This window comes from Aeromicrobium sp. P5_D10, from assembly GCF_054049535.1.
Genome location: NZ_JBFUME010000008.1, coordinates 228,341 through 341,245 on the forward strand (window position 1 = coordinate 228,341; position 112,905 = coordinate 341,245).

At 64.7% G+C, this 112,905-nt stretch carries 108 protein-coding genes, 3 tRNA genes, 2 pseudogenes and 1 riboswitch (2 of these 114 only partly in view); of the genes and pseudogenes, 74 read left to right on the forward strand and 39 right to left on the reverse strand.

All coding sequences use genetic code 11. The features are described 5' to 3' along the window. The 9 genes from topA to ACXJKC_RS16525 all read left to right on the forward strand — a co-directional run. Positions 1 to 282 carry the 3' portion of a type I DNA topoisomerase gene (gene topA, locus ACXJKC_RS16485; RefSeq protein ID WP_456697831.1) on the forward strand. It extends 2,439 nt beyond the left edge of the window, so the window shows 282 of its 2,721 coding nt (coding positions 2,440–2,721); the start codon falls outside the window, past its left edge; the stop codon is at positions 280 to 282. Positions 283 to 370: 88 nt separating this feature from the next. Further along, positions 371 to 2,509, forward strand: a complete 2,139-nt coding sequence (locus ACXJKC_RS16490) for an adenylate/guanylate cyclase domain-containing protein (RefSeq protein ID WP_456697832.1) — start codon at positions 371 to 373, stop codon at positions 2,507 to 2,509. Next, a complete protein-coding gene (locus ACXJKC_RS16495) occupies positions 2,509 to 3,954 on the forward strand; it encodes a mechanosensitive ion channel domain-containing protein (protein ID WP_456697833.1) in 1,446 nt (481 codons plus the stop codon). The genes ACXJKC_RS16490 and ACXJKC_RS16495 overlap by 1 nt, the downstream gene beginning before the upstream one ends. Continuing rightward, entirely contained in the window at positions 3,951 to 5,120 is a 1,170-nt protein-coding gene (locus ACXJKC_RS16500) for a low temperature requirement protein A (RefSeq protein WP_456697834.1), read from the forward strand. The genes ACXJKC_RS16495 and ACXJKC_RS16500 overlap by 4 nt, the downstream gene beginning before the upstream one ends. Before the next feature lie 9 nt (positions 5,121 to 5,129). Beyond that, positions 5,130 to 5,537, forward strand: a complete 408-nt coding sequence (locus tag ACXJKC_RS16505; protein WP_456697835.1) for an MmcQ/YjbR family DNA-binding protein — start codon at positions 5,130 to 5,132, stop codon at positions 5,535 to 5,537. Between the two features lie 28 nt (positions 5,538 to 5,565). Then, complete coding sequence (locus tag ACXJKC_RS16510; protein ID WP_456697836.1) at positions 5,566 to 6,483, forward strand: class I SAM-dependent methyltransferase; 918 nt, start codon at positions 5,566 to 5,568, stop codon at positions 6,481 to 6,483. Between the two features lie 26 nt (positions 6,484 to 6,509). Next, on the forward strand, positions 6,510 to 7,151 hold the full coding sequence (tmk, locus tag ACXJKC_RS16515; protein WP_456697837.1) for a dTMP kinase: 642 nt from the start codon (positions 6,510 to 6,512) through the stop codon (positions 7,149 to 7,151). Continuing rightward, a complete protein-coding gene (locus ACXJKC_RS16520; protein ID WP_456697838.1) occupies positions 7,148 to 8,299 on the forward strand; it encodes a DNA polymerase III subunit delta' in 1,152 nt (383 codons plus the stop codon). The genes tmk and ACXJKC_RS16520 overlap by 4 nt, the downstream gene beginning before the upstream one ends. Then, complete coding sequence (locus tag ACXJKC_RS16525; protein WP_456697839.1) at positions 8,296 to 9,831, forward strand: alpha/beta hydrolase; 1,536 nt, start codon at positions 8,296 to 8,298, stop codon at positions 9,829 to 9,831. The genes ACXJKC_RS16520 and ACXJKC_RS16525 overlap by 4 nt, the downstream gene beginning before the upstream one ends. Positions 9,832 to 9,905: 74 nt before the next feature. Here ACXJKC_RS16525 and ACXJKC_RS16530 read toward each other — a convergent pair whose 3' ends face one another. Together ACXJKC_RS16530 and ACXJKC_RS16535 are read right to left on the reverse strand one after the other, a co-directional pair. Then, the gene (locus ACXJKC_RS16530; protein WP_456697840.1) at positions 9,906 to 10,424 is read right to left on the reverse strand and encodes a DUF937 domain-containing protein; all 519 of its coding nucleotides are present in this window, start codon (positions 10,422 to 10,424) and stop codon (positions 9,906 to 9,908) included. A gap of 46 nt (positions 10,425 to 10,470) precedes the next feature. Continuing rightward, entirely contained in the window at positions 10,471 to 10,758 is a 288-nt protein-coding gene (locus ACXJKC_RS16535) for a chorismate mutase (RefSeq protein WP_456697841.1), read from the reverse strand. Positions 10,759 to 10,853: 95 nt separating this feature from the next. Between ACXJKC_RS16535 and ACXJKC_RS16540 the strand changes: the two genes are divergently transcribed. The 5 genes from ACXJKC_RS16540 (at position 10,854) to ACXJKC_RS16560 (ending at position 16,181) form a co-directional block, all read left to right on the forward strand. Further along, positions 10,854 to 10,926, forward strand: a tRNA-Thr gene (locus ACXJKC_RS16540). Positions 10,927 to 10,995: 69 nt separating this feature from the next. Beyond that, the gene (locus ACXJKC_RS16545; protein WP_456697842.1) at positions 10,996 to 11,169 is read left to right on the forward strand and encodes a hypothetical protein; all 174 of its coding nucleotides are present in this window, start codon (positions 10,996 to 10,998) and stop codon (positions 11,167 to 11,169) included. Between the two features lie 59 nt (positions 11,170 to 11,228). Continuing rightward, a complete protein-coding gene (locus ACXJKC_RS16550; protein WP_456697843.1) occupies positions 11,229 to 12,335 on the forward strand; it encodes an acyltransferase family protein in 1,107 nt (368 codons plus the stop codon). A gap of 179 nt (positions 12,336 to 12,514) precedes the next feature. Beyond that, complete coding sequence (locus ACXJKC_RS16555) at positions 12,515 to 14,158, forward strand: ABC transporter substrate-binding protein (RefSeq protein WP_456697844.1); 1,644 nt, start codon at positions 12,515 to 12,517, stop codon at positions 14,156 to 14,158. A 40-nt stretch (positions 14,159 to 14,198) separates the two neighbouring features. Then, a complete protein-coding gene (locus tag ACXJKC_RS16560) occupies positions 14,199 to 16,181 on the forward strand; it encodes a S9 family peptidase (protein ID WP_456697845.1) in 1,983 nt (660 codons plus the stop codon). An 82-nt stretch (positions 16,182 to 16,263) separates the two neighbouring features. Here the strand turns inward: ACXJKC_RS16560 and ACXJKC_RS16565 are convergent, their stop codons facing one another. The 3 genes from ACXJKC_RS16565 to ACXJKC_RS16575 form a co-directional block, all read right to left on the reverse strand. Continuing rightward, entirely contained in the window at positions 16,264 to 17,454 is a 1,191-nt protein-coding gene (locus ACXJKC_RS16565; RefSeq protein WP_456697846.1) for a hypothetical protein, read from the reverse strand. A gap of 75 nt (positions 17,455 to 17,529) precedes the next feature. Next, complete coding sequence (locus ACXJKC_RS16570; protein ID WP_456697847.1) at positions 17,530 to 17,898, reverse strand: cupin domain-containing protein; 369 nt, start codon at positions 17,896 to 17,898, stop codon at positions 17,530 to 17,532. Positions 17,899 to 18,019: 121 nt separating this feature from the next. After that, positions 18,020 to 18,385, reverse strand: a complete 366-nt coding sequence (locus tag ACXJKC_RS16575; protein ID WP_456697848.1) for an ArsR/SmtB family transcription factor — start codon at positions 18,383 to 18,385, stop codon at positions 18,020 to 18,022. Positions 18,386 to 18,454: 69 nt separating this feature from the next. Between ACXJKC_RS16575 and arsB the strand changes: the two genes are divergently transcribed. The 7 genes from arsB (at position 18,455) to ACXJKC_RS16610 (ending at position 24,400) form a co-directional block, all read left to right on the forward strand. Further along, on the forward strand, positions 18,455 to 19,555 hold the full coding sequence (arsB, locus tag ACXJKC_RS16580; RefSeq protein WP_456697849.1) for an ACR3 family arsenite efflux transporter: 1,101 nt from the start codon (positions 18,455 to 18,457) through the stop codon (positions 19,553 to 19,555). Beyond that, positions 19,552 to 19,965 (forward strand): arsenate reductase ArsC, encoded by a 414-nt coding sequence (locus tag ACXJKC_RS16585; RefSeq protein ID WP_456697850.1) that lies wholly within the window; start codon positions 19,552 to 19,554, stop codon positions 19,963 to 19,965. The genes arsB and ACXJKC_RS16585 overlap by 4 nt, the downstream gene beginning before the upstream one ends. Then, positions 19,962 to 21,290 carry an NAD(P)-binding domain-containing protein gene (locus tag ACXJKC_RS16590; protein WP_456697851.1) on the forward strand — a complete coding sequence of 443 codons (1,329 nt, stop codon included), beginning with the start codon at positions 19,962 to 19,964 and terminating at the stop codon, positions 21,288 to 21,290. The genes ACXJKC_RS16585 and ACXJKC_RS16590 overlap by 4 nt, the downstream gene beginning before the upstream one ends. Beyond that, positions 21,287 to 21,799 (forward strand): N-acetyltransferase family protein, encoded by a 513-nt coding sequence (locus ACXJKC_RS16595; protein ID WP_456697852.1) that lies wholly within the window; start codon positions 21,287 to 21,289, stop codon positions 21,797 to 21,799. Before ACXJKC_RS16590 ends, ACXJKC_RS16595 begins: the two co-directional genes overlap by 4 nt. Before the next feature lie 83 nt (positions 21,800 to 21,882). Beyond that, entirely contained in the window at positions 21,883 to 22,542 is a 660-nt protein-coding gene (locus ACXJKC_RS16600) for a DsbA family protein (protein WP_456697853.1), read from the forward strand. A 25-nt stretch (positions 22,543 to 22,567) separates the two neighbouring features. Then, the gene (locus ACXJKC_RS16605; protein WP_456697854.1) at positions 22,568 to 23,161 is read left to right on the forward strand and encodes a nucleotidyltransferase family protein; all 594 of its coding nucleotides are present in this window, start codon (positions 22,568 to 22,570) and stop codon (positions 23,159 to 23,161) included. Between the two features lie 105 nt (positions 23,162 to 23,266). After that, complete coding sequence (locus ACXJKC_RS16610; protein WP_456697855.1) at positions 23,267 to 24,400, forward strand: XdhC family protein; 1,134 nt, start codon at positions 23,267 to 23,269, stop codon at positions 24,398 to 24,400. Positions 24,401 to 24,426: 26 nt separating this feature from the next. Here the strand turns inward: ACXJKC_RS16610 and ACXJKC_RS16615 are convergent, their stop codons facing one another. Genes ACXJKC_RS16615 through ACXJKC_RS16625 form a run of 3 tightly spaced genes read right to left on the reverse strand, consistent with a single transcriptional unit; the run spans position 24,427 to position 27,027 of the window. Further along, positions 24,427 to 25,056 carry a maleylpyruvate isomerase family mycothiol-dependent enzyme gene (locus ACXJKC_RS16615; RefSeq protein ID WP_456697856.1) on the reverse strand — a complete coding sequence of 210 codons (630 nt, stop codon included), beginning with the start codon at positions 25,054 to 25,056 and terminating at the stop codon, positions 24,427 to 24,429. Beyond that, positions 25,056 to 25,886: a fumarylacetoacetate hydrolase family protein gene (locus ACXJKC_RS16620; RefSeq protein ID WP_456697857.1), complete on the reverse strand. Its 831-nt coding sequence runs from the start codon at positions 25,884 to 25,886 to the stop codon at positions 25,056 to 25,058. Before ACXJKC_RS16620 ends, ACXJKC_RS16615 begins: the two co-directional genes overlap by 1 nt. Before the next feature lies 1 nt (position 25,887). Further along, a complete protein-coding gene (locus ACXJKC_RS16625) occupies positions 25,888 to 27,027 on the reverse strand; it encodes a cupin domain-containing protein (protein ID WP_456697858.1) in 1,140 nt (379 codons plus the stop codon). Between the two features lie 138 nt (positions 27,028 to 27,165). Here ACXJKC_RS16625 and ACXJKC_RS16630 point away from each other — a divergent pair. Together ACXJKC_RS16630 and ACXJKC_RS16635 are read left to right on the forward strand one after the other, a co-directional pair. After that, positions 27,166 to 27,225 (forward strand): annotated as a pseudogene (locus tag ACXJKC_RS16630) (hypothetical protein); the annotation flags it as partial. A gap of 133 nt (positions 27,226 to 27,358) precedes the next feature. Next, positions 27,359 to 27,757 (forward strand): IclR family transcriptional regulator domain-containing protein, encoded by a 399-nt coding sequence (locus ACXJKC_RS16635; protein WP_456697859.1) that lies wholly within the window; start codon positions 27,359 to 27,361, stop codon positions 27,755 to 27,757. A 15-nt stretch (positions 27,758 to 27,772) separates the two neighbouring features. Here the strand turns inward: ACXJKC_RS16635 and ACXJKC_RS16640 are convergent, their stop codons facing one another. Continuing rightward, positions 27,773 to 28,930 carry a pyridoxal phosphate-dependent aminotransferase gene (locus ACXJKC_RS16640; RefSeq protein ID WP_456697860.1) on the reverse strand — a complete coding sequence of 386 codons (1,158 nt, stop codon included), beginning with the start codon at positions 28,928 to 28,930 and terminating at the stop codon, positions 27,773 to 27,775. Between the two features lie 175 nt (positions 28,931 to 29,105). On the opposite strand from ACXJKC_RS16640, the gene ACXJKC_RS16645 reads away from it, so the two are divergent. From ACXJKC_RS16645 to fbaA, 8 genes are all read left to right on the forward strand, one after another. Then, on the forward strand, positions 29,106 to 30,569 hold the full coding sequence (locus tag ACXJKC_RS16645; RefSeq protein ID WP_456697861.1) for a DUF1800 domain-containing protein: 1,464 nt from the start codon (positions 29,106 to 29,108) through the stop codon (positions 30,567 to 30,569). Then, positions 30,566 to 31,822 carry a DUF1501 domain-containing protein gene (locus ACXJKC_RS16650; protein WP_456697862.1) on the forward strand — a complete coding sequence of 419 codons (1,257 nt, stop codon included), beginning with the start codon at positions 30,566 to 30,568 and terminating at the stop codon, positions 31,820 to 31,822. Before ACXJKC_RS16645 ends, ACXJKC_RS16650 begins: the two co-directional genes overlap by 4 nt. Positions 31,823 to 31,854: 32 nt before the next feature. Continuing rightward, a complete protein-coding gene (locus ACXJKC_RS16655; RefSeq protein ID WP_456697863.1) occupies positions 31,855 to 33,039 on the forward strand; it encodes an MFS transporter in 1,185 nt (394 codons plus the stop codon). 164 nt (positions 33,040 to 33,203) lie between these two features. Continuing rightward, positions 33,204 to 33,893: a sortase domain-containing protein gene (locus ACXJKC_RS16660; protein WP_456697864.1), complete on the forward strand. Its 690-nt coding sequence runs from the start codon at positions 33,204 to 33,206 to the stop codon at positions 33,891 to 33,893. 4 nt (positions 33,894 to 33,897) lie between these two features. Next, positions 33,898 to 34,545: an orotate phosphoribosyltransferase gene (gene pyrE / locus ACXJKC_RS16665; RefSeq protein ID WP_456697865.1), complete on the forward strand. Its 648-nt coding sequence runs from the start codon at positions 33,898 to 33,900 to the stop codon at positions 34,543 to 34,545. Continuing rightward, the gene (locus ACXJKC_RS16670; RefSeq protein WP_456697866.1) at positions 34,542 to 35,144 is read left to right on the forward strand and encodes a TrmH family RNA methyltransferase; all 603 of its coding nucleotides are present in this window, start codon (positions 34,542 to 34,544) and stop codon (positions 35,142 to 35,144) included. The genes pyrE and ACXJKC_RS16670 overlap by 4 nt, the downstream gene beginning before the upstream one ends. A 55-nt stretch (positions 35,145 to 35,199) precedes the next feature. Continuing rightward, entirely contained in the window at positions 35,200 to 36,564 is a 1,365-nt protein-coding gene (locus ACXJKC_RS16675; protein ID WP_456697867.1) for an FAD-dependent oxidoreductase, read from the forward strand. Between the two features lie 69 nt (positions 36,565 to 36,633). Then, positions 36,634 to 37,653 (forward strand): class II fructose-bisphosphate aldolase, encoded by a 1,020-nt coding sequence (fbaA, locus tag ACXJKC_RS16680; RefSeq protein WP_456697868.1) that lies wholly within the window; start codon positions 36,634 to 36,636, stop codon positions 37,651 to 37,653. Between the two features lie 4 nt (positions 37,654 to 37,657). On the opposite strand, the gene ACXJKC_RS16685 is transcribed toward fbaA, so the two are convergent. Further along, positions 37,658 to 38,077 carry a MarR family winged helix-turn-helix transcriptional regulator gene (locus tag ACXJKC_RS16685; protein WP_456697869.1) on the reverse strand — a complete coding sequence of 140 codons (420 nt, stop codon included), beginning with the start codon at positions 38,075 to 38,077 and terminating at the stop codon, positions 37,658 to 37,660. Between the two features lie 84 nt (positions 38,078 to 38,161). On the opposite strand from ACXJKC_RS16685, the gene ACXJKC_RS16690 reads away from it, so the two are divergent. Both ACXJKC_RS16690 and ACXJKC_RS16695 read left to right on the forward strand, forming a co-directional pair. Beyond that, the gene (locus ACXJKC_RS16690) at positions 38,162 to 39,628 is read left to right on the forward strand and encodes an MFS transporter (RefSeq protein ID WP_456697870.1); all 1,467 of its coding nucleotides are present in this window, start codon (positions 38,162 to 38,164) and stop codon (positions 39,626 to 39,628) included. Positions 39,629 to 39,650: 22 nt separating this feature from the next. After that, complete coding sequence (locus tag ACXJKC_RS16695) at positions 39,651 to 40,064, forward strand: DUF3151 domain-containing protein (RefSeq protein WP_456697871.1); 414 nt, start codon at positions 39,651 to 39,653, stop codon at positions 40,062 to 40,064. Here the strand turns inward: ACXJKC_RS16695 and ACXJKC_RS16700 are convergent. Next, positions 40,061 to 40,945 carry a diacylglycerol/lipid kinase family protein gene (locus ACXJKC_RS16700; protein ID WP_456697872.1) on the reverse strand — a complete coding sequence of 295 codons (885 nt, stop codon included), beginning with the start codon at positions 40,943 to 40,945 and terminating at the stop codon, positions 40,061 to 40,063. The genes ACXJKC_RS16695 and ACXJKC_RS16700 overlap by 4 nt on opposite strands. A gap of 9 nt (positions 40,946 to 40,954) precedes the next feature. After that, positions 40,955 to 41,941 carry an EamA family transporter gene (locus ACXJKC_RS16705; protein WP_456697873.1) on the reverse strand — a complete coding sequence of 329 codons (987 nt, stop codon included), beginning with the start codon at positions 41,939 to 41,941 and terminating at the stop codon, positions 40,955 to 40,957. A gap of 39 nt (positions 41,942 to 41,980) precedes the next feature. Here ACXJKC_RS16705 and ACXJKC_RS16710 point away from each other — a divergent pair, with 39 nt between their 5' ends. The 4 genes from ACXJKC_RS16710 (at position 41,981) to purB (ending at position 46,601) form a co-directional block, all read left to right on the forward strand. Beyond that, entirely contained in the window at positions 41,981 to 42,514 is a 534-nt protein-coding gene (locus tag ACXJKC_RS16710) for a CGNR zinc finger domain-containing protein (protein WP_456697874.1), read from the forward strand. A gap of 92 nt (positions 42,515 to 42,606) precedes the next feature. After that, positions 42,607 to 43,890, forward strand: coding sequence for an adenylosuccinate synthase (locus ACXJKC_RS16715; RefSeq protein WP_456697875.1), 1,284 nt, complete (start codon positions 42,607 to 42,609; stop codon positions 43,888 to 43,890). Between the two features lie 36 nt (positions 43,891 to 43,926). Beyond that, a complete protein-coding gene (gene purD / locus ACXJKC_RS16720) occupies positions 43,927 to 45,183 on the forward strand; it encodes a phosphoribosylamine--glycine ligase (protein ID WP_456697876.1) in 1,257 nt (418 codons plus the stop codon). Then, positions 45,180 to 46,601 (forward strand): adenylosuccinate lyase, encoded by a 1,422-nt coding sequence (gene purB, locus ACXJKC_RS16725; protein ID WP_456697877.1) that lies wholly within the window; start codon positions 45,180 to 45,182, stop codon positions 46,599 to 46,601. The genes purD and purB overlap by 4 nt, the downstream gene beginning before the upstream one ends. On the opposite strand, the gene ACXJKC_RS16730 is transcribed toward purB, so the two are convergent. Next, positions 46,598 to 47,071 (reverse strand): SRPBCC domain-containing protein, encoded by a 474-nt coding sequence (locus tag ACXJKC_RS16730; protein WP_456697878.1) that lies wholly within the window; start codon positions 47,069 to 47,071, stop codon positions 46,598 to 46,600. The genes purB and ACXJKC_RS16730 overlap by 4 nt on opposite strands. Before the next feature lie 38 nt (positions 47,072 to 47,109). Here ACXJKC_RS16730 and ACXJKC_RS16735 point away from each other — a divergent pair, with 38 nt between their 5' ends. From ACXJKC_RS16735 to purQ, 4 genes are all read left to right on the forward strand, one after another. Then, positions 47,110 to 47,991, forward strand: coding sequence for a phosphoribosylaminoimidazolesuccinocarboxamide synthase (locus ACXJKC_RS16735; RefSeq protein ID WP_456697879.1), 882 nt, complete (start codon positions 47,110 to 47,112; stop codon positions 47,989 to 47,991). Positions 47,992 to 48,049: 58 nt separating this feature from the next. Further along, complete coding sequence (locus ACXJKC_RS16740) at positions 48,050 to 49,606, forward strand: long-chain-fatty-acid--CoA ligase (protein ID WP_456697880.1); 1,557 nt, start codon at positions 48,050 to 48,052, stop codon at positions 49,604 to 49,606. A gap of 160 nt (positions 49,607 to 49,766) precedes the next feature. Then, positions 49,767 to 50,009 (forward strand): phosphoribosylformylglycinamidine synthase subunit PurS, encoded by a 243-nt coding sequence (gene purS / locus ACXJKC_RS16745; protein WP_456697881.1) that lies wholly within the window; start codon positions 49,767 to 49,769, stop codon positions 50,007 to 50,009. Then, a complete protein-coding gene (gene purQ, locus ACXJKC_RS16750; RefSeq protein ID WP_456697882.1) occupies positions 50,006 to 50,677 on the forward strand; it encodes a phosphoribosylformylglycinamidine synthase subunit PurQ in 672 nt (223 codons plus the stop codon). Before purS ends, purQ begins: the two co-directional genes overlap by 4 nt. Positions 50,678 to 50,687: 10 nt before the next feature. Here the strand turns inward: purQ and ACXJKC_RS16755 are convergent, their stop codons facing one another. The 3 genes from ACXJKC_RS16755 to ACXJKC_RS16765 form a co-directional block, all read right to left on the reverse strand. Then, positions 50,688 to 51,041 carry a hypothetical protein gene (locus ACXJKC_RS16755; protein WP_456697883.1) on the reverse strand — a complete coding sequence of 118 codons (354 nt, stop codon included), beginning with the start codon at positions 51,039 to 51,041 and terminating at the stop codon, positions 50,688 to 50,690. A gap of 117 nt (positions 51,042 to 51,158) precedes the next feature. After that, positions 51,159 to 53,069, reverse strand: a complete 1,911-nt coding sequence (locus ACXJKC_RS16760; protein ID WP_456697884.1) for an FtsX-like permease family protein — start codon at positions 53,067 to 53,069, stop codon at positions 51,159 to 51,161. Next, positions 53,066 to 53,836 carry an ABC transporter ATP-binding protein gene (locus ACXJKC_RS16765; protein WP_456697885.1) on the reverse strand — a complete coding sequence of 257 codons (771 nt, stop codon included), beginning with the start codon at positions 53,834 to 53,836 and terminating at the stop codon, positions 53,066 to 53,068. The genes ACXJKC_RS16760 and ACXJKC_RS16765 overlap by 4 nt, the downstream gene beginning before the upstream one ends. A 132-nt stretch (positions 53,837 to 53,968) precedes the next feature. Here ACXJKC_RS16765 and ACXJKC_RS16770 point away from each other — a divergent pair, with 132 nt between their 5' ends. Both ACXJKC_RS16770 and ACXJKC_RS16775 read left to right on the forward strand, forming a co-directional pair. Then, positions 53,969 to 55,234 carry a sensor histidine kinase gene (locus ACXJKC_RS16770; RefSeq protein ID WP_456697886.1) on the forward strand — a complete coding sequence of 422 codons (1,266 nt, stop codon included), beginning with the start codon at positions 53,969 to 53,971 and terminating at the stop codon, positions 55,232 to 55,234. Further along, positions 55,216 to 55,872 carry a response regulator gene (locus ACXJKC_RS16775; protein ID WP_456697887.1) on the forward strand — a complete coding sequence of 219 codons (657 nt, stop codon included), beginning with the start codon at positions 55,216 to 55,218 and terminating at the stop codon, positions 55,870 to 55,872. Before ACXJKC_RS16770 ends, ACXJKC_RS16775 begins: the two co-directional genes overlap by 19 nt. 4 nt (positions 55,873 to 55,876) lie before the next feature. On the opposite strand, the gene ACXJKC_RS16780 is transcribed toward ACXJKC_RS16775, so the two are convergent. Beyond that, on the reverse strand, positions 55,877 to 57,136 hold the full coding sequence (locus ACXJKC_RS16780; RefSeq protein WP_456697888.1) for an MFS transporter: 1,260 nt from the start codon (positions 57,134 to 57,136) through the stop codon (positions 55,877 to 55,879). Positions 57,137 to 57,225: 89 nt separating this feature from the next. On the opposite strand from ACXJKC_RS16780, the gene ACXJKC_RS16785 reads away from it, so the two are divergent. From ACXJKC_RS16785 to ACXJKC_RS16825, 9 genes are all read left to right on the forward strand, one after another. After that, a complete protein-coding gene (locus ACXJKC_RS16785) occupies positions 57,226 to 57,726 on the forward strand; it encodes a winged helix-turn-helix transcriptional regulator (protein ID WP_456697889.1) in 501 nt (166 codons plus the stop codon). Positions 57,727 to 57,844: 118 nt separating this feature from the next. Then, on the forward strand, positions 57,845 to 58,123 hold the full coding sequence (locus tag ACXJKC_RS16790) for a GNAT family N-acetyltransferase (RefSeq protein ID WP_456697890.1): 279 nt from the start codon (positions 57,845 to 57,847) through the stop codon (positions 58,121 to 58,123). A gap of 164 nt (positions 58,124 to 58,287) precedes the next feature. After that, on the forward strand, positions 58,288 to 59,685 hold the full coding sequence (locus ACXJKC_RS16795) for a DEAD/DEAH box helicase (protein ID WP_456697891.1): 1,398 nt from the start codon (positions 58,288 to 58,290) through the stop codon (positions 59,683 to 59,685). Positions 59,686 to 59,886: 201 nt separating this feature from the next. Continuing rightward, a riboswitch (cobalamin riboswitch) is annotated at positions 59,887 to 60,096 on the forward strand. A gap of 122 nt (positions 60,097 to 60,218) precedes the next feature. After that, the gene (locus ACXJKC_RS16800; protein ID WP_456697892.1) at positions 60,219 to 62,732 is read left to right on the forward strand and encodes a ribonucleoside-diphosphate reductase subunit alpha; all 2,514 of its coding nucleotides are present in this window, start codon (positions 60,219 to 60,221) and stop codon (positions 62,730 to 62,732) included. 127 nt (positions 62,733 to 62,859) lie between these two features. Continuing rightward, positions 62,860 to 63,861 (forward strand): ribonucleotide-diphosphate reductase subunit beta, encoded by a 1,002-nt coding sequence (locus ACXJKC_RS16805; RefSeq protein ID WP_456697893.1) that lies wholly within the window; start codon positions 62,860 to 62,862, stop codon positions 63,859 to 63,861. Positions 63,862 to 63,911: 50 nt separating this feature from the next. Next, positions 63,912 to 65,090 (forward strand): Nramp family divalent metal transporter, encoded by a 1,179-nt coding sequence (locus tag ACXJKC_RS16810; RefSeq protein WP_456697941.1) that lies wholly within the window; start codon positions 63,912 to 63,914, stop codon positions 65,088 to 65,090. A gap of 32 nt (positions 65,091 to 65,122) precedes the next feature. After that, positions 65,123 to 66,184 (forward strand): alpha/beta hydrolase, encoded by a 1,062-nt coding sequence (locus ACXJKC_RS16815; RefSeq protein ID WP_456697894.1) that lies wholly within the window; start codon positions 65,123 to 65,125, stop codon positions 66,182 to 66,184. A gap of 3 nt (positions 66,185 to 66,187) precedes the next feature. Further along, positions 66,188 to 67,048: an Fpg/Nei family DNA glycosylase gene (locus tag ACXJKC_RS16820; RefSeq protein ID WP_456697895.1), complete on the forward strand. Its 861-nt coding sequence runs from the start codon at positions 66,188 to 66,190 to the stop codon at positions 67,046 to 67,048. Positions 67,049 to 67,118: 70 nt separating this feature from the next. Continuing rightward, entirely contained in the window at positions 67,119 to 67,748 is a 630-nt protein-coding gene (locus ACXJKC_RS16825) for a hypothetical protein (RefSeq protein WP_456697896.1), read from the forward strand. 8 nt (positions 67,749 to 67,756) lie between these two features. Here the strand turns inward: ACXJKC_RS16825 and ACXJKC_RS16830 are convergent, their stop codons facing one another. Together ACXJKC_RS16830 and ACXJKC_RS16835 are read right to left on the reverse strand one after the other, a co-directional pair. Continuing rightward, complete coding sequence (locus tag ACXJKC_RS16830) at positions 67,757 to 70,090, reverse strand: hypothetical protein (protein ID WP_456697897.1); 2,334 nt, start codon at positions 70,088 to 70,090, stop codon at positions 67,757 to 67,759. A 74-nt stretch (positions 70,091 to 70,164) separates the two neighbouring features. Continuing rightward, positions 70,165 to 72,516 (reverse strand): hypothetical protein, encoded by a 2,352-nt coding sequence (locus tag ACXJKC_RS16835; RefSeq protein ID WP_456697898.1) that lies wholly within the window; start codon positions 72,514 to 72,516, stop codon positions 70,165 to 70,167. A 116-nt stretch (positions 72,517 to 72,632) separates the two neighbouring features. Between ACXJKC_RS16835 and ACXJKC_RS16840 the strand changes: the two genes are divergently transcribed. Genes ACXJKC_RS16840 through ACXJKC_RS16855 form a run of 4 tightly spaced genes read left to right on the forward strand, consistent with a single transcriptional unit; the run spans position 72,633 to position 77,103 of the window. Further along, complete coding sequence (locus ACXJKC_RS16840) at positions 72,633 to 73,361, forward strand: hypothetical protein (protein WP_456697899.1); 729 nt, start codon at positions 72,633 to 72,635, stop codon at positions 73,359 to 73,361. Continuing rightward, positions 73,361 to 74,443 (forward strand): NADH:flavin oxidoreductase/NADH oxidase, encoded by a 1,083-nt coding sequence (locus ACXJKC_RS16845; protein ID WP_456697900.1) that lies wholly within the window; start codon positions 73,361 to 73,363, stop codon positions 74,441 to 74,443. Before ACXJKC_RS16840 ends, ACXJKC_RS16845 begins: the two co-directional genes overlap by 1 nt. Before the next feature lie 17 nt (positions 74,444 to 74,460). After that, on the forward strand, positions 74,461 to 76,731 hold the full coding sequence (gene purL, locus ACXJKC_RS16850) for a phosphoribosylformylglycinamidine synthase subunit PurL (RefSeq protein ID WP_456697901.1): 2,271 nt from the start codon (positions 74,461 to 74,463) through the stop codon (positions 76,729 to 76,731). 21 nt (positions 76,732 to 76,752) lie between these two features. Beyond that, a complete protein-coding gene (locus ACXJKC_RS16855) occupies positions 76,753 to 77,103 on the forward strand; it encodes a sterol carrier family protein (RefSeq protein ID WP_456697902.1) in 351 nt (116 codons plus the stop codon). Positions 77,104 to 77,201: 98 nt separating this feature from the next. On the opposite strand, the gene ACXJKC_RS16860 is transcribed toward ACXJKC_RS16855, so the two are convergent. From ACXJKC_RS16860 to ACXJKC_RS16880, 5 genes are all read right to left on the reverse strand, one after another. Continuing rightward, entirely contained in the window at positions 77,202 to 77,930 is a 729-nt protein-coding gene (locus ACXJKC_RS16860; protein WP_456697903.1) for a glycerophosphodiester phosphodiesterase, read from the reverse strand. Positions 77,931 to 77,939: 9 nt separating this feature from the next. Beyond that, complete coding sequence (locus ACXJKC_RS16865; RefSeq protein ID WP_456697904.1) at positions 77,940 to 79,262, reverse strand: glycoside hydrolase domain-containing protein; 1,323 nt, start codon at positions 79,260 to 79,262, stop codon at positions 77,940 to 77,942. A gap of 40 nt (positions 79,263 to 79,302) precedes the next feature. Beyond that, positions 79,303 to 80,868: a long-chain-fatty-acid--CoA ligase gene (locus ACXJKC_RS16870; protein WP_456697905.1), complete on the reverse strand. Its 1,566-nt coding sequence runs from the start codon at positions 80,866 to 80,868 to the stop codon at positions 79,303 to 79,305. Positions 80,869 to 80,940: 72 nt separating this feature from the next. Beyond that, a complete protein-coding gene (locus ACXJKC_RS16875) occupies positions 80,941 to 82,626 on the reverse strand; it encodes an ELWxxDGT repeat protein (protein ID WP_456697906.1) in 1,686 nt (561 codons plus the stop codon). A 134-nt stretch (positions 82,627 to 82,760) separates the two neighbouring features. Continuing rightward, on the reverse strand, positions 82,761 to 83,432 hold the full coding sequence (locus ACXJKC_RS16880; RefSeq protein ID WP_456697907.1) for a TetR/AcrR family transcriptional regulator: 672 nt from the start codon (positions 83,430 to 83,432) through the stop codon (positions 82,761 to 82,763). Positions 83,433 to 83,501: 69 nt separating this feature from the next. On the opposite strand from ACXJKC_RS16880, the gene ACXJKC_RS16885 reads away from it, so the two are divergent. The 4 genes from ACXJKC_RS16885 to ACXJKC_RS16900 all read left to right on the forward strand — a co-directional run bounded on the left by ACXJKC_RS16885 (position 83,502) and on the right by ACXJKC_RS16900 (position 87,195). Beyond that, the gene (locus ACXJKC_RS16885) at positions 83,502 to 84,305 is read left to right on the forward strand and encodes a phytanoyl-CoA dioxygenase family protein (RefSeq protein ID WP_456697908.1); all 804 of its coding nucleotides are present in this window, start codon (positions 83,502 to 83,504) and stop codon (positions 84,303 to 84,305) included. A 62-nt stretch (positions 84,306 to 84,367) separates the two neighbouring features. Next, positions 84,368 to 85,861: an amidophosphoribosyltransferase gene (purF, locus tag ACXJKC_RS16890; RefSeq protein ID WP_456697909.1), complete on the forward strand. Its 1,494-nt coding sequence runs from the start codon at positions 84,368 to 84,370 to the stop codon at positions 85,859 to 85,861. Continuing rightward, positions 85,858 to 86,928, forward strand: a complete 1,071-nt coding sequence (purM, locus tag ACXJKC_RS16895) for a phosphoribosylformylglycinamidine cyclo-ligase (protein WP_456697910.1) — start codon at positions 85,858 to 85,860, stop codon at positions 86,926 to 86,928. The genes purF and purM overlap by 4 nt, the downstream gene beginning before the upstream one ends. 108 nt (positions 86,929 to 87,036) lie before the next feature. Further along, complete coding sequence (locus ACXJKC_RS16900; protein WP_456697911.1) at positions 87,037 to 87,195, forward strand: DUF3073 domain-containing protein; 159 nt, start codon at positions 87,037 to 87,039, stop codon at positions 87,193 to 87,195. A 111-nt stretch (positions 87,196 to 87,306) separates the two neighbouring features. Here ACXJKC_RS16900 and ACXJKC_RS16905 read toward each other — a convergent pair whose 3' ends face one another. Continuing rightward, positions 87,307 to 88,398 carry a Glu/Leu/Phe/Val dehydrogenase dimerization domain-containing protein gene (locus ACXJKC_RS16905; protein ID WP_456697912.1) on the reverse strand — a complete coding sequence of 364 codons (1,092 nt, stop codon included), beginning with the start codon at positions 88,396 to 88,398 and terminating at the stop codon, positions 87,307 to 87,309. Between the two features lie 156 nt (positions 88,399 to 88,554). On the opposite strand from ACXJKC_RS16905, the gene ACXJKC_RS16910 reads away from it, so the two are divergent. Further along, positions 88,555 to 89,970, forward strand: a complete 1,416-nt coding sequence (locus ACXJKC_RS16910) for a malic enzyme-like NAD(P)-binding protein (RefSeq protein WP_456697913.1) — start codon at positions 88,555 to 88,557, stop codon at positions 89,968 to 89,970. Here ACXJKC_RS16910 and ACXJKC_RS16915 read toward each other — a convergent pair. The 4 genes from ACXJKC_RS16915 to ACXJKC_RS16930 are packed head-to-tail and all read right to left on the reverse strand — an operon-like array spanning position 89,965 to position 92,190. Continuing rightward, positions 89,965 to 90,273: a hypothetical protein gene (locus tag ACXJKC_RS16915; protein ID WP_456697914.1), complete on the reverse strand. Its 309-nt coding sequence runs from the start codon at positions 90,271 to 90,273 to the stop codon at positions 89,965 to 89,967. The two genes, ACXJKC_RS16910 and ACXJKC_RS16915, sit on opposite strands and share 6 nt — an antisense overlap. Next, entirely contained in the window at positions 90,270 to 90,734 is a 465-nt protein-coding gene (locus tag ACXJKC_RS16920; RefSeq protein WP_456697915.1) for a MarR family winged helix-turn-helix transcriptional regulator, read from the reverse strand. The genes ACXJKC_RS16915 and ACXJKC_RS16920 overlap by 4 nt, the downstream gene beginning before the upstream one ends. 38 nt (positions 90,735 to 90,772) lie before the next feature. After that, positions 90,773 to 91,579, reverse strand: a complete 807-nt coding sequence (locus tag ACXJKC_RS16925; protein WP_456697916.1) for an SDR family NAD(P)-dependent oxidoreductase — start codon at positions 91,577 to 91,579, stop codon at positions 90,773 to 90,775. Next, positions 91,576 to 92,190, reverse strand: a complete 615-nt coding sequence (locus ACXJKC_RS16930; RefSeq protein ID WP_456697917.1) for a TetR/AcrR family transcriptional regulator — start codon at positions 92,188 to 92,190, stop codon at positions 91,576 to 91,578. The genes ACXJKC_RS16925 and ACXJKC_RS16930 overlap by 4 nt, the downstream gene beginning before the upstream one ends. Positions 92,191 to 92,258: 68 nt before the next feature. On the opposite strand from ACXJKC_RS16930, the gene ACXJKC_RS16935 reads away from it, so the two are divergent. Both ACXJKC_RS16935 and ACXJKC_RS16940 read left to right on the forward strand, forming a co-directional pair. Next, the gene (locus ACXJKC_RS16935; RefSeq protein WP_456697918.1) at positions 92,259 to 93,158 is read left to right on the forward strand and encodes a sterol desaturase family protein; all 900 of its coding nucleotides are present in this window, start codon (positions 92,259 to 92,261) and stop codon (positions 93,156 to 93,158) included. Continuing rightward, entirely contained in the window at positions 93,155 to 93,769 is a 615-nt protein-coding gene (locus tag ACXJKC_RS16940; protein WP_456697919.1) for a hypothetical protein, read from the forward strand. Before ACXJKC_RS16935 ends, ACXJKC_RS16940 begins: the two co-directional genes overlap by 4 nt. Here the strand turns inward: ACXJKC_RS16940 and ACXJKC_RS16945 are convergent. Then, positions 93,661 to 94,416, reverse strand: coding sequence for an SDR family oxidoreductase (locus ACXJKC_RS16945; protein ID WP_456697920.1), 756 nt, complete (start codon positions 94,414 to 94,416; stop codon positions 93,661 to 93,663). The two genes, ACXJKC_RS16940 and ACXJKC_RS16945, sit on opposite strands and share 109 nt — an antisense overlap. Before the next feature lie 22 nt (positions 94,417 to 94,438). Beyond that, positions 94,439 to 95,608, reverse strand: a complete 1,170-nt coding sequence (locus tag ACXJKC_RS16950; RefSeq protein WP_456697921.1) for a M20 family metallopeptidase — start codon at positions 95,606 to 95,608, stop codon at positions 94,439 to 94,441. A gap of 114 nt (positions 95,609 to 95,722) precedes the next feature. Between ACXJKC_RS16950 and ACXJKC_RS16955 the strand changes: the two genes are divergently transcribed. Then, entirely contained in the window at positions 95,723 to 96,652 is a 930-nt protein-coding gene (locus ACXJKC_RS16955) for a LysR family transcriptional regulator (RefSeq protein WP_456697922.1), read from the forward strand. A gap of 80 nt (positions 96,653 to 96,732) precedes the next feature. Here the strand turns inward: ACXJKC_RS16955 and ACXJKC_RS16960 are convergent, their stop codons facing one another. The 3 genes and pseudogenes from ACXJKC_RS16960 to ACXJKC_RS16970 form a co-directional block, all read right to left on the reverse strand. Beyond that, complete coding sequence (locus ACXJKC_RS16960) at positions 96,733 to 97,536, reverse strand: amino acid ABC transporter ATP-binding protein (RefSeq protein ID WP_456697942.1); 804 nt, start codon at positions 97,534 to 97,536, stop codon at positions 96,733 to 96,735. A gap of 63 nt (positions 97,537 to 97,599) precedes the next feature. Beyond that, a pseudogene (locus ACXJKC_RS16965) lies at positions 97,600 to 98,247 on the reverse strand (amino acid ABC transporter permease); the annotation flags it as partial. A gap of 2 nt (positions 98,248 to 98,249) precedes the next feature. Further along, the gene (locus ACXJKC_RS16970; protein ID WP_456697923.1) at positions 98,250 to 99,116 is read right to left on the reverse strand and encodes an ABC transporter substrate-binding protein; all 867 of its coding nucleotides are present in this window, start codon (positions 99,114 to 99,116) and stop codon (positions 98,250 to 98,252) included. A gap of 414 nt (positions 99,117 to 99,530) precedes the next feature. Here ACXJKC_RS16970 and ACXJKC_RS16975 point away from each other — a divergent pair, with 414 nt between their 5' ends. From ACXJKC_RS16975 to ACXJKC_RS16985, 3 genes are read left to right on the forward strand one after another with little or no spacing between them, the layout of a single operon-like run. Beyond that, positions 99,531 to 100,982: a 4-hydroxyphenylacetate 3-hydroxylase family protein gene (locus tag ACXJKC_RS16975; protein ID WP_456697924.1), complete on the forward strand. Its 1,452-nt coding sequence runs from the start codon at positions 99,531 to 99,533 to the stop codon at positions 100,980 to 100,982. Further along, complete coding sequence (locus tag ACXJKC_RS16980) at positions 100,979 to 101,653, forward strand: DUF1028 domain-containing protein (protein ID WP_456697925.1); 675 nt, start codon at positions 100,979 to 100,981, stop codon at positions 101,651 to 101,653. Before ACXJKC_RS16975 ends, ACXJKC_RS16980 begins: the two co-directional genes overlap by 4 nt. Then, positions 101,643 to 102,770, forward strand: coding sequence for a M20 family metallopeptidase (locus ACXJKC_RS16985; RefSeq protein ID WP_456697926.1), 1,128 nt, complete (start codon positions 101,643 to 101,645; stop codon positions 102,768 to 102,770). Before ACXJKC_RS16980 ends, ACXJKC_RS16985 begins: the two co-directional genes overlap by 11 nt. 311 nt (positions 102,771 to 103,081) lie before the next feature. Here ACXJKC_RS16985 and ACXJKC_RS16990 read toward each other — a convergent pair. The 4 genes from ACXJKC_RS16990 to ACXJKC_RS17005 all read right to left on the reverse strand — a co-directional run bounded on the left by ACXJKC_RS16990 (position 103,082) and on the right by ACXJKC_RS17005 (position 105,423). Continuing rightward, positions 103,082 to 103,155 (reverse strand) — tRNA-Phe (locus ACXJKC_RS16990). A 45-nt stretch (positions 103,156 to 103,200) separates the two neighbouring features. After that, positions 103,201 to 104,541: a M20/M25/M40 family metallo-hydrolase gene (locus ACXJKC_RS16995; RefSeq protein ID WP_456697927.1), complete on the reverse strand. Its 1,341-nt coding sequence runs from the start codon at positions 104,539 to 104,541 to the stop codon at positions 103,201 to 103,203. A 49-nt stretch (positions 104,542 to 104,590) separates the two neighbouring features. Then, positions 104,591 to 105,205, reverse strand: a complete 615-nt coding sequence (locus tag ACXJKC_RS17000) for a malonic semialdehyde reductase (protein WP_456697928.1) — start codon at positions 105,203 to 105,205, stop codon at positions 104,591 to 104,593. Positions 105,206 to 105,346: 141 nt separating this feature from the next. Continuing rightward, a tRNA-Asp gene (locus tag ACXJKC_RS17005) sits at positions 105,347 to 105,423 on the reverse strand. A gap of 175 nt (positions 105,424 to 105,598) precedes the next feature. On the opposite strand from ACXJKC_RS17005, the gene ACXJKC_RS17010 reads away from it, so the two are divergent. From ACXJKC_RS17010 to ACXJKC_RS17035, 6 genes are all read left to right on the forward strand, one after another. Next, the gene (locus ACXJKC_RS17010; RefSeq protein ID WP_456697929.1) at positions 105,599 to 106,111 is read left to right on the forward strand and encodes a cysteine dioxygenase; all 513 of its coding nucleotides are present in this window, start codon (positions 105,599 to 105,601) and stop codon (positions 106,109 to 106,111) included. Then, a complete protein-coding gene (locus ACXJKC_RS17015) occupies positions 106,108 to 106,566 on the forward strand; it encodes a rhodanese-like domain-containing protein (RefSeq protein WP_456697930.1) in 459 nt (152 codons plus the stop codon). Before ACXJKC_RS17010 ends, ACXJKC_RS17015 begins: the two co-directional genes overlap by 4 nt. A gap of 84 nt (positions 106,567 to 106,650) precedes the next feature. Next, positions 106,651 to 107,463, forward strand: a complete 813-nt coding sequence (locus ACXJKC_RS17020) for an ABC transporter ATP-binding protein (protein WP_456697931.1) — start codon at positions 106,651 to 106,653, stop codon at positions 107,461 to 107,463. After that, the gene (locus ACXJKC_RS17025; RefSeq protein ID WP_456697932.1) at positions 107,460 to 108,164 is read left to right on the forward strand and encodes an ABC transporter permease; all 705 of its coding nucleotides are present in this window, start codon (positions 107,460 to 107,462) and stop codon (positions 108,162 to 108,164) included. The genes ACXJKC_RS17020 and ACXJKC_RS17025 overlap by 4 nt, the downstream gene beginning before the upstream one ends. A 1-nt stretch (position 108,165) precedes the next feature. Continuing rightward, complete coding sequence (locus tag ACXJKC_RS17030; protein WP_456697933.1) at positions 108,166 to 108,846, forward strand: ABC transporter permease; 681 nt, start codon at positions 108,166 to 108,168, stop codon at positions 108,844 to 108,846. 38 nt (positions 108,847 to 108,884) lie between these two features. Then, positions 108,885 to 109,796, forward strand: coding sequence for a glycine betaine ABC transporter substrate-binding protein (locus ACXJKC_RS17035; protein WP_456697934.1), 912 nt, complete (start codon positions 108,885 to 108,887; stop codon positions 109,794 to 109,796). An 83-nt stretch (positions 109,797 to 109,879) separates the two neighbouring features. On the opposite strand, the gene ACXJKC_RS17040 is transcribed toward ACXJKC_RS17035, so the two are convergent. Further along, positions 109,880 to 112,036: an MMPL family transporter gene (locus ACXJKC_RS17040; RefSeq protein WP_456697935.1), complete on the reverse strand. Its 2,157-nt coding sequence runs from the start codon at positions 112,034 to 112,036 to the stop codon at positions 109,880 to 109,882. A 167-nt stretch (positions 112,037 to 112,203) separates the two neighbouring features. Here ACXJKC_RS17040 and ACXJKC_RS17045 point away from each other — a divergent pair, with 167 nt between their 5' ends. After that, positions 112,204 to 112,905: the 5' portion of a histidine kinase gene (locus ACXJKC_RS17045; RefSeq protein WP_456697936.1), read on the forward strand. The gene runs 615 nt beyond the window's last position; only the first 702 of its 1,317 coding nucleotides appear in the window; its start codon is at positions 112,204 to 112,206; its stop codon lies off the right edge, out of view.

Consider the following 112,905-nt stretch of genomic DNA (forward strand, 5'->3'; position numbering starts at 1 on the left):
CTCGGCAATGATCCGGTCAGCGGCAGCCCCGTGGTGGCCAAGGACGGCCGGTTCGGCATGTACGTGACCGACGGCGAATACAACGCAACCCTGCGCAAGGACGATTCGCTGGAGACCCTGACGCCCGAACGGGCCTTCGAACTGCTCGCCGAGCGTCGTGCCAAGGGCCCGGCCAAGAAGGGTGCCAAGAAGACCACCAAGAAGGCTGCAGCGAAAAAGACCACGAAGAAGACGACGGCCAAGAAGACCACAACCAAGAAGGCCGCTACCAAGAAGTCGTGACGATGCGGGCCGAGAAAAAAATAAGGTAAGTCGCGAAACAGCCGGGATGTCGTAGGCGCACGGCCCATCGCGTCCCAAAATGGCCGGTATGAGCGAAGGCCAGTCGGCTCGCAGATTCCGCCCGCGCGGATTCGGCAGCATTCAGTCCAAGCTGTTGATCATGCTGCTCGTGTCGAGCATCCTGTCGGCCGGGGTCGTGGGCTTCTTCGCCTATCGAACCGGCACCCAGGCGCTACGCGATGACGCCTTCGAGCGGTTGGCCGAGCTGCGTGTCGAACGTACCCGGGCGATCCAGAACTACGCGGAGCGGCAGAAATCGTCCGCGATCATCAACAGTCGCGGCCTGGCCGTCGACGCTCTGAAGGCATTCGGGCCGGCGTACGAGCAACTGCGTGACAAAGAGATCACCGAAGCGCAGAAGACGACCCTCGTGGACTACTACACAAAGGAGTTCGTCCCCGAACTGCAGAAGTTCTCTGACGGGACGGTCCAGGCCGACTCCTTCTTGCCGACGACCGGTGCCCGCCAGTATCTCCAAACCTTCTATACCGCGGCGAGCAGCGATTTCGACGAGAAGCTGAAGCTCGACGACGCGGGAGACGGCAGCGCCTGGAGCAAGGCCAATGCGAAATACAATCCGTTCTTCCGCGAGGTCATCGGCGGCTCAGGCGCCGACGACATCATGATCCTCAATCTCGAGGGCGATATCGTCTACACGGCGTACAAGGGCGTCGACCTGGGCAGCAACATCAAACGGGGAGAGTTCCGCGGTGGCGGTCTCGAGAAGGTCTTCGACGAAGCGGTCCGCTCCAACTCGCGCGATTACGTCGCTGTCAGCGACTTCGAGCTCTACCAGCCCTCGTACAACCTGGCGGCGGGTTTCGTCGCATCCCCGATCGCAGACGGGGCCGAGATCATCGGTGTGTACGTCGCGCAGATCCCGATCGCCGGGATCAACGCGCTCATGACGGGCAGTTCCGATCCCACCAAGGTGGTCGGTCTGGGTGACACCGGTGAGACCTACCTCGGAGGTCCGGATGCTCTGATGCGTTCGAACTCGCGCGAACTCATCGATAATCCGAAGAAGTACGCCAAGGACGCGATCGACCGCGGGACGTCGCGAGAGACCGTCGACCGGGTTCTCGAGGCCGGGAGCACCGTCATGTTGCAGCCGTTGAAGTCGGTTGCGCAGGATCGTGCCAGTGATGGCAAGTCGGGCACGATCATCACGACCGACTATTTGGGCAATGAGGTTCTCGACTCGTACGGCCCGGCCGGCATCAAGGGGCTCGACTGGACAGTTATCGCCAAGATGAACACGTCGGAGGCATTCGCGCCGGTCCGCGATTTCGCCAGGAACATCCTGCTCGCCACAGCCGTCATGGTGCTGCTTGTCTCGGCCGCCTCGGTGCTTATGGCGCGCGTCTTCACGACGCCGCTCAACCGGTTGCTGACCGGGGTGCGTGCCGTCGCGGGAGGTGATCTGGGTGCACAGGTCGACGCGAGCTCTCGTGACGAGTTCGGAGATCTCGGCGCTGCGTTCAACGACATGAGTCTGAGCCTGGCGTCCAAACAGGAGGCGCTCGAAGCGCAGCAGTCCGAGAACGAACGGCTGCTGAAGTCGCTGATGCCAGACACCGTCGTCAAGCGCTACCGCGGCGGCGAGACCGAGATCTCCGACGAGCACCAGAACGTCTCGGTCGTGTTCACCGAGATCGAAGGATTTGACGCGTTCGCCGACAAACTGCCGTCGGCAGAAGCATTGAAGTTGCTCAACGACCTCTCGCGCGGATTCGACGAGGCGGGGGCCAAAGCAGGTATCGAGAAGGTGCGCAGCTCAGGTACGAGCTTCGTGGCCAGCAGCGGACTGGTCGTACAGCGCGTCGACCATGTGCGACGTGTCGTCGACTTCGCGATCGAGGTCGCCGCGATGGTCGAGCGGTTCAATACCCAGAACGAGGCCTCGCTGGTCCTGCGTGCCGGTGTCGACTGCGGCGATGTGCGCAGTGGCTTGATCGGGCGAAGCGATGTCGTCTACAACTTGTGGGGCGACGCCGTGAGCCTGGCCTACCGGGTCCGGACGGTCGCCGGTGATGCCGGAATCTACGTGACCGATTCGATCCGAGAACGACTTGCCGGGGCGTACTCGTTCGAACAGGTCGGCACTGTCAACTCCGACGAAGGCGAATATCCGGTCTGGCGGCTGGTAGGCAGGGGCTCGCGCTGATGCTGGACTTCACAGGACAGTCGTGGTTTGCCTGGTCGATAGCGCTCATCGTCGGGCTGCCGGTGACTGTCCTGGTCCTGTCGGAGGTCCATCTGCGCCTGCAACGCGCCGGCAGCCCGCTGGCCAAGCCGGTCAACCGTATGCGGATCTGGCTGATGCCTCTCGTCGCACTCCTGATCCTGCTCGCCAAGGCGGGCGAAGTCTCCAGAGACAATGACGGGCTGCGGGTCGTCGCGACGCTGGTCGGCATCATCGCGGTGTCGGTCGGTCTCGCGACGCTCAATGCGATGCTGTTCGGCAATGCGACCGAGGGCACCTGGCGAGACCGGCTTCCGAGTATCTTCATCGACCTCGGCCGTCTGATCCTGATCGTCCTCGGCGCAGCCGTCGTGGCGTCCTTCGTATGGGGCCTTGACGTGGGCGGGTTGTTCGCAGCGCTCGGCGTCGGCTCGATCGTCATCGGTCTGGCATTGCAGACCGCGATCGGCAGCGTCGTGTCGGGTCTGCTGCTGCTGTTCGAGCAGCCCTTCTCGATCGGCGACTCCCTCCAGGTCGGAGGAGTCGAGGGCAAGGTCGTCGAGATGAACTGGCGCTCGACCCACATCGATATCGGTTCCGGCACGCAGATCATCCCCAATGCCACGATCGCGGCGGCGTCATTCGCCAATCTCAGTCGGCCGACTCCCGCGCACGATCTGGTCGTCACGTCGTCATTCGAGCCGACTGATCCGCCGCACGCCGTCACGGCGACCCTGCTGAGAGTCGCCAACTGCTCGACCTTCCTGCGCTCCGGAGCCAGGCCGTCGGTCAGGGTGCTCGGTGAGGGGAAGTACGCTACCGTCCTGCCGCTGCACATCGCGAGTGACAGCGCTGCTGCCCAGTCGCAGTTCCTCGGCTGGCTCTGGTACGCGTCCAGGCGTGACGAAGTCTCGCTGGATGGCGCGATCTTCGAACAACGTCCACGGGAGGAGACGATCGAGATGCTCGGAAACTTCTCCACCACGTTGGAGGTCAGCGCGGACGAGATCGAGGAGATCGCCGGCGAATGCGAGATCGAGACGTTCGGCCAAGGTGAGGTCATCGTGTGGGAGGGTGCGGTCCCGGCCCGGTTCTCGTTGATCGTCTCGGGTCTCGTGAGGGTCACGGCCAAGTCGACCGACGGTGCGACCGTCCAGGTCAGTGAACAGGACAGAGGAGAGATCGTCGGAACATCGGCGCTGCTGCGAGAACCCTCCCCGACACAGAGTGAAGCGGCCACGATCGTGGAGGTGCTGCAGGTGCCCATGAGTGTGATCGACCGGCTCGCGGCGTCCAAGCCGTCCCTTGCCCGAACTCTCAACGACCTGCTGCAGACCCGTCGCAATCAGGTCCGGACCGCATTCGACGAGATCAACGCCAGCACCGAGATGCTGACTCCTCTCACGCCCATGCGGGCGAAGCGATGATCGCCCGTATCGTGCGACCGCTGGGTCCTCGCGATCCGCACGAACGGCACCGCACGGCCTCTCCGCTCGAACTGTTCACGGATCTTTGTTTCGTCGTCGCGATCGCCCAGGGTGCAGCTTCCCTGCACCACGAGGTGGCCGAAGGGCATGCCGGTCACGGAATCGTGTGGTTCGCGGTGTCGTTCTTCGCGATCTATTGGACCTGGCTCAATTTCGCCTGGTTCAACTCGGCGTACGACTCAGATGACACGCTGCACCGGCTATTGACGCTGCTGCAGATCCTGGGATCGCTGGTGTTGGCCGCCGGGGTGCCGAGATTCTTCGACGAAGACATGACACTCGGCATCGTCGGCTACGTCATCATGCGCATCGGGCTGGTGCTGATGTGGTTGCGAGCCGCGGCCGGCCACCCGGAGCGCCGCACCACAGCGCTGCGATATGCCTATTCACTCCTGTGTGTTCAGGTCGTCTGGGTTGCGGCGTTGCTCGCGACCGGCGGGCACATTCCGTTGTGGCTCTTCTTGGCAGTGGGGGTACTGGATTTCGCGGTGCCGTCGTTCGCCGAGCGCAGCGGGACGACGCCGTGGCATCCGCACCACATCGCCGAACGGTACGGATTGCTCTTCCTCATCGTGCTCGGGGAGACGATCCTGTCGGTCACGATCGCCCTGCAGAGCGCTTTCGATGCCGAGCATCCGCCAGCACAGCTTTGGTACGTCGTCGCCGGCGGCGTATTGGTGACGTTCAGTGCATGGTGGCTGTACTTCTCCCGTGAGAACGGCAACATCCTGACCGACAACCGGGTCGGATACGTATGGGGATTCGGCCACTACATCATCTTCGGCTCAGCCGCGGCCGTCGGCGCGGGCCTGGCCGCCCGTATCGATTTCTACGGCCACCACGCAGAGGCCTCTGACGTGGTCAGCAGCGCCTTCGTCACGGGTCCGGTAGCGGCATTCCTCGCGGCGTTGTGGCTGATCTCGATCCGTTTCCACGATCCGTCACCGCGGACAGCGGTGCCGTTCCTGATCGCGGTGACGTCGGTCGTCGCGGTGACATTCGTGCCGAAGTCCGAACTGTGGGCCGGGCTGATCTGCGTCGCGCTCCTGGTCGTCGAGTTGCGACTGACCGCTGACGACCGTGAACCTGTCAGTAGCAGCTCTTAGCATCGGACCATGTCCGACCTGCCTGCCGAACTCCTCGACCGGGTGCGCGCCATCTGCCTCGGTCTCCCCGAGGTGTACGAGGAGGCGGCCTGGATCGGCGTGCGGTGGCGGGTTCGCAAGCGCACCGTCGCGCATCTGCTGTCGGTCGACGAGCGTGAGACGTCAGTGCTCAAAGGTGCGTTCGATCTCGACGGTGAAGTCACGGCGGTGACGTTCCGGGTGCCGGGCGAAGAGCTGCTTGCGTTGCGCGAGGCCGGCTACCCATTCGCCTATGCCGGGTGGGGGCGCGATGTCATGGCGATGCATGTGACCGAGCAGACTGATTGGGACGAACTCGCCGAGCTGATCACCGAGAGTTTCTGTCTGCTCGCCCCGCAGAAGCTGGTCAAGCAGATTTCCCGGCCCGAAGTCGGGTGAGGCCTCGGCGGGCGGGTACCTGTCGTACATGGTTGCGACGCAACGCCTTCGCACGCTCGTCCGGCATCCGGGCCAGGCAGGTCGTGGCGTTGCGCGCCGTCTCCGCAGATTGGTTCCGACCCGAAGTGCGGTTGCCTGCCTGGTGTGCGGCTCGCGGCGCACCCGAGTCACGTCGGTTCCCCGCAAGAACCGAACCTATGAGATCCGGGTGTGCGAGCGCTGCGGATATCTGTCGAACTTCGACAACACGGTCGACTACGGCGCTTTCACATCGGTCGAGAATTTCAGGCTGACGCCGCGGGTGGGTACCGAGCAGCATCGGGGCCGAGAATTCCACATGGCGACCATGGGGATCGAGATCTTGGACCGTGAGGACCTGCAGGTCATGGTGTTCGGGGCCGGCCGGAGCCTGGACTACCGGCACATCGGACGGTTGCCGGAGGTAGAGCGGGTCGTGATGAGCGATGTGGTCGAGCTGACCAGCGAGGTCGACTTCATCAACATCCGCGACGGAACCGATAAACGGTTCGATCTGATCATCGCGTGCGAGGTCGTGGAGCATTTCACCGATCCGCGGACCGAGTTCGCACGATTGATCGGACTGCTGATGCCCGAGGGGATCCTCGTGTGCTCGACCAATGTCTACGACGGCGGTAATTTCGCCAAGCACACCTATCTGTATTCGCGAGGTCACGTCTCCTACTATTCGGCCAAAGCAATCAGAATGCTCGCGCGTGCGAACCGCATAAAGGTCGACCTCCGCACTCCCGAGATCGTGCTGGGTACCGCCGGTCCGCGCAAGAAATACCTGTTGCTTACCAGATCCGAGAGCAACTGGCGCAGGATCGAGCAGTACTTCGCCGAACGTCAGTACGCCCCGGCCGAGGACGTCGAAGCGTTCGAGGCTGTGCACGGGCCGCGACCCGGCGGCACCAAAAGGCCCTGACGGGGGCACCGACTACGCTCGACACCATGGATCCGCTCTTCACCGACACCGGGGTGTTCCTCGCGCTGGAGGGCGGCGAGGGTGCCGGCAAGTCGACTCAGGCCGCGCTGCTCGTCGAATGGCTCGAAAGCCTCGGCCAGCGGGTTCTGCTGACCCGCGAGCCCGGGGGGACCGAGGTCGGCAAAGTCCTGCGCCGCATCGTGCTGTCGAATGAGACCGGCGAGCTGTCGCCGCGCACCGAAGCGTTGATCTATGCCGCCGACAAGGCTGAGCACGTCGATCTCGTCGTACTTCCGGCATTGGCCGAGGGTGCCGTCGTGCTGACCGACCGATATGTCGATTCCACGTTGGCCTATCAAGGGGCCGGTCGGGCACTCGAGATCTCCGAGCTGGAGCCGGTGGCCCGATGGGCGACGTCCAATCTGCGCCCGCACCTGACGATCGTGCTCGACATCGATCCCGCGATCGGCCATACCCGGTTCGAGGGCGCTGATCGGATTGAATCCGAGCCGCTCGAGTTCCACCAGCGAGTTCGGCAGCACTTCCTCGACCTGGCTGCGGTAGATCCCGAGCATTACCTGGTGGTCGGCGGTGGCGGCACTCCCGACGAGATCCACCAGCAGATCCGGGTGGCGGTCGAACCGTGGCTGCGACAGGCTGTGCGATGACCGTCGTGGACGTGTGGTCCGAGCTCGTCGGCCAGGAGCCCGTCGTCGAGACGCTGCGCGCTGCTGTGGCCTCGGCAGGTGGCGACGGCCGCTCGATGACCCATGCGTGGCTGTTCACCGGACCGCCCGGTTCCGGACGCTCCAATGCCGCGCTGGCCTTCGCGGCGGCATTGCAGTGCGAGAACGGTGGTTGTGGCCACTGTCAGTCGTGCACCACGGCACGGGCCGGCAGCCATCCTGACATCACGGTCATCACGACCGAGGGTCTCTCGATCGGCGTCGACGACATCCGCGAGTACGTTCGGGCGTCCTCATTGCGTCCGGCGCTCGGGCGATGGCAGCTGCTGATCGTCGAAGATGCCGACCGGCTCACCGAGAAGGCCGCCGGCGCCTTGCTCAAGGCGATCGAGGAACCGTCCAAGCACACCGTGTGGATGCTGTGCGCACCGTCGGCCGAAGACGTCATGATCACTCTGCGCTCGCGGTCACGCTCGGTGATCCTGCGGACCCCCGGAACCGCGGCGATCGCCCGGCTGCTGGTCGAGCGCGATGGCATCGAGCCGGCCATGGCGCAGGCCGTCGCAGCTGCCTCGCAGGGACATATCGGTCGGGCGCGGGGGCTGGCACGCGATTCGGCCGCACGTGAGCGGCGCAAGATGATCTTGTCGATCCCGGCCTCGATGCATGATCTGGGTGACTGCCTGCGGGCTGCCAATCAGATCAACGAAGAGGCGCAGGCTCGGGCCAAGGACTATTGCGATCCGCAGGACGAGAAAGAGATGACCGATCTCCGGTCCGCCTGGGGTGTGGAAGAACGCGGACGTCGCCCCGCGGGATATGCCGGTGCTCGGTCGACGCTCGAGAAGGACCAAGATCGGCGTCGCAAACGGATGGCACGTGATGCGATCGACGGCGTGCTGCTCGACCTGTTGTCGTTCTGTCGAGATGTGTTGGCTCGGCAGTGCGCCGACGACATCGAGTTGGTCAACGCCGATGTTGTCCAAGACATCGCCGAAATGGCTCAGGTGTGGACGCCCGAGTCGACGATCCAGGCCATCGATGCCATCGTCGAGTGCAGGGTCGCCCTGACCGCCAATGCGGCACCGCTCCTGGCCCTCGAACGCATGATGATTGGACTTCGCCGGTGAGTCGTGCCCGCACACCCTTGCTCCTGACGGTCCTCTTCGCGTTGCTGATCGGCGTCGCGGTGTACGCGGCCTTCGCGACTCGAGACAAGGACGCCACGTTCACCAGGCCCACGCCGGTCGATGCGCCCGCCCCCAAGGGCCTGGAGAAGGTCTATACGCAGAAGCTCGCCTGGTCGTCGTGCGGCTCGGGTTCGGCCGAGTGCGCGTGGGTCACGGTGCCGATCGATTACGACGTGCCTGACGGTGCCACGACCAGGGTGCGCATCAAGGTGCATCCCGGTGACGGTGCGACCCGGAGCCTGCTGGTCAATCCGGGTGGTCCGGGTGGGTCCGCGATCGACTTCGCCGACACGATGTTCAACCGGTTCCCGACCGAGGTGCTGAAGACGTACGACATCGTCGGCGTCGACCCTCGGGGAGTGGGTCAGAGTTCACCGCTGAAGTGCCTGTCCGACAAGCAGTTCGATCAGTTCGTGGCCACCGACTCCTCGCCCGACGACGCTGCCGAGATCGCCGCGTTGCGGGCCAGCACCACGACGCTGGGTCGGGCCTGTCTCGCCAACTCAGGTGAACTGGCGGCGCACGTTTCGACGGTCGAGACGGCTCGTGACATGGACGTCGTGCGGGCGTTGCTCGGCCGCACCGAACTCGATTGGTTCGGCGCGTCGTACGGAACGCTGCTGGGTGCGGTCTACGCCGACCTCTTTCCCGACAAGGTCGGTCGGATGGTGCTCGACGGAGCGGTTGATCCGAGCGAGGATGCCGTCGAGGGGAGCTATGCCCAGGCGACCGGCTTCCAGCGGGCGTTGAGCGCCTACGCCAAGGACTGTGTGAAATCGAAGGGCTGCCCGCTCGGTGATGACGCGCAAGCAGGTGTGACCAAGATCGTGGATCTACTCGACCAACTGGACGCCAAGCCGCTCAAGGCGGGCAAGACACGCCAACTCGTCGAGAGTCAGGCCTTCTTCGGGATCGCCGTCACGTTGTACGACCAGGCGACGTGGGACTACCTGAGCGATGCTCTGGAGGCTGCGTTCGACGGCGACGGCAGCATCCTGCTGACGTTGTCCGACGCCTACTTCGAGCGTCAGGCCGACGGCACATATGCCGGCAACGGCAGCCAGGTCATCTATGCCATCAACTGTCTCGACGGCGGCGATTCGCTGACTCTGCCCCAGACACAGGCCCAGATCCCCAAGTTCACGAAGGCATCGCCGGTCTTCGGGCCCGCCCTCGTATGGGGAGCGTTGGGTTGCGCCGACTGGCCGATCAAACCGACTCACCCGATCCCCGAGATCGACGCCGAAGGTGCCGCCCCGATCCTGGTCGTCGGCACCACCCGTGACCCGGCCACTCCTTATGAGTCGGCCGAGGCGCTGGCCGAGCAGCTCTCCTCCGGCGTGCTGTTGACCCGGGAGGGCGATGGCCACACGGCCTATCTCTCAGGCAACAGATGTGTCGCAGCCGCGATCGACGCCTACCTGGTCAAGGGCACGGTCCCCGACAAGGGAACCGTCTGCAAGGAAAGCTAACCCTCAACCCCTGGGGAGCGGTGCGCTGGCGTCCAAGCCCGGCGCGGATCTGGACGCCAACGCACCGCCCGAACTCACTTGCCGAAGATTGAGCCCAGGATCGAGCCGATGTCGGGCGAGCTGGGCTTGGCCTCGGAGTTGGCCTTGCTGACGACGTCCTTGACGGTGCCGGAATCGGCCTTGCCGCCGCTGGTGGCCTTCTTGGCCAAGAACGCCATGACGAGCGGTGCGACGATCGCGAGGATCTTCTGTACATCAGGGCCGGAGACGCCGTCCTTGTTCTTGGCGATGGCATCGGAGACGTCAGGGGTCGAACCGCCGAGGACCTTTTCGAGGATGCCGCTGCCGAGGACACCGCTGATCAAGCCGCCGATGTCACCGAGGGGGTTTGCGTTGGCGTGGGCGCCCAGCGCGTTCGCGAGTGAGGCAGCGCCGTCGTCGCTCTGCACGTTCTTGTCCATACCGCCGAGCAGAGCCGGAAGGCTGTCCTGGATGACGGACTCGACCTTGTCGGGTGCGACTCCGACCTGATCGGAGATCTGCTGGAGCGTGCCGGGCGGGAGCTGGGTGAGGATGTCGTCTAGGAGAGCCATGCCAGCACACTAGTGGTCGCAGGCGACCTGCGACCAGAGGTAAATGTCAGCTACGGATGTCTTCGTGGTGCCGGATGACCTCGGCGATGATGAAGTTGAGGAACTTCTCGGCGAATGCCGGATCGAGGTCGGCCTCGATGGCCAGCGTCCGCAGCCGGGTGATCTGCCGTTCTTCGCGGGCCGGATCAGCGGGCGGTAGATCATGCTCGGCCTTCAGCCGGCCCACTCGCTTGGTGTACTTGAAACGTTCGGCCAAGACATGGATGAGCGCCGCATCGATATTGTCGATGCTTGCGCGGATCTCTTCGAGTTCAGCCTGCGTCGCGTCAGTCACGCGGGTGATTCTACGGGGGTGGGTCGGTGACGCGTGCTCTCGACCACCCGGTAGACTCATTTATCGGTTCACCGGGCGATCCTCGGCGAACCTTGGCCGCCTTAGCTCAGTCGGTAGAGCGTTTCACTCGTAATGAAAAGGTCATCGGTTCGATTCCGATAGGCGGCTCACCTTTCTTCAGGAATGTAAGCCATTGATCCCCGTCGGTGCGGATCGTGCTTCGGATACCGTGGTGCCGTGAGCGAGCAGATGCGGAAGTGGCTGTCGCTGCTCCCGATCGTCTTCATAACAGTGTTCCTGATCGACTGCCTCAACGATCGCGACGACATCTGGGCTGCCATAGGCGCTGCGACGCTGTCGTACTCCCTTTGGGATGCATGGAGGAGATGGCGACCAACGCCCCTATCCTGACCACGTGTGCGGTCGGTGCGCGATAAACAAGAAGATAAAATTCTCGGTAGTCTCTGGCGGTGACCACAGATGCGAACAGCACCCGCACACGATTGGACTCGTTGACGGGACTGAGGTTCTTCGCCGCGTTCCTCGTGTTCGGATTTCATGCCGGCGCCTATGGGTTGGATCGTCTGAGCTTTGATCCGCTCGGCAAGGGCAACACAGGCGTCTCGTTCTTCTACATCGTCAGCGGTTTCGTGCTCGCGTGGTCGCTGCGCAGCGGGGACACGCATCGGGCGTTCTGGCAGCGACGGTTCGCTCGTATCTATCCCGCCTACGCGGTCGCATGGCTGAGCGCCGTGGCGATCATGGCACTGGATGGCAAAGCGATCGGTGCGTCGACCTTCGTGCCGTTGACGCTACTTCAGTCGTGGGTTCCCGATCAGACTTTCTACTTCGCGGCGTCGGCGGTGTTCTGGAGTCTGTCGTGCGAGGCGTTCTTCTACGTCGTCTTCCCGTGGCTGATGCCGGTGATCAACCGGGCTTCGTCGAAGGCTCTCGCGCTCATGACTGTGGTGCTGATTGCGTTCATCGCGGCCGTCGCTTGGGCGTGCGTCGGGTCTCAACCTGAAAGCGTCGGAACCTGGCTGGTCGACTTCTTCCCGCCGACCAGACTTGCGGAATTCATCGTGGGGATCATCCTTGCCGTTGCGGTCAAGCGCGGCATGCGATCGCCGCTCAGCCTCAGCCAGGCCGGTGTCTTGTCTGTGGCAGCGGTGCTGGTCGCGACCCAGGTTCCCGCGACTTTCGCAGTCTCATCCATCACGCTCGTGCCGTTCATGCTGCTGGTCGTGGCGGCAGCGAGTGCAGACATCCGGCAGCGACCGTCAGTTTTCCGCGCCCCGGTCATCGTCAAGCTCGGCGTCTGGTCGTACTGCTTCTACCTCGTCCACACACAAGTGCTCGCGGTGGTGTTCGAACTTGCCAGTCGTGCAGGCCATCCGAAGGAAGACCTGACCACGGCTGCGGCTATGGTCCTGATTCTTGTCAGTCTTGCCGCAGCAGTCGCCGCCTCATGGGCGCTGCATGTTCTGGTCGAGCGGCCTGCCGAGAAGCGGCTACGACCCAAGGCGCAACGCGACGGTCGCCCCAAACTCGGCGCGGGCGAAATAGGTCAGACGTAATCTGACCGCATGCTCTCCCGTCCAGCGGAGCAGTCGCTCGAGCGGGGTGAACATACCTTCTACATACGCCGAAATGACCGCCCACGATTTTCGACGTTCACCGGTCGTTGACCTCCTGCGTTAGTTCATACGCTCCTTCCAAGCGGCGACCGGCCGTTCAGATCTCGCGTGGAGGACCTATGAGGCTGGCGTGCACGAAGTCAGGTACCAAGATGCTGGTCGCTGCTCTTGCAGCGGTGACCGCAATGACCATGAGCGGGTGCAGCTCGAGCGAGGACTCGACCTCGCCCAAGAAATCGTCCTTCGGGGCTGTCGGCTCCGGCGACATCCCCGAGCTGAAAGTGGCGCTCGGCGCGGGAGGGCGGAGCCTCGATCCGGCCCATGCCTATGACGGGACCTCTTCGCTCATCAACAATGAGGTGCTTGAAGGCCTCCTGACGTATGAGCCGGACGGTGAGCTCGTGCCCCGGCTGGCGAAGTCGTGGAAGGAAGCAAGCCCGACGAGTTATGTCTACGATCTCCGGCCCGGCGTCGAGTTCAGCGACGGCAGTCCTCTGACTGCCGAGGACGCCGTCTTCTCGATCGAACGTCAGATGGACCCTAAGGTCGCCAGTGAATACTCGTCCTATTTCGGAAGTGTCAAGAGTGTGGCCGCCACAGGTGACTTGCAGGTCACCGTCACGTTGAAGGCAGCGGACCCTTACTGGAAGTACGTGCCAGGTTTCGCGTGGCCTGTCGTGCAGAAGAAGTTCGTCGAGGCGCACCCCAAGGATCTGGGTACCCCCAGCGCGATGACGATCGGAACGGGGCCTTACGTCACGAAGAAGTTCTCGCCCACGACGGGCGCGACCTTGGTGCGCAACGAGAGCTACTGGGGCGACAAGCCGGCGGCCAAGACGATCACCTATGTCGTCATCGCCGATCCGGAGGCGCGACGACTCGCGATGCAGTCGGGTGATGTCGATGCCACCTGGAGCGTTCCGCTCTCCCAGTCGAGCTCGTGGGATTCCATCTCACAGATCAACGTCGGCTATGTGTCGGGAACGGCCTCCTCGTTCTACTCCTTCGACGTCACGAAGGCGCCGTTCGACGACGTCCACCTGCGCAAAGCCATCTCGTACGCCGTGGATCGTGAGGGCATCGCCAAGGCGATCTTCAAGGGCCGCGCGGACCCGTTGGTCACCCCGCTGCCGAAATCAGTCTGGAGCGGTGTTCTCGCGGCCGACGAGGTCAACAAGTTGTACGCAGATCTGCCCGACTATGCATTCGACCTGAAGAAGGCGAAGGCGGAGTTGAGCAAGTCACGGTACGCCGATGGTCTGGAGATCACCCTTCCGGTGGTGACAGGAACCGACGACGTCAAGGTCGCCGAGACGCTCAAGGAGAACCTGAAGTCGTTGGGCATCACACTCACGATCAAGCCGGTGTCCTCGGCCGACTGGTTCGGTGCGATCTACAGCCACGACGACCTGGGGATGCAGGCCATGCGGCTCGCGAGCGACTACCCCGACCCATACGCGTGGACCAAGGTGCTGATGAACAAGGAGCAGGCCAAAGCCAACGGTTTCAACACGTCGGACTACTACAACGCGGAGACCGAGAAACTGCTGCAAATTCAGGCAAGCTCGACCGAGGTCGCGGAGCGCACCCGTGCCGCCGAAGGCCTGATGAAGGCCGCTGCTGACGATGCCGCTTACGTCGGGATCATCGCGCCACAGCAGGGATTCGCCCTGAGCCAGAAACTGGCCTACGACGGCGCGCTGAGTCAGTGGACCCAGCTATTCGGTGACTGGGTTGGCCGGATCAAGCCCGCAGCCAAATAGCTCACACCTGCGGGACACAGACAACGAGGAAGAAGGACAGATGAAGGACATTCGAGGGACCAGCGAGTACGCATCGGTCACCGAGCACCTCAGGCAGCTGCACGAACCGGCCTTTGGTCGCCCTAGCTCGGTCATGGACGTCAAGGTGTCCCCTGACGGGAACGATGTGTTCGTGACCGGGGCGGTGCTGGATCAGCTCGACGGGGCACCCCGGACGTCCATCTTCAAGGTCCGCGATCAGGCTTTCGTCCCGGTCCTGGAGGGTCGCGCGTCGGCCCGCAACGCACGTCCATCACCTGACGGCGACTACATCGCGTTCTTGTCGGATCGTGATGAAGCGGGAACATTCCAGCTGTTCGTGGCGGCGGCCGACCGATTGGACCGGGCCTGGGCGGCTCCTGCCGTCGACGGCACGATCGAGTACATCCAATGGTCCCCGACCGGCGAAACTCTGCTCGTGGGCGTCGCCGGATTCGGTGCCCATCTTGCGGGTGGCCAGGGGTCCGGAGTCAACCATTCGGCCCCCACCGACCTGCCTGCGTGGCACCCGCAGATCGAGGAGGGGGTTCAAGAGTCCGCCTGGCGATCCTTGTGGACCTACTCGCTGAGATCCGGCGAGTTGGCCAAGATCTCGCCTGAGGGGCTCAATGTCTGGGAAGCGAGCTGGTGCGGCAACGGCGCGGTCGCGGTGATCGCGAGCAGAACTCCCGACGAAGATGCGTGGTACGGCGCCTCGTTGTGGTCGATCGAGCTGGAGAGTGGGCGGGAGCGCGAAATCTGCACAAGCGATGTGCAGCTGGGAGTTCCTGCCGCCTCGCCGAACGGTCGCTACGTTGCGGTCATTCAGGCGGTGTGCAGCGATCGCAAGATCCTCGCCGGCGATCTGGTGCTCGTGGATCTGGAGTCGAACGAGCAGGCCACTGTCGAGACGGGGCGTACGGACGTCACATCACTGGAGTGGGTCGATGACGACACATTGGGACTCTTCGGTCAGCGCGGCCTGGACTCGGTGGCCGGTTCCATCAGCGTCCATACCAACGAGTTCACCGAGCTCTACAGCACCTCGCTCTCGTGCGGGCCGCTCTATCCGGAGGGCACCTTCACAAGTGCCGATAGCGTCCTCCTGATCCAGGACTCCTACTCTGTGCCCCAGCAGGTCGTGGCCGTCAACCGCAAGGGAACACACGTACTGGCATCGGTGGCGCACGAAGGCTCCAAGTACCTGCTCTCGATCGCGGGTTCGTCCCGTCCGGTGTCGTGGACGGCGCCGGACGGCCTCATGATCGAGGGCATCCTGTGCACGCCGGACGGCGAGGGGCCCTTCCCACTGGTCGTCAATATCCACGGCGGTCCGATCTGGGCTTTCCGGGACAGCTGGTCCTTGCACTACGCATGGGTTCCGATGCTGGTCGCGCGCGGGTATGCGGTCCTCAACCCCAACCCCCGCGGAAGCGGGGGCAGAGGGCAGGACTTCGCCGGACGTGTGGTCGGAGACATGGGAGGGGCCGACACCCACGACTACCTCTCCGGCATCGACGCATTGGTTGACCAGGGACTCGTTGATCCCACTCGGATCGGGCTGATCGGCGGAAGCTATGGCGGTTTCATGTCGTCATGGCTGGTCACGCAGGACACCCGATTCGCCGCCGCGGTGCCAGTCGCTCCGGTCACGAACTGGTACAGCCAGGGATTCACGAGCAATGTCGCCGGATGGGGTAACTCCTTCTTGGACGCCAACCCCGAAGAGCCTGGGAGTCAAGTGCACACCCGCAGTCCCGTGCTGCACGCGAGCAAGGTCAGGACTCCGTGCCTGAACGTCGCCGGTGGGCTCGATCTGGGCACACCACCCACGCAAGCTCAGGAGTTCCACCATGCGCTCCGTGGACAGGGGGTGGAGTCGGTGCTGGCCATCTACCCGCTGGAGGGTCACGGTGTACGCGCTTTTCCAGCGTTGATCGACTTCCTCACCCGAGTCATGATGTGGTTCGAACGCCACATGCCGGCCAGCCCAGCCAAAGACTGACCATGAGCCGTTCCTGCCTTCGGACCTGGCGCAGAAGGCAGGAACGGCCGCCCGGGGGCAGATATCTTGCAGTGAATCGGTTCTAGGCCGGGGGCAGTTTCACGACTCGTTGAGGAGCATCGCCTTTGGGTGTGACGTTCGCGAACAACGCCAGGGTGTTTCCCGGACTCGTCTCGGTGAGCATGGTGTCCTTCGGCATGATTCGTGCGGTTCCAGTCTTGAGATCGATCAGGAACTGCGGGGCCGGCCAGTCGCCGCCCGAGACCGTTATCCCGATCCAGCCGCCGAAGTCCCGAATATCCTGAGGGACCGGGTAGTTCTGATCTTCGCCGTCGCTCGGCGTGGCGATCGTCGTCGTGCGGCCTGACGCCTCCTTGAACGTGAGCACGGGATCATCGACGTCGGTCTTGTTGGTGTTCTCGATGTGCCGACCCACACACCAGTATTCGGAAGCCCTGGTGGTTCCTGCTCCGCAGAAGCCTGGATCGGTGGCAAACCGGTTCGCGGGAACTGGTGTGGTTTCACCGGTCCCGAGATCGAGTGCCTGCTGGACGTTGTTCTGCTCGTACGTGAGCGAGCCTCCGTCGAGCTGGATCCCCTCGGCGTCATGCACCAACACCTTGATGGCCTGGGAGCCGTCGACGGGGACCGCGTGGATGGCCGGACGCCTGCCCTTCTTGCGGTCCAACGTGCGAGTGCTGAAGTAGGCGTTGCCTTCGTGGATGAGGAGATCATCTCCGTAGATGACTTTGCCGCTGGTGTCGGTGAGCCGCCCGAGCTTCGTCACAGTGCCGGTCTTCCTGTCGAAGGCGCGGATCTCGAAGTCGCCAATTTCGAACGCCAGGTCGTGTCCTTCGAGCCAGACGATGCTGTCGGCCGTTGCCGCGATGTCGGCGACAAAAGGGGTGACTCGCCTGCACGACTCGTCGAGGACCGTGAACTCCTCGGTCCTGAGGTCGTAGATGAACGGATATGTCCGCGACTCGATTGGCCCGGGAATCGTCTGGTGTTCGGGCTCCGGCAGTCCCATCGTCCCGAACAAGTTGTTGTCGTCGACGAAACCGGTGAAGGACACCTCCCGTTCGCCGAACTTTTTGGGCAGTTCTGCAATCAGCGGCAGATCTTCGGCGGGTTTCAGTTTGACGGCGGTTGCCGGTTGGATCGCCCGGTTGACATTCGTCGGACTCGCCTCGGTTCGGAGCGGCGTCGTGCTCGAGCAGCCGCTGATGACCGCGAGCGAGGTGATCGCAGCCGCGAGGGTCCGAATCGTCATGGTCGGATCCTAGGGCGTGCCGGGCCGCGGAGGATCTCGCAGTTCGCGTGAGCTTCCGCGGCGCAGGCAGTCGACCTACTGCTGGGGCACCGACATCGCGAAGTACTTCATGAAGGGTTCCTCGACCTTCCACACTCCGGCCCAACCGGCCTTGAGCGTGAACGAGTCGCCCGCCGTGAACGTCTGGCTTGTGCCGTCGGCTTCTTCGAGTGTCAGTCGGCCATGGATGACTTGGCAGAACTCGTCGCCGGGGTAGGAGTCGATCCGTTCGCTGTGAGGTTGCGCTTCCCATACGCCGACGGTGAAGCTGCTGTCGTCGGTGCTGAGGTAGATGTACGCACGCTCTTGCGGGTCGCCCTCGAGGAGATTCTCGGCAGTGACGTAGTTGCACGGGATCAACTCGTCGTGTTGCGGTGCGCCGGGGAAGACTGGGGTGACGGGCATGGGGAACCTTTCGGAGGACGTCGGCGATTGCCGTGAACGTCCAGCGTAAGGAGCAGCTATGCAGGTGTCGAGATGATCTATTTTGACTACTAGATCGCTTTTATCGATGCAGGTCCTGACGTCACGAACCCGCCGGAGCGCCGGCCGCCAGGGTGCCGGCGAGGGCTTCGAGTGACCCCGGCACGACCGCGTAATAGCTCCAGATGCCGCGCTTGGTTCGACTCAGTAGGCCGGCGTCCACGAGGATCTTGAGGTGGTGGCTGACCGTCGGCTGACTGAGGCCGACCGGCTCGGTCAGATCGCACACGCACGCCTCGCTGCCGTCGTGTGCCGCGACCATCGACAAGAGGCGAACTCGGGTCGGATCTCCCAGTGCCTTGAACTTGGCAGCCAGTGCTGCGGCGTCCTCGGTCGAGATCGCTTCGGAGACCAGGGGCGCGCAGCACGCGCTGAGTTCATCGCGCTCGGAGGTCGCTGTTGTCGCCATGCATCCACTCTAGCCAACGCATTGACATTCGTCGATGGGTTGCTACGCTTCAGGCATCGACAAACTTCGATGGGATCTGATGTGACAATACGTGAAGAGCAGGCGGTCACCGCCAAGCTCTCGACGCTGGACCGCCTGCTGCCGGTGTGGATTCTGGCCGCGATGGCCGCAGGACTCGTTCTCGGTCACGCTTGGCCCGGGGTGGCCGACGTTCTCGACGGCGTCAAGGTCGGATCCGTATCGGTGCCGATCGCGATCGGGCTGTTGGTCATGATGTACCCGGTCCTCGCCAAGGTGCGCTACGACGAGACCCGCCACGTCCTCGATGATCGACGCCTCCTCGGTGCATCGATCGTGTTGAACTGGCTCGTCGGTCCGGCACTGATGTTCGCGCTGGCATGGTTACTGCTGCCAGACCTCCCGGAACTGCGCACAGGCCTGATCATCGTCGGCCTGGCCCGGTGTATCGCGATGGTGCTGATCTGGAACGATCTCGCCTGCGGTGATCGGGAGGCCGCTGCCGTGCTGGTCGTCGTCAACAGTGTGTTCCAGGTCCTCGCCTTCGGAGTGCTCGGATGGTTCTATCTCCAGGTCCTTCCGAAGTGGTTGGGGCTGTCGACCACGAGCGCGGAGTTCTCGATCGTCACGATCACCGTCAGCGTCCTGGTGTTCCTCGGTATCCCACTGATCGCCGGTTACCTGACTCGAACCCTCGGCGAGCGCCGGTGGGGACGGGACGCGTACGAGTCGAAGTTCCTGCCCCGAATCGGGCCATGGGCGCTGTACGGGCTGCTGTTCACGATCGTCGTGCTGTTCGCCCTGCAGGGCGACGCTGTCACGAGCAATCCGTGGGACGTCGTACGGGTCGCGGTACCGCTCTTGGTGTATTTCGCGGTCATGTTCGGGGTCGGCATGGGTGCTGGCCGGCTGCTCGGACTCGGTTATGGACGCTCGACGACCCTCGCCTTCACCGCCGCCGGCAATAACTTCGAGCTGGCAATCGCCGTGGCGATCGGCACGTTCGGTGTCACGTCGGGTCAAGCGCTCGCAGGTGTCATCGGCCCACTGATCGAGGTCCCGGTGCTCGTCGCGCTGGTCTATGTGGCCCTGCGCCTGCGACCACTGTTCGTTGCGAAGAACGTCACTGCTTCAGAAAGGCAAGACCTGTGACCAGACCCACTGTGCTGTTCGTGTGCGTCCACAACGCGGGACGTTCGCAGATGGCTGCCGGATTCCTTCGAGACCTGGCCGGCGACCGCATCGAAGTGCTGTCGGCGGGTTCTCAACCCGGCACGGCGGTGAACCCGGTCGCCGTCGAAGCGATGGCCGAGGTCGGAATCGATATCGCGTCGGCGCAACCCAAGATCCTGACCGCCGACGCGGTGGAGGCCTCAGACGTCGTGATCACGATGGGCTGTGGCGACGAGTGCCCGTACTACCCGGGCAAGAGGTACGAGGACTGGGTGCTCGACGATCCGGCGGGCCAGGACCTCACCTTCGTCAGACGCGTGCGGGACGACATCAGGCGTCGTGTCGAACAGCTCATCGCATCATTCACCACGGAAGGACCAGCGGCATGACTGAACACTCCGATCTACCAGTCATCGTGATCGGCGCAGGTCCGATCGGTCTGGCCGCGGCCGCCAATCTCGCCGCCTACGACGTGTCCACCGTCGTGCTGGAGGCAGGTCCCGTCGCGGGCGCAGCAGTAGCGGAGTGGGGGCACATCCGGCTCTTCTCGCCGTGGTCGGAACTCATCGATCCACGAGCGCGCCAGATCCTTGAACGCACGGGGTGGGTCGCGCCCAGCGGTGTGGCCTATCCGACCGGCACCGGTTGGGTGGCGAACTATCTCGCCCCACTCGCCGCGGCACTCGGCAACGTCTCGTACGACCGTCGGGTCACCGCGGTCAGCAAGGCCGGACGCGATCTGCTGGTCGACTCCGACCGTGACTCCACGCCATTCGTCGTGCACGTCGCGGGCCCCGATGGCCCGGACCGTCTGCTCGCCCGAGCCGTGATCGATACATCGGGCACCTGGCAGCACACCAACCCGCTCGGCAGCGACGGCATCGCGGCCGAAGGAGAACACGCCCACGCCGATCGGATCTCCTATCGAGTTCCCGATCTGGCGGATCCGACCACGCGGATGCGATATGCCGGCAGACACGTCGTTGTCGCCGGCACCGGCGCATCGGCCAAGACAGCAATCGTCGGCCTGCAGACTTTGGCGTCGACTGAGCCGGGGACTCAGATCACCTGGCTGACGCGGCGAGGAACCGTCCAGTCCGCATTCGGTGGGGAGGACGCCGATGAGCTCGCCGCACGCGGGCGCCTCGGCACGAACGCGCGCCATGCGGTCGAGGACGGATCGGTCGCGACGGTCGCGGGATTCCACACCGTGTCCGTCGGCACGGCAGGTGGACGGCTCCGGATCGAGTCCGCAGACGGCAAGAGCATCGACGGTGTCGACGAGATCATCGCGCTTACGGGTTTCCGGCCCGATCACGGGCTGCTCGCCGAGGTGCGCACCGACGTCGATCCCGTGCTCGGCGCACCCCGCGATCTTGCGCCGCACATCGACCCGAGATTCCACTCGTGCGGCTCGGTCCAGCCCCACGGCGTCGATCTGTTGTCGCATCCGGACAAGGATCTGTTCATCGTCGGAATGAAGTCATACGGCCGCGCCACCTCCTTCCTCGCGCTGACGGGATTCGAACAGACTCGTTCGATCGCTGCCCATCTCGCGGGAGACGTCGAAGCCGCAGCCAAAGTCGAGTTGATTCTGCCCGAGACCGGGGTGTGCGGCGGGTCCGGCGACTTCGGCGACACGACAGACGGTGCAAGCTGCTGCGGCCCGGCAGAGCCCGAGCTGATCCCGCTGGCAAGCCTGACGAAGCGATGAGACCCGAAGACGTGGTCGTCACGGTGATGACGAGCGCCGATTGGGAGCAGGTCGAGCAGATCTACGCCGCAGGAATCGCAACGGGCGAGGCGACCTTCGAATCGGTGGTTCCGACGTGGGAGACGTTCGATACGACCCGTCTTGTCGAACACCGTGTAGTCGCGGTCCAGCGCGACGGCTCGGTGCTCGGCTGGGCCGCATGCGTCCCGGTGTCGTCTCGCGCGGTCTATGCAGGCGTCGTGGAACATTCGATCTACGTCGCACCGAGCGCACGAGGGCAGGGCGTCGGAAGCTTGCTGCTTGCCGAAGTCATCGAGTCGACGGAAGAGGCCGGAATCTGGACGCTCCAGTCGAGCATCTTCCCGGAGAACGAAATGAGTCTTCGGCTGCACGAGCGTCATGGGTTCCGCACCGTCGGCCGGCGCGAGCGGATCGGTCGGGCGGTGTCCGGCCCCTATGCGGGCCAGTGGCGCGACACGATTCTCATCGAGCGTCGTAGCGCTGAGTAGCGGAGATCGGGGCACTTGCCCACGCTGCCTAGGTTTGAGCCAGCTGCGGGCCGCCGAAGAGTGCCCGTATCCGAGAGGGCGGCATGAAGAGATTGACCAAACCCCAAGCGGTGACCGGGGTTGTCACCCTCGTACTGGTGGCGGTGATCGCGGCAGTGGTCGGCCTTGAGATCTCGACCTCGTCCGATCCGGTCGAAGGCGCCGAGGCCTCGAGTCTGGTCGTACGTCCCGACAGCCACCGGCTCGACGAGGCCTCCGATGGCAAAGTGACGCTGGTCGAATTTCTCGACTTCGAGTGCGAGGGCTGTCTGGCCGCCTACCCATTCGTGGAAGGTCTGCGGGAGCGGTATGCCGACAAGGTCACCTTCGTCGCGCGCTACTTCCCGATGCCCGGACACAAGAACTCGCGTACCTCCGCACACGCCGTCGAAGCTGCGGCACGCCAAGGCAAGTTCGAGGAGATGTACTCAAAGATGTACGAGACGCAGACCACCTGGGGTGAGCAGCAGAAGTCTCAGGCACCCCTGTTCCGCACCTTCGCCGAAGAATTGAGTCTCGACATGGACCAGTACGACCGTGATGTGGTCAGTCCAGCGGTTGCCGAACGGGTCCAGAGAGATTTCGACGACGGGCGTGCGGCGGGAGTAACAGGCACCCCGACGTTCTTCCTCAACGGCGAAAAGCTCCAGCCGAACACTGAACAGGAGTTCTACGAGGCTATCGATGCGGCGCTGGCCGACTAGTCTGAACAGCCATGGAGGCGAGTCGATGACCGCAGGGCATGTCGCCGGTGTGATTCTGGCCGCGGGCGCGGGTCGCAGGCTGGGACGGCCCAAAGCGCTGGTGACCGGCCACGATGGACGTCCATGGGTTGTCGACGCAGTCGATACGTTGCGCAATGCCGGCTGCCCCGACATTCTGGTCGCGGTAGGAGCCGAAGCCGACCTGGTCCGTCGTGAACTCGCCTCGGACGTCGTGGTCGTCGACGTGCCCGACTGGCAGCAGGGCATGGGGGCCTCGCTGAAGGCGGGTCTGGCCGCACTCCCAGAGACTCTCGCAGAATCGGCTCTGATCCACCTCGTCGACCTGCCGGACGTGGGTGCCGATGTCATGGTGCGGCTCTTGACGCGCCGTTCCCCTGTAGCCCTGGCCCGAGCCACGTACGCCGGACGGCCCGGGCACCCGGTACTGCTGGGCAGGGAGCACTGGTCCGCCATCGCCGAAACCCTCGTGGGTGATCGAGGCGCGGCGGCTTATCTGACCTCGAACGGTGTCGAGCTCGTCGAATGCGGCGACCTCGCGACGGGCCACGATATCGACACCCCGGAGGCACTTGCGGCGGTTCGCGAAGTCGGCGACTGACCTCACGATGGTTGGTCCGCGAGATGATCTGGGATATTCTCCAACTCGACAGCGGCCCGGTGACGCAGCTCACTCGCTGTCTGCGGATGGGGATGTCTGAGGAACATGCGTGACCTGCTGGAGGAGATCGAGCAGCTCGCCCGCGATGGCGAGACCTTCGCGATGGCGACGGTCGTGCACACGATGCGCTCGGCCCCTCGGCCGGCCGGCGCCGCGATGATCCTCAAGTCGGACGGCAGCGTCTCCGGCTCGGTGTCGGGAGGATGCGTCGAGGGCGCGGTCTACGAGCTGTGCGAACAGGTGCTGGTCGACGGGGTGCCCCGCCTCGAGCGGTTCGGTTACAGCGACGACGAAGCATTCGCGGTGGGGCTCACCTGCGGAGGGATCCTCGACATCTTCGTCGAGCGCATCTCGGCCGCGAGCTTCACCGAGTTGGAACGAGTGGTGTCGTCGATCCGTGATGGTGCACCTGTCGCGGTCACGACGATCATCGAGCATCCCATCGCAGAGATGATCGGGCGTCGGATCGTGATCGATCCGGCAGAGGAGTCAGGATCGACCGGTCAGGTCCGGATCGATGAGGCCGTCGTCGACGATGCCCGGGGCATGCTCGCGGCCGGTACCACAGGCGTACTGACCTACGGGCCGCATGGTGAGCGACTCGACACCGGCATGCGAGTGTTCGTAGCGGCGCACCAACCGCGTCCGCGCCTGATCGTGTTCGGCGCGATCGACTTCGCGGCCGCGGTGTCGAGGGCCGCGTCGCTCGTCGGATTCCATGTGACGGTGTGCGATGCGCGCCCGGTGTTCACGACCGCGGCACGGTTTCCGGCCGCCGACGACGTCGTCGTGGCCTGGCCGCACGATTACCTCCGTGCGCAGGTCGAGGCGGGCCGGATCGACCGGCGTACCGTGCTGTGCATCCTGACCCACGATCCCAAGTTCGACGTGCCGGTGCTCGAACTCGCACTGCAGTTGGAGGGGGAGCGGGCACCGATGTACATCGGTGCGATGGGCTCCCGGGCGACGCACAAGGACCGGATGGACCGACTGGCCGAGACCGGGTTGACGCCTGCCCACTTGGAACGACTGCACAGTCCGATCGGGCTCGACCTGGGCGGACGGACGCCGGAGGAGACCGCGGTCTCGATCATCGCGGAGGTCATCGCCGAGCGGTGGGGCGGCTCAGGCGCACGTCTCAGCGATCTCGACAAACCGGTGCACGGTCGCGCGATGTGACGCGTGGCCGCTCCCGCCCTTGCCGGTCAGAGCCAGGGACCGAGTCGGGGCGCTTCGGGAAGGGTATGCGGCCGCCCCGCGAGCCAGGCCGCGACCTGGTGCCGGGGACCGGCCGGCAACGCGGAGGGTTCCAGGTCCCGCTTGGTGCAGATGTCGTCGATCAGCGCTTCGACGAAGTCGGCCGGCAGGTCCGCGAAACCGATCCCCCGGTCAAGGTCGACAGTGTGGATGAGGACCTCCCGTGACCGCAGCCAGGGAATCTCCGTCGCCGGCATCGCCCGGCCCTGGATCGTCTTGACGGTCGCGGTCCACTGGGCCTCGCTCAAGGCGTCGAATCCGGCTTCCAGCTGACTGCCTGCCTGGTCCAGCCACTCCAACAGTTCGCCAGCGTCTTTGGTGCGGGCCTGCTCGATCGCCGCCTGGCGGGCCTCGACCGAGGGGTACATCGGGGTTTCGATCCCGGTCGCGGCCCAGTGCACGAGATTGCCGAGTGCATCGGCATTGGCCGCGATGTGGGCGACCAACTGTCCGACGGTCCATTCCGGCAGGCAGGACGCGGTGCGGACCTCCGCATCGGTCAGCCCAGCGACAGTTGCGCGCAGGAGGGCACTGCCGTCAGCGGTCCAGCGGCGGGAGTCTTCGAGCGTTCGGGCCATCAGACGTCCTTGATGATGCGATTCGTGCACGCTCCGAGACCCTCGATCTCGGTCACGACCGTCTCGCCGCCGACGAGGTAGACCTGGGGATCACGAGCGTGCCCGACGCCGGCGGGTGTACCGGTCGCGATGAGGTCCCCGGGCCGCAGCGTGATCATCGTCGAAATGTACTTGACCAGGTCGACGGGGTCGAACAACAAAGTTCCGGTGTTGTCGGCCTGCATGACCTGGCCATCGACGATGGTCTTGACCTTGAGGGCTGGACGGACGCCGCCCACCTCGTCAGGTGTGACTAAATAGGGACCGACCGGAGTCGAGGCCTCCCAGATTTTGCCCTGAGTCCATTCGATCGTGCGGAACTGCCAGTCACGCACCGAGATGTCGTTCATGACGGTGAAGCCCGCGATGGCTGCCTCGGCCTGGGCCTCGTCGGCGCGGCGGACTTCCTTGCCTATCACGATGACCAGTTCGACCTCCCAGTCGAAGGCGTCGGTCTCGTCGGGCTTGACGATGTCGTCATGGGCGCCGAGCAACGTGTCGGCGAATTTGGGAAACAAGGTCGGATAGGCCGGCAGCTCCCGACCCATCTCCTTGATGTGGTTCGTGTAGTTGTGTCCCACACAGATGACCTTCGAGGGATGGGGCACGACCGGTGCGAAGTCGGCGTCGGCGACGGCGTACTCGGTTCCGCCCGCGTGTTGCGCGATGGTCTGCCAATCGGGATTTTCCAGGAGTGCGCCCAGGTCGGAGACTCCGAGATCGATGAGCAGATCGCCGTCGAGGCGGACGGCTGCCGTGGAGTCGGCGGTACGGATCGTGGCGAGCTTCATGTCAGGCGTCCTTGCTGATGCGGTCGAGGCGGAGCGCCTCGAAAACGGGTGAGTCGGAGAAGCGGAACAAGTCGAGTGCGCCCGAGTCGGAGTCTGTTCGGCCAGCCTCGGACTTGGCCGAGAAGATCTCCCACGATGGAACGACGAACAGGTCGCCCCGGGACACCAACCAGCTCTTGTCGCCGACTGTGACAGTCCCGGAGCCGTCGAATACCTGGTAGACGCTGGAACCGGTCTCGCGGAGCGGGGTGGTCTCGGCATCGCGCGCGATGCGGTGCACCTCGGCACGCAAGGTGGGCAGCACGTCGGTGCCGTCGACCGGATTGCTGAAACGGACGGCGGCATGGCCTGGCTCGACCGTGCCGGGATAACCGCTCGCCTCCAGTTCGAGCTGGTCGGCGAGGGCGCGATCGGTGTGTTCCCACCTGTATGCCAGCAACGGCGATCCGGCCGCTGTGTGGGAGATGCCGAGCGGCCGCAACCCGGGGTGACCCCATAGCTGCTCGGAGCGCGAACGATCGGGCGTGATGCGCTCGGCATCGCTGATCTCGTCGCGGCCGAACTCGAAGAACTGGGCTTCATTGGCGTACTGGAACGGGATGTCGAGCCCGTCGATCCACGCCATGGGTTTGTCGGTTGCGTTGTGGTGAGCGTGCCAGTTCCAGCCAGCCTGTGGCAGGAAGTCGCCGCGGTTCATCGCGACGGCATCGCCACCGACGACGGTCCAGACGCCCGAGCCTTCGACGACGAATCGGAACGCATGCTGGGTGTGACGGTGCTCGGGGGCGTCCTCGCCCGGCATCAGGTACTGGATTGCCGCCCACAGCGTCGGCGTCGCGAACGGGCGGCCACCGAGTCCGGGATTGGCCAGTGCGATCGCTCGCCGTTCGCCGCCGCGTCCAACCGGCACGATGTGACCGGCCTGGTCGGCCAGCCGCACCAGGTTCTCCCAACGCCACACGTGCGGGTGAGCGCGAGAACGCGGATGGGCCGGCATCAGATCGCCGATCTCGGTCCACAACGGCACGAGCAGTTCTTGCTCGAAGCCGCGGTAGAGCTCTTCGAGCGCCGGAGTCACATCCGGCTGGTCAGGGGCGGCGACCGCACTCAACTTCACGGGATTCTCGACGGGTGTGGACATGCGGCTATCGTGACCTGTACCTCGCTGTAAAGAAAAGAAGATTCTGGTCTACAGAATGAGTGCCTCATGGACAAACCGCTCAAGTCCCCGCCCCCTTACGCCATCGCCAGTGTCGACAACGCGCTGCGTATCGCCACGATGCTGCAGATCGAGGGCCCGCTGACCGTCACAGAAGTAGCCCAGCGCCTGAGCGTCGCCACCTCGACCGCCCACCGCTTGCTGTCGATGTTGGTCTACCGCGATTTCGCGGTGCGCGATACCGGCCGGGCCTACCGGGTCGGACCGGTACTGGAGCTGGCAACCCACTCCCAGTCGGCGGCCTCGCGCTTGCGTGTCGCCTCGCTGCCACACCTGCGCCGACTCGTCGACCTGCTCGACGGCACATCGGACCACGGCCGGACTGCTGCTTCTCGCGGACCTGCCGGTCGACCAGGTCGAAGCGCTCTATGCTGCCGAGCGATATGCGGACCACCCGCAGGACCGGCCGGACCTGGCCGCGTTGCAGGCCGATCTGGCTGCCGCGCGACGCAGTGGATTCGTGCTCAACGACGGTCGATCTGAACGGGGCGTGGTGGCGGTCGGCGCACCCGTGCACGGCGCAGACGGGGAGGTCGTCGCTGGGATATCGGTCTCGCTGCCGAGCGTGCGCTACGAGAAGGCACAGCTTCCGATGCTGGTCGGCACGTTGCGCGCGACGGCTGCGGCACTGGAACGAGACCTACTGAAGTGATCCCGTCAGCAGGTGTCAGCGAGCCAGAGTCTGTAGACGTCGTAGCGCCTCGGCGATGACGTCGGGTTGTTTGCAGAAGGCCCACCTGACCAATGGGCGCCCGGCGTCCTGGTCGTCGTAGAACACCTGGTGGGGGATCGCGACCACGCCTGCGCGTTCGGGCAGCTGGCGGCAGAAGTCGACGCCGTCGTCAAAGCCGAGCGGACGGATGTCCGTGGTTGCGAAATAGGTGCCTTCTGGGACATATACGTCGAAACCGATCTCAGCCAGTCCCTCGCACAGCAGATCGCGCTGTGACTGCAATCGCGAGCCGAACGCCTCGAAGTAGGAGTCGTCGGCGGCCAAAGCGTGGGCTATGGCTGGTTGCAACGGTGAACCCGAGGTGTAGGTCAAGAACTGCTTGACCCCGACCAGCGCATCGATCAACGCCGCAGGTCCCGTGGCCCAGCCGACCTTCCAGCCGGTCAACGAGAAGCTCTTTCCGCCGCTTCCGATCGTCAACGTACGTTCAGCCATACCCGGCAAGGTCGCGATCGGGGTATGGGGTAGAGCATCGAAGGTCAGATGTTCGTAGACCTCGTCACTGATGACCACCAGATCGTGCTCGATCGCGACCGCTGCGACGGCGTCCAGTTCCTCGCGGCGCAACACGGTCCCGGTCGGATTGTGCGGAGAGTTGAGCAGGATCGCGGTCGTGCGCGGGGACACCGCGGCGCGCAACTCGTCGATCGGCAATCGGAAATCGGGGGCTCGCAGCGTGACGGGACGACGCACCGCCCCCGCCATCTGGATCATTGCGACGTAGGAGTCGTAGTAGGGCTCCAGCACGAGGACCTCGTCGCCCGGATCGACCAAGCCGAGAAGCGCGGAGGCAATGGCCTCGGTGGCACCGGTCGTGACAGCGACCTCGGTGTCGGGGTCGATCGCCAACCCGTAGAAGCGCTGTTGATGAGCGCTGATCGCGGCACGCAGCTCGGGCACGCCTGCACCGGGCGGGTATTGGTTCCGTCCGGCGCGCAGCGCCTGAACGGCATGCTCGATGACCTCGGAGGGGCCATCGGTGTCGGGGAAGCCCTGGCCCAGGTTGACCGAATCTGTCCGCACCGCCAGCGCGCTCATGTCGGCAAAGATCGTGGTGCCGAGTCCGGAGATGCGGCGGCTGGAAGTCTTCACGGGCCGACTCTAATCCTGTTCCGCCAGTGGATGGTTTTTTGCTCGTATTGCCACGGTGAACGATTGTTCGGCATAGTGTGAGGCTTAGGTCAGACCGTGCAGGACCAGTGGGCGGGTTGGGAGTCCCGCCGAAGCAACAGGCTTGCACGGTCGAGGGAGAGACCAAGGGGAGCTAGTGAGTACTCGCATGTCTGCGGCTGTCACGCCGCAATTGTTGCGCACGCCTGATCTGCACCTGGTGCGCCGTTTCACGTTCGGCGTCAATGAGCAGGCGTGTGCGGACTTTCGGTCGCAGAAGACCGCCAAGAACTGGCTGAATCGGCAGCTGTGGCCGAGCAAGCTGTCCGACGCGCGTGCCGATGCGGTGGCCTCGTGGTTCCCGCGCCTGAAAGACTCGCCGTCCGCTGCCTGGACCAACGCCAAGAAGGGCGATTTCAACAGCTGGGAGTACGGACTCGCCTTCGCGCAATACACGACGGCTCGCCGGGTCCTCTCGCGTCGTCAGTTGCTCGAGGTCATGACCGATTTCTGGTCGAATCTGCTGTACATCCCGGTCGGCGAAGACCGGTCCTTCCCGTGGCGGATGTCGTACGACAAGGCCATCAGGGCCAATGCGCTGGGCACGTACCGCGGCCTGCTGCGAGCCACGGTCGTCCATCCGGCGATGTCGGGCTGGCTCAACAACTCGGTCAACACCAAGGCCGGAATCAACGAGAATCTCGGCCGGGAACTGCTCGAGCTCTACACCGTCGGCCGGGCCAGTCGCTACAGCGAAGACGATGTCAAGAACTCGGCCCGCATCCTCACCGGGTTCAAGGTCAAGGTGTTCGACGGGTACGGCGCGAGTTACAACCCGCAGGACCACCACGTCGGCAGGGTCAAGGTGCTGGGATTCACCCACGCGAACACCAATCCCGACGGTCGTGCGGTCGTCAATGCCTACCTCGACTATCTGGCTCGGCATCCGTCCACGGCCCAGAAGATCGCCCGACGGTTGTGTGTCCGTTTCGTCTCGGACAATCCATCGGCATCGATCGTCAATGCGGTCGCCAAGGCCTACCGGGCGTCCGACACGGATATCAAGACGACACTGCGGGCGCTGATCGCCCACCGTGACTTCCAGGCCTCGCGGCATACCAAAGTGCGCACGCCTATCGAAGATGTCATCAACGCCATCAGGGTGCTCGAAATGCGACCGACCGGCGTTTCTCACGATGACTCGTTGTTGCGCCAGTCGATCTGGATGTCGCAGGGGCTCGGCCAGTACCTGCATTCCTGGCCGCGGCCCGACGGCTTCCCGGAAACCTCTTCGACCTGGGCGTCACCGGCTCGCGTCCTGCGGGGCTGGGACATCCACTACAGCCTGGCGGGCGGTTGGTGGGGTCCCAAACAGTTCGCGACGCCGACGAGGGCCAACCTGCTGCCGACGGCTTGGCCGCGAACCCTGGGGCAGTTGGTCGAACACCAATCGCGCATGTTGCTGGGCCGTGCGTCGACCCCTGAGTTGCGGGCCTCGGTCGCATCGGCGCTCAATATGAGTCAGTCCAAGAAGTTCACATCGGCCAAGGCGATCAGTGATTGGACATGGACCGTGATTCGCGGAAACGTCCTCAATGCGCCCGAAGGGATCGTGCGATGACCACGCCAGATGATTGCGGCTGCGACGGGTACGAGGTCAGCCGACGTTCGGTGCTGAAGGCCGCGGGTCTGGCCGGGATGGCCGGTGTCGTCACGTCGATGTTCGGTGACGTCATGACGTCGACGGTGTTCGGTGCGGGGGAGTCCAACATCCTGGTAGTCGTGTCGCTGCGCGGCGGGGCCGACGGGCTGTCGATGGTCGTGCCCCACGCCGAGGAGGCCTACTACTCGGCTCGGCCGACCACGGCGATCGCGCCGGGCAGGCTGCTGTTCCCCGACGCCACATTCGGCCTGCATCCGGCGTTCGCGGCGCTGTCGCCCGCGTGGCTCCTCGGCCAGGTGGCGGTGGTCCACGCGACGGGTATGGCGGTGCCGAATCGCAGTCACTTCGAGGCCATGGAATTGGTCGAGGACGCCGATCCGGGAACCGCCGCCCGCGTGGGTTGGCTCAATCGGCTGATCGGTGGATTGTCATCCAGTTCGGATCTGTTCGACGGCGTGAGCCTGGGCAACGCCATCACTCCCACGTCATTGCAAGGCCCCAGGCCGAGCGTGTCGACCGAGGAGTTCGCCTCACTGACTGGGCCGTTCTCCAACGACCCGGTGCTGCGCAAGCGCGTCACCGACAGCCTCCACGCGCAATATCGCAAGAAGGGCGGCCTGGTCGGGCAGGCCGGTCTCGGTGCTCTCGCGCTGTCACAACGTGCGTCCTCAATCGCCGGAACCATCGGCCAAGGCCCGCTCGCCGGCGTCGTCTACCCCAAGGATTCAGCCTTGTCGGAGGCACTGAAGACGACCGCCGGTCTGATCCGGTCGGGCGTCGGTGTCAAAGCCGTCGCGGTCGATTCCGGCGGCTGGGACCAGCATGTCGAACTGGGCTATCGGGTCGACATGACGATCAAGGATCTCGCGCAGAGCCTCGCGGCGTTCTTCGTGGACCTGGGTCCGAACGCCGGACGAGTCACGGTCGTGACGGTCAGTGAATTCGGCCGGCGGCTGCAAGAAAACGGCGCCGGTGGCGTCGATCACGGATACGGCAACATGATGCTCGTGATGGGCGGCGGCGTGCGCGGCGGCAAGTACTACTCGCGCTGGCCGGGGCTCAGCAGCGGCAGTCAGGTCGACGGCGACCTGGCGGTCACGACCGACTACCGCAGCGTCCTGACCGAGATCCTCCGTTCGCGTTTCGGCTCGGTCGACACCTCCAGGATCTTTCCCGGCGTGTCATACAAGCCATTGGGGTTCATGGCCTGATCAACGACCCCGATCGGGCCTACCATGACGAGATGACAGACCTCCGGCGCACACGAGCCGCCGTCTCGGCCGGATTCTTCCTCCAAGGCCTGGTGTTCGCCTCGATCGTCACCCAGGCACCGCGGATCAAGGACCACTTCGATATCGGCGACGGCGGTCTGACCGGGATCCTGGTGCTCGTCGCGGTGGTCTCGGGGATCGGCAGCGTCGGGGCGGGCTTCATCGCCGAGCGACGGACGAGCGCCACGGCGTTTCGATTCGCGCTCCTCACGATCGGCGTGGGGGCGCTTCTCGTGGGGGTTGCCCCGACGCTGCCGCTGGTCGTTGCGGCCTTCGTGGTCTACGGGCTGGGCGTCGGTGCTGTGGATGCTGGCATGAACATGCAGGGTGTGCGGACGCAGGCCGCCGCCGGCAAGAGCATCATGGCCAGCTTCCATGGAATGTGGTCGGTCGGCGGCATCACTGGAGCGCTGTACGCCGCCGGGGTCGCCGAGCTCGACGTGCCGTTCGCGGTCTCCCTCATGATCGTCGCGGCGATCACCTGGATCGTCGTGGTGCTGACGGCTCCGCACTTCATCGCGGTCCGCGAACATGATCCGGGCCTTTCGGCCAAGGGGCTGGATCTCCCGTGGCGACCCGTCCTGGTTTTCGGACTCGTCGTGTTGTTGTTCTACGCGGCCGACACCGGAATCCTGACCTGGAGCAGCGTCTATCTCGAAGATGCGCTGGACGCCTCGACGACGGTCGCGCCCCTGGCCTACGGCGCATATCAAGCCGGTGCGCTGTTCTCCCGATTCGGCGGTGACCTGCTCGTCCGACGTATCGGTGCGGTGCGAGTCGTCGGTATCGGCACCGTGACCGGGATCATGGGTCTGGCGCTAGTCGTCTCGGCAACGGCGCCGGCCATCGCGATAGCGGGCTTCTTCGTTGTGGGCCTCGGCCTGGCGATCCTGGCACCGTTGGCGTTCGCGGGGTTGGCGGGTGCGGTTCCCGCGGCCTCTCTCGACGTCGCGATCGCGCGGATGAACATTGCCAACTATGTGGGCGCGATCCTCGGCGGCGGCATGATCGGAGCAGCGGCCTCGGCCGATCATCTGCGCTGGGCGTTCGTGATTCCGCTGGTTCTGGTGCCGGTCGTGCTGCTGTGCGCGCGGTCGTTCCGCGCCGCCGACGACCTGGCCGGGGATATAGGTCGGCCCACCGTTCTCGGGGGGTGAAACGGTGGGCCGACAGCGGGCGCCGACAGCTTGACGCACATCGACCCTGCGTAGGAGATGCTACTCGACGCGGGGGCCACTCGGTTACGTTTTGAGAAATATTTCAACTTCTTTGTGGGTGCCTTCCTCAAACGCCGTCGAATGCAGGTGAGACAATCGCTGGCATGACTGCGGACCTCTTGCCCAAGCGCGCACGCCGCAGTCCGGCCCGTCGTTTCGCGACAGGTTTGGGGATCGTGATGATCCTGGGCGGACTCGGCGTCATCGCGTGGGTGGCCTGGCAGTACTTCGGTACCAATATCGTCTCCAAGCACAAGCAGGCCGAGATCAAGCAATCGATCAAGATCGATTGGGGCAAGGGCATCGACTCCGATGCCGTGGGCCTGTTGCGGGTGGATCGGTTCGGCAAGGATTACGAGATGCCCATCGTCAAGGGCATGGAATCGGGACCACTCGCCCGTGGCGTCGGCTGGGACACCAAGAGCGCCAAGCCGGGTCAGATCGGCAACTTCGTGTTGGCCGGTCACCGCGTGACCCACGGTGAGCCGTTCTCGAAGTTCCCCAAGCTCAAGGCGGGCGACCGCGCCGTCATCGAGACGCGCACCGGGATCTACACCTACAAACTGCGCAACTCGGGCACGTCGACCACGGTCGACTTCACCGAGGGATGGCCGCTGTGGAACGTCCCGGATCCTGACGGCCGGGGCAAGGTCGCCAAGAGCGCGACTCTGACGATGGTCACCTGCTCCGAGCTCTTCCACACCCGCAACCGCAGCGTCGTCATCGGCGACCTGATCAAGTCAGTCAAGAAGACTGATGACAACACATTGGCCGAGAAGCCGAAGACGGACTGAGGATATGCACGATTACCAGCGCGAGTTCATCGAGCTCGCCCTCGACCACGATGTGCTGCGCTTCGGCGATTTCACCCTCAAGTCGGGACGGACATCGCCCTATTTCTTCAATGCGGGCCTGTTCAACACCGGCGCGCGACTGGCCGGCCTCGGCCGGTTCTATGCCGATGCGATCGTCGCGAGCGAAGTCGCGTTCGACGTGCTGATGGGCCCGGCGTACAAGGGCATCCCGATCGCCTCGGCAGCCGCGGTACAGCTGTCGGAACTGCACGGACGTGACGTGCCGTGGTGCTTCAACCGCAAAGAGGCCAAGGACCACGGCGAAGGTGGTCTGATCGTCGGCTCGCCGCTGGCCGGGCGGGTCCTGGTCGTCGATGACGTCATCACCGCCGGCACTGCGATCCGCGAGGTCATGGAAATTCTGACCGCCAACAATGCGGTCTGCGCGGGTGTTGTCGTGGCGGTCGACCGTCAGGAACGCGGGCAGGGCGAGCTTTCGGCGATCCAGGAGGTTGAGCGCGACTTCGGTGTCCCGGTCATCTCGATCATCACGCTCGACCAGATCATCGAGTACGTCGAGGAGTCCGGCAGCTACGCCGAGCACCTCGCCGCGGTCCGCGGGTATCGCGAGGAGTTCGGCGTATCGGCATGACCGAATCCGTGGGAGTCGGTCCCTGGGACGGTGAGTGGCCCGTCGGGGAGCACTACGATCCGGAACTGCTCCGTGACGGCGATCGTCGCAATGTCACCGATCAGTATCGCTATTGGACGCTGGAGGCGATCGTCGCCGATCTCGATCTACGGCGGCACCCGTTCCATGTCGCGATCGAGAACTGGCAGCACGACTTCAATATCGGCTCGATCGTGCGGACGGCCAATGCCTTCGCGGTCGCCGAGGTGCACATTATCGGCAAGAAGCGGTGGAATCGGCGTGGCGCGATGGTCACGGATCGCTATCAGCATGTCCGTCACCACGAGAGGGTCGAGGACTTCGCGTTATGGTGCCGCGAGGCGGGTCTGACGGTCCTGGGCATCGACAATGTCGATGATTCCGTGCCGATCGAGACGGCGTCCTTGCCAACTGATTGCGTCCTGGTGTTCGGTCAGGAGGGCCCGGGCCTGTCGAATGAGGCCCGCGCGGTGTGTGAGCAGACCTTGTCGATCGCCCAGTTCGGCTCGACGCGGTCGATCAACGCGGGTGCGGCGGCGGCCATCGCGATGCACACCTGGATCCGGCAACACGCGCTGTGATCCGTGATTCGGGGTGGGGGGATGTGTTGAACGCTGCGTTCCCTAAGGTCGGGGTATGGGAAGACGAGTCGTCATCATCGGAGGAGACGCGGCCGGCATGACGGCTGCCTCGGCGCTGCGGCGGCGATTGCCGGACGCCGACGAGGTCGTGGTTCTCGAACGCGGGAGCCGCACGTCGTACTCGGCCTGTGGCATTCCGTACTGGGTCGCCGGGGAGGTCGAGTCGGCCGAATCGCTGGTCGCTCGTACGCCCGAACAGCACCGCGCGAGCGGAATCGACCTGCGGCTGGACAGCGAGGTCACGGCGATCCATCCCACGACGCAGACCGTCACACTGAGCGACGGCGCGACCATCTCGTATGACCGGCTCCTGATCGCGACGGGAGCCGAGCCGATCAGGCCGAACCTGCCGGGCATATCCGGCGATGCGATCCACGGGGTGCAGTCTCTCGATGACGGACAGGCGCTGATCGACGGGCTCAGCGTCGGTCCGCGGCGTATCGCCGTGGTCGGCAGCGGGTACATCGGATTGGAGATTGCCGAGGCGTGCGTGACCCGCGGCTTCGACACGACCGTCATCGAGAAGGGGCAGACACCTCTGCCGATCGTCGAGACGCAGCTGGGCGAGCAGATCGCCGATGCGATGCGGGCTCGGGGCATCCACCTGCGGTCGGGCGTCAGTGTGACCGGTTTCGACCTGGACCCATCTGGCAGCGTCGACGCCGTCAAGACCGATGCCGGGCCGGTACCTGCCGACCTCGTGGTCCTGGGTCTCGGTGTCACGGCACGGTCGGCGCTCGCAGCCGACGCGGGCCTGCCACGCGGCCCGAAGGGCGGAATCGTGGTCGACGGCCGGCAGCGCGTCGAGGGCTTTGCGGGGATCTGGGCTGCGGGTGACTGCGTCGCGACGCGCAGCCGGATCACGGGTGAACTCGTGCATCTTCCGTTGGGGACCCATGCCAACAAACAGGGGATGGTGGCCGGTGACAGCATCGCGGCCGATCTGTTGGGCGAGGAGCCGCGGCTGTCGTTCCCCGGTGTCGTCCAGACCGCGATCACCAAGTTCTGCTCGCTGGAGATCTCACGCACCGGTCTGGGCTTCGAGCAGGCCGAGCAGGCGGGATTCGATCCCGTCATGGTCTCGATCGAGACCACCAACTTCGCCGGTTACATGCCGTCGCCGGGCACCATGACTGTCCTGATGATCGCCGATCGCGCGACGCGCCGGCTCCTGGGTGCGCAGATCGTCGGAGCGGAGGATTCGGCGCTTCGCATCGACGTCGCGGGGACCGCGCTGGCCGCTGAGATGACGGTCGACGACATCGTGATGCTCGACTTGGCCTACGCGCCGCCGTTCTCGTCGGTGTGGAGCCCGATCCAGGTGGCCGCGCGGGCCGCGGTCAAAGCGCTCGCGGGGTAGACCCGGCGCCCATAGGTGAGACTGGGATACTGGCAACGTCTGCCCCTTTTCCGTCCACAGGAGATCCGCATGCCCGTCGCCACACCCGAGGTCTACGCAGCGATGCTCGACAAGGCCAAGAGCGAGTCGTTCGCGTACCCGGCCATCAACGTCTCGTCGTCGCAAACCCTCAACGCCGCCCTCGCGGGATTCGCCGAGGCCGAGAGCGACGGGATCATCCAGATCTCGACAGGTGGTGCCGAATACCTGTCCGGTCCCACCGTCAAGGACATGGTCTCCGGCTCGCTGGCCTTCGCGGCTTTCGCCGAAGAGGTCGCCAAGAAGTACCCCGTCAACGTCGCCCTGCACACCGATCACTGCCCCAAGGAGAAGCTCGACGGTTTCGTCCGTCCGCTGATTGCCGCGTCGGCTGAGCGGGTCAACAACGGCGGGCTGCCCTACTTTCAGTCGCACATGTGGGACGGATCGGCCGTTCCGCTCGAGGAGAATCTCGAGATCGCCAAGGATCTGCTCGCGCTCTGTTCGGCGGCCAACATCATCCTCGAGGTCGAGATCGGCATCGTCGGCGGTGAAGAGGACGGCGTCGAAGGCGGTATGGGCGAACATCTGTACACGACTCCCGAGGACGCGCTGGCCACCGCCGCGGCACTCGGTGTCGGCGAGAACGGTCGTTATCTGACCGCGCTGACGTTCGGCAACGTGCACGGTGTCTACAAGCCCGGCAATGTGACGCTTCGTCCGGAGATCCTGAAGGCCGCGCAGGAGGCCGTTGCGGCACAGTACGGCAAGGCAGCTCCGTTCGATCTGGTGTTCCACGGCGGATCGGGCTCGCTGCCCGAGGAGATCTCGGCGGCGGTCGACTTCGGTGTCGTCAAGATGAATGTCGACACCGACACGCAGTATGCGTTCACCCGTCCGGTCGCCGCTCACATGTTCAGCAACTACGACGGCGTCCTGAAGGTCGACGGCGAAGTAGGCAATAAGAAGCAGTACGATCCGCGCGCCTGGGGCAAGGCCGCCGAAGCCGGTATGGCGACTCGTGTCGCCGAGGCCTGCACTGCACTGCGGAGCGCCGGCACCAAGCTCTGATCGACTACTTCTCGGGTAGTAGAACCCCCGTGGCGAGGCCGGTGCACTCACCGGCCTCCTCGCGGAGGATCGCCCGCTGGGTCGGGCGCGCCTCGGCGTAGCGTCGGCGTCCTTCGGCGGTGATCGACGTCCATTGCGCACGACGGTCTTCGCTGCAGGTGTTGCGGCAGACGAGACCGTCTTTTTCGAGCCGGGTCACGAGGCGTGACAAGGCGCTCTGGCTCAGGTGCGCCTGTTCGGCGAGCGCGGCCATGCGTACCTGGTCGTCTTCGGCCGAATCGAGTAACTGCAGCACTTCGAACTCACTCGACGTGAGATCGTGCGCAGCTCCGAGTTCTCGATCGAGCCGGCAGCTGAGCTGGTTGTACCGCCCCATGAGCTCGTGCCACGAGGCGGCAAGCAGATCGTCGGATGCTTTGGGCACGTGTGAATCATATCACCGCGTCTGCATAAGATGTTTATGCATTAGTTGCTTGCGCATTAAATGCATATGCATAAGACTCGTTCCATGACCTCCACGATCTCACCGGCGTCCGCGGACTCCCGGCTCCATGTCACCGAGGGGCGCGGCTGGTCCGCGTCCACCTGGGTGCTGCTCGTCGTCCTCGGCGGCGCATTGTTCCTTGACGGCCTCGACATCTCGATGGTCGGTGTCGCGCTGCCGTCGATCGGCGCGGACCTCGGCATGTCGGCCTCTGCGCTGCAGTGGATCGTCTCGGGATACGTCCTGGGCTACGGGGGGCTGCTTCTCCTGGGCGGCCGGGCCGCCGATCTGCTGGGGCGTCGATCCGTGTTCCTCGTCGCGGTGGCCGCGTTCGGCATAGCCTCGGTGGTCAGCGCGTTCTTGAGCAATGACCTGGCGATCATCGCCTTGCGTTTCCTCAAGGGAGTCGCCGCGGCCTTCACGGTGCCGGCCGGACTGTCGATCATCACGACGACCTTCGCCGAAGGGCCCGCCCGCAACCGTGCCTTGAGCATCTACACGATCTGCGGTGCCAGCGGCTTCTCGATGGGCCTGGTGTTCGGCGGAGTCCTGACCGAACTCGGATGGCGGGCGACGTTCCTGCTGCCCGGACCGGTCGCGATCTTGCTGTTCATCGCGGGCCTCAAGGTGATTCCGAGGGCCACTCGCGAGCGGGTGACTCTCAAGCACTTCGATCTTGTCGGGGCCTTCACGGTCACCGCCTCGCTCCTGGTGCTGGTCTACGCCGTAGTCGAAGCGCCAGAGCGCGGGTGGACGGCTCCTGTCACGGTCCTGCTGCTGATCGCCAGCGTCGCGCTCGCGGCAGCGTTCGTCGCCGTGGAGCGTCGCCACGATCACCCGCTCGTCCGGCTCGGCATCCTGAGGTCTGCGCACGTCGTCCATGCCAACGTCGTCGGAGCCGTGATGTTCGGCGGCTATGTCGCATTCCAGTTTGTTGTGACGCTCTACCTGCAAAATTCCCTCGGTTGGTCGCCGATCGCGATGGCGCTGGGCTTCCTGCCGGCCGGAATCCTGGTGGTCGCGAGCGCGGTGAAGATGGACGTCATCTTGGAGCGGTACGACACCCGGTGGATCATCGCGATAGGTCTTGCGGCCTTCGCGGCCGGCTATGCGTTGTTCCTCAGGGTCGAGCCCGGTATGTCGTACGCGAGTCTCCTGCTGCCGACGATGCTCCTGCTGGGCATTGGCTTCGCGCTGTGCTTCCCGTCGATCAATTCGCAGGCCACGGCCGGCGTCGCCGACCACGAGCAGGGCTTGGCTTCGGGACTGGTCAACACCAGCGTGCAGATCGGCGGAGCGGTCATGCTGGCAGTCGTGTCGGCCATCATCGGTACCGGGTCGGCGCAGTCGGGCGAACTGCTCCCGCATATGACAACCGCCATCGCGGCCGTGGTCGGGCTGACCAGCGTGGGTCTCGTCGGCACCTTGGCAGTGCTCGGTGCTCGTCGGCCGACCGTGGTCGAGGCCGTCGAGCCGTGCGTCGCCTGCTGAGTCGGCCCCGTAAGGTTCGGATATGACCAATCTGTTCGGTGAACCGCCCGCCACATTCCTGCCTGAAGATCCCGGTGCGGCCGAGTTGGCCGCCGGTGACAGCCCCCAGACGGTGGCCACGTTGCACCCGGACTCCGCGCTGGCTTGGGTGACTTTGGCCGAGCAGGCTCTGGCCGACGGCAGGGATCTCGAGGGCTACGCCTTCGTCCGCACGGGGTACCACCGTTCGCTCGATCTGTTGCGTCGCAACGGGTGGAAGGGACATGGCCCGCTGCCGTGGGAGCACGAGCCGAACCGTCCGTTCCTGCGGTCGCTCGCCGCGCTCGCGGACGCCTCAGAGCGGCTGGGAGACGATGGTGAGGCTCATCGCTGCCGGGAGTTCCTGCACGAATCGAGCCCTGAGGCATACGCCGCTCTGGTCACACCCGGCAGCTAACGCCACATCGTCAGCGCGCCTGGCAGGATGCGCCAGGCGTGCTGCGGCTGCGGCTCCCCGAGTTCGCCGTCGCTGGTCGAGGCCATGGCGTCACCGGTCACGGTGACTTCGGTGCCGTGTCGGTAGACAACATCGGCGTGACCGCGCTGTTCGCCCTTGCGCAACTTCCAGGCGTACGCGATGCGGCGGTGGCGCGGTCCGGCGTATGTCACCATCAGATCGAGCTGACCGTCGGACGGATCGGCGTCCGGCAGTAGTTCGCCCCCACCGCCGACGTAGCGCCCGTTCCCCACGGCGATCTGCAGGACGCGGCCCCGTGCAAGCACCTCGGCGCCGTCGAGTGTCACGATCGCCCGCGAGCCGGGTGATCCCAGCGCCTTCGCGCTCGCGATGACGGCCCCTGCGATGTAGCCGAGAGGTCCCAGTGACTTCTTGAACGGTCTGGCGGCGACGGCGGCATCGGCGCCGGCGCCGATGTGCGCGACGTTGACGACGACTCGGTCGTCGCCGTCGACGATCAGGTCGACCCGTGAGGGCTGGTTGATCCCGATGAGCTCTGCAGCGGCCGTCGGATCGATTGGCAACCCGAGCGCAGCGGCGAAATCATTGCCGGTGCCGAGCGGAATGAGCCCGATCGGCAGCGCGAGCCGTTCGGCAGATCGCAGCGCATCGACGACGGCGTGCAGACTGCCGTCGCCACCGAGGACGACGACCCCGGCGATATCGGGATGCTCGTGCAGCGCGGACTTCAGATCGTCCGGCGACGATGTCCTGGCCAAGGACACCTCAAATCGGGCGCGCAGTACGTCGACCGCAGCATCGACCGCCTCGTCGTCGGCGGTCCCGGCTGCAGCGTTGGCGATTGCGAGCACGGACGTCATGCAGCGACCCTACGGGGCGGTGGGCGTGACGGCCTCCGCGACGACCCGCGGCTCGCCGAGGCGCACCGCGATGACGCCGAGCAGGATCAGCGCGCCACCGGCGAGCTGGACCGTCCGGGGCTGCTCGCCGAGCAGCAGCCAGGCGAAGAACACCCCGCAGACGACTTCGGACAACCCGACGAACGATGCCAGCCGTGAACCGAGTCGCCGAGTCGCCGCGATGCCGAGCACGTAGGCGAGTCCTGCGGTGACCGTGCCGAGGAGCAGCAGTGCGAGCCACCAGGGGAATGCCGTCTCGGCCAGGACGACATCGCCGGTCGAGGCCGCAAGAGGAATGATCCCCACGAGCCCGGCGGCGAGCAGGATGATCCCGCCGGTGAGCAGGCCTCCACTCGCCAGAACGATGCCGGGCAGGCCGTTGCTCTCGTCGGCCGAGACGATCCAGTACACCGCGGCACACAACATCGAGGTGATCGCCCAGACAACGCCGAGTCCGTCCAGGTCGGCCCCGCCTGACACGAGGTCGAGGACGAGTACCAGTCCGGCCAGTGCCGTGGCGGCGCCGATGACGGTGATTCGGCTGGGGCGTTGACCGTGGCGCAACCACATCCAGATCAGCACCGCGACGGGGCACGTGAATTCGATCAACAGCGCGATGCCGACCTGCATCCGGTCGACGGCGTTGAAATACGCAAGCTGGCAGCCGGCGACGGCGATTGCGCCGTACGCGATGAGCAGCTTGGCATTCTGACGCAGCAGCGACCAGCGTCCCCGCAAGGCGATCAGACCGGGCACCAGTAGTACGCCCGCCGCGATGAGCACTCGGGTGGTGACTGCGGCGCCGGGCGTCCAACCGGCCGTGATGAGTCCTTTGGCGAGCGGTCCCGACAGGCTGAACGACATCGCGGCGGCGACGGCCAGACTGATTCCAGATGCCATGCGCGAGGGCGGCAACGTGTTGCCGGGGGTCGCGTTGTCATGAGTCACCGTAGCCATGACATGTGACATTACGGCGCTGGTCTGTAAGGTGTCAATATGGTCTTTGGGCATGACACGGAAGGTTCACTGCTTGCTGCGGTCGCGTTGGTCAACTCGGCGGAGGAGCCCGACACGCTGGTCGAGATCGGGCAGCTCTCGGCGATCCTCGACGAGTTCGGTTACACGGGCGTGATGGCGCGCGATGAGCTCGAGCTGAAGCAGGTGCGGGCGCTTCGCCCCCACCTACGGCGGCTCTTGACCGCCAACCGTGATCAGGCCGTCGAGATCGTCAACGCGATGTTGCGCGACGCCAAGGCGCTGCCGCAACTGGTTCGCCACGGCAACACCGACTGGCACCTGCACGCGGTCGAAGGTGACCGTCCGCTGGCCACCCGGATCGCCGTCGAGACCGCAATGGCCATGGTCGATGTCATACGCGCCGACGAGATGTCAAGGCTCGACGTCTGTGCCGATCCGGACTGCGAAGGACTGGTGCTGGATCTGTCCCGGAATCGGTCGAGACGATTCTGCAGCCTTGCCTGCGGCAATCGGGCTGCGGTTGCGGCCTATCGCGCCCGACGCTCGGGTTGATCTGCCCGAGCGACCGCGAATTCGGGTAGTATGCGGTGGTAAGAGCCCCGAGAAAACGGGGCTTGTCGCATGTGTGAGGGTGGTGCATTCCCATGCCCGCAGTAGTCATCGTCGGAGCCCAGTGGGGCGACGAAGGCAAGGGCAAGGCCACAGACATCCTGGGTAGCCGGGTTGACTATGTGGTGAAGTTCAACGGCGGCAACAATGCCGGTCACACGGTGGTGATCGGCGATCAGAAGTACGCCCTGCACCTCCTGCCCAGCGGGATCCTCAGCCCTGGCTGTGTTCCCGTCATCGGCAATGGCGTCGTCGTGGACCTCAACGTCTTGTTCCAGGAGATCGACGGACTCAACGAGCGGGGCATCGACACCTCGAAGCTGGTCGTCAGTGCCAATGCGCATGTCATCGCCGACTACAACCGGACGATGGACAAAGTCGCCGAGCGATTCCTCGGCAGTCGCAAGATCGGCACGACAGGCCGTGGCATCGGCCCGACCTACGCCGACAAGATGAACCGCCTCGGCATCCGTATCCAAGACCTGTTCGACGAGAAGATCCTGCGCCAGAAGGTCGAAGGTGCGCTGGAGCTCAAGAACCAGATCCTCACCAAGATCTACAACCGCCGTGCGGTCGAGGTCGACGAGATCGTCGAGGAGCTCCTGTCGTACGTCGACCGGCTGCGTCCCATGGTCGCCGACACCCCGATGCTGCTGCACGATGCGCTCAAGGCCGACAAGACCGTGCTGCTCGAGGCCGGTCAGGCCACCTTGCTCGACGTCGATCACGGCACCTACCCGTTCGTGACGTCGTCGTCGGCGACGACCGGTGGAGCGTGCACGGGATCGGGCATCGCCCCGACCGAGATCATCCGCGTCATCGGCATCGTCAAGGCGTATGCGACCCGGGTCGGCGAAGGACCGTTCCCGACCGAACTGTTCGACGAAGACGGCGAGCAGTTGCGCAAGAACGGCGCCGAGTTCGGCACCACGACCGGACGTCCGCGTCGTTGCGGCTGGTACGACGCACCGATCGCCCGATACGCCGCCCGCATCAACGGTGTGACGGACTTCGTGCTGACCAAGCTCGACGTCCTGACCGGCTGGGAGCAGATCCCGGTGTGCGTCGCCTACGACGTCGACGGCGAACGCGTCGAAGAGATGCCGATGACGCAGACCGGATTCCACCACGCCAAGCCGATCTACGAGTACTTCCCGGGCTGGTCGGAAGACATCTCGGCTGCACGTACATTCGAGGACCTTCCGCAGACGGCCCGGGACTACGTCCTGGCGCTCGAAGCGATCTCGGGTGCGCGCATCTCGACGATCGGCGTCGGCCCCGACCGCGAGCAGTCGATCGAGCGGTTCGACCTGCTCTGAGTGGGCTTCGCGGGGGTGGAGATAGGCTCGACTCCCGTGAAGACGCTTGTGATCGGGACCGGTGGGCGCGAGCACGCCCTGGCCCTCGCCCTGTCCCGTGATCCCCAGGTCACCGAGGTGCACGCCGCGCCCGGCAATCCCGGCATCGCAGGCTTCGCGACGTTGCACGATGTCGACCCGCTCGACGGTGACGCCGTCGCTGCGCTGGCGACCTCCTTGGACGTCGACCTCGTCGTTGTCGGCCCCGAGGCCCCTCTGGTCGCCGGGGTCGCCGATGCGGTGCGGGCAGTCGGCATCGCCTGCTTCGGCCCGTCCAAGGACGCCGCGCAGATCGAAGGTTCCAAAGCCTTCGCCAAGCAGGTCATGGCAGCTGCCGAAGTGCCGACCGCGATGGCGCACGTGTGTGAAACACCCGAGCAGGTGGCCGCTGCGCTCGACGCCTTCGGTCCGCCCTATGTCGTCAAGGACGATGCGCTGGCGGCAGGCAAGGGGGTCGTGGTCACGAACGACCGTGCCGAGGCCGTCGACCACGCCGCAGCCTGCGACCGGGTCGTGATCGAGGAGTTCCTCGACGGTCCTGAGGTGTCGCTGTTCGCGATCACCGACGGCGAGACGGTGCTGCCGCTGCAGCCCGCCCAAGACTTCAAACGTGCCTATGACGGCGACGAAGGCCTCAACACCGGCGGCATGGGTGCCTACACTCCGCTCGACTGGGCGCCCGACGATCTTGTCGCCGACGTGTCACGCCGCGTGCTCGTGCCGACCGTCCAGGAGATGGCACGCCGCGGCACACCGTTCCAGGGGCTGCTCTACGCCGGACTTGCGCTGACAAGCCGCGGAGTCCGCGTCATCGAGTTCAATGCACGGTTCGGCGATCCGGAGACCCAGTCGATCCTGGCGATGCTCAAGACGCCCTTGTCGGCGCTCTTGCACGGTGCCGCGACCGGCACGCTCGCCGAAGTCGGCCTGCCGCAGTGGGAGAAGGCCTCGTCGGTCACGGTCGTCGTAGCCGCCGACGGCTACCCCGAGGCTCCGGTCAAGGGAGATGTGATCGAGGGCCTCGATGATGCCAATGCGCTCGACGGGGTCGATGTGATCCACGCAGGAACTGCTGTGGTCGACGGTCAGATCGTGACTGCCGGAGGCCGGGTGCTGTCGGTCACGGCGATCGGTGCGGACCTGGCCGAGGCACGTCGCCGGGCGTACGAAGGAATCGACAAGATCAGCATCCGCGGCTCCCATCACCGCACCGACATCGCCCTCGCGGCAGAGCAAGGAACAATAGAACTGTGACCACGCCCAACGTCCTCGCCAACCGCTATGCCTCCCCGGAGATCACCCGCATCTGGTCGCCGGAGCACAAGATCGTGCTCGAACGTCATCTCTGGATCGCAGTGCTCAAGGCTCAGAAGGATCTCGGCGTCGAGACGCCCGACGGCGTCATCGAGTCGTATGAGGCGGTCGTCGACCAGGTCGACTTGGCCTCGATCGCCGACCGCGAGAAGATCACCCGTCACGACGTCAAGGCACGTATCGAGGAATTCGCCGCACTCGCGGGCACCGAGCACATCCACAAAGGGATGACATCGCGTGACCTCACCGAGAACGTCGAGCAGTTGCAGATCAGAGCCTCGCTCGAACTTATGCGTGATCGCAGCATCGCAGCTCTTGCTCGTCTCGGACGGTTGGCGTCCGAACATGCTGAGCTCGTCATGGCGGGCCGCAGCCACAACGTCGCAGCCCAGGCGACGACGCTCGGCAAGCGTTTCGCTACGGTCGCCGACGAGCTGATCGTGGCGATCGAGCGGCTCGACGACCTCATCGCGCGCTATCCGCTGCGCGGTATCAAGGGTCCGGTCGGCACGGCGCAGGACCAGCTCGATCTGCTCGGCGGCGATGAAGCCAAACTCGCCGATCTTGAGCAGCGGGTTGCGACTCATCTGGGCTTCACTAAAGTTCTGACGAGCGTCGGTCAGGTCTATCCTCGTTCGCTCGACTACGACGTCGTCACGGCGCTCGTCCAGCTGGTGTCCGCGCCGTCAAACCTGGCCACGACGATCCGGCTCATGGCCGGCAACGAGATCGTGACGGAAGGGTTTAAACCCGGACAGGTCGGCTCCAGCGCGATGCCGCACAAGATGAACACCCGGTCGTGTGAACGGGTCAACGGTCTCGCGGTCATTCTGCGCGGTTATTCCTCCATGGTGGGCGAGCTTGCCGGCGATCAGTGGAACGAGGGTGACGTTTCGTGCTCGGTGGTCCGCCGAGTCGCGCTGCCGGATGCGTTCTACGCCGCCGACGGCTTGTTCGAGACTTTCCTGACTGTTCTTGACGAGTTCGGCACCTTCCCAGCTGTCGTGCAGCGCGAACTCGACCGCTATCTGCCGTTCCTCGCCTCGACCAAGGTCCTGATGGCGGCGGTGCGCCACGGCCGCGGCCGAGAGACCGCCTATGAGGCGGTCAAACAGCATGCTGTCGCCGTCGCGCTCGAGATGCGCGAGAAGGGTGCGGCCGAGAACGACCTGTTCGCGCGCCTGGCCGCGGACGAGCGACTCGGTCTCTCTGAGGCCGATCTCGCCACTCTCGTAGCGTCCCCGATCGACTTCACGGGCGCTGCAGTCAGCCAGGTCAAGGCAGTAGTGGCACAGGTCGAGGAGTTTGTGGCGGCCGATCCGGAGGCTGCCGCCTATTCGCCGGGCTCAATTCTCTAACGGGGCTGCGGGCTGCGGACGTAGTCGGCCAACTGGCTGAGTGTCGACCGTAGTCCGGCGTCATGATCGGCTTGCGAGATGCCTGACGGGACGGCTTCGGCCGTGATGGTGACCGTCGTGCGGCCAGCATGCTCGGTCAGGGTCCATGACATCGTCATGGTCCCCGCGTAGGCGGGGTCGTCGGACTCGAAATCGACGGCTTCTACGACCCGTTCGCCCTCGTCGAGGTGGACGAATCGTGCTTCGACGACATCAGAATCCGCCGAACTCTTGCCCGGCGCATCGCTCGCGTCGGTGTACGTCAGCACCATGCGGTAGCCGCCGCCCGGTCGTCCGTCCCACCGTTCGATGTGGCCGGTCATGCCAGCAGGGGGAAGCCACCTGGCTCGAGCCGTAGGGTCGGTGAGTGCTGCGTAGACGTCTTGCGCCGATGCGTCGACGATGCCGGAAACCTGGTCAGTTCGTCCCATGGAAACAGTGTGGCGGATCGCTCCACTAGGCTGAGCGCGTGCCACTCGATATCCCTGGAGCCACCCCTCTGCACTCGGGCAAGGTCCGCGATCTGTACGAGCTCGACCCCTCGACAGGCTCGGACCGTGACCGACTGCTCATGGTCGCGTCCGACCGTATTTCGGCGTTCGACTTCATTCTGACACCGGGCATTCCTGACAAAGGGGAGATCCTGACCAGGATGTCGCTGTGGTGGTTCGACCAACTGGCCGATCTGATCCCCAATCACGTGATCTCCACGACAGTCCCCGAGCGGGTCCGTGGACGGGCGCTGATCGTGGAGAAGCTCGACATGTTCCCGGTCGAGTGTGTTGCGCGCGGATACCTGACCGGTTCGGGTCTGATCGATTATCAGGCGACCGGCGAGGTGTGCGGCGTGCCGTTGCCAGCAGGCCTGGTCGACGGTTCACGACTGCCCGAGCCGATCTTCACACCGGCGACCAAGGCCGATCTCGGCGATCATGACGAGAACGTGTCCTTCGACCAGATCACCGAGACGATCGGTCTCGAGACCGCCACGGCACTCAAGGAACTGACCCTCGAGATCTACGCCCGCGCGGAACAGATCGCCCGCGAGCGCGGCATTATTCTGGCCGACACCAAGTTCGAGTTCGGTGCGCGTCCCGATGGGACGATCGTGCTGGCCGATGAGGTGCTGACGCCCGATTCGTCACGGTTCTGGCCGGCTGATTCCTGGCAGCCCGGACGAGCTCAGCCGTCGTACGACAAGCAGTTCGTGCGCAATTGGCTGATCTCGGAAGAAAGCGGCTGGGATCGCAGCGATGACCAGCAGCCACCTGCTCTGCCGGCCGAGATCGTGGACAAGACCCGCGCTCGTTACGTCCAGGCCTATGAGCGGCTGACTGGTCAGACCTTCTGACACCCACGCTCGTTACCGCCCAGTAGGGTGGGACTCCCGTCACATTCAAGGAGTTGTCGTGGCTAATCTTGCCGCCTTGCTGGAGAAGTCTGCTGCTGAATACGCCGATCGTACGGCGATCGTTTTCGGTGACACCCGACTGTCGTACGCCCAGGTCAATGGTGCTGCCAATCAGGTGGCCAATCTGCTGGTCTCGCGCGGTATCAAGCCCGGCGACAAGGTGGCGTTGTCGTCGCCCAATCTGCCGTATTTCACGATCATCTATTACGGGATCCTCAAGGCGGGGGCGACAGTCGTGCCCCTGAATGTGCTGCTGCGGCCGCGGGAGGTGGCCTACCACCTGGCCGATTCGGATGCCAAGGCCTATTTCGCGTTCGAGGGCACACCTGATCTGCCGATCGGCGAGAACGCCTGGGAAGGGTTCCAGGCCACTGACACGTGCGAAGAGTTCTTCCTGATTCGCATGGACGCCAAATGGCCGGCCCCGCTGTCGCCGCCGGAGTACTACGCGCCTTTGGTTGCCGAGCAGCCTGCGACGTTCGACATGGTCGAACGCGATGACGACGACACCGCAGTCATCCTCTACACGTCCGGCACGACGGGTCAGCCCAAGGGCGCTGAGCTGCGGCACCGCAATATGCGCGACAACGCGCTGGCCGGCGCGGATCTGTTCGGTGCTGATGCGTCGAATCCCGACACGTACCTGTGCGTTCTCCCGCTGTTCCATTCATTCGGGCAGACCGTGATCCAGAACGGTTCGATCGCGTTCGGCGGCACGGTGGTGATGCTGCCTCGTTTCGAGGCCAAAGCTGCGCTGGACCTGATGTTGGCCAACAAGGTGACGTTCTTCGCCGGAGTGCCCACGATGTACTGGGGTCTGCTGGCTGCGCTCGACGAGACCGTGGACGTCACGACCCTGGCTGCAAATCTGCGGGTCGCCGCTGCCGGTGGTGCGGCGCTGCCCGGCGAGATCCACAAGCAGTTCAAGGACCGTTTCGGTGTCACGATCCTGGAGGGCTACGGGCTGTCGGAGACGTCGCCGGTGGCCTCGTTCTCGGTCTTCGGCCAGGAGCCCAGGGTCGGCTCGATCGGTGTGCCGATCCCGGGTGTCGAGATGAAGCTGATCAACGATGACTGGTCGCAGGTGCCCGATGACCCCGACGCCGTCGGTGAGATCGCGATCAAGGGTCACAACATCATGAAGGGTTACTACAACCGTCCGGCCGCGACGCAAGAGGCGATCCGTGACGACTGGTTCCGCTCGGGTGATCTGGCCAAGAAAGACGCCGATGGTTTCTACTTCATCGTCGACCGGTCCAAGGACATGATCATCCGCGGCGGTTACAACGTCTACCCGCGTGAGCTCGAAGAGGTGTTGATGGAGCATCCCGCGGTCTCGCTGGTTGCTGTCATCGGTGTGCCTCACGATCAGCACGGTGAGGAGATCAAGGCCGTTGTCGTCAAGGCTCCCGGCCACGACGACGTGTCCGAGGCCGACCTGGTGGCCTGGGGCAAGGATCAGTTCGCGGCGTACAAGTACCCGCGGGTCGTGGAATTCCTCGACGAACTCCCCATGACGTCCACAGGCAAAATACTCAAACGTGAGCTGTCCTAACGGCCGCGGCCATGAAGGCTGCAGAGGAGCGACTTGGTGCCCCTCGACGAGCGTGTGAAACGTCGGCTGAAGGCTGACGCCAGCCTCGTCGAGGGGCGGTAAGTCTCTCGTCAGCGTTCGGGGGTGCTGGGGAGAGATCGGGGTCCAGTAGGATTCGGGTATGCCCCGCGTCATCGTTGATGTCATGCCCAAGCCCGAGATCCTCGACCCGCAGGGCAAGGCCGTTCACGGCGCGCTGCCCCGCCTCGGTTTCAACTCGGTCACAGATGTCCGCCAGGGCAAACGATTCGAACTCGAAGTTGCTGAGGCCGATGAGGCCACCCTCGCCGAGATTCACGAGATGGCCGGCACATTGCTCTCCAATCCGGTCATCGAGGACTTCGCCGTGCGGGTCGACGCATGAAGATCGGGGTCGTCACCTTCCCCGGTTCGCTCGACGACACCGATGCGCAGCGCGCGGTCCGGCTCGCCGGCGGCGACCCGGTGGCTCTCTGGCACGGCGACCACGACCTCAAAGGAGTCGACGCGGTCATCTTGCCCGGTGGCTTCTCTTACGGAGACTATCTGCGTTGCGGCGCCATCGCCCGCTTCGCACCGGTGATGACCGAGGTCATTGCGGCCGCCAACGGCGGCATGCCGGTGCTCGGGATCTGCAATGGTTTCCAGATCCTCTGCGAGTCTCACCTGCTGCCCGGTGCTTTGATCCGCAATGATCACCGCACGTTCATCTGCCGTGATCAGGTATTGCAGGTCGAGAATGCTTCGACGGCATGGACTTCGGACTACGCCGCAGGGCAGCAGATCACGATCCCGCTCAAGAACGGTGAGGGCGGTTTCGTCGCCGACGAAGCAACGCTAGACCGGCTTGAGGGCGAGGGCCAGGTTGTGTTCCGCTACGTCGGCGTGAACCCCAACGGCTCACTGCGCGATATCGCCGGCATCACCAATGAGCGTGGCAATGTGGTCGGGCTGATGCCGCACCCCGAGCATGCGGTTGAGGATCTCACCGGCCCCGGTACCGACGGCTTGGGTTTCTTCACTTCGGCGGTCAAGGCGCTCACCTCCGTCTGAGTCACTTATGTCAGGACGCTGACGGGGCCGCAGGCAACCTGGTGGAAATGTCGTAGGTACGGTTCTCCAGCGAGATCAGTCGGATCTCGACTCTGGCGATCTCAGCTTTGAGGTCATCTCTCACGCTGGCGATGTCTGCCTTGAGCTCGGTTCGTGTGTCGGCGATCTCGGTCTTGAGTTCGGTTCTCAAACTGCCGATGTCTGCCTTGAGTTCAGCCCTCGAACTGCCGATGTCTGCCTTGAGTTCAGCCCTCGAACTGCCGATCTCTGCCTTGAGATCTCGCTTCATGGCGGTCAGATAAGTGATCATGGCCAGACTGAACCCGGCCAACCCTACGAGGGTCGTCCAGGTCTGCTGATCCACGGCGATGACCCTCTCAGCTTGTCCGGTGCTGTCCTTGTCTTCCCGTCAATCTAGGGGCGGCCTGACGGGGTAGGCAACCGGATCGTCCCGGCCTGTGGACAGCCGGAGTTCGCTGGCCTAACCCGTTGCTTGGGATGGATGTACACGTCGCAGCATGAACGCCGTAGGCACTACCGCCGCGACGGTCGCGATGACCAGGCAGGTTCCGCCGATCGCGCCGAGTCCGGCCCATGGCACGTGCACCGGCATACGGTCCAGTCCGTCTCTCAGTGAGCTGCGGATCAGCACTCCTACTGTTGCTGTGATCGCGGCCCCGAGAGCCAGAGAAGCCAAGGTCACGAGCGCGGCCTCGCACAGCACGATCTGGCGAACCTGGCGCTCGGTGGCACCGATCAGCCTGGTGGCGACAAATTCGGGGCGTCTTTGGAGACTGGCCATCAGCAGGGTGTTGGCGATCGCGAGAGCTGCATAGAAACCACCTGGTCCTAGCACGACCCACATCGACAATGTGTTGTTCCTGCGCATCTCGGCGTCGGTCGCATCGATCCAGCTTTGGGCCGAGTCGACCTGCGCAGACGTGCCGGCTAACGCGGCGCTCACTGCCGCAGTGGGCTCGTCGAGACCCTTCTGCGGGATGACGAACCACCTGTCCGCGGGGGCGGGCACGAGCTGCTTCGGGACTAGGAGACCGCCATACAGGGAGGGCGCATCGTCGACGATCGCGACGATGCGCAGCTTCATAGGCTCGCGGTCTTCGAAGGTGACCGTCATCTTTTCACCCAGGTGGAATCCAGCATCGAAAGCATATCCGCGCGACATCGCGATGGTTCGACCGTGCAGATCGTCGAGGGATCCCTTGTGGGCACGTAGCCCGCGGGCCGCAATCGCCGCGTCGACGTCGATCGCCTCGGCTTCGGCGGTCTCACGATCGCCGTATTGGTCGACGAGCGTGAAGGAGAATGCAGCGCTGGAGTCAGCGATGCGGATGTCGGGGGAGCGTTCGAGGAGTTCGCCGACCCGGTCGTCGCCCTGCACCACGACGGGAGCCTTGAGCCGCTCGGTGTTGAGGGCGCGGTCGTAGTCGGCGGCGATTCCGAGGGTCAGCAGCAAGGAGCCCGCGATCGCCGAGATGGCCAGAGTAGGGGCGGCAAGGGACGCGGTGCGTTTGGCCGAGGCGGCGACGTTGTCGCGGGCTATCCGGATCGAGACCTGTCCGGTGCGCATCAGCGGCCAGGCGATCAGCTTGGCCAGCCAGGGGAAGAGCAGCGGCCCGAAACACACCGCGGCGATCACGAGCATTTCGGGGACGAAGATGCCGAGTACGAGAGCCAGCTCACCAGATATCGCGCCCATCCCGATCAGCATCGCAATCGAGCCGGCGAGGAAGAGAGTGCCGGTCGCCAGTCGCCAAAGGCCCGGACGGCTCCGCTCGACTACGGCCTCCCGCATCGCGTCCACGGGTGAGATACGCGCCGCGCGACGTGCTGCCGCCCGAGCACCCAGGAGCGCGACGACCGTGCCGAGGGGCAAGGTGATCGCCAGATTGAGCCAGAGCGACGGCGCATCGAGTCGCACCGGCGCGGCACCGCGTTCGTGTGCGAGCCACAATGCGAATGGTGCTGTCAGATGTGCGAGCAGACCCCCTGCAAGCGAGGCGACGGCTGCCACGATGATCGACTCGCCACGGATCATTCGACGGATCTGGCGTGGAGTTGCGCCGATGAGCCGCAACAGCCCGAGCTCGCGTCGCCTCGACGAGACGACGAAGGAGAAGGTGCTGGCGACGACGAAGATCGCAATGAATCCAGAGAACGTCGACATGACCCCGAGCATGGAACTCAGGTCCTCGAGCTGGGTGAGTGTCTCAGTATCACCGGGTCGCACCCGTGATTGGTAGCTGGCGACTGCGGCGATCAGCTCGACCGCAAGGCCGATCAAGGTCGCACCGAAGAACAGCGCCACGACCGAGCCGATGTAGGGCGACCAGTTGCGCCGCACGGAGTGCCGACTGAGGTGTGCGAGCATCATCGTTCGAGCTCATTCATCTTCTGCGCGATCTGCGCCGCGGTGCCGCGTTCGATCTGACCGACGATCTGACCGTCCTCGAGAAAGAGGACTGAGTGAGCGTAGGACGCGGCGACCGGGTCGTGCGTCACCATCACGATGGTGTGGCCCTGCTCGTCGACCGAGCCGCGTAGGAGTTCCAGCACATTGCGGCTGGTCGTGCGGTCGAGGGCGCCGGTCGGCTCGTCGGCGAAGACGACCTGTGGGCGGGCGATCAGCGCGCGTGCGATCGAGACCCGCTGCTGCTGCCCGCCCGACAGTTCGGCAGGACGGCGGCGGTGATGACCTTCGAGTCCCACTTGGGCCAGAGTCCGCAGGACGTACGCCTTGTCAGGACGCTCACCCGCCAGACGCAGAGGCAAGGCGACGTTGTCGTACACCGTGAGCGCGGGAAGCAAGTTGTAGGCCTGGAACACAAAGCCCATGGTCGAACGGCGCAGTGTCGTCAGGGCGATCTCGTCCAGACCGCCGAGATCGGTGCCGGCAATCGACACACTGCCTCTGGTCGGACGGTCGAGGCCGGCGGCGCACTGCAGAAGCGTCGACTTGCCAGAGCCCGACGGTCCCATCACGGCAGTGAATGTCGACGAGGTGAAGGTGTGTGTGACGCCGCGCAGGGCCTCGACCCGACCGGCCTTCGATGTGTAGGTCTTGGCAACACCGTCGAGTGTCACGGCATGCTGCGTGGCCCTGTGTGCCTGCGCATCCGACGTAGTGGAGAGAGTTGTCATGTCTCCATGACATCGGTCGGCGGCTGCGCAGTCTCTGGCCTGAGGTCCCGTTCCACGGTAGCGCCGACGCTACTGCCGAACGGGTGCTGAGGCCACTGTGCCCCCGCGTCCCCGGGCCTAGGCTGAGGCATCATGAACCCCACCCAACTGCAGACGGTATGGCCCGCGCTCGGCGCCAACCCGCTTCGCTTCCTCGGCTCGTCGTGGCCATGGCGGTCGCTGGCCTACTTGTCCTCCGCCGCCATCGTCGGACTGTGTGCACTGGGTTCACTGCTTGTCGTGATCGGAGTAGGGATCGTCACGATCCCCATCGTCGTCGGCCTGTTCATTCTCGGCGGCGTGCCAAGACTGGGGCGCATGATCGCGGCGGTCGAGTCTCGCCGGCTCGCACTGATGGGCGGGGGATCGATGCTGGCCCCGCTCCCGATCGACGCGCCGTGGTGGAAGCCGATCCGCGACGCTGCCTCGTGGCGAGCCCTCGGATATGCCGTGCTTCTGGCGCTCGTGCTGTGGTTCGTCGACGCCGTCGTGGTGGCGGTGGTGGTCACGGCAGTCTTGGTCTCGCTCTTCTCACCCCTGCTGGCTCAGCATGACACGGTCGGAATGTTCAGCTGGCAGCTCGACTCGGCCTCTGAGGCAGTGCCGTTCGCGATCATCATGACGCCGGTCAGCTTCGTGGTCGGCGTGTACATCCTGACTGTCCTCGCAGCCGCACAGTCATCTCTGGCGCGAATCCTGTTGAGCCCGCGGCAGGAGGAACTGGAGGAGCGTGTGGGGCAACTGCGTCGTTCGCGGCTGCAGTTGGTCGACGCTTTCGAGACCGAGCGTCAACGGATCGAGCGCGATCTCCATGATGGTGTCCAACAGCGCATGGTCGCCCTCACGATGCTGCTCGGTCGTGCCGAGCTGGACGTCCCCGAGGGCGAAGGCCTGACGCTCGTACGTCGTGCCCACGGTGAGGCAGAAGCGGCGCTTGCCGATCTGCGTGAGGTCGTGCGTGGCGTGCATCCACGGGTTTTGACCGATCTCGGGCTGTCGGCCGCGATTCGGGAGGTCGCCGATCGGATGCCAATCCCGGTCAGCGTCGATGTGAGGCTCGAAGACCGACCGCCGACGCAGGTCGAAACGGCCGCCTACTTCGTGGTTAGTGAGGGGCTCGCCAATGTTGCCAAACATGCCGACGCGACAACAGCTTCAGTCTCCGCCTGGCGCCAGGGTGACCGCCTGGTGCTCGTCATGGCAGATGACGGGGGAGGCGGGGCAGTGATCGGGACAGGTACGGGTCTGTCCGGGTTGGTGACCCGGCTGGATGCGCTCGGTGGCAGGCTGGATGTGACGAGTCCGGTCGGCGGACCGACAGAGCTGCGGATGGAGTGCCCATGGCTGGTCGAGGACTGAGGATCGTCCTCGCGGAGGACTCCGCGCTGCTGCGTGAGGGATTGATCGGCATCCTCGAACGAGCGGGCCACAAGGTCGTGGCGAGCGTCGCAGATGCCGACGAGTTGATCGCGGCAGTCCGCGCGGACGTGCCCGATGTCGTGATCACTGATGTCCGGATGCCCCCGGGACATTCCGACGAGGGATTACGGGCCGCAGCGCTGTTGCGCGAGGAGATCCCGACCCTGCCGGTACTCGTCCTGTCGCAATACGTCGCCGATGCCTATCTGCCGATCTTGATGGATTCGGCCGGCAACGCGGGGATCGGCTATCTGCTCAAGGACCGGGTCGGCAGGGTCGCGGACTTCCTCATGAGCCTCGACCAAGTAGTCGCAGGTGAGACCGTCGTCGATCCGGAGGTCGTACGTCAGCTGCTGTCCAGACGTCGCGATGACGGGCCGTTGGCGGCGCTGACACCGCGGGAGCGTGAAGTACTGGCTCTCATGGCCGAAGGCCGCACCAACGGATCGATCGCTGCGGCGCAGTTCGTCAGTGAGGCAGCCGTGCGAAAGCACGTCGGGAGCATCTTCGCCAAGCTCGACCTCGGGCAGGACAGCGACCGTCGCGTGTCGGCGGTCCTGACCTATCTTCGGGGCTGATGCCCTACGCGGGTTGGAGCTGGCGTTTCGCCGGTGTTCCGACGATCCAGGACAGCACTGCCGCGACGGCACATAGTCCCGCACCGCCGAACCACGCCAGGGAGTAACTGCCGGTCTGGTCCCGGATGACGCCGGCCGTGAAAGCTGCGACGGCGGCCCCGACCTGGTGCGACGCGAAGACCCAGCCGAACACGATCGTGCCGTCTTCACCGAAGATCTCGCGGCACAGAGCGACAGTTGGAGGAACGGTTGCAACCCAGTCGAGTCCGTAGATCACGACGAAAGCGATCATGCTGGGATGCACTGTCGACGACAGCAGCGTCGGCAGTAGTACCAGCCCGACGCCCCGAAAGGCGTAGTAGCCGACCAGCAGGAGTCGAGGGTCGTACCGATCGGTGAACCAGCCCGATGCGATGGTGCCGACGATGTCGAAGATCCCGACGACCGCCAGCAGGCCAGCAGCGGTCGTCTGATCCATGCCGTGGTCGTGGGCTGACGGAATGAAGTGGATTCCGACCAGACCGTTGGTTGTCGCGCCGCATATCGCGAATGCTGCTGCCAGCGCCCAGAATGCGGGCACGCGACTCGCTCGACGCAGACCGTCCAGCGTTCGGCGGGCCGCTCCGCCAGTTTCGCGGACGGGGGCGATCCAGTCGTCCGGGGCCCCGTACGGTCGGAGGCCACGATCCTCGGGGAAGTTGCCGATGAATCGGATCACCAGCGGCACGACGGCCAACGCTGCTCCGGCGATGACGAGTGAAGCGGTGCGCCAGCCGACTGATTCGGCCAGTGCAGCGACGAGCGGCAAGAAGATCAGCTGACCTGTCGCGCTCCCGGCGGTGAGGATGCCGACGACGAGACCGCGCCGTTCGACGAACCAGCGATTGGCGATCGTGGCTGCGAAGACCATCGCCATCGAACCGGTGCCGAGACCGATCAGCACGCCCCAGGTGATGAGCAGTTGGAACGATTGGGTCATGAAGACCGTGAGCCCGCTGCCGAGCGCGACAAGTGACAGCGCCGCAGTCGTGACATTGCGGATGCCGAATTTGTCCATCAACGCGGCGGCGAACGGAGCTGTCAGTCCGTACAGCAGCAGATTGATGCTGACGGCAAGCGACATGATGCTGGTCGACCAGTCGAATTCGTCGTGAAGCGGCACCATCAGCGCACCTGGTGCTGCCCGGAAACCGGCCGCGCCGATCAGCGCGACGAAGGCCGTGACGGCGACCCACCAGGCTGGATGCACAGGTGTTCGGGACATATCTGACCTTCTCCGGCTGGCTATCTTGAGAGTAGTTAGGCTCGTGGAGCATACTTGCATTGACTTTCTCGAAGCAAGTGAGGTGTGTCATGCCGCTGCGGTCCGATTGGTCCGAAGAGCTGTGCCCGATGCGGCGCGGCCTGGACGTTCTCGGCGATCCGTGGATCCTGCTCGTGATGCGCGATGTGCTGCACGGACGTACCCGGTTCGAGCAGATCCGGGACAGCATCGGAATCTCCGACGCGGTCCTGAGCCGGCGGCTGCGGCTACTCGTCGATGAGGGCATATTGCGCAAAGTCGACTATCGGGGCGATCGACGTACCCACAGCGAGTACGTCGCGACCGAAGCCGGGGCCGATCTGTTGCCGATCATGCATGCGGTGTCGATCTGGGCGGAGAAGCACACGCCGATGCCGGAAGGGGGTGCACACATGGGTGTGATCCACGAGACCTGCGGTGCCGAGACGACATCGGCCGATACCTGTACCGCCTGTGGCGAAGCCCTTCAGCCACAGGACGTCAGCTGGGACAAGCCCTGGAAGGCGACGCGGGAACGTCTTGTGGGCGCGACCCCGGCGGCGGACATCTAGCGTCCACCCGCCCCCGGGGCGGTGCGCGAGCGTCCACGCGCGCGGGCACTCTGGACGCCAGCGCACCGCCCGACGGGCGGTCGGGAATCTGTGCGCCGCCGTCGGTGTTGCCACCTGCATGAGCAATGAGATCGTGCACAACGCCGACAAGCAGCGCTACGAGATCCACGTCGATGGCACCTTCGCCGGTTTCACCGAGGCCAAGCCCGATGGAGAGGTGATCGTCTTTCCGCACACTGTCGTGTTCGACGAGTTCGAGGGCCAGGGGCTGGCATCCCAACTGGTCACGGGCGCGCTCGACGACGTCCGTGCTCGGGGACAGAAGATCGTCGCACAGTGCCCGTACGTCGCTCGGTTCGTCGACAAGCATGCCGAATACGCTGATCTGCTGGCTTGAGAGAGCCGTCACATCGATCTGAATCGCTACCGGGGGCAACCTACTGGTAGCATGTGAATACGTGAACGCGCACTTCCCGCGCTGTTCCGGCCCGACGAAGTAGCGTGATCCAGCGCGAATTGGCTTTCGGGCACCTTTCCCGAAATGTCTGTGAGTACTGCTCTGTGAGCAACCCCGTAAATTCGTCTGCCCCTACTTTTGCCGCCCTGAAGCTTCCTGAAGCTCTCGTCTCGACGCTCGCGCGTCAAGACATCGTCAACCCCAGCCCCGTCCAGCTCGCGGTCATCCCCGACGCACTGGCTGGCAAGCACGTCCTCGGCCGTGCGCGCACCGGATCCGGCAAGACCCTGGCCTTCGGCCTCCCGGTCCTCGTCCGGCTCGCCGGTCGCACCAGCCGCCCGAAGGCCCCCCGCGGCCTCATCCTCCTGCCGACCCGTGAGCTCGCGACCCAGGTCCGCGCCGCGATGGAGCCGCTCGCCCAGAAGATGGGCCTGCGTCTGACGACGGTCTACGGTGGCGTGCCGATCAACAAGCAGATCAACACGCTGAAGAATGGCGTCGACATCGTCATCGCGACCCCCGGCCGCCTGACCGATCTGCTCGACCGTCGCTGCATGACGCTCGACGACATCGAGATCACGGTCCTCGACGAGGCCGACCATCTGTGCGACCTCGGTTTCTACAAGCCGATCGACGCGATCCTTACCAAGACGCCCGAGCGCAGCCAGCGGCTCCTGCTGTCGGCGACGCTCGACGGCGACGTCAACAAGCTCGTCAAGCGCCACCTGCCGCAGCACGTGCTGCACGAGGTCGACTCGGCCGACAGCGCGGTCGACACGATGGAGCACCACGTGCTCGTCAGCGCCGCGACCGACAAGTCCAAGGCCGCTTTCGATCTGCTGCGCGCCAATCCCCGCAGCATCGTGTTCACCCGCACACGCCGAGGCGCGATGCGGCTGGCCAAGCAGCTCACCCAGAACGGCATCGAAGCCGTCGACATGCACGGTGACCTCTCGCAGCGTCACCGTGAGCGCAACCTTGAGGCATTCAGCAGCGGACGGGCCAGCGTCATCGTTGCGACCGACGTCGCCGCGCGTGGCATCCACGTCGACGGCATCGGCCTGGTCGTGCACTACGACGCGCCTGCCGAGCACAAGGCCTACCAGCACCGCTCGGGCCGTACGGCACGCGCCGGCGAGTCGGGAGCCGTCGTCACGATGACGACACCCGATGCACTGCGCGATGTCATGCAGCTGCAGAACAAGGCCGGCGTCACAGCCCGTCACCACGATCTGCGCACGGCGCCTTCGCCGATGACGGTCCAGGCGCTCTCGGGTGCTGGCACCGAGGCTCCGCACGCCTCGACAGTTCGTCAGGGCGCTCGCAGTGGCGGCGGAGGCGGCGCCAAGCGCGGTGGCTCGGGCGGATCGCGTCCCCAGGGCGGTTTCCGCGGCAATGGCGGCGGACGCCCCCAGGGTGGCGGAGGCAACCGTGGTGGTGGCGGCGGACGTCGTCGTAGCGGTGGCTCAGGCGGATCGACCCGCGTCTACTCGTCCTCGTAATTCGCGACAAGCACTAGCGGCGTCATCCCCGGTACGCCCGGGGGTGGCGCCGCGCTGTTGTGCCAGCACATCGCCTCAGCTGGTGGTGCGCTGGCGGCGGAGCGGGTCGAGCATGTATTCGTCGACCGAATATCCACAGGTACGCCAGCGACGTGACATGCCCTACAAGATGTGGGGGTTACATCAATGTGATTCACCAGATACAGTGGTCGACGCAGCTGGTTCGCCTCCTCAGCCAGGGGAGTCGTGGCAACAGGGAACCCGGTGGAAATCCGGGACTGCCCCGCAGCGGTAAGTGGGAACGACCGGTGTCATATGCACTGAGCGCAAGCTTGGGAAGCGACATCCAGTAGGCGGTGCACACGCACCTGGCCCGTGAGTCCGAAGACCTGCCAGTGCCTTGACGCCCCGATGGTGTCAAGGGTCCGCGACCTCGTGGGAAGGTCAGGGGATCGGATTCGCTGTGCCGTCGTCCCCTCACCCCTCCGCGCTCGTGGGCAGCATCAGACCCGAGTTCACGAGGGGTGAACTGCATGTCCATCACTGTCATCAAGCGAGACGGCACCCAGGCGCCGTACGACGGCTACGAGATTGCCCGCTCCATCGAAGAAGCGAGCGTCGGTCTCGACGACCAGGTCGCACGCGTCACCCAGTTGCAGTCCGAGCTGGAGATCACGCTGTTCGACGGCATCACGAGCGAGCAGCTCGATGAGGCGGTCATCCAGGTCGCGCTGCAGAACGTCAAGGACGACCCGGCGTTCGACACCATCGCGTCGAGGCTCCTGGTCAAGACGTTGTACAAGAAGGTCTTCGGCGAGGGCGTCACCCGCGACGAGGTCTACAGCTTTCACGGCCCCGCATTTGTGGCGTCGATTCTGCGCGGCGTCGAGCTCGACCTTCTGGACGCCCGGTTGGCCGAACTGTTCGATCTCGAGGTGCTCGGCGCGGCCCTCGACCCCGACCGTGACGACCTGATCCGCTACATCGGTGCCCAGACCATGCGGACGCGCTACATGCTGTGCGAGCCCGATGGCATGCCTCTGGAGGTGCCGCAGTTCTTCTGGATGCGCGTAGCGATGGGGCTGGCGCTCAACGAGGCCGATCCCACCGGCGCGGCACGCCAGTTCTACGACAAGATGTCGCGCCTGGAGTACCTCGCGGCCGGCTCTACTTTGGTCAACGCCGGTACCTCCTACAGCCAGCTCTCCAACTGCTTCGTGATGCAGATGGAGGACGATATCGAGCACATCGCCAAGAGCGTCCGCGACGTCATGTGGCTCACGAAGGGCACCGGCGGCATCGGCCTGTCGGTGTCGAAGCTGCGGTCGGAGGGCTCGCCGATCCGCTCCAACAACACCGCCTCGACCGGACCGATCCCGTTCATGCACACAATCGACTCGACGCTGCGGGCCATCAGCCGTGGCGGCAAGAAGTTCGGCGCGCTGTGCTTCTACATGGAGAACTGGCATCTCGACTTCGCCCAGTTCCTCGATCTGCGGGCCAACTCCGGCGATCCGTATCGTCGAACCCGAACAGCCAACACCGCGGTGTGGATCTCTGACGAGTTCATGAAGCGCGTGCAGGACGATCAGGACTGGTACCTCTTCGATCCGCTGGACGTCGGTGACCTGGTGGAGCTGTACGGTGCGGACTTCTCCGCGCGGTACGCCGAGTACGCCGCGATGGCCGATGCCGGTCAGCTGCGGCACAAGAAGATGCGCGCACGTGAGCAGTTCCGCGCCATCTTGACTGCGCTGCAGGCGAGCTCGCACCCGTGGTTGACGTGGAAGGACACGATCAACACCCGGGCGCTGAACCACAACACCGGCACGATCCACCTGTCGAATCTCTGCACCGAGATCACGTTGCCGCAGGATCGCGAGAACGTGGCGGTCTGCAACTTGGCCTCGATTAACCTGTCTCGCCATGTGACCGGACACCGCCAGCAGGCTCGGGTCGACTGGGAGCGCCTGGCCGAGTCGACCCGGCTGGCCGTCCGCCAGCTCGACAATCTGATCGACATCACGATCTCGTCGGTGCCGGAGTCCGAGCGCTCCAACGAGCTCAACCGGGCCCTCGGCCTCGGGGTCATGGGGTTCACCGACATAGTCGAGCGTTTCGGGTACTCGTACGAGTCGAAAGAGTCGTACGAGCTGATCGACGAGATCATGGAGTTCGTCAGCTGGCATGCGATCGACGCGTCGGCAGACCTGGCGCGTGAGCGCGGGGCATATCCTCATTTCGAGGGTTCCCGCTGGAGCCAGGGCCTGGTGCCGGTCGACTCGCTCGATCTGCTGGAGGACGATCGTGGCGTTCCGGTCGAGGTTGATCGGACTACCCGTCTGGATTGGGAGTCGCTGCGAGGCAAGGTCTCGGCCGGTATCCGTAACTCGACGCTGATGGCGATCGCCCCGACTGCGTCGATCGGCCTCGTTGCCGGCACCACGCCGGGCCTTGACCCGCAGTTCAGCCAGATCTTCAGCCGTGCGACGAGCTCGGGCAAGTTCTTGGAGGTCAACCGGAACCTGGTCGAGGATCTGCGTCGTCTGGGCCTGTGGGAGCAGGTGCGCGGAGAGCTGCTGCGTCACCAAGGCGACTTGTCGAAGGTCGAAGGCATCCCCGACGACTTGCAGCAGATCTACCGCACGAGCTTCCAGCTCTCGCCCTACGCCTTCCTGCACGTTGCCGCGAGGGCGCAGAAGTGGATCGACCAGGCCATCAGCCGCAATATCTACCTGCAGAGCCGCGATGTCGGCGAGATGGCCGAGCTGTATGCCGCCGCGTGGCGGATGGGCGTCAAGACGACCTACTACCTGCACATGATGCCGCGGCACACCGCCGAGCAGAGCACCGTCAAGGTCAATAAGGCCGAACAGGTGGTACCGAGTAGTGGTGCTCCGCGCAGGGGCTTCGGCGCGGCCGGGCCACGCGCCGTGACCGTGGAAGTCCCCGTGATCCCCGATGAGGTTGCCGAACTTGAAGTGGTCGACGGAGCCGCGTGCCCGGTCGACCCGCAAGAACGCCTCCAGTGCGACTCCTGCCAATAACCCACCCCGCTCGCGAGTCACTCAGTTACCGCTCGGGAGTCACTCCCGTTCGGCCAGACCGTACCTAACTGACTCGCGGCACGTAATTCAGTGACTCGCGAGCGGAATTTTGAAGAAGGGCTTCACCATGACTGAAACTGCAACGCGCCGGGGCATTCTCGGGACCGGCATCCAGGAGGGGCTGCTGCTCAAGCCCGTCACGTACCAATGGGCCATGGACCTGTACGACCAGGCGGTCGCCAACACGTGGTTCCCCAACGAGATCCAGCTCGGGGAGGATTTGGCGGACTTCGAGCGGATGAGCGACGAGGAACGCCACGCGCTGACGTTCCTGATGAGCTACTTCAACCCCAATGAGCTGCTGGTCAACAAGGCGCTCGCGTTCGGCGTCTACCCCTACGTCAATGCCGCCGAGTGCCACCTGTATCTGGCCAAGCAGATGTGGGAGGAGGCCAATCACTGCATGAGTTTTGAGTACGTTCTGGAAACGTTCCCGATCGACCGCGAAGCAGCTTATGACTCCCACGTGACGGTGCCGTCGATGGCGGCGAAGGAAGCATTCGAGATCCGCTACATCCAGCGGATGACCGAGCAGACACTCGACATCACCACGACGCAGGGCAAGCAGGACTTCGTCCGCAACCTCGTCGCGTACAACGTGATCCTTGAAGGCATCTGGTTCTATTCGGGCTTCATGGTCGCGTTGAGCTTCAGGCAGCGGAACCTGCTGCGCAACTTCGCGTCACTGATCGACTGGGTTGTCCGGGACGAGAGCCTGCACCTGAAGTTCGGCATCAACTTGATCCTGACGGTCCTCGACGAGAACCCGGACGTTGCGACGCCGGAGTTCGCCGACGAGATCCGGCAGATGATTCTCGACGGCGTCGAGATGGAAGAGGCCTACAACCGGGATCTGCTTCCGACCGGGATACTCGGGCTCAACGCCGAGTACATCAACCAGTACGTCCGCTACCTGGCGGACCGGCGGCTGGAGGAGCTCGGCTTCGCGCCGCACTACAACGCCGTCAATCCGGCGAAGTGGATGGCGACAGCGAACGACACCTTGCAGTTGGTCAACTTCTTCGAGTCGACCAACACCTCCTACGAGGTCAACGCCAAATCGTCGTAGGAGATGATGTGGACATGCTCGTGAAGGAACGTCTGCCCCGCATCGGACTGCTGGGTCCAGCGTTCATCGCGGCAGTCGCGTACGTCGATCCGGGCAATGTCGCGACCAACGTCACAGCAGGCTCGGAGTTCGGCTACACGCTGGTGTGGGTCGTCGTGATGGCCAATGTCATGGCCGTGCTGGTGCAGTATCTGTCGGCCAAACTCGGCATGGTCACGGGACAGTCCTTGGCCGGTCATATGGGCGAGAAACTGCCGCGCGGGCCGCGGATCCTCTACTGGTTGCAGGCCGAGGCCATTGCGATCGCCACCGACCTGGCCGAGGTCGTCGGCGGCGCGATCGCGCTGTATCTGCTGTTCGATCTGCCGCTCATGGTTGGTGCGGTCATCACGGCAGCGGTGGCGATGGTGATCCTCAAGATCGGCGACGTGCGCGGTCAGAGCACGCTCGAACGGGTCATCATGGGCTTCCTGGTGCTGATCGCGGTGGGGTTCATGGCCGGACTGTTCATCGACCCGCCGGCCGCCGGTCCGCTGGCCGGCGGACTTGTGCCGAAGTTCGAAGGCGCCGAGAGCGTTCTCCTCGCCTCGGGGATCATCGGCGCGACGGTCATGCCGCACGTCATCTACCTGCATTCGAGTCTCACGACGACCAGGCTCGGTGCCCGTGGGGAAGGGCAATCGATGCGGCAGCTCTTGGCCGCAACCCGCACCGACGTCGTGCTGGCGTTGATTCTGGCCGGCATGCTCAATCTGTCGCTGCTGGTCGTCGCCGCGACAAGTCTCGACGGGCTACCCGGCACCGACACGTTGGAAGGCGTACACGCGGTGGTGACCTCCGAACTCGGGGCCGGGGTCGCGCTGTTGTTCGCGGTCGCCCTCTTGGGTTCGGGCTTGGCGTCGACGTCGGTGGGCAGCGCGGCCGGCGCCGAGGTCATGCAAGGGTTGCTCGGCCTCCGGCTCCCGGTGCTGCTGCGCAGGGTCGTCACGTTGATCCCGGCACTCGTGATCCTGGGTCTCGGGGCGGAGCCGAGTCGAGCGCTGGTCGTTTCACAGGTCGTCCTCTCGATCGGTATCCCGTTCGCGTTGATCCCACTCGTAGTGCTGACGGCGCGCAAGGACGTCATGGGCGATCACGTCAACCGGCGAGCCACGACGTCGGCCGCATGCGTCGTGGCGGCGATCGTCATCGCACTCAACGTCTCGCTGCTCTGGCTGACTTTCACCTGATCCGGCCGCCCGGAGTCTGACAGACTCTCCGGGTGGCACTCCCAACCATCGGACTCCCTCGCAAGCTGGAGGCGGCCCGAACCAACTTGTCGGACAAGGCGCATCGGCGTCCCATCGCCGATCTGCGATATATGCCGCGTGACGCGGTCGAGCAGAACACGGCATTCACGCTGTACCGCTATCGGGGCGAAGCGGCAGAGCGTGGCCGTCCCGTACTGCTGGTCCCGCCTCTGGCGGCGCCCGCCCTGGCATTCGACCTGCGTCGGGGCTGCAGTCTGATCGAGTACTTCGTCCAGCAAGGACGGCCGGTCTACCTCGTCGACTACGGACCCGTGAATTTCGCCCATCGGGGGCTGGGCATCGAGCACTGGGTCGACTCGGTCCTGCCGGCAGCGGTCGCACTGACCACGGAACATGCCGACGCGGACGCCGTGCACGTCGCGGGCTGGAGCCTCGGCGGCATCTTCACGATGTTCATGGCAGCGGCGCATCCGGAGTTGCCCTTGGCCTCGGTCACGGCGGTTGCGAGCCCGTTCGATCTGCGGCAGGTGCCGTTGCTGGCTTTGGCCCGACCGCTGGATCGGGTCGTCGGACCGATTGTCGGGCCCGCCTACCGGGCGATGGGCGGTGTCCCTGCGCCGCTGACCCGGCTGGGTTTCCAGATCTCGAGCCTGGACAAGTACCTCACGAAGCCGGCCGCGATGCTGGCCCATGCCGATGACCGGGACTTCCTGGCCCAGCTCGAGGCAGTCGATCGGTTCATGAGCCGGATGTACGCCTACCCGGGACGGACGTTCGGCCAGCTGTATCACGTCGTGATGCGCAGCAACGAGTTCGCGACCGGGGCAATGCGGCTTGCCGGACGTTCGGTGGAGCTCGCCGAGATCAACGTCCCGGTGCTTGTCGTGGCCGGGATGGGCGACACCCTCGCGCCCCATGGGGCGGTCGAACACCTCCTGGATCTGGTGACGGGTTCGCCGGAGGCCCAGCTGGTGCAGGCTCCGGGAGGGCACTTGGGTGTCTTGGCCGGTCGCGCCGCTCGGCGCACGACATGGCCGGCGATGGAGAATTTCTTCTGTAAGCACGATGATTGACCTATGCCCGAGCTGCCCGAGGTCAATGCGCTTGTCGAGTTCCTGGACAGGGAAGTCAGCGGAACCGTCGTTGCGGCAGTAGAGCTCGCATCGTTCTCGGTACTGAAGACCTTCGATCCGCCGGTCGCGGCTTTGCAGGGGCTGGAGGTCTCCACTGTGACCCGGCACGGCAAATTCATCGACATCGACGTCAGCGGGTTGCACATCGTGGTGCACTTGGCGAAGGCCGGCTGGCTGAGATGGTCCGATCCGCTGCCCGAGACCAAGCTCAAGCTCGGCGCCAGCAATATCGCTGCCCGCATACGACTCGACCGGGGGGATGGGCCAACCGTCGGCTTCGACGTCACGGAGGCAGGAACTCGCAAAGGCCTGGCGATGTATGTCGTGAACGATCCCACCGACGTCCCTGGGATCGCTGCGTTGGGTCCAGATCCGTTGGCGCCGGGGTTCGAGCTGCGACCGTTGCTCGCCAGGCGGATGCAGGTCAAACGGCTGTTGCGTGACCAGAAGATCCTTGCCGGCGTGGGCAATGCGTACAGCGACGAGATCCTGCATGCGGCCAGACTGTCGCCGTTCGCGATTGCCGAGACCCTCGATGAGGACCAGATCCTACGGCTGGAGTCCGCGGTGCAGGAGATTTTGCGCGAGGCCGTCGACGAGGCGCGGGGCAAGCCGGCCGAAGATCTCAAGGACGACAAACGTACCCGGATGCGGGTCCATGGTCGGACGGGTGAGGCGTGTCCGGTGTGCGGCGACACGGTGCTCGAAGTGACGTATTCGCAATCGTCTCTGCAGTACTGCCCGACCTGTCAGACCGAGGGACGGCCCCTGAAAGACCGCAGTACCTCCAAGTTCCTCAAGTAGCCCGGACCCGAGCAGTACGGATCCGAGCAGTACGGATCCGGCTCTGGGTCCGGGTCGTAGGGTGGGATGTATGTTCAGGCAGCGTCGCTCGCTCGGAGAGCAGGCCAATGCGGCGGTCAAAGGTTTCACGTCCAAGATGGACGGCCAGACCGCCGAGGTCGCGCAACGTGCTGCCAAGACCATCGTCGTCGCGGTCCGACTCCTTCGGATACCGACAGCCGCCGTGGGCCTGGTTTCGGTACCGTTCATCGCGGCGACTCTCGTGCTGGGCTGGCTGGCCGACGGCACGGCCGGCACGATCGTGATCGTGGCCGGTGCGGTCATGGCCCTGATCAACGGCTTCTTCTGGGCTCGCCGTCACATGATCATGTCCGCCGTCGCCGATCCCGATCGCCTCGCGACCGAGCTGGGCATCCTGGTCAGTATGAGCGGCAAGGTCGACGAAACCCGGGGCGCGCTGGCACAGATCGCAGGTGGCGGTGGGTGGCGCATTCTGGCGCGTATGCGCGGCGTCTGGTCGACAGCCCAGATGACCGGACGCTGGATCGACGGTGTGGGCGACCTGAAGCGAGCTCGCTACTTCGCGCCGCCGAAGATCGGCACGACGGTGACTATCGCGGTGGCGGCTTTGTGGCTTGTGCCGATCTCGATCGTGGTCGCGCTGTTCGCGTTGGTCGGGACGGCTGCCGGATCGCTATGACCTGAGGGTCAAAACTGCGACGGCGGGAACTGGGCAACCTGATTCAGCCACTCGCGTTCTGCCGGTGTGAGGTCGGTGGCGCGTCGCCCTGAATCGAGCGTGTACTGCGCCAGGCGTCCCGCCAGGATGACCTGTCCCGCGGCAGCATTCTCCTCGACCAACCGGACGAGGCCAGGGAAGTCGAACTGGGCGGCGTGTGTGGCGAAGGTCTGCCAGATCGCCGGCATTCCGGAAGGTGCGACCAGATCGCCGACGGCTTCGAGCAGTCGCGGTGTCCGAGTGGGCCCGTCGATCAGCACGGCAAGCGCGAGGGCATCGAACTCGACGAGTTTCAGGCCGTGGAGGTGAGCTTGTTCTGCGACTTCCTCGAGTATCTCCAGCGCACGATCGGGATCTGCCAAGGAGTCGTGGACGAATGCCTGTGCTATCCGCCGTTCGAGATCGCTCTGGAGAAGGCCCGACACCGGGTGCGCTTCGGACGCTTCCAGCAGGGCCTCGGCCTCATCGGAGCGACCTAGGCCGATAAGTGCCTGTGCGGCCAAAGCCTCGACCCATCCTCGGGAATGCAGGACGTCCTGGCTCACGGGATCGTCGCGAAGCAATTCCAAGCTGGCAAGACCGTGCTGGATCCGGCCGCGATAGAACTCCAGGATCCCGCTCATGAGCGGTCCCAACCGCCCAGGCCGACCGTATCGCGCGGCCCTCGACTGATAACGCCTCAGAACGTCCTCGGCACCATCGAGATCCAGCGCTGCGACCAAGGACATGAAAAGGGTTTCGCGCGCGGCGTCGAGCTCCGGCGCGCTCGCCCCACTCTCAGGTGCCTCCAACAGTGCGACCGAGATTCTGCCGGCGTGAACTGCCTCGGCCGGCCGGCCCGAATGGCGCAGCAAGGCAGCAAGCAGTGTGTGGGCCATCGCATGGTCGATCGGCGGAAGAGCCCCCGAGAAGACTAAAGTGCGGACCCGTCGGATGTGCTGGTCGCTGCTCTCGCGGAACGCCAGGAGACCGAGTTCGGCGAGCGTGATGACGGCCGCGCGCTGATGCCGTTCCTCGGTATCGCGATCGGGGCCGAGGGCACGATGACGCAGGCTGGGCAGCTCCGTCGGCGGAACCATCGAGGTCGCCCAGCGCATGAAGGCCATCAGCTCACGCAGGGGAATCGTGGCGGGGTCCAATTGACCGAACAGTTCGCGCAGGCCGTCGACATCTCCCAATTGGATCAGTGCGTGGGAACGTTCGTGTTGGGTGTCCAACGGAGTCGCGCGGGTGTGGCGAGGTGAGGTGTAGGCGACGGTTCGCTGGTAGAGACCTCGTTCATTCGACTCGCGAGCTGCGATCCGAGCCAATTCCGGTGACGTCGCCGACCCGCTGTCGAGGAACCAGCGGGCGGCCCGGATCGCGCTGTTCGGGCGGAGGACCGACCGCTGGATGCGCGGCGCATACGTCTGCCACAGCTCGGTTGAACGCTGGGGAGTCAGTGCGGCGACAACAGACTCTGCTTCGAGGGGATCGACCATCGACAGAACACCGTCGACTTGCCGTATCGGTCCGTGCCTGACGGTCAGGGCGACGTCCTCGGCACTCGTGCAGGCGATGGCCTCGTCGATCTCGACCTCGACGATGATCGAGACCAGATCGATCAGATCGACAATTCGGGTCGAGCCGCCGAGCCGTTCGGCCGAGTTGGACCGGCGCCGTTCCGGCAACAGGAGCCGGGCCTCCTCTAGACGACTCGGCTTGAACACGATGATGCCCTCGACCGCGACGATGGCCCCGGACTCGGCCAACATGTCGGCGATCTCGCAGAGGCTGGCATATCTGCCATGAGAACTCTCGTGCAAGAACTCCACGAGGATGTCGTGGGGCGTCCCCCTGAACCTGACCTGGAGCAATTGGGTGATGGTCTCGGCCCCGAGCGGTTCGAGATCGATACGTTCTGTCGCTGCGGCGAGTTCTGGCACCAGTTCGACGGTTTCGGGCGTCATCGCCGCGATGATCTGCAGATCACGACTTGCTGCGAGTTCCGCGAGGGCAGCCAGGCTCGCAGGTGATGCGAAGGTCGCGTCTTCCAGCAAGAGAGTGGGCGCGGTGGGGTGCTCGGCGCGGACCAGCCGACGAATCGCCTCGACCTGGTCGGACACCGGAGTGTCACCGGTCCCTCCGAGGTCGGCGAATACCCGCGCCAACAGCTGATGAGGACGATCCGCCTCGCCGAATTTGCAGACATGCCGCAGCACCGCGCCGTGACCGTCGATGGACGCCACGATCTCGGTGCCGAGACGGTGGCGATTCGATCCGGGAGATCCCACGATCAGCAGCGCGCTGCGACGTTCGAGCATGAGCTGCGCAGCCGCGATGAATTCCGGTGAGAACGCTGGTGGCCACAGCGAACTGATCGCGGGCGTGTGCGCTGTTATGACGACTCCTGCCTCTCGGCCAGGCTCCGCAACCAGTCGCGGGTCTCGGCGTCGAGGTCGGTGGCGCGCCGAGACATGTCCAGGACGAACTGGGCTAGCTCGGCAGCCAAACCGAACGCTCGACGGCTGACGAGGTCGTCGATCAGGCGGGTCAGCACTGCGATGTCGTACGACCGTGCGGCTGCGGCGAATCGTTGCCAGACGGCGGGGACGCCGGTCAACTCCTCGAGGCCGTCGACTGCCTCGGTCAGGACTTTGACGAGTGGTGGGCCACCGATCAGGACGCTACGTGCGGCCGCCTCGATCTTCAGCAGGAACAGTCTGCGCTCCTTCGCCTCGGTGACAACTTCCTGGAGCAGGCTCAGGGCATCCTCGGGCTCGGCCAATGCGTCGAGGGCGGCGGCTTGCGCGATTTGGCGGTCGAGGTCGTAGGGGCTGTCCTGGAGTGTGTGCTGCGCGGAGCGCTGTAAGGCCAGGTGGGCGTCGGCGTTCTGGCCGCAGCGCGTGAGCAGATCCGCCAGATGCGCCTGACCCCAGCTTCGCAGGTGATGTGGATCCCGGGGTTGAACGCTGGCCAGGCCTCGGCGCAAAGAGGTGATGGCCTCGTGCATATTCCCGCGCATCGTCTCCAGAAGCGCGCGCAGCATCAGGGTCAGGCGATCGTCGCTCGCCCCCGCAACCTGTGCGTAGCCCTGCAGAGCGTTTTCGGCACCGGTCACATCCAGCGCCGAGATCAACGCACGAACGTGGACTTCGCGCACCGGATCGAGGTGTGAGGCACTGACCTGGTCGGGAGTCAGCTTGAGTATCTCGCCGGCGAGCTGCCCCATCTCCGCCGCTTGGGCGGGACGGCCGGAGTTGAGCAGGACTGCTGCCAAGGCCCCGAAGGCCAATGCGCGGTTGCGGATCGACAGCAGGTCTGAGAATGCGAGCTCCCGCAGAGGACCGGCTAGCTCCGTGGCGCCGTCTCGGAACGCGCGATCGACCAGGAGCGCCAGTCGGCCTGTGGCGGCTCGTCGGTCAGCTGCCTTCGCGTCATCGGCCTGGACGGCGTGTGTGGCGAGTCGATCTCGTCGATCCGTGTCGGTCAGGTGATGGACCCAGCGCAGATAGGGCAGCAGTTCGTCTTCGGTGAGCAGTTCGGGGTCGATCGACGTCCAGATGGTCGTCACGCCGTGGCTGTCGCCCACCTCCGCCATGGCATGGGCGCGTTCCAGAGGAGCCGCGATGTTGTGACTGGTGTTGCGTCCGGCGTCGGTGAACCTGATGGCGCGGCGGGGCTGCCCGAGGAGATTGGCCTGTCTTGCCGCTCGGGAGGCCAGCTCCGGCGACGGCAGCTGTCCTGCTGCGAGCCACCAGTCGGCGGCTGCGATCGCCGAATCCGGCCGAGCCGTTGTCGCCGGGAGCTGTTGGGCGTACAGGTCGAACAGCTCGGTCAGACGTTCGTGGGAGATCGACCAGCGTGCCCGACGCGCCTCGACCGCGGAGCTGAAGGCGATGTGGCCGTCGACACGCTCGAGGACCGCGCTCGCGAGGGCCCGCGAGACCGCGCTGTCGCCCATGAGCGCAGTGGCCTCTGCCGCGTCGAGCTGACCGAGGATCGCGGTCAGCTGTGAGAGATCCTCGGCGAGGACCGCGGCCGCGATGCCGGACAGGTCGTGGTCGAGCACGAGCTGATCGCCTAGAACCGTCAGCTGTCGGTCCTGGCATGCGAGGTCGACGACGTCGCAGAGCACTTCGTACGAGCCTTTCGTACGTTCCATGAGCAGATCCACGAGTGCCGGCTCGGGTGCGGCGGAGTAGCGGATGCGGATCATCTCGCCGACGGTCTCGCTCTCGAGCGGCGGCAGCTCGACCACCTCGGCGGCCGTGGCGAGCTGGCCGAGGGCGGCTATGGATTCGGGGGCAAGAGTCAGGATGAGCCGAAGTGTGCCCGTCGCGGCGAGCCGCGTCAGCACATCGACGCTCTCGCGGTCGCAGAGGTCGGCATTCGCGATGACCACGGTCGGCGAGTTCTCCCCGCAGGCCGCCAGCTCGGCCCGGATGCCGTTCTCGACGTCGCCCGGACCTGTCACGTGCTCGGTATCGACGGTGAAGAGCCGACCGATCGCATGGAATGGTTCGCGGCTGTCGCCACTGCTCGCGACGTGGTGGGACCACAGCGGGGTATCCGCTCCGCCGGGAGCGTCGACGATCGCCGTCGCCAGAGTATGGGCGCTTCCACCGACCGGCCCGAGAATCATCAAGACCTGACTCAGATCGAGCAGACCGCGAGCCTGCTCGATAAAAGTCTCGGCGAATGCCGGTGGCCACTCGGCCGAAGGCGTCACCACTGTGCGGTCCAGCACAATCCACTCTTTTCGTTGGCCCCTGGACGCTCCAACGATAGTCCGAACCCGGCGTCATCAACAGCGGTGTCCGCGTGGATCGTGACATCGACGATGTCACGCTCTAATGTTCGGGCATGGACCTTCGTGGATTCGCTCTCTTACCGCTGCGCATTTCGGTGGCCGCGACCCAGGCAACCCTCGGACTCGGCCAGCTCGCCTCGCCGAGTGGACCGATCCTGCGCGAAGGCGGATATGCCTCGCGTCTGTCACAACTCTTCGCGGAGGATGGTCTGTTGGATCAGGTTGCCAAGATCCTGGCCGATGATCGCGGGCCGATCGGATTGGCCAACACTCTGGCTGATCTGACTGCCGACGACCGGCCGATCGGCAAAGCACTCGCGCGGGACGGGCTGTTGGACCGCATGGCCGACGAGGACGGCCCGTTCGTGCGCCTGTTGGAAGCAGGGGGACCACTCGACCGAGCTTTGGCAGAGGACGGGCCGCTCTATCGAGTGCTCGCGCCCGGCGGCCCGCTCGACCGGCTGTTGGCCGAGGAAGGAGCCCTCGACAGGATTCTGGCCGAGGGCGGTTTGCTCGAACAGCTGCTGGCTGAGGAGGGGATCTTGGAAAAGCTCCTGGCACCAGGAGGGACGCTTGACCAATTGGTGTCGCTGGGCGCGACGTTCGACGCGATCCTCCCGCGCCTCGAAGCCCTCGGGCAGGCGATTCCGAACCTCAACAATGCGGTCGGCGTCTTGAGCGGCGCGGTCGAACCCTTAGGCGTCCTGGCGGGACGGTTGCCGGGCGGGCGCCGGCGTCCTGCCGTGGTCCCGGTCCCGCCTATCGCTGTGGATGCTGACTGATGGTCCTTCTCTTCGAGCCGCTGACTCTGCGCGGTGTGACGACTCGCAATCGGATCTGGATCGCCGCGATGTGCCAATACAGCGCGAATCAGCGCGATGGACAGCCCGGTGACTGGCACCTGGTCAATCTGGGCAAGCACGCGACCGGTGGATTCGGCTTGATTATGACCGAGGCCACGGCGGTGGTGCCCGAAGGGCGGATCTCGCCCGAAGACACCGGAATCTGGGCCGAGGAACATGTCGAGTCCTGGTTGCGGATCACCGACTTCCTCCGCGGACAGGGTGCTGTCCCGGCGATCCAGTTGGCTCACGCCGGCCGTAAAGCCTCCACGTACTCGCCGTTCGCCGATCAACGAGGAACGGTGCCGGAGGCCAAGGGAGGGTGGACCACGGCCAGTTCGACGCATGCGGCGGCCGACGGCCTTGCCGCACCGCGGGTCCTGTCACGCCGTGAGGTGGCTGCGTTGCCCGGTGTCTTCGCCGAGGCCGCGGCGCGGGCCGATCGGGCCGGGTTCGACGTCGTCGAGATCCATGCTGCGGGTGGTTATCTGATCCATCAGTTCCTGTCTCCGCTGATCAACGACCGCACGGATCACTACGGTGGGTCCTTCGCGGCCCGCACTCGATTGGCGGTCGAGATCGCCGATGCGGTCCGTGAGGTTCTGCCGCCAGAGAAGCCACTCCTCTTCCGACTTCCCGGCAGTGACATCCCGGCAGGAGGCTGGGACGTCGCGCAGACCGCGAAGTTGGCCGCAATCCTGAAGGAGCGTGGCGTCGATCTGATCGATCTGTCGTCCGGAGGTGCGGTCGAGCCCGAAGAGGCCCCGGTGTCGCCGGGATATCAGGTCCCACTGGCCGACGAGGTCCGTCGGGTCAGCGGTCTGCCGGTCTCCGTGGTCGGCCTGATCACCGAGCCGGTCCAGGCCGAACTGGTCCTGGCCAGCGGCGCTGCTGACGCCTTGATGGTCTCTCGGGCCGCGATCCGAGAACCGGCTTGGGTGCTGCGTGCCGCGTACGAGCTCGGTGTCTCAGGCGAAGACATCGGGTATCCGCCTACGCACCGTCGAGAGGCTCGGAGCTGACTCGATAGGATCATGGGGTGACTGAAGCCCGCCAGCTCGACACTGTTGCCCACGCCACCGCCACCCCTGAACGGCAGCAGCCGTGGGCCGAGTTGGGCCTGAAGCCCGATGAGTACGCCAGCATCCGCGAGATCCTCGGACGTCGTCCGACGGGTGCGGAGCTGGCGATGTACTCGGTCATGTGGAGCGAGCACTGCTCCTACAAGTCCTCCAAGGTGCATCTGAAGAAGTTCGGCGAGCTGCCGCAGGAGACGCCGTTGGGCAAGACCCTCGCCGGTATCGGTGAGAACGCCGGAGTCATCGACATCGGTCAGGGCTACGCCGTGACGTTCAAGGTCGAGTCGCACAACCACCCGTCCTACGTCGAGCCCTACCAGGGTGCGGCGACCGGGATCGGCGGAATCGTGCGTGACATTCTCGCGATGGGCGCCCGCCCGGTCGCGGTCATGGATCCGCTGCGATTCGGCCCGCTCGACGCCGAGGACACCCGTCGGGTGCTGCCCGGCATCGTCGCCGGTGTGGGCGGTTACGGCAACTGCCTGGGCCTGCCGAATGTTGGCGGTGAGGTCGTCTTCGACGAGACCTATCTCGGCAATCCCCTGGTCAACGCCCTGTGCGTCGGGGTGCTGCGTCACGAAGACCTGCACCTGGCGTTCGCGAGCGGAGTCGGCAACAAGATCGTCCTCTACGGCGCACGCACCGGCGGCGATGGAATCGGCGGCGTCTCGGTTCTGGCGTCCGAGACGTTCGAGTCGACCGGGCCGTCGAAGCGTCCTGCGGTGCAGGTAGGCGATCCGTTCATGGAGAAGCTGCTGATCGAATGCACCCTTGAGCTGTTCGCGGCCAAGGTCGTCAATGGAATCCAGGATCTCGGCGGTGCGGGCCTGTCGTGCGCCACGAGCGAGCTGGCGTCCGCAGGCAGCGGCGGCATGCGCGTCGAACTCGACACCGTCCCGCTGCGTGACTCGACGCTCTCGCCCGAAGAGATCCTCATGAGCGAGTCCCAAGAGCGCATGATGGCCGTCGTGGAGCCCGAGCACCTCGACGAGTTCATGGCGATCTGCGGCAAGTGGGACGTCGAAGCCGTTGTCGTGGGTGAGGTCACCGACGGTGAGCACCTCATCATCGATTGGCACGGCGAGACCGTCGTCGACGTGCCGCCGCGTTCGGTGGCTCACGACGGCCCGACATATGACCGTCCCTACGCCCGTCCGCAGTGGCAGGACGCTCTGCAGGCCGACGCGGCCGAACAACTCGCCCGCCCGGTATCGGGCGATGAGCTGCGCGATCAACTCGTGGCCGTCGTCAGTTCGCCCAATATGGCCGACAAATCGTGGGTCACCGACCAGTACGACCGCTACGTGCAGGGCAACACGGTCCTGGCCCAGCCCGAAGACGCAGGTGTCATCCGCATCGACGACGAGACCAACCTGGGAGTCGCGGTCTCGACCGACTGCAATGGCCGGTTCGCCAAGCTCGATCCCTATGTCGGCGCGCAGCTGGCGCTGGCCGAGTCATACCGCAATGTCGCGGTCACCGGCGCGCTGCCGCTCGCGGTCACCGACTGCCTCAACTTCGGTTCACCCGAGAACCCCGACGTCATGTGGCAGTTCGAGCAGGCGACGCACGGTCTCAAGGACGCTTGTGCGGTGCTCGGCATCCCGGTCACCGGCGGCAACGTCTCGTTCTACAACCAGACCGGCGAGACGCCGATCCTGCCGACACCTGTTGTGGGTGTGCTCGGTGTCATCGAGGACGTTCGCCAGCGGATCACGCAGGGCTTCACGGGCGAGGGCGACCACATCCTCGTGCTGGGCGAGACTCGCGAAGAGCTGTCCGGCTCGACCTGGGCCGATGTCGTCCACGGCCATCTGGGTGGAAAGCCGCCCGTCGTCGATCTCGCCGCCGAGAGCGCCTTGGCTGGACTCATGGTCGAGGCCGCGAAGTCCGGCATCGTTGCGTCAGCCCACGATCTGTCTGACGGTGGACTCGCGATGGCCATTGCCGAAGCCGCGTTCCGCCACGGCGTCGGCGCCACGGTCGACCTCGACGATCCCTTCCTCGAACTGTTCAGCGAGTCCTCGGCCCGGGCGATGGTCGTGGTTGCCGAGGCGCGTCACGACGATTTCGTCGCTCTGGCCGAGAAGCACGGTGTCGACCTCGCATCGGTCGGTCGCACCGGCGGGGACACGATCGAGGTCGCGGGTCAGTTCAACGTCGGCGTCGCAGAACTCAAGGCCGCATGGCAGGCCACCTTGCCGGCGGTGCTCGGCGCACACCTGGCCTGAGGGTCTCACTAGGCTGACGGTATGGCCCGATACGTTCCGCTGAGCCACGAGGAGTTCGCCGAGGTCTGCGCGCGTCTCGATGCGGGCGAGCCGTCTCGGGCTGACCTCAAAGCCGCGACCAAACATCTGGCGGCGCTGCTCGTACAGAAGGCGCCCGGCGCGAGCGTCGAGGTGCGGGTCCCGCCGTTCGCAGCGGTGCAGTGCATCGCGGGGGCGCGGCACACCCGCGGGACGCCGCCGGCCGTCGTCGAGATGGACGCGGCGACGTGGATCGCTTTGGGCCGTGGGCGGCTCGCCTGGGCGGATGCGACGGTCCGGGCATCGGGGGAACGATCTGACTTGTCGCCGCTGCTGCCACTCGACGCCACCTGAAAATCGGGGACACGCAAGATGTCGGCGGTTCTGGGTCGATGGGTCGAGGCCAACGACCCAGAACCGCCGACATCTTGCGGGGGCGCTCCCGACGGCAGCTAGCTGTCCCGTCGGACGGCAAGTGCGCGTTCCGGGTAGTTGGTCGTCACCATCCACACGTCCGGATCATTGATCCAGCGCTCCAGCTCGGCTGGCTTGTCGACCGTCCAGACCAGCAGCGGCAATCCGCGGCGGCGGGCGTAGCGCTTGAGCGACAGTTTTGCGAGGCTCTTATGTGCCACGACGAGATTGGCCCGGCTCAATCGGATGCGCGTGCGCGGGAAACTCGCCTCGATCGCCACAATGCGGCGCGCCAGACGATGACCCCGCCAGGTGCGGCGGCTCGACGACAGCCCGACGAGAAGGCCCGGTGCCTGGGTCTTCGACCAGGCGATCAGGCGGCGCACGGACGAATCTTCCGCGGTCGTGAACACCGCGCCGTCGACGCCGAGTACCTCGATGATCCGTTGTGCCAGCTCGATCTCGTGGCCGGGGACCTTGAGGTCCACGTGGGCCTTGACCCGGCCTGCCAACACTGCGAGGACATCGTCCAGATGCGTCAAGGAGGATGAGAAGTCGTCGAATCGATGACCAGCGATCAGGCGACGGATCGTGCCGTCATCGAACGTCGCGTCGTGGAAGATGACTGGGATCCCATCGGCCGTCAGCCGGACATCGAACTCGACGAAGTCACATCCCAGGGCGATCGCGGCCTCGAACGCCGCAATCGTGTTCTGGGCCGAGCGCTGGGATCCGGCACCTCCACGGTGTGCCGAGACGAGCGCCATCTGGGCTCCCTAGGCCGTCTTACCGCGCTTTAGTTGAGTCCACATCCCTGACTCGGTCGTCGGATACGACGGCAACTTTCGCGCCTTACGGTAGGCCGCGACGGCCTTGACGGTCTTCGCATCGTAGATTCCCGTCAGACGGGGCTTTTGGCCGGCGGCGATGAGCGAGCGTTGGAGCCGCCACACGGGCTCGCCGACGGATCCTTCTTTCAGTACCCGAGGCGAACTGCCATATGAGAGCAGCGCGGTCCAGGTGGGAGCGGTGGTGCGCCCGGCGGGCGTCCAACCCAATTTGGCCCGGTAGGCATCGATCGCCCGTACAGTCCCCGTACCCAGATAGGTATCGACGGATTTGAGGACGCCTTGGGCCCTCAACAGGCACTCCAAGGCAGCGACCTCGGGCCCCCGGCTGCCGTTCTGCAACCTCGGATAGGACGTGAACGACATCTTGACCTTGCACGGCAGCGACTGCTTGCTCGCGACCGAGCCCTTGCCGACGTCGAGGTAGTTCTTGTCGATATTGAGCTTCTTCTTGCCGTACGTCACGTTGATGCCGTTGTGGTACTGGTGGATCCGCTGCTTGACCCATCCCTTGTCAGAGAGGTAGGGCCCGCCGTCGGTGTTGGCGACCTTGTTGACCCAGGCGATCCACATGTGGTCGGGCAGGGTGAATCCCTTGCGCTTGGCAGCGCGGGCCTGATCGACGGCCTTGACAGCGGCCGAACCGCTCGAATACAGGCCCGACTTGTATCCCTTGGAATGCAGGTATTCGGTCCATGCGTCGGCGAACTCGAGCACGATCCGATCGCACTTCGCCGTCCTGGCGTACCACTCGATGTCGAGGTAGGAGACGCTTCCGGTACCGAAGCCGAACTTCTTCAATGCGGCGATAGTCTCCCTGGCTTCTGTGCGCGCCTGGGTACGAGCCTTCGACACGCTGGTCGACATGCGCTTCTTCTGGACCCGGCTCTTCGGATTGTTCTTGAAGCAGGGCGCTTGGCGACCCACGTGGATCGGAATGAAACGCCAGCCGTTGGCAGCGTTCTTGGTTACCCACGCCTTGCTGAGGTTGGGTTGGTACTTGTCGCCGCAGTAGCGCGAGTTGCCCGAGATGTAGATGCCGATCGCGCTGAACGGGGATTGGAGGTTCCAGGTGTCCATGACCGACTGGCTCGGCGCCACGCAGGCGTCGAATCCGTAGCCGGTGAAGCTGCCGGGTGCCTGTGGAGACGTGGCAGCAGAGGTGGGTGTGGACATGAGGAACGTCGCGGCCAGACCGGTGAGGACACCGGCGATCATGAGCCGCGAGGTGGGGGAAGGCACCAGGCGCATGGGCATGAGCGTACGTGGTGAGGGCGCCTTATGTCACGGGTCAGACCTGGCGGTCGCCGTCGGACCAGTAGGGCTTGCGCAGATCGCGCTTGAGAATTTTGCCCGACGGATTCCGGGGCAACGCCTCGACGACGTCGATCGACGACGGCGCCTTGTAGTGCGCGAGGCGTTCGCGGGCAAAGGAGATGAGCTCCTCAGTGGTGGCCCGTTGATCCGGCCGGAACGCGATGACGGCTTTGACTGCTTCGCCCCAACGTTCGTCGGGAACCCCGATGATCGCGATCTCGGCGACTGCTGGATGTTCTGCGAGTACCCGCTCGACCTCGGGGGAATAGACGTTCTCGCCGCCGGTGATGATCATGTCCTTCATCCGGTCCTCGATGAACAAGAAGCCGTCATCGTCCACCCGGCCGAGGTCGCCGGTGCGCACCCATCCGTCGGCCGTGATGAGCTCGGCGGTGGCATCCGGCTTGCCGAGGTATCCCGCTGTCGCCTGAGGGGTACGGAACCAGATCTCGCCGGACGTTCCGACAGGCACATCCTGCAGGGTCAGCGGGTCCACGACCCGCATCTCGGCGTTCTTGACCGGCCGTCCTGCTGACACAAGGCGCTCGGGGTGACTCGCATCGCGGTGGGCCTCGTCGTTGAGCACCGTGATGACCCCACCGAACTCGGTCATGCCGTAGACCTGCTGGAACTCGGTGTCGGGCCAGGCTTCCATGGCGGTCCGCAGAACGGGCAAGGGCATCGGGGCCGCGCCGTATCCGAGACCTTTGAGCTTGGCGAACAGGCCCATGACCTGGGGCCCGGCGGCGATCAGGGCCGCTACGACCGCGGGAACCAGGAACACATGCGTGCAGCCGGCGAGCATGCCCGCCGCCAGCAGAGCGCCGTCGACCTCGGGGACGATGTATCCGGCGACACCGACCACGGGGCCGAGCAAGGCGTACGACGTACCGCCGACGTGGAACATCGGCATCGCGATCAGCAACATGTCGTCCTGGTCGTACGTCGTGTCTCCGAGCCCGTTGACGCTGTGCTCGACCATCGCGTGCTGGCTGAGCTGGACGCCTTTGGGACGTCCGGTCGTGCCGGAGCTGTACATCACGACGCAGATGTCCTCCGGAGACACATCTGACTGGCGCTCTGTGGGCGTTCCGGCGTCGAGCCAGGATTCGAACTCATCGTTCGCGCCGCCCACCACGACGATCTTTTCCGCATGTGTGAGACGTCCTCGGATCAGTTCGAACTGGTCGAGCAGCTCGTGGCCGACGAACACGATCTTCGCGCCGCAGTCGTTGATGACGTAGTCGAGTTCGTCGCCTGCCAGGCGCCAGTTGACAACCGTCGTCGCGGCGCCGAGATGGCAGCCGCCGAGGAGTAGTTGGAGAACTGCGGGATTGTTCTTGTCGAGGATCGCGATCGTGTCGCCGCGTTCCACTCCATCGGCGCTCAGGGCTCCAGCGGCTCGACGTACCGATTCGTACGCCTGCGACCAGCTCCAGCTTCGGTCACCGAAGATCCAGCACGGTCGATCGGGGTGCTCGGCAGCGCGGGCGGCCAGGAAGTCCGGGAGATATGTCGCCGACGGGATCGTGAAGGTCATACAGGCCCCTAGGGTGATGTGGATCACACCACCCTAGGGGCACGCATCAAGAGGTGCCACCGCCTGCGGGCATCACTTCACCCGTATGCGGATCGTGCTCGAGTGGGAGGTGCGGGCGTAGACGCTTCCGGTGTAGTACGCCTTGACCTTGTGGATGCCTTTGCCGAGCTTCCTGGTGATCCGGATCCGAGTCATGCCGCCCTTGAGATGGCCCGTGCCCACGATCCGTGACCCCTTCTTGAGCACGACCTTGCCGATCGGGGTGGTTCCGGTGGCCCGCACTTTGACCGTCACGCGGATCCGACGTTTGGCGGCAGTCTTCTTGCTGACGGTCTTCTTGTAGCCCTTGGTGACCGACGCGCGGGTCGTGAAGGCCCACAGCTCCTCGCCATGTGATTCCTGCGCCTCGAAGAACAAGGTGTTGCCGATCGAGGCGAGCGATTTGGCGTACGAGTGATCCGGACCAGGGCGCAGGTCCTTGGTCAGACGGGTGTTGGCAGCCGTGCCGTCGGTCTGCCACAGCTCGCCGCCGGTCAGGGGTGTCTGTGCTGCGAAGAACAACAGACCGCCGGAGAACGTGAATCGGGATGGATGGCTGCCTTCGATGCCGGGTGCGAGGTTCTTGACGGCGTGCGTCGTCGCCGGTGTTCCTTGGGTGGCCCAGAGTTCGCTGCCGCCGGCCGCATCGGTCGCGTCGAAGTAGATCTTGTTGCGATACAAGGCGAACTCCTCGCCGGTGATGCCGCTGTCGCCGGGAGTGGTGTTGATGTCCTTGATCAGGACCGTGCCGTTGCTCGTGCCATCGGTCGACCACAGCTCAGTGCCCAGTGCCTCAGTGCGGGCGCTGAAGATCAACCGGTTGCCGAAACGGGTGTAGGTGTGAGGGCTGGAACTCTTGTCGGCTCCGGGGTTGATGTCCTTGACCATAGTGCTCGTCGAGCCGTCGCTGATCCACATTTCGTAGCCGTGGGTGTCGTCACGGGCGGTGAACACGAATCTGGCCTTATTGCCGACGGTCCATGCCGCGAAGTCGAACGGGTGGGAGTTAGCTCCCCCGGCGGCGATGTTGCCAACCATATGGGTGCCAGCCGATGTGCCATCGCTGACCCAGGGTTCATTGCCATGAGCTCCCGTGCCGGCCCGGAACACGACCTTGTTCCCCCAAGGGGTCATGTTGCTGACCGAGGAGCCGAATGATCCGGGGTTGAGGTCGGCCACACGCTGGGTCGTCGCCGCAGTCCCCTTGGTGCGCCACAGTTCGGAACCCGTTGTGCCGTCGTCCGCACCGAAGTAGAGCCACCCGCCCGCTACGACCAGTTCGTCGGGGTACGCCCCGGAGGTTCCTGGCCAGATGTCTTTGACGCGGTGGGTGCCGGCTTTGGTCCCGTCCGTGACCCACAGCTCGCGATCGGTCGAGCTGGTGCGGGCCGAGAAGTAGACCTTGCCGTTGAACGTCGTCAGGTCGTCGGGATCCGATTCATTGGCGCCGGGCCAGATGTCTTTGATCATGTGGGTTCCGGCGGTTGTGCCGTCGCTGATCCAGAGTTCGGCACCCAGATTGTTCTGGTAGGCGTAGATCAGTCGGCTGCCCAGCGCGGCCGAATCGTGGATGAACGACGTCCCGCCTGAACCGGGTGTGGCGTCGCGGACGATGTGCGGCGCGGAGTTGAAGTCGGCGGGCGATCCGGCCGATGCCGGCGCCGCGAGCACGCCGAGTGCGACCGCTGCGGCCGCGGCGATGGACAGAGTTCTCTTCATGGAATGACCTGGGTCTCTCGTGTCGGGGGACCCGGTCGGTGCGCGCGCATGCGCCGATGAGTCTGCTTGTTCAGAGACCGTATCAAGATTTCGACTATTTGACTATAGATACTCTGTATTGAATACAGGAAGCCTTATTTCGATGCGGGAGAGGGCAGATCTACTGTCGAGACGCCGAGCTTCCGGACGGCTTCGGTCAGCCATTTTGTGTAGGACTCGATCGTGTGGCCCCAGTCGCCGATCAGTTGGTCGTACGTCTCCTGCGAGGTCAAGACATAGAGGAACGGTGCGACCGTCAGGGGATCGGTGCCCGGAGACACGATCCCGCGGCTGATGTACCAGTCGACTCCCATCACGAAATCGCGCTTCTTCAAGGTGATGAGCTCTTCGATCTGCTCGGCCACTTGCGGCTCGGACAGTGCGGCGGTCCTGACCGCCGGCCAGATTCCCCGCGAGCGGCTGTTGGCGTCGGCGATGAACTCGGCATAGCCCCGGATGGCCTCGTCCGTGTCGTCCAGCGACATGATCCGCATCAGGTCGGGTTCGTCCAGGATCGTCTTCCAGCCGCTCTCGCCGGAGTACATCTGCTTGAACGCGGCGATCAACAGCGCGGGTTTGGTGCCGAGCCCGTGGACGGACTCGACGGACACGCCTGCTCGATCGGCGATCTGCGCCATCGTGGTCCCGGCATAACCGCGTTCCGAGAACACCTGGCCGGCTGATGTGGCGATCAACCGGCGGGTCTCGGCGGCCTTCTCGGCCCTGAGGGGTGATCGATAGGTACGTGTTGGTCGGGGATCGTTCATGCTTTGACCTTAGAGGGTCTGTGCCCAAATCGCGGAGATCGTGCGCTCGGACTGGTTTACGCTGCCAAGATGACTCTCCTGGATCCGGGCATCATCGAGGAATATCAGCGCGATGGCGTGGTCGTGGTGCGAGGGCTTCTCGACTCTGATGAGATCGAGTGGGCCCGCGATGCGATCAGTACCGTACTGGACGCTCCCGGCCCACTGGCTCAGGTGGCAAGCGGGGCCGACGATCCGGGATTCTTCATCGAGGACTTCCGCCGCTGGCGCGATGTCCCGGCGATCGGCGACCTGGCCCTGCACTCGGCGGCCGGCCAGGTGGCTGCCGAGCTGCTCGGCTCTCCGAAGGTGCGGCTGTATCACGATCACGTGCTGGTCAAAGAAGGCGGAACCGCGCAACGGACTCCGTGGCATCAGGATCAGCCCTATTACAACGTCGAGGGTCGTGGAGTCAGTGCGTGGATCCCGGTCGACCCGGTTCCCGAAGCAGGCTGCCTGGAGTTGGTCGCGGGGACGCATCAGGGGTCATGGCTCATGCCGCGCGCGTTCATGGACGGCGAGGCCAAGTGGTTTCCTGAGGGGGCGCTTGTCGAGATGCCCGATATCGAGGCGCATCGCGATGAGTACGACATTCGCCGATTCGAGATGCAGCCGGGCGATGCGATCTTCTTCGACTTCCTGACGGTTCACGGCGCCCCTGGCTTCCCCTTCGCGGGACGTCGCCGTGTGCTGTCGCTGCGATATCTGTCGGATGAGGCCCGCCACGCGCCTCGCCGCTGGCGCACTTCGCCGCAATTCGAAGGGCTTGCCGACGAGCTCGCGGACGGCGCCGAGATGGATCACGAGCTGTTCCCGATCGTCTGGCCCGGCTGACCTGCAGCCCCACGACCGCGAGTGATTGGGTGCTGGGGCCGGACGGGCTCTACACTTGGGCTGTGCCCCGCGGAGATGGACGCCTCACCCACGACCTCGATCCTCAGGAAGCCGGACCCCAAGACGCTTGTGGCGTCTTCGGTGTTTGGGCGCCAGGCGAGGAAGTCGCCAAACTGACCTATTTCGGTCTCTATGCGCTGCAACATCGCGGCCAGGAGTCAGCCGGCATCGCGGTCAGCAACGGCCGACAGATCCTCGTCTACAAAGATATGGGGCTGGTGTCCCAGGTCTTCGACGAGGCGACGCTCGAATCGCTCAAGGGCGAGATCGCGATCGGGCACACCCGCTACTCCACGACCGGGTCCAGCGTGTGGCACAACGCCCAGCCGACGTTCCGACCCACGTCGACCGGTTCGGTCGCCTTGGGGCATAACGGCAACCTGACCAATACCGCGGACCTCACCGAGCAGCTGAACATCCGCGACAGCGCTTCGCGCCGTGATTCCGGCAAGGGTGAGACCGCGACGTCCGACACCGCGGTCATGGCCTCGCTCCTCGCGTCCTACCCCGATCGGTCGGTCGAGGAAGCCGCGCTCGAGGTGCTGCCCACATTGCGCGGTGCCTTCTCGCTGGTGTTCATGGACGAACACACGTTGTACGCGGCACGTGATCCGCAGGGCATCCGGCCCCTCGTCCTGGGTCGTCTCGAACGCGGCTGGGTCGTCGCGAGCGAGACCGCTGCACTCGATATCGTCGGCGCCTCGTTCATCCGGGAGATCCAGCCGGGCGAGTTCGTCGCGATCGACGAGAACGGTCTGCGCACAGAGCGGTTCGCCAAGGCTGAGCCGAAGGGCTGCATCTTCGAGTACGTCTACCTGGCCCGGCCCGACACGACGATCGCCGATCAGCGGGTCTTCTCGGTCCGCGCCGAGATCGGCCGTCGTCTGGCCCGTGAGTATCCGGTCGACGCCGATCTGGTCATCCCGGTGCCAGAATCCGGAACCCCGGCCGCGATCGGATACGCCGAAGAATCCGGGATCCCGTTCGGGCACGGCCTGGTCAAGAACTCCTATGTCGGCCGGACGTTCATCCAGCCCTCGCAGACGCTGCGCCAGCTCGGCATCCGGCTCAAGCTCAACCCCCTGCGCGATGTCATCGCCGGCAAGCGTCTCGTCGTGGTCGACGACTCGATCGTGCGCGGCAACACCCAGCGCGCCCTCGTCCGCATGCTGCGCGAGTTCGGCGCCGCCGAGGTGCACGTCCGCATTTCGTCGCCGCCGGTCAAGTGGCCCTGCTTCTACGGCATCGACTTCGCCTCGCGGGCAGAGCTCATCGCCAACGGCATCTCGGTCGATGAGATCCGCCGTTCGATCGGCGCCGACTCACTCGCGTACATCTCGCTCGACGAACTCGTCGAAGCCACCAACATCCCCAATGACAATCTTTGCCGGGCCTGCTTCGACGGCATCTATCCCGTGGCCCTGCCGGAGGACGACTTGATCGGCAAGCATCTCCTCGAGGTCCAGGACCAGCTCCCGATCGAGGTTATTTCGTGACCGACCAGCGCACGTCCTACGCCTCCGCGGGAGTCTCGATCGAAGAGGGCGACCGAGCCGTCGAGCTCATGAAGGAGTGGGTCAATAAGGCCCGTCGGCCCGAGGTTGTGGGCGGGATCGGTGGATTCGCCGGCCTCTTCGATGCGACGGCTTTGAAGTCTTACACCAAGCCGTACCTGGCGACCTCCGCTGACGGAGTCGGCACCAAGGTGCAGATCGCGCAGCGCATGGACAAGCACGACACGATCGGTTTCGACCTGGTCGGCATGTTGGTCGATGACCTTGTGGTGTGTGGCGCCGAGCCATTGTTCATGACCGACTACATCGCGTGCGGCAAGGTCGTGCCTGAGCGCATCGCCGACATCGTCAAGGGCATCGCGCAGGCGTGCGCCGAGTCGGGCACCGCACTGCTCGGTGGAGAGACCGCCGAGCATCCTGGCCTGCTGGGCGTCGATGAGTACGACATCGCCGGCTCGACGACCGGTGTCGTCGAAGCCGACGCATTGCTCGGTGCCGAGCTGGTACGCCCCGGCGACGTCGTCATCGCGATGGCCTCCAGCGGCTTGCACTCCAACGGCTATTCGCTCGTGCGGCACGTCTTCTTCGACAAGGCCGGTTGGGAACTCGACCGCGAGGTGCCCGAATTCGGGCGCACCCTGGGCGAGGAGCTGTTGACCCCGACACGTCTCTACACGCTTCCGTGCCTCGATCTGGCCAAGCGCGTCGACGTGCATGCGATGTCGCACATCACCGGCGGTGGGCTCGCGGCCAACCTGGCACGGGTCCTGCCCTCGAACGTCTCGGTACGGATCGATCGATCGTCCTGGACGCCGCAACCGGTCTTCGGTCTGGTGGGTGCGCTGGGTGGCGTCTCACAGGCAGATCTCGACCTGGCGCTCAACATGGGCGTCGGTATGGTCGCGCTGGTCGCTCCCGATGCCGCCGACGCTGCACTAGCCCTGCTCGCTGAGCACGGAGTCGATGCCTGGATCGCCGGCGACACGGCCGAATCGGGTGTCCACGGAGACGGCGGAACCGTGACGTTGCAGGGTGCGCATTCGGGCTGAGCGGAATCTTTTGGGCCCGCGGGGGGTCGATGGTGGGTTTGTTGTGACTCTTCGGTAGGCTACGAGTTACGACATACTGACTATTTCTCTGCGAGGGGGTCGGCACCTATGGGGCGCGGCCGTGCGAAAGCCAAACAGACCAAAGTTGCGCGCGACTTGAAGTATCGGACGCCAGATACTGACTTCAATACGTTGCAGCGCGAACTCCATGGTGAGTCGGGCGAACCGATTCCAGAGCAGTATCGCGACCTTGAGCGAGAAAGCTAAGCGGCTTCGCCGCTCCTGCGACTTCGTCGCAGCCGGGCTTCGCCCGGACGCCTAGCCTCGCTTCGCTCGGCCCATGGTCACCCTTTGGGGTGGCCATGGGCCGAGCTCTGGTCACTTCGGCAGCCAGACGTGCCTCAGTCGGCCGACTTCGCGCATGCGCTGTTCGGCCATGCGGTCGGCGGCCACTGACGGCGGGACGCCTTCGGCCTTGGCGCGTTCGAGAACGCCCAAAGTTGTGTCGTAGATCTTGGTCGCGCGCATTTTGGCGCGGTCGAAATCGAAGCCTTCGAGTTCGTCGGCGACCTGGATCACGCCGCCGGCATTGACGCAGTAGTCCGGGGCATAAGTGATGCCGCGCTCCTCGAGTCGTTTCTCGATGCCGTCGTGAGCCAGTTGATTGTTGGCAGCACCGCAGACGACGGTCGCGGTCAGTGCCTCGATCGACTCGTCGTCGAGTGCTCCTCCGAGGGCGCACGGTGCGTAGATGTCGAGCGGTTCGCGGATCAAGGTCTCGGTGTTCTGCGCGACCGTGATCGCGGGATACAGCTCGCGCAGGGCCGTCACGGCAGGTTCGTGGGGGTCGGTCACCACGACCTGGGCGCCTTCGTCGATCAGATGTCCCACGAGATGTCTGCCGACCTTCCCGACTCCGGCCACACCCACTCGTCTCCCGGCCAGGGACGTGTCGCCCCACAGGTGCTGGGCGCATGCGCGCATCCCCTGGTAGACCCCGAAGGCGGTGAGCACCGAGGAGTCGCCTGCGCCGCCGTGTTCGACCGTCCGGCCGGTCACGAAGTCGCACTCGCGCGCGATCAGATCCATGTCGGCCGAGAACGTCCCGACATCGCAGGCGGTGAAGTAGCGCCCGTTGAGTGACTGCACGAAGCGGCCGTAGGCACGCAGCAGTGCTTCGGTCTTGAGGGTCTTGGGATCGCCGATGATGACAGCCTTGCCCCCGCCGAGGTCGAGTCCGGCAAGTGCGTTCTTGTAGGCCATGCCCTGAGAGAGGTTGAGCACATCGGTCAGCGCGTCAGCCTCTGAGGCGTACGGGTAGAAACGGGTTCCGCCGAGGCCCGGACCGAGCGCAGTCGAATAGATCGCGATGATGGCCTTGAGGCCGGATGCCTCATCGTGGCAGAACACGACCTGTTCGTGGTGGCTGCTGAAGGGGGACGGTAGCGAGGCGGTGCGGTCGGTCGTCACGGTAGTGCTCTCTGTCGAAGTTGGCGGGCCCGGCGTTGGTGGGCCGGTCCCATCGGTTTGGCCACGGGGTGATGTGGCTCTCAACGACTCTACCCGCGCCCAAGCACAGGCGACACCGATCGAACGTGAGGATTTCCTCAGGTTTATGCTGGTGGGGTGAAACATTCCGTCGCCCCCAGCATTTCGTACTCGATCACGATCCGCCTCGAGGTGCCTTCGGGCGGCTCTGCGGTCAGCGATCTGACCACCACGGTCGAGCAGGCCGGAGGTATCGTCACCGCCCTCGACGTCGCGGCCTCGGGAGCCGACGCACTGCGCATCGACGTGACGTGTGCGGCCTCCGACACCGACCATGCGGGTCGTATCGTCGAGGCGCTCAAGTCCGTCGGCGACGTGTCGGTCAAGAAGGTCTCCGACCGAACGTTCCTGATGCACCTGGGCGGTGTGATCGAGACCGCGATGAAGCATCCGCTGCGCAACCGCGACGACCTCTCGATGATCTACACGCCCGGCGTCGCCCGTATCTGCGAGGCGATTGCCGCCGACAAGGAAGACGCCCGCCGGTTGACCGTCAAGCGCAACAGCGTTGCCGTCGTCAGCGATGGTTCGGCGGTGCTCGGACTGGGCAACATCGGTCCGTACGCGGCCTTGCCGGTCATGGAGGGCAAGGCCGCGCTGTTCAAGAACTTCGCCGATGTCGACGCCTGGCCCATCGTCTTGGACACGCAGGACGTCGATCAGATCGTGGAGACCGTCGCCGCCATCGCGCCGGGCTTTGCCGGCATCAATCTCGAAGACATCTCGGCGCCGCGCTGCTTCGAGATCGAGGCCAGGTTGCGTGAACGGCTCGACATCCCGGTCTTCCACGATGATCAGCACGGCACCGCCGTCGTTGTCCTCGCGGCGCTTCGCAACGCTTTGAAGGTTGTCGGCAAGGACCTGGCGGGAGCGCGGATCGTCCTGGCCGGCGCCGGTGCCGCAGGGACGGCCGTCCTCAAGGTGCTGCTGCACGCCGGCGCTGCTCATGTCGTGGTCTGCGACGTCAACGGTGTCGTGCACACCGGCCGGGCAGACACCGATCCCACTTTGGCCTGGATCGCGGCGAACACCAACCCTGATGGTCTTTCCGGGACGCTGCACGAGGCCCTCCCGGGGGCCGATGTGTTCATCGGCGTCAGCGCACCCAACCTGATCGCGGCCGAAGATGTCGAGGGTATGGCCGATGGTGCGGTGGTGTTCGCGCTGGCCAATCCGACTCCCGAGATCGATCCGGCGATCGCCCGCCGTCACGCGGCGGTCGTGGCCACCGGACGGTCCGACTACCCGAACCAGATCAACAACGTCCTGGCGTTCCCCGGCATCTTCCGCGGTCTGCTCGATGCCCAGTCGCACGGGATCGGGATGGAAGTTCTACTGGCAGCAGCCGATGCGGTGGCCGAATCGGTCTCTGACGACGAACTCAACGCCAACTACGTGATCCCGAGCGTCTTCCATCACGACGTCCACCAGAGGGTCGCCACCGCCGTGCGGGAGGCGGCCCTGAAGGCGGACGCCAAGGCTGCCGGCTCATAGGACCCAGAAGAATCCGATGATCGTGGGGAGCAAAGACAGCGGGGCCCAGGCCGACCAGATCTTTGCTCCCAGGATCAGTCGCATCACGACATAGGTCACGATTGCGAAAACCGCCGACATCACCAAGAGCAGGATGGCGTCGGAGTCGCGGCCCTCGCCTTTGACGACCTCGGCGACAACGATCAGGCCGATGACGCCGTGGATCGCGACGGCGAAGAAGGCGATCGCTGCGACGCGGCGCTGAACCCGGCGCAGCGCGACGAGTTGTTCGGCGGTGGACTTCGTCGTGGATTTGGTGCTCATGCGGACACGCTTTCGTGTGCGGCGTCGATGATGCCGTGGAGGACGCGGTTCGTGGCGGTCAGATCGTCTTCGGACATGCCGAGGCGTTTCAGCATCGTCGGGGGGACCGAGAGGGCCCGGGCACGCAGGGCCTGCCCTTCGGGTGTCACGCTGACGGCCAATGCCCGCTCGTCGACGCTCGAACGTCGACGCGTGATGAGGCCGGCGGTCTCGAGCCGCTTGAGCAGCGGCGACAAGGTGCCGGGATCCAGATGGAGCAGGGCGCTGAGGTCCTTGACCGAAAGCAACTTCTCTTCCGACGGATCAGTGTGCTGCCAGAGCGCCAGCATCACGAGGTACTGAGGATGGGTCAGACCGAGCGGTTCGAGCACTGATTTATACGACGCCACGACCTCCCGGGACGCGACGGCCAGTGCGAAGCACACCTGTTCTTCGAGCGCGAGCGGATTCGTGATCGTCATATAGCTAGTGTACCAATCATTGGTGCACTAATAGAATCTCATTCTTTGGTTCGCCGCGCGAGGGCGCGATCCATGTGCCGAAAGACGGGACGTAGTCCGGCCGTGAGGATCCCAGGCGTCGCAGCCATGCCGATCTCGGAGATCGTCCCGTGCAGGCTGGATATCCTTGTCGGTTTGTCGACAATTGCCTTGACGATCCAATTGGCCGCCTTGTCCGCGCTCATCATCGGCATGGCCTGATAGATCGCGGTTTGACCGGACATCTCGGTACGAACCATCGGGAAGTGGACCGTGGTGGCCGAGATTCCCGCCGAGCCTTGTTCTGCCACGAGTGACCTCGTGAACGATTCGAGTGCGGACTTGCTGGCCAAATAGGCCGAGAACAGTGGGATGGGGATCTGGGTCGACATGCTCGATGAGATGACGACGTGACCGTGCCCCTGCTCGAGGAAGCGGGGGAGGAGGCCCAATGTCAGCCTGACCGAGGCAAAGTAGTTGATCGCCATGGTGCGCTCGAAGTCATGCATGCGGTCGACCGATTCGGCGATCGGGCGGCGGATCGATCGGGCGGCATTGTTGACCAGCGCATCGATGCGTTCATGCTCGTCGAGGAGTTGGGCTATGACTGACGTGGCCTGTTCGGCGTCGGTCAGATCGACGGGATAGATGTGGACAGATCCGCCGGCGAACGTGATGTCGGCCGCGACGTCAGTGAGTTCGTCCTCGCGTCGGGCCAGGAGGCAGACCGTGGCACCGAGTCGAGCCAGTTTGCGTGCTGCCTCGGCGCCGATGCCGCTGGAGGCGCCGGTCAGGACGACGGTCCGGCCGGTGAGCTTCTTGCTCATTGAGCCGCTCCGTTGAACAGTGCCACGATGAGTCGCGCACACCGCTCGGTCATCTGCTCGGCACTTTGCTCGGGGTGGGCGACCCACCAGTTCATGATGGAGTCGACGATGCCCAGCCACACCGAGGTCATCGCGGAGATGTCGAGCTCGTCGCGATTTCCGGCCAGGTTCATCAACTCGGCGACGCCCTCGTCGGCGAGTTTGCCGATCCGGTCGGTGTACAGGGTTGTCGCGTCGGCGATAGGTCCGGTCTGCGGCGCGGAACTGTCGAAGAACAGCCGCCACAAGTAGCGCTGCTGATCGAGGAGTGCGAACAGGCCGGCGAGGGTCTGCATGCCTCGCTCGATGCCCACGGCGTCACCGCGCGCGATGCGCTCGATCTCGTCGGCGAGCAGGGAGCCGCCGCGGTCGAGGCACGCTTCGTAGAGCCCCTCCTTGGAGCCGAAGTAGTTGTAGATCAGCGGCTTGGAGATGCCGGCGATCTCGGCGATCGTCGCCACGGAGGTCGACGCGAATCCGTGCGTGCCGAACTGTTCGGACGCGACCGCCAGGATCTGCGTCTCGCGATCTATCCGAGGGACACCTTTGGTGCCTGCATTGGTCCTGACCACGCTCGAAGTCTAGCGGCCGAATATGACTCTGTGTTAACTTACCCGCGAGTCATATAAGGAGATGTTCTGTGGAAGCATTGGACCCGCTGAAGAATCCGACCCTCGTCGCGGCGCCGTTCTTCGTACTCACGCTGCTGATCGAGCTCGCCGCATTCAGGTTCCTGGAGACCGACGACGAGATGCGCGGGTACGAGAAGAAGGACGCTCGGACGAGTCTGATCATGGGCATCGGTTCGATCGTCTCGAGCGCGATTTTCAAGATCACGACGCTGGTGCTGTTCGTCGCGATGAGCGTCTACCTCGCGCCGTGGCACCTGCCCGACGACACCTGGTGGTCGTGGGTTCTGTTGATCGTCGGACTCGACCTCGCGTTCTATCTGCAGCACCGATTCGTCCACCGCGTCCGTATCGGGTGGGCCGCGCACCAGGCGCACCACTCCAGCGAATACTTCAACTTCTCCACAGCGCTGCGTCAGAAGTGGAATCCCTGGGCCGAAGCGATCTTCTGGGCGCCGTTCCCGTTGCTCGGTTTCGAGCCCTGGATGCTCTACGTCGCGTTCTCCTTCAATCTGATCTTCCAGTTCTTCCAGCACACGGAGCGCATCGGCACGCTGTGGCGCCCGATCGAGTTCATCTTCAACACCCCGTCGCACCACCGGGTGCACCACGGGAGCGATCCGGAGTATCTCGACAAGAACTACGCCGGGATCTTCATCGTCTGGGACCGGATGTTCGGCACTTTCCAAAAGGAGCTGCACAGGCCCAAGTACGGGCTGACCGTCCCAGTCGGCACCTACAATGTGCTGAAACTGCAGTACGGGCCGTTCGTGGCGTTGGCGCGGGATGTGCGTGCCGCACGGTCCTGGCGCGACAAGATCGGTTACGTCATCATGCCGCCGGGCTGGCAGCCGGGTGAACGTCGCAGCGAGGCCGAGCAGCCCCGTGACCCCGTCGAGCAGGCGGTGTGACCCGTCGGGAATGGGCCCTGGTTCCCCTACTCGCTGTGTGGCTGACGGGCTGCGATCAGTTCTTCCACATCCGGACGGCGACGCTGGAGTATCACTGGCATCCGCAACTGTTCGGGCAGACGATCATCGTGCCAGTGGTCTTCGCGGGCGCAGTGGTGGCAATGTTCCACACGGCGGGTGCCGTGAAGGGTGGCGGCCGCGGTTCGCTGGTCGCATCGATGCTCATCGCGACCGGCGCGTACCTCGTGTCGGGGCTGCTCACGCCCCGGTTCGCCATGGCGTACGCGATCGTCTTGGTGGCGCTCTGGCTGGCGCGGGTCGCGTCGCGGCGCGATCCGCGACTTGTCCTGCTGGGTATCGTCATCGCGGCCGGCGGCGTGACGGGCGAAGCCGCTCTCTCCGCCGCTGGCGAGTTCGACTACCTCGACCCAGACGTGCTGGGAGTTCCGTGGTGGCTGTTCGGCCTCTATCTGCACGGTTCGCTCGTGGCGTTCGACCTGATTCAGAGACTGCGCGAGAGCCCGCCGTCCACGGGAAGCATGACTCCGCTCAAGAAGCTCGCGGCGGGCGACAACAAGAATGCCGCCGCCCGGCCGAACTCGTCCGGCTGACCGTAGCGCCGCAGCGGGATCGACAGCTCGTGCAAGGCGCGGGTTGCCTCGGCGTCGCCGCTCATCGCGTCGAGCGACTGCACTCGGTCGGTCGATATCCGCCCGGGCAGCAAGCCGTTGACGCGGATACCCTGCGGGCCGAGCTCGTCCGCGAGGTTCTTGGCGGCCATCGCCAGGCCGGGCCGCAATCCGTTCGAGATGCCGAGTCCCGCAACCGGCGACTTGGCCGACGTCGACAGCACGAATGCGATCGACCCGCCGTCGCCGAGTTCGGCTGAGATCTCGGTGGCCAGTCGCATCGCGCCGAGGAACACCGACTCGAAAGATGTGCGCCATTCATCCTCGGTGCGATCGAGGATCGGGCCGGCCGGCGGTCCGCCGACGCTGATCAGTGCGCCGTCGAGGCGTCCGAAGGCCTGCTGCGCCGCAGCGATCAATTGAGCAGGTGCGGTCGCATCGGCGTTGTTGACGGCGATGCCGATCGCGTTGGCCCCGAGCTCGTCGGTGGCCCGATCGACCGACTCCTGACTCCGGGACGAGATGACCACTTTGGCGCCGTCCTCGACCAGTTGCCGGGCCGTGGCGAAGCCGAGTCCGCCGGAGGCGCCGGTGAGGATGTAGACACGATCTGTGAGTCCGAGGTCCATGGGGTCAAGCGTAGGTGAATCGCTATTCGGCCCACTTGCGAGCCGCTAATTCGTACACGTCGACGATCTCAGCGAACTTCTTCTCTTCGATCCACTCGTCCGCCCAGCTGAACGGAGGGGTTCCCGGACCGATGTTGACTGCGGGAATGCCGAAGTCGCGCATGACCACCATGTCGGTCCAGAACTGGATGCCCTGGAACTTCGGCTGTGCGTAGCCGGCCTGGTCGACCGCTGTCGCGACTGTCTGTACCAGTGAGTTGTCCTTGCTGATCTCATAGGGGAGGCGGGGGCCTGAGAGCCAATGCTCGCTGAATTCGACGATGGCCTCGATCCGTGGATCGACGTCCCGTTTCAGGCGTGCAACGAGGTCTTCGGCCTGGCGGCGCACGTCGTAGGGATCTTGGGAGGGCAGTAGCCGGATGTCCAGGGTGACCTCGCAACGGTCCGGCACCTGATTGTGCTTCGTGCCGCCGCGTATCGTCCCGATATTGAGGATCGGGCCTCCGGGCAGTTCCGGGTTGGGGACGTACGGCATCTCAGCTTCGAACTTGCGAAGCGCGACCAGGATGGGCTCCATGGTCTCGATCGCGTTGAGACCCAGGTCCTTTCCGGTCGTGTGGGCCTGCTTGCCGATCGTGGTGATTTTGAGATATGCGGCGCCACGATGCACTGTGCCGAGGGTGTTGTCTGTCGGTTCGCCGCAGATCGCACCGTCTGCGGTGTAGCCGGACTCGAGGAGAGACCGAGTACCCACTCCCCCCTCGAAGTGGCAGGAGACGCCTTGGAAGATGATGTCGCCGCGCGGGCGATCGGTCGAGTTCGCGATGCGTTGGATCGCGGCGAGGCTCGCGGTGGTCGCCGCCTTCATATCGGCGATGCCGCCGCCGTAGATCCGGCCGTCTTCGACGGTGGGACCGAAGGGGTCCCTCTGCCAGTCCGGTGACATCTCGTAGATGTCCATGTGGCCGTTGAGGATCAATGATTTGCCGCCGCCGGTGCCTTTGAGACGACCGGCAACGCTAGGCCGTCCTGGCATGGACTCGACCAGCTTCACGTCCTCGACACCGGACTGGCGCAACTGGTCGGCAAGAAACTCCGCCAAAGCCTTCTCATGCCCCCACGTCGAGTCGATTGCTAGTACCTGTTTGAGAACGTCCAGCTCATCGTGGGCCGCGGAACCTTGGGTGGTCATCGTCTCTCCTTGAACGCTGGCGGGCTTGTCGAGCCGCTTGTGTTCTGCCACTGTGACCCTGACCGTTGGGTCGTGTAAAACGGAAAGAAGCGAACGACACCATAGGAGAAACCGATGGCAAATCTCACGCTTCGCCAGCTGGAGTACTTCGTGGCGTGCGCCGAACTCGGAAGTATGACCGCTGCGGCAGAACGCATTCGGCTGTCTCAATCGGCGGTTTCCACGGCGCTGGCAGACCTCGAGCGGGCACTCGGCGTGCAACTGCTCATCAGGCATGCCCGGGGGTTGTCGTTGACACCTGCGGGAGAGCGGGTCCTGTCTGATGCGCGTCGGCTGATGGGTGCGGCGGAGGACTTGCATACAAGCGCGCGCAGCATCGGGCAGTCGCTCACTGGCGGCCTGAGAATCGGCTGTTACAGCACTATCGCTCCGATTTTGTTGCCGAAAGTGGTCGCCGATTTCACTGACGCGCATCCCGAAGTCGACCTGGACATCCTCGAAGGTTCGCACGCGTTCTTGCAGGACCAGTTGCGGTCGGGCGGGTGCGAAGTCGCGCTGATGTACGACTACGAGCACAAGACCAGCAACCTGCCAGCGGATCTGCTTGCCAGAGTTGTCCGAAGCGCGCCCCCGCACCTTGTCATGCCGGCGGATCATCGACTGGCAAGTCGTAAGAGGATCAGGCTGCGTGAAGTCAGCGACGACCCTTTCATCCTGTTCGATCTGCAACCAGGTGGCGAGTACTTCGAGGACATCTTCACAAGACTCGGCCTTCAACCGAACGTCAGGTTCCGGACACAGAGCTTCGAGATGGTGCGCTCGCTGGTGGCGAGGGGACTGGGTTACTCGATGCTGACACAGCGCACCGAGGTGACGACCAGCTACGAGGGCAAGGAACTCATCGTCCGCCCACTCGCAGATGCCCTGCCGAGTCTGAATGTGGTCATCGTGCAGTTGGCTGGTGCGCGCCCGACGCGAAGGGCTTCAGCATTCGCCCAGCAATGTCTCCAATCACTCGGGGACGGCAAGGGCACCGGCTCCTGAGCAATGCGGTGATATGCGGGACCCGGCCCGACGGCCCTCCCAGGATCGGGGTAGCGCCGTCGAGCCGGGACGTGTGGTGTTCACCCCGAAACGGTGGCCAGGAACTGTTGGAGGCGGGGGCCGCCCGATTCGGACAGTTCGTCCGGCGGACCCTGCGCGAGCACCCGGCCGTCCTCCATGAACACGACCCAGTCGGCGACATCGCGCACCAGTCGCATCTCGTGGGTCACGACGACCATCGTCATGCCTTCGTCGGCAAGTTCGGCGATGACCTCGAGGACCTCTCCCACGAGTTCTGGATCGAGCGCTGACGTCGGCTCGTCGAACAACATCACCTTCGGGCCCATCGCGAGCGCTCGCGCGATGGCTACCCGCTGCTGTTGTCCGCCAGACAGCTGATGCGGGTACTTCTTGGCATGTCCTTTGAGTCCGACCTTGTCGAGCAGTCCCAGCGCCAGAGCCTCGGCTTCGGACTTGTCGCATCGGCCGGCCGCCACCGGGGCGAGCATGACGTTTTCGAGGACGCTCTTGTGTGGGAAGAGGTTGAACCGCTGGAAGACCATGCCGATGTCCCGGCGCTGCTGAGCCACGATGGCGTCGCTCGCACGGACGAATGTTTCATTGCGACCCGGCTTGTAGCCCACGACTTCGCCGTTGACCGTCACCCGTCCCTTGTCGGGGTCTTCCAATTGATTCATGGTTCGCACGAGAGTCGTCTTGCCGGAACCGGACGGGCCGATCACCACGACGACTTCGCCGGCGTGAACGTCGAGGTCCACATCAGCCAGCACCTGGTGGGAACCGTACGACTTGGAGACATCCGTCGCCGACACGACGACGGCTCCCGAGTGGGGTCGGCGGGGCCTTGTGCGCTTGGCAGCCACCCGTGACGAGGCGGGTCCCTCGTCAGCTGCCGACTTGCGCCGGCTCACGTCGAGGTGCCTCTCCAGGAGGCCGCGCAGCTGGTCGAAGATCGTGACAAGGATGACGTAGTAGATGGCTACGGCGGCCATGGTTTCCAGGACGAGGAAGTTCTGCGTGTAGAGACGCTGTCCTTCCAGAAGGATCTCATTGAGACTGATGGCGCTGGCCAGAGACGTGAGTTTGAGGATCGTCACAAACTCGTTGCCCAGCGACGGCAGCGCGATGCGGAACGCCTGCGGAACAACGACAAGTCGCTGCACCTTGGAGTAGGTCAGTCCCAGAGCTCGTGCGGCCTCCCTTTGATCCGGCCCGACGGAGAGCATGCCCCCTCGATGGATCTCAGCCATATAGGCAGCCTCGTTCAGGACCATGGCGATCATGGCCGCGAGGAACGCTGATCCCAGGAGGTCCTGTGTCTGCGGCACGACCTGGGGCAGGTTGTAGATGAAGATCAGCAGAACCAGCAGAGGAAGGCTTCTGAAGAACCACACGTAGATGCCGGCTACCACCCTCACCGGACGAATCTTCGATTCGCGCATCAGCGCCAGCACGATGCCCGCGAGGTTCGAGATGATCCAGACCAGGACGCTGAGCACGACGACCACGCCGCTTGCTCGCCAGAGGTTCGGGTCCTTGAAGAGGCTGAGGGTGTATTCCCAATCGAAACTCATGATCAGCTCTTCGTCGATTCGGCAAGAACCTTGTCATCGACGGGCTCGAGGTTGAACGACGCCAGCAGCTTGTCGTAGGCGCCCGACGTCTTCATCCCCTCGATCCCGCTCTCGACGGCTGCCTTCAGTTTGGTGTTGCCCTTCTTGACGGCGAGGCCGACCGCGACGGGATAGATGAGGCTGTCGCTGCTGAGCTCGAGCCTGGACTTGGAGTGGTCGACGACGGACTTCGCGACGGCAGCATCCGTCATCTGCGCGTCGACCTGTCCGGAGAGCAGAGCCTGGCTCGCCTCGGGATCGGTGGGGAATTCCTTGACCTTGATCGCGGGTTTGCCGGCTGCGAGACATGCCTTCCGTTCGGACCCGTTCATATTCTTCGCGATCACGGTCGCGGTCACGACGGAGACGGACTTGCCGCACAGGTCTTGGGGTGTCTTGAGGGCAGCGTCGCCGATCTTGACGATGATCGAGTTACCGGTCTGGAAGTACGGGATGAAGTCGACCTGTGCTGAACGCTCCGCCGAGATGTAGAGGGTCGAGGCGATCAGGTCGTACCGGCTTGCCTTGACCCCAGCGATGATCTGGGCGAACCGGGTTTCCTGGTAGGACACCTTGACCTTGAGTTCCTTGGCAAGGGCATTGACGAACTCCACGTCGAAGCCCGCCGGCTTGCCATTTTCGCGAGTGTCATAGGGCGGATAGGTGAGGTCGCTGCCCACCAGGAGCATGCCGCCGGTCTTGGTTCCGATGCCGTTCGAGGCGCCGGAGTCCGAGCTTGTTCCTCCGCAGGCAGACAGGCTCACGATGAGGCTGAGTGCGGTCGCCGCGGGTGCGGCCACCTTCATGAATTTGTTCGACGGGATCTTCATGTGAATCTCCTTGGGCGTCCACCGATGGCGGAAATTGTTGAGATTTGAGGTATCGAGCCCCGATGCGATGACTGGATTCCTTTAGCATGGGTGATGGGCATCACAATGAGAATCAGATTCCTTCGATCGGTTACTAAGGAAAAACTGATGGCCCCCGCAGTTGCCATGGACGCCGCCTCGGCGTCATCCGCCGGTGCCGGAGCTGCCCGCAAGAGGGTGGGGCGCGAAGTAGCCGCCTGACCAGAGCCATCGGGATAACCGATCACACTGTTCAAATAGTTCGATTTTACTTGGGCACCGCCGCGCCGCATAGTCGGATTCAGGGCCGTTCGAGCAACAACGACCTGATTTCCCTCATCAATCCGTCCCTCACGGGACACGTATGGCGCGCCTGCGTCACTAGTGGAGGAACACATGATCAAGACAGGTGACGAGTACCGGGCGTCCATTCAGGATGGCCGCCAGGTCTGGATCGATGGCGAGAAGGTGGACGACGTCACGACGCATCCGGCCTTCAAACCGATCATCGATGTTCGAGCGCGGATCTATGACCTCGGTCATGAGGAAGCGACCCGCGACGTGATGACCTACGTCGACGAGGAGTCAGGTGAGGTGTGTGCCATCGGCTCCAAGCCCCCGGTGTCGAAGGACGACTGGCATGCGAAGCGTCGCGGCGTGGAAACGATCCTCGATGCGGCCGGCGGTGTCGTCACGCGTGTGGGCGACGAGACGGTCGGCGAAATGTGGTCGCTGTTCGACGGTCAGGATGTGCTCAACGAGATCGATTCCACGTTCTCCGAGAACATCAAGCGCCACGTTCGGGCCGCCACATTGACCGACCCGTTCCACGTGTCGGCCAACACCGATCCGAAGGGCGACAGGTCGAAGTGGCCGCAGGATCAAGACCCTGATGTGCTGCTGCGAGTCATCAGTGAGAACGACAACGGGATCATCGTGCGTGGCGCGAAGTTCGAGACGGCTGCCGCCTATTCGAATCAGGCCTTCGTCAAGCCGACGATCGCCGAATGGCAGAACCAGGAGCACTCCGAGTACGCAGTCGGTTTCCGCGCGGACATGTCGGCGCCCGGGATCAAGCACATCTGCAGGTCGGGCTTCGCTGGTCACCGAAGTCCGGAGGACTATCCGCTGAGCAATCGGGTGGACGAGGTCGACACCATGATCGTCTTCGATGACGTGCTCATCCCGTGGGAGGACGTCTTCTTCTACCGTCACACGAAGGCGGCGGCGTTCATCCGCGCGACCCTGCACAGGTACAGCATCTTCCCGTTCATCCAGCGCCACCTGCGTTACGCGGACTACCTATTGGGATTCGCTCACGCGGGTGCGAGGCAGACCGGCACGAAGATGCATCAAGGCGTGCGCGAGAAGATCGCCCAGGTCGCGGCCTACCGTGAGGGCATCAACGCGTTCTTGACCGCGGCCATTGAACTCTCGGAGACCAGCCCGGGCGGGCTACTCATGCCACATCAGTCGACGATGTACGCAGGTCGGGTCTTCGCGTGCAGCAATCTGCCCGAGATCATGCACACCGTTCGCGACTTGTCGGGTTGCCAGATCAGTTTGACCCCGAGCGCCGCGCAGTTCGCCAACCCGGAGACGGCACCATGGCTGAACAAGTACTTCGCGATCGGCGACTTGGAAGCCGAAGAACGCCGCAAATTGCTTGCGTTCGGTCGCGATCTCCTGAACTCGGACTACGCGACACATCGGCTGACCTTTCAGCTCTTCGCCCAGTCGCCGGCGTTCTCGCACCTGCTCGCGGTCTACAACAACTATGACTTCGAACCGGCCACGGAACTCATGCGTCAGTCGGCGAACATCAAGCGGATCGAGTCGAGCAAATGACCTTCTCACTAGCCGGCCGATGTGCGCGGACAGGGATGTTCGGGGTCGTGGTCACCTCGTCGAGTCCTGCAGTCGCAGCCCGTTGTGCTTGGGCCCGAAGTGGTGTGGGCGCGGCGTGCACGCAGAACATCACCGACCCGACACTCGGGAATGCTCTGCTCGACCTCCTGGAGTCGGGACTCAGCGCCGAGGACGCTCTTCGTGAACTGACGGACAACACCGACAACGTCGAGTACAGGCAACTCTCCGTCGTCGATGCCGCGGGGCGCTCGGCCGCATTCTCAGGTGCCCACACATTGGGCACCAACCGAACAGTGAATGCGCCAGACGTCGTCGCGGCAGGCAATCTTCTCTCGAGCGAAGCGGTGCCTCAGGCGATGGTGTCCGCGTTCCAGGCGAACCCGGACGCGCACATCGGTGATCGGCTCCTTTCGGCGCTGCGAGCTGGAGTCGAGAGCGGAGGCGAGGAAGGCCCGGTGCATTCGTGTGGGCTGGTGATCGCCGACAACGTCCAATGGCCGATGACAGATCTCCGCGTCGATTGGCACGACGACCCGATCACGGAACTCGAACGAATCTGGACAGTCTGGAAACCCCAGGCAGAAGAGTATGTGACCCGGGGTGTGAACCCGGAGACCGCACCTTCGTACGGGGTTCCAGGTGACCTCTGACCTCAAGGATCAGGCCCGGCGTGCGGTCGAAGCCGCCGCCCCGGGCCTGATCGGCCTATCTGAGCAGTTGCACGCCAACCCGGAGGTGGCGTGGGAGGAACACAACTCCGCTCGTTGGGTGTCCGATGCGTTGGATCGTTCGGGCTTCGAGGTCACCACGAGTTACTTGGGGATGGAGACCGCGTTCTTGGCAAGTGTCGGGTCAGGGCCGAAGCGCCTTGGCCTATGCGCCGAGTACGACGCGTTGCCGGGGCTTGGTCACGCATGCGGGCACAACATCATCTCGGCGATCGCGGTCGGTGCCGCCACCGCGCTGGCCCCCCTCGCGGACGAGCTGGGTCTGACGATCGAGGTGTACGGGACACCTGCCGAAGAAGGAGGCGGGGGCAAGATCGAGATGCTCGAGCGGGGTGCGTTCCACGGCCTGGACCTGGCCATGATGGCGCACCCCGCGCCGGTTGATGTAGCCGAAGCCCGTCCGTTCGCCGTGACTCATTCGCATGTGAGTTTCCAGGGCAAGGCAGCACATGCTGCGGCCTACCCGGAGCATGGTCGCAATGCTGCGGACGCGTTTACGATCAGTCAGGTGGCCGTCGGTTTGTTGAGGCAGCAGTTGCCGTCGACAGTACGTGTGCACGGCGTGGTCACGAACGGCGGCGAGGCTCCGAACGCGATTCCTGAACGGACCGAGGGGCGGTGGTATGTCCGTGCCGATTCGCTGGAGGAGTTGGCGCAAGTCGAGTCACAGGTGTGGCGCTGCTTCGAGGCCGGGGCACACGCGACCGGATGCGAACTCCACGTAGCCGCCGAGAGCAAGCCGTACAGCGAGTTCCGCAATGACCTGGATACTCTCGCGCTGTATCGCTCGAACGCCGTCGAGCTCGGGCGCACTTTTTCCGTGGACGAAGGCGCTTCCAGGATGAATCGCGCGTCCACGGATATGGGGAACGTCTCGCTCGTCGTGCCCTCGATCCACCCCTATATCGGGATCAATTCGTTGCCGGCCATGAACCATCAACGCGAGTTCGCGGATCACTGCATCGGGGCGGACGCCAACCAGGCAATTTTCGACGGTGCGCTCGCATTGGCATGGACGGCGATAGACCGCTTCAGTTGATGTGTCGGCCAGGCGGCTGACTCGGCCGGGGTCGAAGCCCCCAAGCTCTCCGCTGCGCTCCGAGCAGGGGGACCCCCAGGCGCCACCGTTTCTCGTGCCAACCCCGCGCACATACGAATTGAGGGCCCCAGCAAAAAAACGCTGGAGCCCTCAATTCGTACTGTGGCCAGGGCCGGGGTCGAAGCCCCCAAGCTCTCCGCTGCGCTCCGGGCAGGGGGGAGCCCCAGGGGCCACCGTTTCTCGTGCCAACCCCGCGCACATACGAATTGAGGGCCCCAGCAAAAAAACGCTGGAGCCCTCAATTCGTACTGTGGCCAGGGCCGGGGTCGAACCGGCGACCCTCCGCTTTTCAGGCGGATGCTCGTACCAACTGAGCTACCTGGCCACGCCCGCAAGCGAGCGGATTCACCTTATCGCATGCCCTCGACGGTCAACGAACCGTGTCCGCCAGTCGCTGCAGGAGGAGAGCCTCGGCGATGCAGACCTTGGTGAATTCTTCGAGGTGCAATCCCTCGTCGACTCCGTGGGCGCGGGTGTCGGGATCCTCCACACCGGTGACGAGAACAGCGGCGTCGGGGAAGATCCGGGCGAATTCGGCGATGAACGGGATCGAACCGCCCATGCCCATATCAACCGGCTCGGTGCCCTCCCAGGCATCGCGGAACGCCGATCGAGCCGCATCGTATGCCGGACCGTTGGCATCGACAGTGAACGGTTCGCCGGTCTCGCCGCGTTCGACCTCGACGTGTGCACCGAACGGGGCGTGATGTTCCAGGTGCGCCACGAGTGCCTCCAGGTGTGCGGATGCATCGCCGCCGGGGGCGACGCGCATGCTGATCTTGGCTCGTGCGCTGGGTGCGAGGGTGTTGGAGGCCTGGTCGACCGACGTGGAATCGATCGCCAGGACGCTGATGGCCGGTTCGGCCCACAGCCGCTGCACGATCGAACCGCGTCCGATCTGCTCGACGCCGGGCAAGATGGCAGATTCCGAACGGAATCGGTCTTCGGGATACTCCAGGTCGGAGGCAGTTTCGTGGTGCAACCCCTCGACTGCGACAGCACCGTCCTCGTCATGCAGGGTCGCGAGCAACCGACACATCGTGGTGAGGGCGTCGGGCACAACTCCGCCCCAGATACCTGAGTGCACCGAGTGGTCGAGCGTCCGAACCGTCACGATGCAGTCGACCATGCCACGCAGCGTGACGGTCAGTGCCGGTACGCCGATGGCCCAGTTGGCGGAGTCGGCGATGACGATCGCATCAGCCGTCAGCTCGTCGCGGTACTGCTCGAGCAGCGCCACGAGACTCGGTGACCCGGACTCCTCCTCGCCCTCGACGAACACCGTCACTCCGACTGGCGGGTTGCCGCCGTGGGCGCGGAAGGCGGCCAGGTGCGCTGCGATACCGGCCTTGTCGTCTGCCGCGCCACGGCCATAGAGCCGGTCCCCGCGCGGAGTCGGCTCGAACGGCGGTGAGGTCCACAGCTCCGGATCGCCCGTGGGCTGGACGTCGTGGTGCGCGTACAGCAGGACGGTGGGTGCACCGAGCGGGGCCGGGTGATGTGCGATGACGGCCGGAGCGCCACCGGCCTCGACGATCTTGGTCTGCGCGAAGCCCGCTTCGCGCAGGAGACGCTCGACCTCGGCTGCCGAGCGGTGGACATCGGCGTGGTGCTCGGGTTGGGCCCAGACCGACGGGATGCGGACGAGCCCTTCGAGATCGTTGAGGATCGAGGGCAAGATGCCGCGGACGCGAGACGTGAGATCGGACATGACATCAGACTGCCACGCGTCCCGGCGGGGCCGCGTGGCAGTCTGAGAGTCAGACTGTGCGGACGGCATCCTCGGCCGAGATACGAGGCAGCCGATCGAACCAGGGGTTCTCTCCAGGGTGACCGATGTTGATCACGAGCTGGGTACGCCAGCTGGATCCCTCGAAGAACTCGCTGTCGATCGCGGCAGCGTCGAATCCGCCCATAGGGCCTGCAGCGAGGCCTGCGGCGCGGATTCCCACGATGAAGTATCCGGTCTGCAGCGCGGCGTTGTAGCGAGCGATCTGTGCTCGGGAGTCGGCGTTGCCGGCGAACATGTCGCCGGCGGTGGGATTGTGCGGGAAGTGGACAGGCATCAGCGTGTGGAAGTCGGTGTCCGCGGCGATGACAGCGACCAGCGGCGCGGTCGCGGTCTTGGCGCGGTTGCCTTCGCTCATATGGGGGACGAGACGGTCACGTCCCTCGCCCTGCTCGACGAGTAACAGGCGCATCGGCTGGATGTTCATCATCGTCGGGCCGAACTTGACCAGTTCGAACACATCGCGCACCTGCTCGGCCGAGACCGGCGTGTCGCTGAAGGTGTTGGCCGTGCGGGCCTCGCGGAACAGGGCGTCGAGAGTTTCGTCATCGAGGATGAACGGCGATTCGAGAGCAGTTGAAGTCATGCAACATTCAACTAACTGGCTGATCGAAATAGTCCCGCGCCCCGGGGGAGCGAGTGTGGGGCTGGTCACGCGGCAGTGGAAATGACACGAGGCCCGCCCTCTGCAGACTGTGTCTGCAGGGAGCGAACCTCGTGTTCCACATGGCGACCCCGACCGGACTCGAACCGGCGACCTCCGCCGTGACAGGGCGGCGCGCTAACCAACTGCGCCACGGGGCCATGTGCGTTTGACTGCGAACGTAACTCTAACCCACACCCTTTCGAGGCACCAAAAGGGGGGTCGGTCAACGTGGTCGACAGGGTGCCCGTAGCTCACGATGACGAGTTGAGCCAAGGCGTCCCAGATCGTGAAACCGGTGCCAAACCAGTACTGAAGGCCGGTTCCATGGTTGCCATGACCGTTCGCCGTCCCACCGTCGCGCCCCTGTCGCTGGCCGATCTCGTCGCCTTGACGAGCTCGGTCGCCGACGACGTTCGCGCGGGCCTCTACGAGGTTCACGCAGACGAGGAGAGCCGTTGGCACGTGCGACTGCTGTGCGACGACCAGGTCGACATCTGGTTGATCAGCTGGACAGCCGAACAGGGCACGCAACTGCATGACCACGGAGGCTCCTCGGGGGCCTTCTCGGTCGTCAGCGGCCAGCTCAGCGAGGCGGTCTGGACGCCGGGCGTCGAAGAGCTCACCGAGACCACGCGTTCGGAAGGTGATTCGGTCGTCTTCGGTGAGCAGTACGTCCACGATGTGCGCAACGTCCGCACTGAGACTGCGGTGAGCGTGCATGCGTACTCGCCGCCACTATCGCTCATGAACTACTACGACGTCGAAGGGCATCAGCTGATCAAACTGGCGTCGATGTGGACCGATGATCCGGAGGCGCCGGCACCCGAACTGCGGGCCGCGTCATGACCGCGACCTACGCATCGGTCGACGATCTCCTGGCCTCTGCGCGTTCTGGTTTGAGCCGATTCACCCCGATCGAGGCGCACCAGCGGGTCCGATCCGGCGCTCTGATCGTCGACATCCGGCCGGCGTGGCAGCGCGAGACCGATGGAGAGATTCCCGGTTCTGTCATAGTCGAGCGCAATCATCTGGAGTGGCGTCTTCATCCAACATCCGGGGCCAGCCTGGCCCTGGCGTCGCCTGGTCAGGAGTGGATCGTTGTCTGCACCGAGGGCTACACGTCGTCGCTGGCCGCCGCGGCTCTGGTCTCCTTGGGCCTGCCTGCCAGCGATATCGTCGGCGGGATCCACGCCTGGCGATCCGCAGGACTCCCGGTCATTGCAGGCGGTACGCCAGTCGAGCGGCAGGTGGTCGATGACACCACATCGTTATCTTCCTCACCTGCGTTCCGATTGCCGTGATCGGTCGAGCAGGCCAGACTGGGACGACCCTGTTCCTTGCCTACCTACTGTCCCGACGTTGATGCGTCGAGCGCGGAGGACCGCATGATCGAGTACCGCTCCATCGGGAAGACCTTCGCTGACGGAACCGAGGCGGTCGGGGACTTCAGTCTTCAGCTCCCCTCGCGGACGACGACAGTCTTTGTCGGATCATCTGGCTGCGGCAAGACGACGCTGCTGCGGATGGTCAACCGGATGGTTGAACCGTCGCACGGGCAGGTGCTGATCGACGACGTCGATATCGCGACCCGTAACAAGGTCCAGCTACGGCGCAGCATCGGCTACGTCATGCAGCACGCGGGCCTGCTCCCACATCGCAAGGTCATCGACAACGTCGCGACGGTACTCCGTCTCAACGGTGTCGATCGCAAAGAGGCGCGTGAACGCTCGTACGCCGTGCTGGAAACGGTCGGCCTCGACACCTCGCTGGCCACGAAGTACCCCAGTCAGTTGTCCGGAGGCCAGCAGCAGCGGGTCGGGGTGGCACGCGGGCTGGTCTCCGACCCCAATATCTTGCTGATGGACGAGCCATTCGGTGCGGTCGACCCGATCGTCCGTGAGGAATTGCAGACCGAACTCCTGCGTCTGCAGCGCGAGCTCGACAAGACGATCGTCTTCGTCACGCACGACATCGACGAGGCATTCCTGCTCGGCGATCAGGTCGTGATCTTGAAGAAGGGCGGCGAAGTCGCCCAAGTCGGCTCACCCGCCGAGATCCTCGCGGCACCGGCCGACGACTTCGTGCGCAGCTTCGTCGGGCTCGACAAGGGGCACCGCAAGCTGCGGGTCGAGGAACGCGATGGCGTCCGCATCGTCGTCGATGCGACCGGCAAGGCGACCGGGGTCCTCGCGGAATGACTTGGTTCAACAACAACACCGACAAGGTCTACGACCTGCTGCTCAGTCATCTGTGGCTGAGCGCCTTGCCGATCGTGCTCGGTTTTATCATCGCGGTGCCGATCGGCTGGTACGCCAACCGGCATCCGCGGATCCGCGGTGTGCTGTTGACGCTGGCCGGAATCTTCTACACGATTCCCTCACTTGCGTTCTTCCTGGTCCTTCCGAGCATCATCGGCACGGGTTTCCTCGACCCGTTGAACGTCGTGGTCGCGCTGACGCTCTACGCAGTCGCGATCATGGTGCGGTCGGCGGCCGATGCCTTCGAATCGGTGTCGCCCGCAGTGCTCGATGCGGCGACAGCCACAGGATTCGCCTCGGCCGGTCGGGCCTTCTTGGTCGAGCTGCCGCTGGCCGGTCCGGTGCTTCTCGCGGGTCTTCGGGTCGTCGCCGTCAGCACTGTGAGCCTGGTGAGCGTCGGAGCCCTGATCGGCGTCAACAACCTCGGCTCGCTGTTCACCGAGGGTTACCGCACCGACAACACTGCCGAAATCCTGATTGGTGTCATCGGGATCGTCGGGATCGCGCTGCTGTTCGACGCTGCCCTGGTCATTGCCGGACGGCTTCTGATGCCGTGGTCGGTTGCCTCGCGCACACCGACCCGCAATCCGGTCTCGCCGATGATGTCCTTCTTCCAGCACCTGAGAGGCGGGCGGGTGTGACATGAGTGTTGTCAGCGACACAGTCGATTGGCTCGGCGACTCGGCCAACTGGTCGGGCGAAGAAGGCATCCCGCATCGCCTCGTTCAGCACCTCGGTTACACGGGTCTGACGATCCTGGTCGCCGCGGCGATCGCGATCCCGATCGGCCTGTGGATCGGCCACACCGGACGCCTTCGAGGGCTGGCGGTGGTCAGCTCGGGAGCGCTTCGGGCGCTGCCCACGCTCGGAGTGCTCACGTACGCCTCGCTGTTCACCGGGATCGGGATCAAGGCCGCGATCTTCACCCTCGTCCTGCTGGCGATCCCGCCGTTGTTGGCCGGGGCCTATGCCGGCTTGGAGTCGGTCGATCGACAGACGATCGACGCGGCCCGCGCCATGGGGATGACCGAATGGCAGATCCTGACCAAGGTCGAGGTGCCGCTGGCTTTGCCGCTGCTCATCGGCGGTTTCCGTTCAGCGACCCTGCAGGTCGTGGCGACCGCCACGGTGGCGGCCTTCATCCCCGGACCCGGAGGGTTGGGGCGCTACCTCATCGACGGGCTGGCCGTGCGTGACAATGCGCAGATCATCGGCGGCGCAGTCGTCGTCATCGTGCTCGCACTCGTCCTCGACGGACTCTTCGTCCTGCTCCAGCGGTTCGCACTACGCAACCGCCCTGCTCCCGTCCGTATCTCAGCATGACCACACCCCCACCAAGGAACGCACAACCAAGGAGAAGTATGTCCATCACCAAGATCACCACGGCGCTCGCGGCCGTGACGTTGGGTCTCTCGCTGGCGGCTTGCGGCGGCGATCCGACGTCAGACGATTCGGCGAAGTCGGCCAAAGACACCATCACGATCGGTTCGGCGGCGTTCCCCGAGAACGAGATCATCGCCGAGATCTATGCCCAAGCGCTCGAAGCCAAGGGCGTCAAGGTCACCAAGAAGCTCAACATTGGCGCCCGCGAGGTTTACATCCCGGCGTTGGAGAACGGCGAGATCGATCTGCTGCCGGAGTACTCGGGCAACTTGTTGTCCTACTTCGATCCGAAGGCCACGGCGACGGCGCCGGCCGATATCGAGGAAGCGCTCGATGACGCTCTGCCCGACAAGCTCGAGGTCCTGGATGCTTCCCCTGCCGAGGACAAGGACTCGCTCAACGTCACGCCGGAGTTCGCGGCTGAGAACAATCTCAAGACGATCGCCGATCTGAAGAATGTCAAGGATCTGTCGTTGGGCGCCAATCCGGAGTTCAAGGACCGGGCCTACGGCATTCCGGGACTCGAGAAGATCTATGGCATCACCGGTATCAAGTTCGTCCCGATCAGCGATGGTGGCGGTCCCAAGACGCTGAAGTCGCTGCTCGACGGTGACATCGACGTCGCTGACATCTACTCCACGACGCCGTCGATCCTGGCCAACAAGCTCGTCACGCTGGAAGATCCGCAGAACCTGATCGCCGCGCAGCAGGTCGTCCCGTTGATCAACGACAAGAAGTCCACCGACAAGGTCGAGGACGTCCTCGACAAGGTCTCGGCCGCGCTGACCACGCAGGATCTGCTCGATCTGAACACCAAGAACCAGGGCGACGACAAGGTCGCCCCGGCTGTGTTGGCCAAGGAATGGCTGACGGCGAAGGGCCTGATCTAACCGCTGGTGGTTGAGGTGCGGAGCGAAGCGGAGCCTCGAAACCCGCGGGTTTCGAGGCTCCGGCCGCGAACGGCCTCCGTACCTCAGCCGGCTACTGGCACCAGCTCCGGGGCGTAGTCGTCTTCGTGACTCTTGACGTTGCCGAGATTCTGCAGCCGTCCCTTGAACGCCAGCAGCAGCGCGGGCAGAAGGACGAGCCGGACCAAGGTGGCGTCCAGGAGGATCGCGACCGAGAGGCCGATGCCCATCTGCTTCATCTCGAGCATGTCGAGCGTTGCGAACACCGCGAACACCGACACCATGACTGCGGCGGCGCTCGTGACGACGCTCGCGGTCTCCCGGATGCCGAACTCGACGGCCTGTTCGAACGGCAGTCCCTTGCGGAGGCCCTCGCGGACCCGGCTCATCACGAACACGTGGTAGTCCATCGACAAGCCGATCAGGACCACAAAGCAGAACAGCGGGATCCAATCGACCACGAAGCCGGACGACGTGTAGTTCAGCGCATCGTCGGCCCAGGAATTCTGGAACACCAGCGTCAGCACACCGAACGCCGCACCGACCGACAGCAGGTTCAACGCGGTCGTCATCAGTGCGAGCGTCAGATTGCGGAACGTCCAGATCATCATCAGCAGGGTCAGACCCAGGACGAAAGCGATGACCAAAGGCAACCGCGATGTCTGGTGGTCGTAGTCGTACGTCTCGGCAATTCCGCCGCCGACCGCGGTCTTGGCATCGAAATCGGCCACGGCGCGCGGGATGATCGTGTCGCGCAGCTTCTCGATCGTGGTGTCATTGCGGTCGTCACCATCGGTGTGGGCGGCGAACATCGACAGCACCGACGTCTGACCGTCCTTGGAGACCTGCGGGGCTTCCCCGCTGGACACCGCGATTCCGGCCTCGACCGCGGCGGATTCGATCTCGCTGAGCGCAGCTGCCGCGCCGTTCGAGTCGGCCGACTTGAGCACGACCTCGATAGTGGGCCGCTCCGATGGGAAGCTCTGCTGAGCCCGCTGGAACGCCTGGACGGCTGGGATGTCCTGTGGAAGCGTGTCGACGCCCGACTGCTGGGTCGACATTCCGAGCGCCGGGATGGCCAGGGCCACGAGGGCGCCGCCGGCGACGAGCACCGAGGTCAAAGGTCTGCGAATGACCGGACGGATCAGCCGGCCGCTGATCGCGCCGGATCCGATGCGCCGGTTGAGGCGCCACAGCAGGGGAATGCGCGGGCGGTTGAGGAGGCGACCGAATTTCGCGAGCATGGCAGGCAGGACCGTCAACGAACCGATGACGGCGACCAGGACCACGAGGATCGAACCCGCGGCGAGCGCGTTGAAGACCGGCTCGCCTGAGAGGAACAGCCCGGACATCGCGACCATGACGGCGAATCCTGACACCACCACAGCGCGTCCCGAAGTGGCCGCGGCGATCTCGATCGCATCGATGACCGAACGGCCACGAGCCCGTTCCTCACGTTCGCGTTTGAGGTAGAACAGCGAGTAGTCGACACCCACTGCCATGCCGATCAGCAGGACGACATTGGCCACGGTGCCGGCGTCCGGCACTAGGTACGAGATCGGTGCGTAGAGTCCCAGCGCCGTGATGACCGAGGTGATCGCGAGGATGACCGGGATACCGGCGGCGACGAAGGCGCCGAAGGCGATCAGCAGGATGCCGAAGGTGATCGGCAGGCTCAGCATCTCGGCCGAAGCGAGATCTTCGCCGACCTTGTCGTTGATGCCGACGTCGAGGGACGACTCGCCGGCTTGTTGGATCTTGAAGTCGGGGTGGTCCTTCTGCACACCCGCCGTGGCGGAGATGAGCGCGTCGATGTGCTTGGAAGCCTCATCGGTGTCGCCCGACATCGTGATGGGAACCAGGACCGCGTCACGCTTGTCGGAGACTATCGGGGGCCCCACGTTGGAGACCCCTTTGACGTCCTTGCTGACTTCGCGGACCTGAGTGGCGACCGACTCGGCGCGGTCGAGGTCGAGAGTTCCCTTCGGAGCCGTGATGAGAACCGACTCGGTCGGGCTGGCGGCCAGGTCGGCGGCGTCGATCATCGCAGCGGCTAGACCGGACTCGCCGACGCGCATGTCCTCGTCGCTGACTTCTTTGCCTTGCACCGACGACATCAGCGCGATGGCGGTGACGACGAACGCGACCCACAGGCCGATCGCGCGCCAAGGGTGGAGAGCGCTCCAACGCGCCACCCGTACGGTGGGTGTTCTGCGAGACATGGTGGTCCCTTCCAGGAGTGATTGACGTTGTCATCAGCGTCGCGAATCTGGCCGTCCCGCACGATGGGGGCAGGTCCCGCTTCCCAGGTGGGTCCAGGCCCACTGCCCGTCCGTCGCGGATACGGCAGGATCGAACGAGTCGTCCACTGTTTCGAAAGGCATTCGTCATGACCTCGACCGTCAGCCTCATCTCGCCCGCCCCGGGCGAGTCGTTCTGGGCCGGGCTGCGACGACGGATCTCGTTGACCGGCTTCGCCGTGGTCTACGTGCTGTTGGCGGTGCCGGCTTTGGCGATGCTGATTTCCCTCACGGTGTCGTTGAGCGTCGCGATCATCGGGGTGGGTCTGGTCCTCCTGCTGATATTCGTGCCGCTCAACCAACAGCTCACGAATCTGCACCGGTTGCTGGCGGGCTATCTGCTCGGCGTCAAGATCGAACAGCCCTACAGATCTCGTCCCGTGGGCTCGCCGTGGACGTTGATCAAGTCCTGGGCCAATGATCCGGCGAGATGGCGCGACTTCTTGTGGACGTACGTCAGGGTCGTCGTCACGTGGGCGCTTTCCTGGCTAGCGCTCGGTTTGGGTCTGGCCGTGATCTGGTACCTGATCTTTCCGTTCCTGTTCGCCATCACACCAGAAGGCGCCTTCGACGTGGAGTACGGACTCTTCACGCTCGACACCCAGGCGGAGTCGTTCCTTCAGTGGCTGTGGGTCGTGGTCTCGTTCGGACTCTGGTGGTGGCTAGTGCCGGTCTTCGTCGGGTGGTGCGCCCAGCTCGATCGCGCTTTGCTCGCACCGTCGCGCGGGACGTTGGAACGGCGCGTCGCGGAGGTCTCGGCCTCGCGCGCTGAGTCGATTGACCATTCGGCC

Bases quoted from the DNA above. Each gene is read 5' to 3' on its own strand.
- ACXJKC_RS16955 (WP_456697922.1), top strand. From the start codon at position 95,723: ATGGCAAATCTCACGCTTCGCCAGCTGGAGTACTTCGTGGCGTGCGCC.
- ACXJKC_RS17030 (WP_456697933.1), top strand. From the start codon at position 108,166: ATGAGTGTTGTCAGCGACACAGTCGATTGGCTCGGCGACTCGGCCAAC.
- ACXJKC_RS16595 (WP_456697852.1), top strand. From the start codon at position 21,287: ATGAGACCCGAAGACGTGGTCGTCACGGTGATGACGAGCGCCGATTGG.
- ACXJKC_RS16530 (WP_456697840.1), bottom strand. From the start codon at position 10,424: ATGGCTCTCCTAGACGACATCCTCACCCAGCTCCCGCCCGGCACGCTC.
- ACXJKC_RS16565 (WP_456697846.1), bottom strand. From the start codon at position 17,454: ATGACGATTCGGACCCTCGCGGCTGCGATCACCTCGCTCGCGGTCATC.
- pyrE (WP_456697865.1), top strand. From the start codon at position 33,898: ATGCACGATTACCAGCGCGAGTTCATCGAGCTCGCCCTCGACCACGAT.
- ACXJKC_RS16695 (WP_456697871.1), top strand. From the start codon at position 39,651: ATGACCAATCTGTTCGGTGAACCGCCCGCCACATTCCTGCCTGAAGAT.
- ACXJKC_RS16870 (WP_456697905.1), bottom strand. From the start codon at position 80,868: ATGACCTTCACGATCCCGTCGGCGACATATCTCCCGGACTTCCTGGCC.
- ACXJKC_RS16845 (WP_456697900.1), top strand. From the start codon at position 73,361: ATGGTCCTTCTCTTCGAGCCGCTGACTCTGCGCGGTGTGACGACTCGC.
- ACXJKC_RS16600 (WP_456697853.1), top strand. From the start codon at position 21,883: ATGAAGAGATTGACCAAACCCCAAGCGGTGACCGGGGTTGTCACCCTC.
- ACXJKC_RS16915 (WP_456697914.1), bottom strand. From the start codon at position 90,273: ATGAGCACCAAATCCACGACGAAGTCCACCGCCGAACAACTCGTCGCG.
- arsB (WP_456697849.1), top strand. From the start codon at position 18,455: ATGGGATCTGATGTGACAATACGTGAAGAGCAGGCGGTCACCGCCAAG.
- ACXJKC_RS16925 (WP_456697916.1), bottom strand. From the start codon at position 91,579: ATGAGCAAGAAGCTCACCGGCCGGACCGTCGTCCTGACCGGCGCCTCC.
- ACXJKC_RS16655 (WP_456697863.1), top strand. From the start codon at position 31,855: ATGACAGACCTCCGGCGCACACGAGCCGCCGTCTCGGCCGGATTCTTC.
- ACXJKC_RS16590 (WP_456697851.1), top strand. From the start codon at position 19,962: ATGACTGAACACTCCGATCTACCAGTCATCGTGATCGGCGCAGGTCCG.
- ACXJKC_RS16805 (WP_456697893.1), top strand. From the start codon at position 62,860: ATGACTGAAACTGCAACGCGCCGGGGCATTCTCGGGACCGGCATCCAG.
- ACXJKC_RS16555 (WP_456697844.1), top strand. From the start codon at position 12,515: ATGAGGCTGGCGTGCACGAAGTCAGGTACCAAGATGCTGGTCGCTGCT.
- ACXJKC_RS16950 (WP_456697921.1), bottom strand. From the start codon at position 95,608: ATGACCACCCAAGGTTCCGCGGCCCACGATGAGCTGGACGTTCTCAAA.
- ACXJKC_RS17000 (WP_456697928.1), bottom strand. From the start codon at position 105,205: ATGACTTCAACTGCTCTCGAATCGCCGTTCATCCTCGATGACGAAACT.
- ACXJKC_RS16715 (WP_456697875.1), top strand. From the start codon at position 42,607: ATGCCCGCAGTAGTCATCGTCGGAGCCCAGTGGGGCGACGAAGGCAAG.
- ACXJKC_RS17040 (WP_456697935.1), bottom strand. From the start codon at position 112,036: ATGTCTCGCAGAACACCCACCGTACGGGTGGCGCGTTGGAGCGCTCTC.
- ACXJKC_RS16605 (WP_456697854.1), top strand. From the start codon at position 22,568: ATGACCGCAGGGCATGTCGCCGGTGTGATTCTGGCCGCGGGCGCGGGT.
- ACXJKC_RS16675 (WP_456697867.1), top strand. From the start codon at position 35,200: ATGGGAAGACGAGTCGTCATCATCGGAGGAGACGCGGCCGGCATGACG.
- ACXJKC_RS16980 (WP_456697925.1), top strand. From the start codon at position 100,979: ATGACCTTCTCACTAGCCGGCCGATGTGCGCGGACAGGGATGTTCGGG.
- ACXJKC_RS17015 (WP_456697930.1), top strand. From the start codon at position 106,108: ATGACCGCGACCTACGCATCGGTCGACGATCTCCTGGCCTCTGCGCGT.
- ACXJKC_RS16520 (WP_456697838.1), top strand. From the start codon at position 7,148: ATGACCGTCGTGGACGTGTGGTCCGAGCTCGTCGGCCAGGAGCCCGTC.
- ACXJKC_RS16560 (WP_456697845.1), top strand. From the start codon at position 14,199: ATGAAGGACATTCGAGGGACCAGCGAGTACGCATCGGTCACCGAGCAC.
- ACXJKC_RS16670 (WP_456697866.1), top strand. From the start codon at position 34,542: ATGACCGAATCCGTGGGAGTCGGTCCCTGGGACGGTGAGTGGCCCGTC.
- ACXJKC_RS16625 (WP_456697858.1), bottom strand. From the start codon at position 27,027: ATGTCCACACCCGTCGAGAATCCCGTGAAGTTGAGTGCGGTCGCCGCC.
- ACXJKC_RS16855 (WP_456697902.1), top strand. From the start codon at position 76,753: ATGGCCCGATACGTTCCGCTGAGCCACGAGGAGTTCGCCGAGGTCTGC.
- ACXJKC_RS16620 (WP_456697857.1), bottom strand. From the start codon at position 25,886: ATGAAGCTCGCCACGATCCGTACCGCCGACTCCACGGCAGCCGTCCGC.
- ACXJKC_RS16705 (WP_456697873.1), bottom strand. From the start codon at position 41,941: ATGGCTACGGTGACTCATGACAACGCGACCCCCGGCAACACGTTGCCG.
- ACXJKC_RS16710 (WP_456697874.1), top strand. From the start codon at position 41,981: ATGGTCTTTGGGCATGACACGGAAGGTTCACTGCTTGCTGCGGTCGCG.
- ACXJKC_RS16500 (WP_456697834.1), top strand. From the start codon at position 3,951: ATGATCGCCCGTATCGTGCGACCGCTGGGTCCTCGCGATCCGCACGAA.
- ACXJKC_RS16770 (WP_456697886.1), top strand. From the start codon at position 53,969: ATGAACCCCACCCAACTGCAGACGGTATGGCCCGCGCTCGGCGCCAAC.
- tmk (WP_456697837.1), top strand. From the start codon at position 6,510: ATGGATCCGCTCTTCACCGACACCGGGGTGTTCCTCGCGCTGGAGGGC.
- ACXJKC_RS16615 (WP_456697856.1), bottom strand. From the start codon at position 25,056: ATGGCCCGAACGCTCGAAGACTCCCGCCGCTGGACCGCTGACGGCAGT.
- ACXJKC_RS16885 (WP_456697908.1), top strand. From the start codon at position 83,502: ATGACTCTCCTGGATCCGGGCATCATCGAGGAATATCAGCGCGATGGC.
- ACXJKC_RS16840 (WP_456697899.1), top strand. From the start codon at position 72,633: ATGGACCTTCGTGGATTCGCTCTCTTACCGCTGCGCATTTCGGTGGCC.
- purS (WP_456697881.1), top strand. From the start codon at position 49,767: ATGCCCCGCGTCATCGTTGATGTCATGCCCAAGCCCGAGATCCTCGAC.
- ACXJKC_RS17010 (WP_456697929.1), top strand. From the start codon at position 105,599: ATGACCGTTCGCCGTCCCACCGTCGCGCCCCTGTCGCTGGCCGATCTC.
- purQ (WP_456697882.1), top strand. From the start codon at position 50,006: ATGAAGATCGGGGTCGTCACCTTCCCCGGTTCGCTCGACGACACCGAT.
- ACXJKC_RS16800 (WP_456697892.1), top strand. From the start codon at position 60,219: ATGTCCATCACTGTCATCAAGCGAGACGGCACCCAGGCGCCGTACGAC.
- ACXJKC_RS16700 (WP_456697872.1), bottom strand. From the start codon at position 40,945: ATGACGTCCGTGCTCGCAATCGCCAACGCTGCAGCCGGGACCGCCGAC.
- ACXJKC_RS16790 (WP_456697890.1), top strand. From the start codon at position 57,845: ATGAGCAATGAGATCGTGCACAACGCCGACAAGCAGCGCTACGAGATC.
- ACXJKC_RS17035 (WP_456697934.1), top strand. From the start codon at position 108,885: ATGTCCATCACCAAGATCACCACGGCGCTCGCGGCCGTGACGTTGGGT.
- ACXJKC_RS17020 (WP_456697931.1), top strand. From the start codon at position 106,651: ATGATCGAGTACCGCTCCATCGGGAAGACCTTCGCTGACGGAACCGAG.
- ACXJKC_RS16900 (WP_456697911.1), top strand. From the start codon at position 87,037: ATGGGGCGCGGCCGTGCGAAAGCCAAACAGACCAAAGTTGCGCGCGAC.
- ACXJKC_RS16690 (WP_456697870.1), top strand. From the start codon at position 38,162: ATGACCTCCACGATCTCACCGGCGTCCGCGGACTCCCGGCTCCATGTC.
- ACXJKC_RS16610 (WP_456697855.1), top strand. From the start codon at position 23,267: ATGCGTGACCTGCTGGAGGAGATCGAGCAGCTCGCCCGCGATGGCGAG.
- ACXJKC_RS16975 (WP_456697924.1), top strand. From the start codon at position 99,531: ATGATCAAGACAGGTGACGAGTACCGGGCGTCCATTCAGGATGGCCGC.
- ACXJKC_RS16825 (WP_456697896.1), top strand. From the start codon at position 67,119: ATGTTCAGGCAGCGTCGCTCGCTCGGAGAGCAGGCCAATGCGGCGGTC.
- ACXJKC_RS16865 (WP_456697904.1), bottom strand. From the start codon at position 79,262: ATGCGCCTGGTGCCTTCCCCCACCTCGCGGCTCATGATCGCCGGTGTC.
- ACXJKC_RS16995 (WP_456697927.1), bottom strand. From the start codon at position 104,541: ATGTCCGATCTCACGTCTCGCGTCCGCGGCATCTTGCCCTCGATCCTC.
- ACXJKC_RS16860 (WP_456697903.1), bottom strand. From the start codon at position 77,930: ATGGCGCTCGTCTCGGCACACCGTGGAGGTGCCGGATCCCAGCGCTCG.
- ACXJKC_RS16880 (WP_456697907.1), bottom strand. From the start codon at position 83,432: ATGAACGATCCCCGACCAACACGTACCTATCGATCACCCCTCAGGGCC.
- ACXJKC_RS16945 (WP_456697920.1), bottom strand. From the start codon at position 94,416: ATGGACCTCGGACTCACAGATCGTGTCTACATCCTCACCGGCGCCTCC.
- ACXJKC_RS16730 (WP_456697878.1), bottom strand. From the start codon at position 47,071: ATGGGACGAACTGACCAGGTTTCCGGCATCGTCGACGCATCGGCGCAA.
- ACXJKC_RS16510 (WP_456697836.1), top strand. From the start codon at position 5,566: ATGGTTGCGACGCAACGCCTTCGCACGCTCGTCCGGCATCCGGGCCAG.
- ACXJKC_RS17025 (WP_456697932.1), top strand. From the start codon at position 107,460: ATGACTTGGTTCAACAACAACACCGACAAGGTCTACGACCTGCTGCTC.
- ACXJKC_RS16660 (WP_456697864.1), top strand. From the start codon at position 33,204: ATGACTGCGGACCTCTTGCCCAAGCGCGCACGCCGCAGTCCGGCCCGT.
- ACXJKC_RS16760 (WP_456697884.1), bottom strand. From the start codon at position 53,069: ATGATGCTCGCACACCTCAGTCGGCACTCCGTGCGGCGCAACTGGTCG.
- ACXJKC_RS16785 (WP_456697889.1), top strand. From the start codon at position 57,226: ATGCCGCTGCGGTCCGATTGGTCCGAAGAGCTGTGCCCGATGCGGCGC.
- ACXJKC_RS16505 (WP_456697835.1), top strand. From the start codon at position 5,130: ATGTCCGACCTGCCTGCCGAACTCCTCGACCGGGTGCGCGCCATCTGC.
- ACXJKC_RS16490 (WP_456697832.1), top strand. From the start codon at position 371: ATGAGCGAAGGCCAGTCGGCTCGCAGATTCCGCCCGCGCGGATTCGGC.
- ACXJKC_RS16765 (WP_456697885.1), bottom strand. From the start codon at position 53,836: ATGACAACTCTCTCCACTACGTCGGATGCGCAGGCACACAGGGCCACG.
- ACXJKC_RS16920 (WP_456697915.1), bottom strand. From the start codon at position 90,734: ATGACGATCACGAATCCGCTCGCGCTCGAAGAACAGGTGTGCTTCGCA.
- ACXJKC_RS16970 (WP_456697923.1), bottom strand. From the start codon at position 99,116: ATGAAGATCCCGTCGAACAAATTCATGAAGGTGGCCGCACCCGCGGCG.
- ACXJKC_RS16820 (WP_456697895.1), top strand. From the start codon at position 66,188: ATGCCCGAGCTGCCCGAGGTCAATGCGCTTGTCGAGTTCCTGGACAGG.
- fbaA (WP_456697868.1), top strand. From the start codon at position 36,634: ATGCCCGTCGCCACACCCGAGGTCTACGCAGCGATGCTCGACAAGGCC.
- ACXJKC_RS16575 (WP_456697848.1), bottom strand. From the start codon at position 18,385: ATGGCGACAACAGCGACCTCCGAGCGCGATGAACTCAGCGCGTGCTGC.
- ACXJKC_RS16650 (WP_456697862.1), top strand. From the start codon at position 30,566: ATGACCACGCCAGATGATTGCGGCTGCGACGGGTACGAGGTCAGCCGA.
- ACXJKC_RS16875 (WP_456697906.1), bottom strand. From the start codon at position 82,626: ATGAAGAGAACTCTGTCCATCGCCGCGGCCGCAGCGGTCGCACTCGGC.
- ACXJKC_RS16775 (WP_456697887.1), top strand. From the start codon at position 55,216: ATGGCTGGTCGAGGACTGAGGATCGTCCTCGCGGAGGACTCCGCGCTG.
- ACXJKC_RS16495 (WP_456697833.1), top strand. From the start codon at position 2,509: ATGCTGGACTTCACAGGACAGTCGTGGTTTGCCTGGTCGATAGCGCTC.
- ACXJKC_RS16780 (WP_456697888.1), bottom strand. From the start codon at position 57,136: ATGTCCCGAACACCTGTGCATCCAGCCTGGTGGGTCGCCGTCACGGCC.
- ACXJKC_RS16830 (WP_456697897.1), bottom strand. From the start codon at position 70,090: ATGCTCGAACGTCGCAGCGCGCTGCTGATCGTGGGATCTCCCGGATCG.
- ACXJKC_RS16570 (WP_456697847.1), bottom strand. From the start codon at position 17,898: ATGCCCGTCACCCCAGTCTTCCCCGGCGCACCGCAACACGACGAGTTG.